Genomic DNA, 115,343 nt, shown 5'->3' on the forward strand with positions numbered 1-115,343 from the left:
GAGGCTGTAGCTTGCTTGTTGAAAAAATAACAAGCACACACTAAATAATTTGCTTTTATTTGACGGTTCTTTGTTATTATTCGTTTTTTATAGGCATTTTCAGTGCATGATGCTGCTGGCTTCGCATTTATGCCCTTTGTCATGAACTAAAGATAGACCGGCAACCTTGGCTTGCGCTAGAGTCTGCTCTCAGTTTGAAAAGGTAAAGAGTAATGCGACGCATCATTTTAGCTGTGGTGGCGCTTCTTACTGTTGTTACATGGATGTTTTACAGTGACGACGTGGCTGAAACAGAGCTTAGTCCAAGCAAACCGGTTACCGTAGAAGTGGTAACGGTAGAAAAGGGCAAACTACGCGAACAGGTTCATTTATTAGGTAATGTGTTTTCTGCCCACTCGGTAAATGTGAAAGCTGAGGTTGATGGCCGGATAGACACCATTGCAGTGCGCTCCAGCCAAGCCGTTCGCCAAGGCCAATTACTGGTGCAACTCGATGACCGCCATCAACGTGCAGTATTACAGCGTGAGCAGGCTCGCCTTGACGATATTCTTCGCCAACATCAAAACCTATTACAGTTACTGCCTAAAGGTGCGACTACTCAAGCAGAAGTAGATCGCTACGAATCACAAGTGGCTATGCAACAAGCTGAACTAGCTCTAGCAGAAGCGGCCCTGCAAGACCGCGCCATTCGCGCGCCATTTAGTGGCAAACTCGGCCTTGTAGATTTAAGCCCAGGCCAGTTAGTTGACTCTGATACTGTGCTCACCACTTTAGATGATGCCAATACTTTACGCCTTAACGTTCCCGTTGCCGCGCGCCATTTAGGCCGAATTAAGGTTGGGCAGCAGGCTAAGCTGCACCAAGCGGGTTTAAGCTCACGTATATTTAATGCCTCAGTGACTAGCATTGACAGCCGAGTGCGCGGCGAAAGCTTAAATGTGTACATTCAATTGTCTATCGACAACCAACAAGCTGGGCTAGCACCGGGCACTTTGGTAACCGGTGAGCTGGACTTAAATGCCAATCCACGAGTATTGATTCCGCTGCAAGCCATTGCCTATAACGGCGATCGCCGTTTTGCTTATCGGGTTAATCAACAAGTTGCAGAAAAAGTTGAGTTGGAGTTAGGCCAGCGCGGCGACAACTTAGTAGAAGTGCTTAGTGGCTTAAATGCTGGTGAACAGGTCGTGAATAAAGGCTTGGTGAAGCTGCATGATGGCATCGAGGTTGAAGTACTCAACTAATGAAAATATCTGATCTGTCGATGTATCGTCCGGTAGCGGCGATAGTATTAAGTTTGCTACTGATGCTGTTTGGGGTTGTAGGCTATAGCCAGCTGGCAGTGCGAGAAATGCCCGACATTGAAAGCCCTGTGGTATCTATCGGTACCCCTTATCGTGGCAGTGCTTCTTCTATTGTTGAGTCGCAAATCACCAAGCCGATTGAAGACGAGCTTAGCGGAATTGATGGCATTGATTATATTTGGTCATCGTCGTGGGATGGCTGGTCTGGCATTACCATTACCTTTAAGCAAGGCTCGGATATGTTGGCCGCGGTGAGCGATGTGCGCGATGCGGTAAGCCGAGCGCGTAATCGCTTGCCCGATGATGTTGATGAGCCCGTGGTGCGTAAAAACGACAGCGAAGAAGCGCCCTTTATGTGGCTTAACCTCACCGCTACCTTGCAAGATAGGGTAGAGCTTAGTGACTTTGCACAACGGATCTTAATCGAACGCCTTAGCTTATTGCCGGGGGTAAGTGCAGTTAATACCTCGGGCTTGGTTGAACGGGTGATGTATGTGGAGCTAGACCCCACCGCCATGGCTGGGCGCGGCTTAACCACTAACGATGTGATTGACGCGCTAAATCGCGAGAACCTGCAGCTCCCCGCCGGCTATGTTCGAAATGACAGCCTAAATATTGTGGTGCGCATGGAGCGTATGTATCAGCAGGCTGACGATTTTGCCAAGCTACAAATTGCCAACTTTGACGGTGACCACGTTACTTTGTCAGACATCGCGCATATTTACGTTGGCGCTAAAAAAGATACCACTACTTTTAAAAGTAACGGCGTGGACAGCATGGGCCTAGGCATTGTGGCGATGTCTCAGGCTAACCCACTAGAAGTAGCCGATATGGTTAAAGCTGAGCTAGCAGAGCTACAGCGCTTTTTGCCTGCTGGCGCGGAGCTTACTGTTGATTACGACAGCACCGTATTTATTCGCCAGGCGATTAGCGAGGTGTATTCTACCTTGCTGATTTGTGCGCTGTTGGTAGTGGCGGTGTTATACCTATTTTTAGGCCGCTTAAGTGCCACCATTATCCCGGCGGTAACCGTTCCTGTATCTTTGGTTGCGGCATTTTCGGTGGCTTATTTATTTGGCTATAGCATCAATTTAGTGACGCTAATGGCATTAATCTTGGCCATTGGTTTAGTGGTGGATGACGCGATTGTGGTGGTAGAGAATATTATTCGCCATCGCGCCGCTGGCGAGCCGCCATTAGTTGCCGCATTTCGAGGAGCGAAAGAGCTCAACTTTGCAGTAATTGCTACCACCGTTGTACTGGTGATGGTGTTTTTGCCTTTGGTATTTATGCAAGGAAAAATCGGTGACCTGTTTACCGAATTTGCTGTATTGCTGTCTGCAGCAGTGATTTTTTCTTCTTTAATTGCTCTTACCTTAGCGCCAGTGATGGCCGGTAAGTTGTTTGAAAAAAATCCTAATCAAGCCACCTGGATGAGCCGCTCGGTAGGGCGTGCTATGACAGCCCTGCAGCAAGCTTATGCCAAGCTACTAACTCGCATAATTAACTACAAGTTTTCTGCTATTGCCGTTGTGGCACTATGTATGGGGCTACTGGTTTGGGCTTATCAACAGCAGCAGCCAGCATTTGCGCCTAAAGAAGACCGCGGTGTGGTTAACGTCTATGTTGGCGGTGTAGAAGCAACGAGCTACCAGCGCATGGTTAAAAGCATGGCTGAGATTGAGCAACGGCTATTGCCGATGATGAGTGACGAAGGGCCAATCGAAACCCTTAACTATTCGGCGCCAGCTTTTGGCAGTTGGGCAGATCACCAAGGCTTTTTCATTGTTCGCTTAAAAGATTGGAGTGAGCGCCGCCAAGATGCTGCCGAAGTGGTAGAGATGATCCGCGATGCAGCTCACGATGTCGCCGATGTTAAAGTGTATCCTTACCAACCTAGTTTTGGCGGGCGAATGGGCGAGCCGGTGCAGTTTGTATTGCAAGGTGACGACTACACCCAGCTCTATCAATACGCCTTAGAGTTAGAGCAGCAAGCCAAAGACAGTGGCCTAATGCATGGTGTGCAGCTGGACTACAACCCTACAACGCCAGAGATATTACTGCATGTTAATCGACTAGCAGCCAGAGAGCTGGGCATTAGCGTTAATGACATTGCCAGTACTTTGGAGGTGCTGCTGGGAGGACGTGCTCAAACCCGTTTTGAAGAGTTTGGTGAAGAGTACGATGTTTACTTAAAAGCCGACGAGAGCCAATTCCAATCGCCCAGTGATCTAAGCAAAGTGTACTTACGCAGCGATACCGGCGCTTTGGTGTCTTTAGATACCTTGGTGGAGGCTAAAGATGTTGCTTCGGCTCGCGGCTTGTTCCATTACCAGCGTAAAAAGTCGATCAACCTAAAAGCCAACTTGAGCGATAACATCAGCTTGGGCGAAGCCCTAACATTTTTAAATCAAGCGTCTAGCGAGATTTTGCCAAGTGGTTACACCGTTGATTATGCCGGTGAATCAAAAGAGTTTTACGATAACCAGCGTGAGATATGGCTGTTATTCGCCTTGGCCTTGCTGGTGTGTTACTTGGTATTAGCTGCCCAGTTTGAAAGCTTTATTAGCCCCGCCATTGTAATGCTTACGGTGCCCTTAGGTTTACTAGGAGGCTTGTTGGGCTTACTGATTACTGGAGAGAGTTTTAACATCTACAGCCAGCTTGGCTTGTTGATGTTAATTGGCATGGCCACCAAAAACGGCATTTTAATTGTCGAGTTTGCCAACCAATTGCGTGACCAAGGTTTAGCGGTTAAAGAAGCCATTATTAAAGCTGCCACCAATCGCCTACGCCCGATAATTATGACTGCCATGACCACCTTGTTGGGTGCGGTGCCAATGTTACTGGCAACGGGAGCAGGTTCTGAAACACGCTTTGCTATTGGTATAGTGATATTTAGTGGCATGTTACTGGCCACTTTAGTCACACTATTTGTGGTACCGTGTTTGTATCATTTATTAGGGGCATTAAGCGGCTCGCCTGAAGCGCGTGCCGAGCAGCTAAAGCAGCAATTACAAGCCCCTAGCGTACTGAGTAATAGTGACAATTAATGCGAAAAATGGATAAGAAACGTGATAAGGATATCGTAGCGGCGCTGACCGAGGTGTGTGAAGCAGCCAAACTAGAGAGTGAGGGTTTTGCATGGATAAGTCATCGGGTTAACTTTCAGCGTTTTCCCGAGAGCCTGCAAATTAGTTGTGCTTATAGCAGCGCTTCACACCTTAATCTGGCTAAGCAAAATGGTGAGCAACAAGGGCTGGTTAAACAAATAGTAGATGGCTTGGCGAACAAAGGCATAGCGCTGGCTAAACCGCAGCGACAAATTGAATTTATTAGCGAGTAAGTCCTTTACTCGCTAATGGCTGTAACTATTCCGATTCTGGCCAAATGGCTTGATCGTCTGATTCGGCTTTCTCTTCAGCAAATTTTACGCGTATTTTATTACCGGCTTGCTTAGTGCTGTTTAGCGCGGCAATGGCTGCTTGCGCTTGGGTTTCATCAAGCATGCTTATAAAGCCAAATCCTTTGGATTTACCGGTTTCATTATCCAGTACCAAATCGCAGCTTTCGACAGCACCATGGCTTTCGAACAAGGCGAGTAAATCGGCTTCTGTAATGCTGCGAGCGAGGTTACGGACAAGTATTTTCATGGAACACCTTTAATTGCGGGTGAAGTTATTTGAGTGGGCAAGGCTCTTAGCGAAAGTTAAGCGTTTATGCTTTGGCTAGCTAGATGCTCAAGCTTTGTTTTATCTCACATATTGTTACGCAATTTTGTGCAAAAAGCTCGCGACATTTGCCTTGCTCTTACGACTAATTTGCTGCATTAGCGCAAAGCTTGGACTTATTACCGAATAGTGTTGCTCTAATTGCTTGAGTAAACAAAGCCAAAGTTTGGCGGTCATTTCTGAATCGGCTAAGGCTCTGTGAAATACACCATCATTGTCGATGTTGTTGTAAGACACTAAACTGCTCAATTTGTGGTTAGGCGCGTCTTGAAACAAGCGTCTAGATAACAACATTGAACAGGCAAAGTCGCCGTTAAGTCGTCGGCCTATTTGGGCAAACTCTGCTTCCAAAAAACGCTGATCAAAGGAGGCGTTATGCGCCACCATATTATGCTGGCCGACAAACTGATAAAAGCGCCCCATTACCTCATCGCAAGGCGCGGCCTCTTGCAGCATGGCATTGCTGATACCCGTGTAGTCTTCGATAAAAGAAGAGATGCGAAAGCCTGGGTTCATCAACTCTTGAAAGCGCGCTGTAGCTTGGCCGTTTTCTAGCAATACGGCACCAATTTCTATGGCTCTATCACCTTGAGTGGGTGATAGACCCGTGGTTTCAAAATCGAGAACAACAACGGTATTAGCAGGGGCTTGAGCGGTCAATGGTGCGAGCTTCTTGTCAGTAGTTTGAGTCAACAATGGTAACGCCGCGTCGCTAAAAGGCAATGGCTATGGTTGCGAATCCTTATTAATCTTTGCTGTCTTCGCTATTTTGGAATAATGGTAGCTCTAGGATAAATAAAGCGCCGCCTAGATGGCTATCGCTAACACTGGCTTTGCCGCAGTGGTTGGTGACAATTCGCTCTACAATTGACAAGCCTAAGCCGTGCCCACCGCTTTGGCGACTGCGGCTATCATCCACCCGTGCAAAGGGCAGAAAAATCGATTCACGGTATTTTTCTGGAACGCCGCTACCGTCGTCATGTACTTCAAAAATCACCGATTTATTCACCACATACGCACGGATGAGAATCAGTTTTTCAGCATACTTTTGCGCGTTAACAATCAAGTTATTTAAGGCGCGGCGCACTAACTTTTCATCGGCCATTAAGCTTAACCCTACTGGGCACTCAATTTGAATCTTGAGCTTGGGGCTTAGCTTAGAAAGCCGCTCACACATGTTATAAAGCAGGGGGTAGGGGTTAATTGACTGTGGGTTTATTTCTCGCGCTTTGGTTAGTTGAGAAAAGCTAATCAATTCGTGAGTGAGATCTTCCAAGCTATCTAAGTCTTCATCCATCTCTTGAATATGCTCGTGCATGGTTTTCATGTCGGTGATTGAGCGAGTCATATCTAAGGCAAAACGCAGGTTATTAATCGGGGTTTTTAGCTCGTGCGAGGCCGCCATGGTCATTGAGTCTTGTTCTTGAATCAGCGACTTAAGTTTAGCCGCCATGCTATTTAAACTGCGCGCCATGTGGTTAATCGGCGAGGGCGCTTTTTCGTTGGCGCTAACATCAAAGTCACCTTCACCTAAGGCCTTGGTGACTTTAGCTAAGCGGTAGGTATGGCGAGTAATAGAGAAGGAGAACCACATTACGGTAGCAGCTAAACAGCCGCCCATAAGCGCCACCATGTACCAAAATAGCCAATCACCGTAATCCACAAACTCTTCGTCTAAATCTAGTTCTAGAACCTGTTGGTCTGGCCATTGGTAATAAAGAACGATGTCATCATCATCTAAAAAATTACTTTTAACCGATACATATTCGCCGTTACGCATTAGTTTTAAACGCGCTTCAGCTTCTAGTTCTGTAATCGGAAAAATGCGGATAAAGAATGGAAATTCTTCTTGGTAGCGAGTGAGAACTTTGTCTACGTCTGGGTTTTCTGCTTGCAGCAGATCTCGGTCTAGCAGGTAATAAATAGGCAGCACAATTTTACGTATTTGTTCACGCTCAATGTGCTGCACTTTCTCTTCAATAATCACGCCGTAAATAAAGGTAGCGGCGATAATCGATAATACCGAAGACAGAAACAGCTTTAGGAATAAAGTAATCAAGCTAGCTTAGCTCGCTATGCCGCTTTTACAAATAAATAGCCTTTACCGCGCACCGACTTAATGTAGCGATAAGGTGGTGTATTGTCGTTTAGCTTTTTACGTATAGTGGATACTCGCATGTCTAGCGAGCGGTCGAGGCCATCGTAATCAATGCCACGCATTTCTCTAAATAGTACATCGCGCGGCAATACGTGGCCTGCGTTGTCCATCAGAAAATAGAGTAGGTCAAACTCGGCGTCGGTAAGCTCTAACAGTTGCTCATTTAACCAAATGCGGCGTTGAGTTTTGTCGGCAGTGAGCTCTTGGCAGATAATTCGATTAGGGTGGCGAACCGATTCGCTATTGCTCATTTTCAAGGCATCAATGGTGCTGGCGCGTTCACTGCGGCGCAGCGCAGAGCGAAGCCTGGCGAGCAATACATGTGGGCGTAGTGGTTTACTTAAAAAGTCATCTACCCCTAAATTGAGCGCAGACACTTCGGTGACATCATCGCCCTGGGCGGTAACCATTAAGATCGGGCCAGAATAAAAGTCACGAACAACTTGGCATACTTGAATACCGTCCATGCCCGGCAGCATTAAATCAAGCAGCACTGCATCTGGAGAATGTTTGGCAATTAGCTCTGGCGCTTGATCGCCACGCTCGGCAGAAATAACCTCAAAGCCTTCGCTGCGCAAGAACGTAGCCACCAACTGTTGTTGGCGTGAATCATCTTCAATTAATACGATTTTTTTTTGTTCTTGGCTCAACTTATTTCCCTGCATAGACAACTCCCTCAGCTGGCTCATTTTAGAGAGCCCTTAGGTCGATGCAATTACCACTTACAAAACTACGACAAATATCATTTAAATGTAAACTAATTCTCAATATCCAGTTTGGAATATCGGGAAACTGTGACTATCCCTGACATAAGACTGACTGAGTGAGAATTTGTCGCATTTTACAATGTGCTCAACAAGTGCTTAAACGGCGTGCATAAAGCAGCGTTGAACATGTTTAAAAGGATAGGGAACAGGATGATAAAATTTCACACTAAGCGTCTATTAACAAGCAGCGTACTTGCTACGTTTGCATCTATAGGGGCAGCCAATGCTACCGGGTATGTAGACGATGAGGCTGGGTTTGGTTTTGAGTTATTGTTGGGTGGCATGGTAGGCCAGCAACAATCTCAGTTTGATACTGATGACGATAACGCTGTGACTCAGGATCTTAATAACTCAGGCAACAAAAGTAGCGGTGTTAGCCCCGCCATTTTAGCTGAACTAAACTACACCTTCGCTAACAAGAAAACTCAGATTTTTCTTGGTCAACAAGAAGAAAACATTGTGCGTGGCCAAGACCAAGTTGAACTGGGTATTACCCAAATGGTGGGTGAGTATTCACAGTTAGAACTGGCGTATTTTCCTAAACTTCCGGGTTTTAGTGAGACCTGGCAAGACCCATATTTAACTGGCAGTGCGCGGCAAAAAACCGATGCTGACAGCAGTGGTTTTAGGGTAGCTTGGCGCTATTTATTTGATACGCCGCTAACCTTGCGTTACGGCTTTGCGGCGGCAGATATAGAAAACGAGCGTAGTGGTCAAGCCTTTGGCTTAGATGCTAACGAACAAAAGCTAATGCAACGTGACGGCAAATATCACCGAATCTCTGCCGAGATCTTGGCTTACGATGAAGATGGATTTACCGTAACCCCTCAGCTTACTTATACCAAGGCTGATACCGATGGTGATGCAATGGCGTTTGATGCTTATGCCTTTGGTTTAGAAACCACCTACAGTTTTGCCGAGCGCCACTTCACCAGCCTTTACATTAATTATGCTAAGCGTGATTACAAAGGCCGTAATCCAATATTCAATGAAACTCAGGGCGATGACGATTTTGGTATAAACGCCATTTATGGATATGCCCAACCTTTTGATTTTGAGAATACCTCGGTATACCTGATGGCATCTTACGATAAAGGCGATAGCAACATTGAGTTCTATCAAAGCAAATCTTTAGGTTTGTTAATGGGTGTCGCTTACGAGTTTTAACAACTAGCAGGCTAAGGAGTCATCGTAATGTGGATAGCGCAACTTTCTAGGCTTAGTTTGATATTTGTGTTGCTTGCTATGTTTGGTGCTAGCATCGCAAACGCCGCCCACGAGTCTAGAACCATTATTTATCAAATTGCTGTGGAAGGCGATGTGGTGGGCGTTTACCAACGGAACCGAATCATCGATAACCAATTTCCTAATAGCTTAGTTATTGAAGAAGAGGTGGAATTAGATTTTAGTTTTCTGTGGTTTAAGGAGGCCTACCAGCGCAGCGGAAAAGTGATGTTGGATAAGGGAGCCTTGAAGCAATTTGCTTTTAAGGTAGATGAAAATCAAGAAAGCTATTTAATTTTTGGCAATGATAAATTAGAGCAAGGTATCCATATTAATGCGCTAGAGAATCAAGCGAGCAGCAACTCTACATGGACTAATAAGCTGTTGCATCTCATTGAAAATGAGCATAGTACCAATGGCATGGCTTTATTGCTAAATCGTTTTGAGCAAGACCCTGATGCTATTTTACAACGCGGTGATTTTGATTCTGATTCCTTGAGTTTTCCTGATTACTTGATGGCATCCATTGATCATCAAAACACCCAGGTGTTCAAAGTGCTAGACCTTGATGAGTTTGACATTATTCAGTATCAAGTTAAGTACTTAGGAGAGAAACCATTAAGTGCTGCAAACCGGGTGTATGTTAGCCATGGATTTGCTTTGAATACCGAAGGAGAAAGCAGCGAACTGTGGTTAAGCAAAGATAAACTCGGGGCATTTATTGTGCAGCAAAGTGGCGTAGACGATGGAGACCATTACTCGGTGAATATGCAACAATATCTATTCTGAGTTTGCATCAGGTGAACAAATATAAATGAAGCACCCACTTTGTGTGCTTCATCTTTCTATATAGAGTGTGATTGAAAACGCTTTAGTCACACTATTTAATCTTAAATTTCCCCATCTTTGATTTTTAATAACAAAAAACTGTTTTATTTAGATACTATTGTCATTAAAGTCTTTTGACTTATTAATTTTCAATTAGTTAAACATCAGGATTTATTGGCATGGAAAGTCAGCACTTAAGTGAAAACCGTTTTAAATTTCATGGAAAAACCGACGAGTATTTTGGAATTTGGATCGTTAATGTATTGCTCAGCATTGTTACCTTGGGTATCTATTCAGCCTGGGCAAAAGTGCGAAATAAACAGTATTTTTACGGCAATAGCGAGTTAGCGGGTGAGCGCTTCGAGTATTTAGCAAAACCCTTACAAATCTTATTGGGGCGAATAATTGCTGTGGTAATGGTAGTTATTTGGGCGGTTTCTCCGATGGTAAGCGAAATACTGCAAGCCGTTTTGATGCTGATGTTTGTGGCGATAATGCCGGTTTTAGTAGTAAAGAATCTGCGTTTTGACTCGCGGGTAACACGCTACAGAAACGTTCGATTTGATTTTGTTGGTAGCTATGGCGGAGCCTACATGGCGTTAATGGTAATGCCTTTTTTAGCGATGGTTATTTTTGGTTTAGTGGCAACTTTACTGGTTGGCATTGGTAGCGTAATTTCGCCTGTTGTGTCAGGTATATTAGGTGTACTGGTTTTTGCTATTGGTGGTACTTACTTTTACGCTTTTATGGCCACTTACATGAGCCGCTATGTACTGAATAACTACCAATGGGGCAGTATGAAATTTACTGCAGATATAGAGTCTGCGGCCATGTTTAAAATTTTCCTGAAAGCCGCAGCGGTAGGTTTAGGCGGTGTAATCGCCTTAAGTTTGCTGGGAGCTTTGGTGGCATTTGCACTGTTTAGCGCAGACTTTAGCCAACTAGGCGCTATGTTTGCCTCACTAGAGCAAGGCGGTGCAGAAGACTTAGCCGCTGGTGGCGCGCTGGTTGGGATCTTTGCTTTAATTTATATCAGCTTCTTTTTGCTGGGCTGGTTTGTTACTGCTTACTTAAAAGCTTGTTTGCGAAACTACCAGTTTGGACAAACAGACATCGAAGGCCAGTTGTTCATGGTTTCATCGGTTAAGCCTTTGGCATTTATGGGCGTAATGCTTAGCAATATGTTGATTATCGTATTCTCATTTGGATTGGCTACCCCAGTTGCCAAAGTACGCATGGCGAAGTTTATGGCGCAGGCCACGGCAGTGCAGGGTGATATTGAAAGTATTGCGATTAATAACCAAGTAAGTGATAGCAAAACAGCGATTGCTGATGAAGTCGCTGATGCCTTTGGCGTAGAAATTGGTGTGATCTAAGCACCATGATCATCACGGGAAAGGTTTTTGTAGAAAATAGCTCTGTTTCTAGAGTCGCTAAGTTACATTGCTCTGATGAGGGCTGGCTTGAGCTAAGTGATGAATGTGGCGCTATTCGGGCGCCAGTTGCCGAGCTAGACATTGCGATGTCGATTGGCTCGCAAGCGCGCGCCATTGGTTTTAGCAATGGCAGTCGCTTTGTTGCCGATGAACCAAGCCGTTTGAATAGCTGGTTAGATAAACAAGGCCAAGGCTCTTGGTTAAAAACCTTAGAGCGCAACTTCTTGATGATTACCTTAGGCTTTGTGGTCAGCACAGCCGTGATTTACGCAGCTGCTAGCCAAGGACTTCCTTGGGTAAGCCATTACTTGGCTGGCAAAGTACCGATTTCTATTAGCCAAGAGTTAGGTGAAAGAACGCTGCAACAGTTTGAAACTTTAGGTTTTAGCGAAACTAAAATCAGCCCAGAGCTACAACAGACTATAGAGCAAAACTTTAATAGTTTGGTAGAGCAAATCGATGGCCTACCCATGCAGCCTAAGTTGTACTTCTACCGTATGGGCGACGAAGCAAATGCCTTTGCTTTAGCCGATGGCAGTATTGTAGTGACCGACCAATTAGTAAGGCTGCTCGATAACCCAAAACAACTTAACGGCATTTTATTACACGAGTTAGCCCATGTGGCTCATAACGATGTAATGGCAAGCCTAGTGCGTTCGGCCTTGATCAGTACCACTGTGGTGTTGGTGGTAGGTGATAGCAGCTTACTGGTAGATGGCCTCGTAAGCGCCGCGGTATTAGGGGTAAGCCTTGGCTACTCTAGAGAAGCTGAGCAACAAGCCGACTTGTTCGCTTGTCATTGGAGCAAGCAGCTAGATTTACCTCAAGATCAATTACTCGCCGGCTATCAGCAACTATTCGAAGACCACGAGTCACACATTCCCACCTGGATAAGCAGCCACCCAGGAGATGAAGAGCGTTTAAGGCGTCTAATGGAGTGCGTTAATAGCTAAATAATTCCAACCTTAGTGATTACCAAATTTACATGGATTGTAATAAGGCGTTGTACAAAGGCCTATTTGTAGAAAGGAGATTAGATGTGAGTTCTTATAATCCAAAGAAGAACGTATTAGGGATATCCCACATTAATGTGGTTGTTGATGACATTGAAAAAGCTACAGAGTTTTATGCTCGAACTTTAGGCTTCGAGCCAGCGTTTAACGATGATGGGGAAATGTATTATTGCGATGTAAATATGCCTTCGTTTGCTAATAACGCCGGCTTTGTGGGGCAAGAAGTCATTGTTGATGTGTGTTTTCTGCAGCACAAAGATTCTGGTTTGTATCTAGAGCTAATGCATTATCAAAGTCCGCAAGGAAACCAGGAAATAGAAGTAAAAGCTACAAATGATCTAGGTGGACCGAGGCACATCGCTTTAGAAGTCGCCAATATCGATGAAGCATACTGGTTTTTAAAAGCTCAAGCTGACGTTAGCTTGATTAACTCCTCCAAAGATTACGGACCACCTGAAGAGCTTACTCCTTTCCCAATTAAATTTTTCTATTGGATTGATCCATGGGGAGTGCAATGGGAAATGGAACAAGGCAGACCGATGGGAACTGCTGTAGGTATTTGTGGCTAACATTGAGCATGAGAAATGAGCGTTATTCCATAATTATAGATACTGATATCGGCTCTGATTGTGATGATACTTGGGCTATTAATTTGGCCTTAAAGTCGCCGGAGATTGACCTACTAGCCCTAACAACCGTCGGTTATAAGCCGATGGTAAGAGCCCGTATCGCTAAGAAGTTATCTTTGTTAGCAAAGCGCCCAGAGGTACCCGTTTTTGCCGGTTTGGCGAAGCCGATTGGCAAAAGCCCCAGGTTGTGGAGTCGGTTGTGTGGAGGTTTTCCTAGTTTTTTTGTTGAGAGGCTAAATTTACGTATTCAGCGCGCTAGCCTTCGAAAAGAGCTTGGACAAAAGAAGCTACCTACGAACCTATTGCATGTAGGGAATGATTGCGCGGTTGAGAAAATAATACAGCTAGCCAAGCAGCATCAGGCTATTGAGTTTGTAGCTATCGGGCCTTTGAGCAATTTGGCCACAGCCATTCAACGTGCTCCGGAAATAATAGAGAATATCAAGCGGGTCACGATAATGGGAGGGTACCTTGGCCAGCTTCCCACCTATCCGAATGTTGTTTGTGGAAGACGTGAGATGAGCGTAAAGCATGATTATAACATTCAAGCTGATCCCGAGGCTGCGGAAATCGTCTTTCTTTCTGGTTTGAATATTAGGCTGGTTACCGCCGATGTAACACTTAAGACGTGGCTGAACCCAAAAGATATTCAGATGTTGAGAGAGATAAAAAGCAATGCAATGAGTGCAGCATTAAAGCAATGTAAATGGTGGTCTTTTCTACAATCTTTGCTCCTTAAGACATGCTGTACTAACAACTTAGGTTTTATGCATGATCCCTTAACGGTTTCGGCTTTGATTAATGAGAAACTGTGTGAATTTAAGCGGATTAACGTAAGGCTTTATCAGGAACAGGGATTACTAAAATTTGGCTTAGTCCCTGAGAAAGGCACCTCAAGTAAAGAAGTTAGTTTTGAGTGTGCTACTTCTGTAGATTGTAAAACCTTTAAGCGGTTTTTTATTTCGCGAATCTCAATGTTGGGAGAGCGCTCAAACTAACGAGTAATCCGTTTAGCGGCGGCATTTAGGGCCTTATCTACGGCCTGTCTACCGGTGGTGATGTTGGTGAGGCTAGTGGCCATAGCGGCCCAAAATTTACCCATTGCTGCAGTATTTGGCATAGGTTCGCCTTGCGCTGCACTGGCATAAACGGCCTGTACTTTGGGGGCGTTAATTAGCTCTTGTTGTAACTGCAAGTTTGCCATGGCACCAATGTCTCCGCTGCTAAACAGTAAACGTTGGTTGTCTACATTCATCAAGTAGTAGTTTAGAAACTCGTCTACCAATGCGGGGTGGTTAGTTGCGCTATTCACCATGGCGCTCCAAATACCTACAAAGGCTTTGGCGGGCTTACCATTAATTTTAGGTAACGGCGCAACGCCAAAATCCATACCTACACTTTCCAGCTCATCCCAGTACCAAGGTCCATTAATTACCATGGCCACCTTGCCTTTAACAAACTGCATATCCATGATTGAATAGTCCGCGTTACGCGGCATTATTTGTTGGTCGAGCATGTCTTTTAGTAGTTTGCCGGCATACATAGCGCTGGGGTGGTTAACCCCGGTGTCTTTTACATCGTATTGCCCACCTTGCTTGCCGAATACATAAGCGCCATTTGCAGCAAATAGTGGCCATGTATAGTAGGTATTGTTGTAGTCCCACAAAATGGCTTTGGTTTGTTGCTGCTCTTGAAGCTGCTTATCTAGAGCGAAAATTTCCTCAAAACTAGTTGGAACTTCCTTAATTAGCGCTTTGTTATAAATAAGGCTTATCGCTTCTACGCCTATCGGGTAGCCAAATATTTTGCCTTCAACTTTCACTGCGTCCCAGGCGTAGTCTACCGCGGAATCTTGTAGCGCCTGGCTGGGTTTTAACTGTTTAATAAGGCCAGCATTTGCCCAATCACCCATTCTGTCGTGGGGCCAAAATACGATGTCTGGTCCCTCACCGTTACGAGCTTGAATCTCAAAGTTTCCAGTGATGTCGACGGGTTGTTTCACCTCAACAATAATGCCGGTATCTGCGCTAAATTGCTGCGCAATAAGCTGCATTTGTTGGTGACTTTTGCCTGTCCATATAGTGAGCTCTGGCTGCTGAGTGTCGGCCAGAGCTAGGCTTGAAAACGCCGCTAAAGCACAGCTTAGCGTTATGCTGGTAATCCCTATTTTCATTATATTTTTCCCGATAGCTTGCCGACTCAGCATTGAAAAAACATGAGTGATTTGCAAGAAAAAGCAAAGTGGCTATAGAGAAAGCTCACATTCAAGATTAACTTGTTGATAGATTTGCGATCTTAAGCTGCTTATTTATAACTGTTAACAATTGTGTCACTTTTCTTTACAAAAGCTGCGTTATGGGTTTTTGGTCAAAAATCAAACACATTGATTTGTTTAACAATGTCGCTCTAGGTACCAAATATGCATTAAGTTATTAATTGTCATTATCAGTAAGCTTATCGTTCATGTTTAGCAAATTAAAATGGTGCTTACTTGCCGTTTGGAACTGGGTATCCTCGCATCATGGAGTGCTGAGCTCGGCAGCAACGATTATTGCAGTTGTTTTGGCTTATGTGTCGCTTAAAAGCTCGGCAGATAACTTCGCCAAACAATTGGAAGAGCAAAAACGTGCGGCTCAAGTTGCCAACGTAGCGTACTTTGTGTCTGCGGTAAGTGATGCAATTGTAATGGCGAATACCGAGCAAGCGAGGTTGGAGCGGTTCATCGTTTCACGCTCGCAGTTGTTGTTTGAAAGTTTAAATTATCCACCTTTAATTGCCCAAGTGATCCAGTTTTTGGCCAGCAATGACTTGGCCTATTTATTCAATACCACTCGAAGTTTTGAAAATAAAAAATCACTTTCTTTGGCTGGAAAAGATTTAAGTAATGTTGAGCTCAAAAATATTACCTTTCAAACCACAACCTTATATTGCGTAAATCTTGAAAATAGTTATTTAGCTGACATCGCCTTTGATATGCCTGAATCAAGTTACGTGAATTTTCATAACGTTAACTTTAACAAGAGTAAGTTGCATGGTGCGCGGGTGTTCTGGGGCAATTTTGCTGGCGTATCGATTGAGCGCTCGGGTACGGAGCTTGATCGAGCAGCTACTTTTATTGGCTCTAGTTTTATCTTTAGCAATTTACGTGGTTTGCGAATAAACAAGTCTAGCTCACAAGAAGAGTCTTTGAGCTTAAGTCAGCAGCACGAGCAGCGTCAACGAGAGCTGGCGCAATTGGCAGGTATGTTATTGCAAACCCACTCCTTATATGGGTCGTTGATTGATGATGATTTAGCTGCTTTCATGCTGAATCAAAACCCTGCTAAGTACAAACAGTTAACAGATTTAGAGCACTTATTGGTCTTAGACTCGGTGGCAAAAAAGGATTTGGAGAGCCGCCGTAAAGACTACTTGGAGCAAGCTAAAACTGTAGCGAAAGAGCGAAACTGGAATAAGGCTTGGGCCACTAAATTAGAGCGATGGTGCGAAAAATGAATAGAATGGTCATTTATTTGGTCCCCTTGAGCTTCGCAGTGAATGCTGAATGTACCTTACAAGGTGACGTATACCCGGAAGGGGCCAAACTAGGTAATTTAGTTTGTAAAAATGGAGAATTCACATCGATAAGACAAACGGATCCAGTTGAAGAACCAGAGGAGCCTTTGATTAGTCGTAACGGCATACATGTTAGTGCTTCTCAAGAAACGGTTAAACAGCCCGAGAAATCAGGAGTAGAAGAATGAAACTCTTACTTAAAGTTATGATTATATTAAGCTTTGTGCTTAGCTTTTCCAGTCGCGCTGATTGCGTACACGGCGGTAATGTGTATCCAGAAGGGGCTACCATAGGTAGCTATAAATGTGTAAATGGCTCGTGGGTGGGCAATTAATTTTACCTGTGTTTACCTACGTTCACAGGAAGTACAGCCGCGACAAGCCGAGCGGGTATGTTTGTCTAAACGCTCACGCTGAGTTTTGCAGTAAGCATTCTTTAAGGCTCGGCGTGCCGAAAACCAGTCATCTGCTTTACTTAAGATGAGGTTGCCGCCAAAACGTTTAACTAACAAGTCTCGGCATTCATCAATAAAACCCTTATCAAAGTCGATTTCGAAGTAGCGCAATGCTTCTTCAATGCAAGTGAAGTTTTCAATTGTCTTGTTGATTTTGGTATTAGTCATTGATCAGTCCTAAGGCTTGGCGAATAGGCTAGCAAAATCATTGAGATCTTTTTTTGATGTGACTTAATTAAGCATCGATTCAGCGTCTTTCGAAAAAACAGGATGACTTTGAACTAAACTCAGACTAAGTTGTTAAGCAAATGTGGCATTGGGCCCAAGTGATGAAATCTGCAATTCCGGTAATAATCTGCGTACTTATTTCAGCCTGTTCTAGCCAAGCTACCACGAGCAGCGGCGACAATAGGGCAGAAGATAATCAAAACCATAATCAGAATTTGTTGGCATCTATCAAGCAATCTAATACCAACAAGCAAGGCGCTTTTCTTACCGAAGAGCAAATTGATATGTGGCAGAACTCAGGCTGCGGAGGCGGTCATAAATAGTGTTAACTAAAGAAACTCGTCTTATCCTCACCCCATTTATTTTTCCTATAGTAAATATTTCTTGCCAGTTGATCAGGCTTCAAGTCTTAGTTAACGATTATTGATAGCGGGCACTATAAGTACTTCTTTCATAAACTTTATTTATCAGCTTAGCTAAGGCCTTACTTAGCTAACTCGGTGAGCTTGGTTATTTTGGAGGTGTAGATGCCCTTAAAGCCCGCGATTGACCCAGAACAATGGATTTTGTCCAACCCAAATGACTTAATATCGCTTACCAAGTGGCAGCGTACTGTTAACTTGCTAGCTAAATTATTTGATGCGCCTGCTGGCTTTTTAGTACAACACACACCAAATGGTTACCAAATCACTATTGCTAGCGAGCAGAACACTAATCCCTACAGCGCGGGCATGGTGGTAGAGCCCCAGGCTAACATCTTCTGTCGCAAAATTGTTGAAACGCGTAAAAGCTTGTATGTGGCAAATGCAATGATCGATCCTTGCTGGGATAGCAATCCAGAGGTGCATGGCGATGGGTTTCGCTCATATTTAGGCGTACCGGTATTTTGGCCAAATGGAAAAGCCTTTGGCACTTTTTGTGTGATGGATTATCGAGAAACCAATTACGATGATACTTACTTTGAACTTATCGAGCAGTTAAAAGATATTTTAGAAGCCGACTTGTCTTTGCTTGAGTTATACACTCATATGCAAAAGTTGGCGGTTACCGATCCTTTAACCGAGTTAAACAACCGCCGCGGATTTTGCTCTTTAGCTCAGCAGCGGATCCGCTTAGCAAAACGCATGGGCTCTCGCTTGGGCGTATTCTACCTCGATGTAGACAAGTTTAAGCAAATTAACGATAACTACGGGCATGCCGTAGGGGATGAAGTATTAATTGATGTGGCCAAGGCGATGCGTAAGTGTGTGCGTAGTTCTGATGTGATTGGTCGCATGGGCGGGGACGAGTTTGTCGCTTTAGTATTAATTGAACATGACTCTGATTTTGATGCCATTGCCCAGCGCTTTACCGACCAGTTCGCTCAATACTCCGAGCAAGACTTACCCTTGTACACAGTGGCCATCGGTTATATTGATGTCGACTTAAGCATGGAGGTGGATGGGATATTGGCCTTAGCAGATCAAGATATGTATCAGCATAAAGTTGAGTAATAAATTGAGCAATAAGTTGATTGTATTTTGACCACTTGGCTTTGCTGGTGTATCATCGCGCAGCTTTAGAATTACTCACTATTTTTTGCCTGCACTAATGGTATGACTGTTCGCCTCGGATGGCGCGTTTTGGCTATCGGAGATTTACTTGGAACAGTTTATTCAATTTTTGTATCCCTTCAGTTGGATCATTTCTATTTTGTCCTTCAGCCCGCAAATCATTCGCTTAATGCGGATAAAAGGCCCCGCTAAAGATATCTCGTTTTTAAGTTGGATTATGTTCCAATGTAATGCGGTATTAGCCTGGTCTTATACGGTGTTTGTTGTAGGCGACCCACTGCTTTCGGTAACCACTACATTAGTATTAGCTGCCAACATAACAATGGTTATGGTATTGGTTTATAAGCGGATTAAGTACCGTGAAGTAGTAGTGGAGGAGGCTTTAAGTGCCTAACTTAAATAGCTTATTATTGATTGTTTAAAGCTAAGATTGAATGTGGTTTTTTAGCAATTAAAATGTAATCTGATATGTGCTGCTAATAACTGGTGCAAACTTAGAGTGCTGGGTATTACTGTACGTATGCATTAATGGGTAATTTACAGACGAAGCTCAGCCTTGCAAACAAAGTGAAGCGCTAGGCGCAATCATGGCATAATCCTCAAACTCACTCTCAAGTTTGGAATTCACAGTTTTATGCTACAACTGCGCGACTACCAACAAGCCTCGGTAGATGCTGTTCTTGGCCACTTTCGAAAAAGTGACGATTCCGCTGTGTTGGTATTGCCAACTGGTGCCGGGAAAAGCATTGTGATTGCCGAACTTGCGCGTTTAGCGCGTCACCCTATTCTAGTGCTGGCTCATGTAAAAGAGTTGGTCGAGCAAAACCAAAGTAAGTTTACCGCCTATGGCTTTGAGTCTGGGGTATTTGCCGCTGGCCTAGGCCTAAAACAAACACAGTACCCTGTTACCTTTGCCAGTGTGCAATCACTTAGTCGCAATTTAGAGGCATTTTCCGGCTACTACTCTTTATTGGTCATCGATGAATGCCATCGGGTGAGTGATGACACTGATAGCCAATATCAGCAAATCATTCAGCACCTAAAGCAGCAAAACCCGCAACTCAAAGTATTAGGTTTAACTGCTACGCCTTATCGACTTGATAAAGGTTGGATTTATCAGCAGCACTACCATGGTTATGTGCGTGGTAATGCCGAGGCATGGTTTAAAAAGTGTATTTATGAACTGCCAATGCGCCACCTTATTAGTAAGGGCTATTTAACTAAGCCGTTGGTGGTTGATGCTCCCGCAGCGCGTTATCAATTTGATGATTTACCGCAGCAATACAGTGAAGCACAGCTCGACCAGTTTTTAGCTGGCTGCCCCAGAGTGACTCAAGCCATTTGTAAGCAGTTAGTAAAACTTGCAGAACATCGCAAGGGCGTAATGGTATTTGCTGCTTCGGTAAATCATGCCAAAGAAGTTGCGCACTATTTGCCCGAAGGGCAAACCGCGGTGATAACTGCTGAAACGCCGCACACAGAGCGAGACAGCTTAATTGAACACTTTAAGCACCAGCAGCTTAAGTTTTTAGTGAATGTATCGGTGTTAACTACGGGTTTTGATGCACCTCATGTGGACTTAATTGCTATTTTGCGGCGCACCGCTTCGGTAAGCTTGTATCAACAAATCGCCGGCCGAGGTTTGCGTTTATTCAAAGACAAAACCGATTGCCTAATTGTTGATTATGCAGGTAATAACTACGATTTATATCAGCCAGAAATTGGCGAAGTGAAACCCAACCCTAACAGCACATTGGTGCAAGTAAGTTGCCCGCAATGCGAATTTGCCAATATGTTTTGGGGCATTATCGATAAAGATGGCGATGTTATTGAGCATTATGGTCGACGTTGCCAAGGGTTAGTGGCAGACCCAGACGAGCCAGCAAAACAAACCCAATGTAGTTACCGCTATAAATACAAACAATGCTCACAATGTAATGCCGAGAACGATATTGCAGCACGGCAATGTCAAAGCTGTGGCTTTCAATTAATTGACCCAGATAAGCAGCTTAAAGATGCGCTTCAGCTAAAAGACCGTAAAGTGCTAAGGTGCAGCGGCATCTCGGCCAGCAGCGATGGAAATAAACTTAAATTGGTTTATCACGATGAAGATGGCGCAGAGCTCAGCGAATCCTTTAACTTTGATTATGCCAAAGCTAAGCAACAATTTAACGCCGTGTTTAGTCGCAGAGTCTCTGAGCAAGCAGTTCTTATTAACGATGCAAAAGAAGCAGAAGCATTAGTAACAAAACTTGTAGCCCCCGACTTTGTTATCGCTAAAAAGCAAAAGCACTACTGGGTTATTGAGCACCGGATTTTTGATTACCAAGGCAACTGTCGAAGAGCTAATCAGCAGTATTAGATTTCAAAATGCAAAGGGGAGAATATCCGATTTTAGCTTAGCCCCAGTGCGCAGAAAAAAGTGGCCTAATAGCCGCTTTATTTTTGTCTGAATAACTTTACCCCAATAATTCTGGTTTAATCAGTGGGGCTACAAAGCCCTTGTGTTGCACTATTTCTTCTAAGCTCAAGCCGGTTAATTCATAAGGGAAGACCAGCCATTGATCGGTTTGGTACAGGCAAAAATCCGGTTTTAGCGATGTTTGATTAAACTTAGGTCGCTCCCATAAGGTGGCTATTTTTACTTGGCGCGGCATATTGAGTTTTAACTTGGATTTTAAACGCTTAATCACTGCTTCCACATTGTGGCCACTGCTAAATACGTCATCCACTATCAACAAGCTATCGTCAACGTTTAGGTTTTCCAGTAAGTACTGAATACCATGAACTCTTATTGACTCGGGATCTTGGAGTATTTGATGATAATTGGCTTGCCCTTGGTAGGAGGTGCGTACCGAAATATGGTCGGTTTTAACTCCTAAGGTTTGCAAACACTCTTGCACGTAAATGCCTACAGCACTGCCTCCGCGCCACAGGCCAACGATAAAAGTAGGGCGAAAACCACTCTCGAAAATATGCACAGCTAAACGAAAGGAATCTTGAATTAAGCTGTCTTCATCTAAGTAGTGCTTTTGTAATTGGGCTGTCGACTGGCTCATTGGCATGAAAAGTGTCCTTGAGTTTACGAGTTCTATAATGATAGTTTTATACTACACCTTTGACCAAAAGGTCAGTTTTAATCGTAGGTAATTATGAGCGACAAACTTTACATCACCGGGCAAGAGCTACTCGAAGACTCATTTCGCTTGGCCGAAAAAGTATTGGCAAGTGGTTTTAAACCTAGCTTTATTATTGCTGTGTGGCGCGGCGGTGCACCGATTGGTATCGCGGTTCAAGAATTTTTGGCTTATCACGGCATTGCTAGCGATAACATTGCCATTCGCACATCTTCGTACGCTGCAGCGATAGATAATCAAGCAAAGCAGGTTAAGGTATTTGGGCTTAACTATTTAGTGAAGCATGTGCAGCAGCACGACCGTTTATTGATTGTTGATGATGTATTCGATACCGGTCGCTCTATTGAAGCGATTATTAATGAGCTGAGCCGCTTAGCGAGGTTGAATACCCCCAGTGATATTCGAGTTGCAGTTCCCTACTTTAAGCCAGAGCGCAATAAAACCGACCGAGTGCCAGATTACTATTTGCATGAAACCAAGCAATGGTTAAAGTATCCGCACTCTCTTGAAGGCTTAAGCCCAACAGAGATCGCCGAGCATAGACCGGAGTTGTATCAAATAATAAAAGCGCATTTACCTAAGTAATGGCTAATTCATAAGTGCTAGACCTTGTGAGTAAAGCATTTGATTCTTAAGGCCTTATACCGCTTAAAGTTTGCTATAACTTTTGCCTAATACCAAAATCATAAATCCGCAATAATAAAACTGCTAAATTGCACCATACTTGCTTAATGAGAGACTAATAATTAAGCGGAGCAAACCATGGCGGTGAAATTTTCTGTAGCGACAGCGAATACTTTAAACCTCAATAGACCCAATTTACCTATGTATAGGGATCGACAAGGTTGGTTGCCAAACGAGTACGACAATAAGGTGCGTTGGTTAGTAAATCAGTTGCAAACTATTGGTGCGGATTTATGGGGTTTTCAAGAATTGTGGCATGCCGGTGCTTTATTGGATTTGTTCCAAAATGCTGGGTTAGATTCTCAATATCAGTTACTGGTGCCCGATGGACATCAAGGTAAAATTGCTTGTGCAGCAGCAGTGCGTAATGAATTGCTGGCAGGGCAAGCGGAGTGGATTAGTCAGTTTCCGGCAAGCTTTAAGTTAGCCAGCCAAGGGGATGATGCGCAAACCGGCGCCTTAGACTTAGATATCAATAGCTTCTCTCGCCCGGTACTGCATTTTCAAATAAAGCCTCATGCCGATGAGGAGAATGTACATGTATATGTTTGCCATTTTAAGTCGAAACGGCCTACACGAATAGATAATGAAGATTGGTATGACGATGCGCAGCATAAACCGCATCGTAATGCCTTGGGTTATGCCATCTCTACTTTGCGCCGCACCGCCGAGGCTGTAGCGTTAAGAATGATCTTAACTGAGCAAATGAAACACACCGATACGCCAGTGATTGTGTTAGGCGACTTGAATGATGGTCAAGCCAGCAACACCTTGAATATTCTTACCGAGCAACCGCGCTTTTTATTAGACGGCGATGCGCGAGGAGGGGCCGATAACGCCTTGTACTCAGCGGGTACTATGCAGCAATATCGTAGTCAGCGTGATGTTTACTACACCCATGTGCATAACAATCAGCTTGAATCCTTAGACCATATATTACTCAGTGAGCAGTTTTACGATAAAAGTCGCGATAGAATTTGGGCCTTTAAAGGTTTAGAGGTATTTAACGATCATTTAAACGATGAGCATTACGAGCAACTAGGTGCGACGGACCACGGTATTATTAAAGCAAACTTTGTTTATAAGCCTTTAGATTAAACCAATTTTAGGGGGCTTAAGTGCAACGCTAAGCCCCCTAAAGCTCTATTCGGGAGCGTCGTGTTGGTAGCCAAACTGTTCAATAAACTCGGCCACCTTGGGAATGTGCGGTTGCAAGAATTGTTGGTAGTTAAGCCACTTGTAGCGTGACTCTGTATAAATCGGTTTAACTACTTGGTTACTTGAGGCTGACATAACAATTTTTTGTTGGGCGTGTTTCTCAAACTCTAAATAGTTACTGTTTGCAGACATCCCGAGGAACTCAAACACTTTGCTGGCTTCTTTCTCTAAATCTTCAACTAAGTCTTCATAACGTACAAGATGAATATTTAAGGCTAACTCAGCTTGGTAGCGATTAAACAGCTTGAATACTTGCTGGTAGCGCTTAAAACAATCTCCTAGTTGGTTAAGCCAGGCTTGCTCTTGGTTATTGGCTGAGTTTTGCTGAAAGTTACTCAAGCATGTGTCGATTGGATGGCGCAAACAAAAGATAATCTTCGCCTTAGGGAAGAGCTGCAAGATGAATGGCAGATCTACGGTATAAAGCGGAAACTTGTCCACAATAAGACTATTGGCCTGCGGAGCCAAACCTAAGCTTTGGATGTAGCTAAAGTATTCCTCCCGCAATTGTTTTAACTCATCTTCTGTTAGTGTGGCTAGATCTAGCGGATAACGTTTATTAAATTGGCTAGTGATGCTTTGAGTTAAATTATAAATAGAACGTGTTTCACTTAAGGCAACGATGTTCGGCTGAGTATCTAATATGTTCTCCAGCAGGGTAGTGCCAGAGCGATTAAAGCCCATCATAAATACCGGTTGTGGTTCATTGGCCTCAGCTTGTTGTTTGATGAAAGACAAGTCTAGCTTTTGAAAATCTGCCACCTTGTCTGTGCGCGTTTGCCCTTGAACGCGTTGGTGATTCAAACTCGCCATGGCAGAAAAATCGCTAAAGGCTGCTGAGTAGTCTTTCTGTTTATCGAAAGCTTCTGCCCGCAGTTTAAAAGCCGCCTTTTGGCGCATATAGTCTAGGCGCTCAATTAGCTCGTCACTCAGCAATTCAATGACTTGCTCATTTTGGCTATTTCGCGCTTTTAACTCTGCTTGGTAAAAGCCAATCCAAGCTCTATTTACAAAATTAATTTGAGCTTGCTGCAACAATTGCTCAGCTTGTTGGTGCTCGCGAATAAACATTAAGGTGTCTATGGCAAATTCTAGCTGCCACTCTTCAACAAACTTGCTGTGGCTCAATAGCTCTTCAATTAGGCTCAAAGTGAGCGTTTTTTGATTTTGCCGCTTAGCACTGGAGATCAGTAATGCTTGAGCGGGTGCAAACTGTCCTGGCCAAGTTTTCATCTTTTCAGCCAAAGTGTTTAAGTCTTGGTAACGACCTTCTTCCAAATAGCATTCACCAAGAGCTGGTGCTATGTCTGCATTTTCCGCTTCGCCTGTTAAGCTAAAACACTGCTCAAAGTGCTCAATGGCCGATGAAAATAAACCTAGTAGCTTTTCAGCCCTAGCCATGTTTTTGTAGCTTGTGCTGCGCTGTTGTTGGTTTTCACATAGTGCCAGTAAGCCTTGGTAACAGCTTAAGGCGCGTTCCAGCTTCTGTTGTTGGAAAAGCGCAAAAGCTTCTAACTCTAGGCTTTTATAGTCTTGCTGAGACTTAAGTTTGTTGATTTTGCCAATGGTAGATAAGGCTTGGCTATATTTACCCGCTTGTAAGGCCTTTACGGCTTTTTCCATAATGGCGTGGCGCATCTCAGGCTTCATTAGTGCTTCCTATCATGTCGAGCGTTTACTTGTTTGGCATTACTTTAAAGCAAAATAACAACTTTTGATGCGTAGTCTATCGCAGCGCTAAAAGCTCATGCAGTTTCATGAAAAAGTGTTAGTGAGAGGTTAATTTAGCCATGGTATTGCCCAAGCTTGGGGAGTTTTGGGAATGGGTTATTGCACCAAGATATTAGTTGGCCCTTATTGGTGCAATTATCAACATTGCGGTGCAATTTCATTTAAATAAGTACTTTTAGTTTTTCCAATTTGTATTTGTAAAACAGGCTGTAGTTGCCGTGTTGTTAGGGTTTTGTGTGTTTTTTGTGGTGCTTGGCTTAACAATTGCAATTTCCCTGTTGTAGGTCAGGGACAGACCTAAGCGCAAGTTAGCAATAGTATTGTTTTGCTTGTAAAGGTGAAGCCACCACGGGCAACCATAGTGGGCCGAACCAGCCAAAAGTTTTAATCTACAACTTAAGCAATATAGGGAAATATTATGTCTTATTTAGCTCCTGCGGAGTTTGTAACCAAAATGGTTGACGCTGGTGAATCTAAAGTGTTCATGTCAACGCGAGATACACTCATTCGAGCCTTTATGGCTGGTGCCATCTTGGCATTGGCTGCAATCTTTGCCATTACCATTGCAGTGAATACAGGCAACTTCCTGATTGGGGCCATCTTGTTCCCCGTTGGTTTCTGTATGCTCTATTTGATGGGTTTTGACCTACTAACCGGTGTATTCGTATTGGTGCCTTTGGCCTTGTTGGATAAGCGGCCTGGGGTTGATGTTAAGGGTATGCTAAGAAACTGGGGCTTTGTATTTTTAGGTAACTTTGCAGGTGCACTTACTGTTGCCGTTATGATGGCCTTTATTTTCACTTACGGCTTTAACATTGAAGCGGGTGCGGTAGGTGCTAAAGCGGCTGCCATTGGCGAAGCGCGTACCGTAGGTTATGCCGAGCACGGCGTAGCGGGTTGGTTTACCATTTTTGTTCGTGGCATGTTATGTAACTGGATGGTATCAATGGGCGTAGTAGGCGCAATGATTTCTACTAACGTTAGCGGTAAAGTCATCGCCATGTGGATGCCTATCTTCTTGTTCTTCTACATGGGCTTTGAGCACTCTGTAGTTAACATGTTCCTATTCCCATTTGGTTTGATTATGGGCGGTGATTTCTCAATTATGGATTACTTCCTATGGAACGAAATCCCAACTGCATTGGGTAACCTAGTAGGTGGTTTAGCCTTCACTGGTTTAACACTTTACACCACCCACGTAAGAACCGCGCCTAAGCGCAAAGTAGCTAAAGCAGCGGTTGAAGCGCCAAGTAAAGCGGCTACTAGCAACGCTTAATTAAAGGACAGTAGATGACGAGCCAGCTGAGTATCTCCATCGGTCAGTGTTCTGATAAAGGTCGCAAAGACATTAATCAAGACAGTTATGGAAGCTATACTCCGCGTGGCTCTCTACTTAATCATAAAGGCTTTGCTGCTGTGATGGCCGACGGCATAAGCAGCAGCGAAGTGAGTCAAATAGCCAGTGAAACCGCAGTAAAAAGCTTTTTAGATGATTATTACTGCACCTCCGAGACTTGGTCAGTTCAGCATGCTGCTGAAAAGGTTTTAGACGCCACCAACTCTTGGTTATATAGCCAGTCGCAACAAAGCCCTTACCATTACGACAAAGACAAAGGTTATGTTTGTACGCTTAGTGCTTTAGTGATTAAAGGCAATAAGGCGCATATTTTTCATGTTGGTGATACCCGAGTGTATCGCCTCAATCAGCAGGGCTTAGAGTTACTCACTAAAGATCACAGACTATGGGTGAATGACAATAAAAGCTACCTAAGCCGTGCACTGGGTATTGAAGAATATTGTGAGTTTGATTACCACACTCTGCCCGTGAGCCCTGGCGATATTTTTTTGTTAGCTACCGATGGTGTGTACGAGTTTGTTGATGCAGAGCTTATCAACAATACTATTGCCCAATGTGCCAACGATTTAGAAGCAGCGGCAGCGCAAATTGTTGATAAAGCCTATCAGGCAGGCAGCGATGACAACTTAAGCTTACAAATTATAAAGGTAGAGCAACTAGCAGAACAAAGCTCTCAGCAGCTTAAAGAGCAAATAGAGACTTTACCTTTTCCCCCAGAGTTAAGTGCTCGAATGAGCATAGACAACTACACCATTGTTCGACAAATTCACGCCAGTAGCCGAAGCCACGTGTTTTTAGCATTGGATGAACAAAGCGGCGAGCAAGTGATACTAAAAACACCTTCGGTAGATTTGCGCGACGACCCCGATTATTTAGAGCGCTTTTATACTGAAGAATGGATAGCGCGGCGTATTAACAGTGCCTATGTCTTAAAAGCGAGCCGCAACCCGCGCCAACGTAACTACCTTTATACGGTATTTGAATACATAGAAGGGCAAACCTTAGCCCAATGGATTACCGATAATCCCAAGCCAGAACTCGCTAAGGTGAGGGAAATTGTAGAGCAAATTGCTAAAGGCCTACGTGCCTTTCATCGCATGGATATGCTTCATCAAGATCTTAAGCCAGACAACATTATGATTGATAGCTCTGGCACCATTAAAATTATCGACTTTGGCTCGGTATGGGCCGCAGGTCTTGCAGAGCAAACTCAAGACATTACCCAGCAACATTTGTTAGGCACTGCGTTATATTCGGCGCCGGAGTTATTTTTGGGTATTGGCGGAAGTACCCGCGCAGAGCAGTTTTCGTTGGCAGTAATTACTTACTACATGCTAAGCGGCCGCTATCCATATGGTACTAAAGTGGCGGGTGCAAAAAGCCATGCAGCGCAAAAGCGCTTACGCTATCAATCGGTAATTGACAGTGACAGCGAAATCCCAGCTTGGATTGATGATGCCCTAGAAAAAGCGCTGCACATAAACCCCTTAAAACGTTATGAACAAATCACCGAATTTCTCTGTGATTTACGCCAACCCAACAAGGCTTTTTTAAATAAGGCCCGCGCTCCATTGGTAGAGCGCAATCCAGTAGCGGTATGGCAAGGGATCTCTGCAATTTTAGCAGCTATGGTGGTGTACCTATTACTTAGGTGAACACCGAGTTGCTTCGTTTTTCAATCAAAGGAAGGAAGCAAAAAATGATATCAAGTAGAGAAGAAGTAACTCAACAAATTGTATCAACCAAGGTGAGAAAAGGCATTAAGTGGAGCGAGGTAGCCAGTGCCATTGGTTTATCTAAAGAGTGGACAACTGCAGCGTGTTTAGGGCAAATGACCTTTGATAAAAGCCAAGCTGAAACCGTGGGAGATATTTTTGAGCTAAGTGACGAAGCCATCGCGTGGTTACAAATTGTGCCTTATAAAGGCTCACTGCCTACCGCTGTACCAACCGATCCGCTTATCTACCGTTGGTATGAAGTCGTAAATGTATACGGCAGCACCATTAAAGAGCTCATTCACGAAGAGTTTGGCGATGGCATTATGAGCGCTATTGATTTCTCGATGGACATTAAGCGTGAAGCCGATCCTAAAGGTGATAGAGTAAACGTAGTGTTGTCGGGTAAGTTTTTACCTTACAAAACCTACTAAACACTAGCTTCATGAAGCATTAGAGCCAGCACCACGCTGGCTTTTTTATGAACGACATGGCGAGATACTCGACCCGTAATCTAAAAAGTTGTTGTTATGAGTACTGGTCAATTCCATACCTACAAAGCTAAACTGTCGCCTAATTTTATTTAGTATAAAAGGTAATGTGATGAACCCAATTCTTGCCATGTTGAGAGAGAACAATATTAGTGACCAGCAAACCAGTGAGCTTTTTGAAGTGCTTACTCAAAACCCCCTTGCTGCTATGGCAACTATTAGCCAATTAGGTTTGCCTCAAGAACAATTGCAATTGCTGATGGGACAGGTGATGCAGAACCCAGCTTTGATTAAAGAAGCAGTAGAAGAACTAGGTTTAGACTTTGCCAAAGTAGAGGCAGCTAAAGAACTGCTTAATAAATAAGAAAAAAGCGCTAAAACCGTCGATTTTAGCGCTTGAAGATTGGCTGTTTGCTTAAAGTTTTGTTTACTTAAAGTTACGTTTGCTTCTAGGCTCGTTAGAACTTATCGACTATAGCGTTGGTTTTTGCTGCGTAAACGGCGTAACCACTGGAAGCGAGCTAAACGTTGCATGTCTTCAATAGCATCAGTTTCGTCGGTAATCTCTTGGCCTAACAGGGTTTCAATAATGTCTTCCATGGTAAGTAAGCCTTGCACTTCACCGTATTCGTTCACTACCGCTGCAATAAGCTCTCGAGCCTGTAACAAGCTTTGATAAGCATGCCTAACACTTACGCTAGCTGGCAGCATTAGCAACTTACGCGAGTAATCACTTATTTGTGTGTCGCCTTTGCCGCTTGCAGCAGCGCCTAAAACATCTTGTTTATGCACGTAAGAGACAAAGTTGTCGCGCTCACCTTGGTATACCGGAAAACGAGAAAACGGCTGGCTTAAGTGCTCTTCAACAAAGCTTGCCACGGTGCTGTTTAGTTCAACACGCTGCACTACCGCGCGCGGGGTCATCACTTCAGTTATCTTTAACTTTTCTAGTTGAAGTAGATTACGTAATACTTGCGACTCGCCTTGCTCAATCACACCTTGCTGGTGGCCCAATTCAGCTAAAGCACTAATTTCGTCACGCAAGCTTGAAAAATCTTCTTGCTGTTTACCAATACGTGCAGTGATGCGATCACTTAACCACACAAAAGGGTAAAACGTTTTAATCATCAAAGGCAGCAACCAAGAGGCAAACGGCGCAAGCTGGCGCCAGTAAGTTACTCCTAAGGTTTTAGGCACAATTTCAGACAATACCAATACCAGTACCGTCATAATTGCCGATGAAATGGCTAAGTATTGTGAGCCATAAAGTTCGGCTACTTGTGCACCCACGCCAGCGGCACCGGCAGTGTGAGCAACAGTATTTAGAGTAAGAATCGCCGCCAGCGGCTTATCGATACTCGCCTTTAACTTGGCGAGCCGCTCTGCAACTTTAGGATATTGCTGCTGTTGCAGCTGAATATAGCTAGGAGAAACGCTAAGTAGCACCGCCTCTAGCACAGAACACAAAAATGAAACAATAATAGCAAGACACAAAAAACTTACTAAAAGAAACACTTAATCCACCATTTTATAAACCCAAATACACTGTTGGGCGTGCAGTAACGCTGCCACAAATAATTTTGCCGCTGTCGTTAGCCGCAGTTTATCAAGTTATATCAACAAAAGGGCAGAAGAATATTTAGATTTACATAACTTGGATGGTAAATATGAGGCACAAAAAAAGACACCCTTAGGTGTCTTCGTTTGTAGAATTGGTGGAGCTGGCGGGTTTCGAACCCGCGTCCAAAACCATTCTAACCAATGGCGCTACATGCTTAGTTTGTCTTTATTCTCGTTAGCAAGCTGCGAACAAACACGCCACTTACTAACATACCAGAATTCTATTTCGCGGTTCAGCTCTCTAGTCAAAGCATCCCTCGCTATCTTGTTTGGGTTTGAACTTCTATGATTCCCCGTCTTACAAGCGGAAGCTAGGGTAGAAGTGCTCTAGCAGGTTATTAAGCTGCTAGTGCGTAGTTTTCGTCGTTTGCGACTATTTTTTTGCGGCTTTTTACGTGGCAAACCGCCCCACGACATGCTCCACAAGCCTTCCTGATCCTGTCGAATCCAATTCAGCCCCGGAATTTCTCAAACATTGTAACACAAGCCAACGGCGTGCGGATATACAGTGCTGTTCAAACGCTGCTTATTTACCCAATAGGGTAAAACTATCTGAAGCTGTGCTTCATTACGCGGTCTTTAGTGCGTTGCCATTCGCGATCTTTTTCATCTTCTCGCTTGTCTTGGTCTTTCTTACCTTTGGCTAAGCCTACTTCTAGTTTGGCCCAAGAGCCTTTCCAGTATAAAGCCGTTGCAACAATGGTATAGCCTTGGCGCTCAACCGCACCAATAAGCTTATCTAGCTCTCGGCGATTAAGAAGCAGTTTGCGAATGCGTGTTGGGTCTGCCACAACATGGGTTGAGGCTGAAATTAGTGGTTGAATGTTTAAACCAGAAACAAAGGCTTCACCGTCGCGCACGTATACGTAGCTCTCGGCGATATTTACCTTTCCGGTTCGCATGGATTTTACTTCCCAGCCTTGTAGTTCCATACCCGCTTCAAATTTGTCTTCGATACGGTATTCATGACGCGCTTTTTTGTTTAGCGCAATGGTATTGGAACCAGCTTTTGATTTTGATTTTTTCTTACTCATGGCGGCTATTATACCGATGCGGCGGGGCTTTAAAACTGATAATGTGCGGATTAGCTCAGCTAATGATAAAATGTGTGCAGATTTGATGAAAGAGTGGGTTCATGCCGCAAGTAAACCGTAGTGCCTTAGTGATGTTTAGCGCTAAGCAAATGTACCAATTAGTTAATGATATAAACGCTTATCCCGAGTTTTTACCTGGGTGTGTGAATAGTGAAATATTAGAAGAAAGTACTTCTAGCATGGTAGCTGAAGTTGGGGTTGCCAAAGCAGGCATAAAAAATAAGTTTGTGACTAAAAACACCCTTACTGAAGATCAGTCCATTCAAATGAAATTGGTGGACGGTCCGTTTAAATCGTTAACTGGGGTATGGAACTTTGTGGCCTTGGACGAGCAAGCTTGTAAAGTGATGTTGGATTTAGATTTTGAGTTTAGCAACAAACTAATAGCGGCGGCGTTTGGCCGTGTATTTAATGAATTAGCCGGCAATATGGTGCAAGCCTTTGTTGAGCGGGCCAAGCAGGTATATTAACGGTGTCGGATCTAATAAATGTAGAAGTGGTTTATGGCTTGCCAGAGCATCAAGTATTGTTGGCGCTAAAGGTTGAGCAGGGTTGCAGTATTTTGGAGGCCATTCATCAATCTGGCATTGTGCAGCATTTTCCTGAAATAGAGCCTGAGAAGGCCTCGGTTGGCATTTTTAGCCGAGCAGCAAAACTCGCTCAGGAATTAAGAGATGGTGATAGAGTTGAAATATATCGCCCATTGATAGCAGACCCTAAAGAGTTGCGAAAAATTCGTGCCGAGCGGGCCAAAGCAGAGGGGCGAGCCAGTAAGGTAACTGGCGGCAGGCCAAAAGCCAAAACTAAAGATAGCTGACCCGTCCTAAGATAGGTTGACGATTTTTAGGCCAGCTCCAGTAGCTTGCCTTTTCTATTGTGCACCTGATTGGGCGTTTCCATATTTAAACTCAGATGCGGCCTCATAGCGTTGTATATCGCTATCGATTCTTTTACAAGTATCTTCATTTCTTTAAGCGTTTTACATCGGTACAGTAAAAACTCCTGCTTCAGTATTCCGTTTATCCTTTCCGCCAACGCATTTTGGTAGCAATCATTACCGTCTGTCATCGATGGTCGAATTTGGTTTATCAACAGTTCATCCTGATAAGCTGCCGAGCAGTATTGTGAGCCTCGGTCTGAGTGGTGTACCGCGTTAGCGATATAGCGCTTATCTTTAACCGCCATTTTCAGGGCCTTCACTACGCTGTCAGCTTTCATGTCATCACTCAAGTGATGACCGACTATTTTACGAGAAGCGGCATCGGTCACCAACGACAGATAGTGCACACCTTGGTCTGATTCAAGATAGGTCATGTCGCTAACCAGTACATGCTCTGCATCATGTAATCCTTCCTCTTTCAGCAGGTTAGGATGTTTCTTCATCCAGTGCTTGCTGAATGTCGTTTTGGTGAAGCTTCTCTTTGGTTTAACCAGCAAACCCTCACGTCTCAAATAGGTAAAGAGCCCATCTCGTCCAAGTTTAATGTCGTGCTCAAGGAGTTTAGGCTTTATCAACACGTAGAGCTTGCGTACACCCAATCGCGGCATATATTTACGCCAGTACTGTACCCAGTCTTTGATGACCGATAACGTCGCTCTACGGTTTTCCATTCGGGCGACCGCCTGATAAATAGATTGCCGTGAAATACCCGCCGCGCGACATGCAGCAGCTAGATTTATTTCGCTGTCGGTTTTCGCTTGCCAGATGTACCGGATAAGTACTTTTTTCTAAGGCCCGCTCCGTATTCATTGTCCATGATATCGACCATACCATTGAGGATTTGGTTACGTAGCTTCTCTTCGGCTAACTCACGCTCAAGGCGCTTGATTGTTTCGGCTGGCGTTTCTTTTGAATTAGGCATAAGGGGATGCTGAAATGGTTTTGACCAATCAAGCCTACCATGTTTTCTGAGCCAAACCAGTACTGTTGAACGACCCTGAATGCCAAATCGGGCTTGAGCTTGTTTGTAAGTCATTTCGCCTTTTTCGACGCGCTCTACGACACCTAATTTAAAGGCCAAGGTGTAATCTCGTTGTGTGCGCTTACGGCTTGAGTTAATGGGTGTTGTCATAAAGAAGTCCTCTTTATGTCAACCTATTTCCGGACGGGACAGCTAAAATAAAAAAGCCAGATGATTAATCTGGCTTTTTTATTGATGTTTTGTGTTTAACCGGCGTCGAGCGGTTGCATAAAGTCTTCGCTGACTTCGTAGTCACCTTCGATGAAGGCTAAGTGGTCATTCACAAATTGGATCACTAAGTCGCGCTTTTCAAAATCACCGTTGCCACTTTGATAGCTGTATAAGTAATACCAACGTTCTTTATCGAAGGCGTCAATTAACATTGGAGTACCTAGTACAAAACGCACTTGCTCCTTAGTCATGTTAATGCGGAGCTGCTCTACTTTGGCATCATCAATGTAGTTGCCTTGTGGAATATCAATTTTATATACCATCCAGTCGAAGGCAGAACAGCCACTTAGGCCAATGCTGGCTAGTAGAACAAAAATTTTGGCAGTAAAACGCATGTGAATCGAAGCTCCTTGTTAAGGCAAGCATCATAACTAAGCCTTGCCATAAAAAGAAGCTTGGAATGCTAAGAATTCAATCCTTAATCAATAATTCTTGCGCGTTTGCTAGCGCCGAAGCGGTAATTTCATCACCTGCAAGCAAGCGGGCTAGTTCTCCAATGCGCTGTTCTGTATCCAAGGCTTGCATGTTTGTTATCGTTTCGTTTTTCTTTTGCTGTTTGCTTACCAGCATTTGTTGATGACCGTGGCCTGCAACTTGCGGTAAGTGGGTGACACACAATACTTGGCATTGTTTACCTAGCTGGCGCAACATGCCGCCAACTACTGCAGCAGTTGGGCCGCTAATGCCTACATCCACTTCATCAAAAATTAGCGTTGGGGTTAAGATACTGGCAGAACAAATTACCTGAATCGCTAAGCCTATGCGTGAGAGCTCGCCGCCGGATGCGACCTTTTCGATGGCCTGCATAGGTTGGCCTGGGTTAGTGCGCACCAGCAGTTCAATTCGGTCAATACCGTTGGCGTTGGTAAATTGCTCATCACTTTGTAAAGAAAACTCACACTGGGCTTTTGCCATGCTTAATTTATGAATTTCTTTGGTGATTTGTTTGCTTAAGCTATTAGCAGCGCGCTCACGACTTTTAGACAGCTTGTTGGCTTTAGCTAAATATAGTTGCCATGCCTTATCAATATCTTCGGCAAGGTGTTCAAAGCGTTCTGTTTGTTGGCTTAGTTGTTCTAGTTGATGTTGTAACTGTTGATGCAGCTCTGGCAGTTGTTCTGGGTTTGTTTGGTGTTTCCTTGCAAGCTCTAAGGCTTGGCTTAAACGCTCTTCTAATTCTGCAAATAACTCTGGGTCGTAATCCAATTGCTCACTGTAACTACTTAACTGCTGAGTGGCTTCTTCTACTTGGATTTGAGCTTCGTGCAATAGGTTATTGATTGCATCTAGTTTAGGGTCTAATTCGAGCAGTTGGCTGGTTGTTTTGCAGGCTTGGCCTAGCATATCTAATACGTTTACTTGCTCATCGTGGCCAAGTAGCTGAGTAAGTTGATAGCTTGATTGTTGTAGCTCGGTGCTATGAGACAAACATTGATGCTGCTGCTCAATCGTTTGGTATTCACCGGGCTGTAGGGCGAACTCATCTAACTCTTTGACTTGGTATTCAAGTAACTGACGTTGTGCAGCCAATTCATTTTGCTGTTGTTCTGCTAGCTCTTTCTCGTTACATAAGCTTTTCCAAGCTTGGTAGGCTTGTTTAACGTCTTGAATAAGTTGAGGGTGAGCTGCATATTGGTCAACAATGCTTAACTGCTGACTTGGCTTTAATAATAGTTGATGGGCGTGCTGGCCATGAATACTGACAAGGTATTGGCCCAAGCTTTTTAACTGCGCAGCGGGTACCGCTGTTCCATTAATATAGGCTTTCGAGCGTCCCTCTTTGGTGATAACTCGGCGCAGAATACACTCATCATCACTTAGCAGTTCATTTTGTTGCAGCCAAAGCTGGGCACCTTGGTTATTGCTTAAATCAAATTGAGCACTAATTTCGGCTTTATCTGCGCCTTGCCTAACTACTGAGGCTTCGGCGCGATTGCCTAAACATAGGCCTAACGCATCAATGGCAATAGATTTACCAGCACCAGTTTCACCAGTGATGGTGGTCATACCTTGGTGTAGGTCGAGTTCAAGAAACCGAACAATCGCAAAATTTTGTACGCTTAATTGAGTGAGCATATCTTTACCTGACTATTTATACAGTAACTGTATAAATATATAGTTCTATTTTTAAACATGCAAGTACCAAAGCTTAAATGTTGTTCGGTATAACCTTGAAGAGATACAGCGTATCATTTTTCTTTGAACAGATTTGACCACTTACTCTTGCTGTTTAAAAACCTCTAAAGAGGGTAAGGCATTGCCTTCAAAATCAAACAGGGCTTGGTTTTCCCATGAGTTCCCTAGGCCCCATTGATCGCCGCTGTATTCCATGCCTGCGTTTGTCGACCAAGTGGCCCCTTGAATAGGTAGCCACGCGGGCTCCCAGTAGTAGATGCCTAAGCCCATATTATTTGGAAGCTCGTTAACTAACGACATTATGTCTACTAGAAATTGTGCTTGCCCACTTACGTTTATTTGATAGCCTTCTATTGGATCTGCACTTGAGTAACTGTTGGCTAGTGAGTCGCCATTTTCATGTGTGAAAGGGAAGGCTGTTTCAACAAGTAACACTGGCTTGTTATAACGAGCAATTAGATCTTCCATGTTGGTTCTTACGTGTTCTACCGGGCCATGCCACCACGGGTAGTAAGACATGCCTATAATGTCGAAGTCGACACCTTGCTCACTTATTTCATCAAACCACCAACGAAACGTTTGGTTGTTACCTGCTTCTGCGAGGTGCAGTATGATTTGAATATCTTTGCCACTGTTGTTGTCATGTACAGCTTGAATTCCTGCATTGAGTAGTTGCGATAAGCGCTCAAACTCATTGCCATCTTGTCCCCAGCTTTTTCCATCTGGCCAAAGCATTCCCCCATTTAATTCGTTACCAATTTGCACCATGTCTGGCACAACACCTGCGGCTTGGTGGGCTTGCATTATCTCGGCAGTATAGTCGTATACTTTCTGTTTTAGGTTATCAAAGGTAAGGGTTTCCCAGCCTTGGGGTTTACTTTGTTTTTTAGGATCTGCCCAAAAATCGCTGTAGTGGATATCTAGCAGGAATGACATATCGTTTTGATGAGCACGTATGCCAAGCTCAATGGAGCGCGCAAGGTCATTGTTGCCACCCCCAAATGGTTCACCGTTACTAGAGCTAGGGGCAACCCATAATCTTGCGCGAATAGAATTTACGCCATGGTTTTTTAGGATAGTCACTAGATCTTGCTCGATACTGTTTTGGTAGTACTTTCCTCCCAGCGCTTCAATCTCAGGCAGCATCGAGATATCCATTCCACGAATGAAGTTATGTCTAAGATCAGGAGCGGTGATGCTGGCATTGTTATCGCTGCTAGTAGGTTGGTTCGCAGACTGGCAGCCGGCAACAATAAACACCATAAACAATAGCGCTGTCTTTATTCTCGAGTTCATTGTTTGCCTCGTTTTATAGCCAATTGTTTGGCGATTACCGTGGGTATTTGTGCTCTGTTTTGTAGTTAAATAAGTAAAACACAGAGTTTTGTTTGTGAAAGGTGTATTGGAGCGGTTTAACATCAATATAGCTACTGTTTTTAAGTGAGATTGCGAGCTGGAAAAGGCTTTTCACAAAAACTGTTTGTTACCTCCAGGGCGCTATTTAATTTACCTTAATTTGCTATGGTTAATTTTTTCTTTCAAGTTCTTTGCTGTTTAAAAATTTAGCGACTACGCTTTTGCTTGTCACATTAGTGTCATTAAATTGGTGCATGTTTATCAAATACTTGTTGTAAATAAGCCGCTTTTGTCGGTAAACCATTTAACCGTAGAACTACATGGAAGAGATTATGTTGAATAAACGTTTATCATTAAGTGCGCTGGCACTTAGCGTGGGCGCAATGGTAAGTGCGCAGGCCAATGCTGAAACTTTACGTTTGCTTACTTGGGGCGGCTATGCACCACAAGAAGTTATCGAAATGTTTGAGAAAGAAACCGGCATTGAAGTAAAAGTAACTAAATCAAACAACGAAGACATGATCTCTAAACTTCGCGCTACTGGCGGCTCGGGTTTTGATTTAGCCCAACCTAGCCAAGATCGAATCACTGGTGTGCAACAGCAGTTTGGCATTTATCAGCCTATTGATTTAGCCCGTATTGAGCAGGCCCAAATAATTACCTCAATGTTAGATGCTACTAAAAAGAATACTGCTGTAGGTGAGCAAGTGTTTGGTGTTCCTCATGTGTGGGGAACCAGCGGCTTGGTAGTAAATGGTGAAATGGCAAAAGATGTGGCCGATTACACCGACCTATGTCAGCAGCGGTACCAGGGTAAAATTTCTTATCGCTTAAAGCGCCCAACCTTAATCGGTTTTGCTTTTGCATTGGGTGAAGATCCGTTTGCTGCTTACGCTGATCCCGTTAAGTACCAAGAAATATTGAACAAAGTTGAAAAGACTCTGGTTGAATGTAAGCCTTTGGTTAAGACTTACTGGTCTGGCGGCGACGAGTTAATGAACTTAATGCGCTCTAATGAAGTAGTTGCCGCTATGGCTTGGGATGCTGGCGGTTGGAAGCTAAATCGCGATCAACAGAATATCCAGTTTGTAGCACCTAAATCTGGAGCTTTGGGTTGGATTGATACTTTTGCCATTCCTAAAAAATCTAAAGCAGTAGATGCTGCGTACAAGTGGATTAACTTTGTTATGCGCCCTGAAGTAGCAGCTAAAATTACCGAAGCTGCAGGTAACTTCACCGCCTCTAAAGGTTCAGATGCTTACGTAAACGAACTGGCGAAGTCGCAGTTTAATGCCAGCTTTAGTAGCGACGACATCGACAACATTAAGTGGTACCCCGCTGTTCCTGCTGGTTTAGAAGCAATGGAAGGCAAAGTACTGGATCGCGTACAAGCGGCCAACTAGTTTTATTGGGGCGCTCGCGCCCCTCTGCTTTATTTGGAAGTACTATGGCGGCAAACGCTAAATATGATCTTGAATGTAAACACCTTTCCAAGCATTTCTCAGAATTTACAGCAGTAGATAAGCTTAATTTCTCGGTTGAGGCTGGCTCATTTTTCTCTATTTTAGGCCCTTCTGGCTGCGGTAAAACCACCTTATTAAGAATGTTGGCTGGCTTTGAATCACCCAGTGAAGGTGAGATTCAGATCCATCAAAAGCGGGTTAACGAGCTAGCGCCAAATAAGCGTCCAGTGAATATGGTTTTTCAGCACTTGGCTCTTTTTCCGAACATGAATGTGTCGGAGAACATTGCTTACGGATTAAAGCGCCGTGGTGTTAAAGCCAACGAGCGACAGCATAAGATTAAAGATGTGTTAGAGCGAGTGGGCTTAGATGGCAGTCAAAACAAGCAAATTACTCAGTTATCGGGCGGGCAAAAACAACGCATTGCGATTGCCCGCAGCTTAGTACTGGAGCCTCGATTACTGCTGCTTGATGAGCCCTTAGGCGCACTAGATTTAAAATTGCGTGAAAAGATGAAAGTTGAGCTAAAGCACTTGCAGCGCGAATTTGGCACAACCTTTATCTACATTACTCACGATCAATCTGAAGCCTTGGTGATGTCAGATAAGGTGGCGGTAATGAACAATGGCCGCTTTGAACAGGTAGCCAGTCCGCAGCAGCTGTATTATCAACCGAATACGGCGTTTGTGGCCAAATTCGTTGGCCAAACCAATGCGCATTCAGCAGTGGTGTGTGAACAACGACAAGGTGTTGCTTTACTTAAAACCGCTCGGGGTCGCCACCTGATCGTAGCGACTACTATTGATCAAGCAGAAAAGTCGGTGGTGGATGTATTTGTGCGGCCAGAAGCCATTGGAATTTGTGAAGCGGGAAGGGAAGTTCAAGCCGATAACCAGTTTGATGTAGAAGTTGAAGAATGCTTGTTTGATGGCGCAAGTTCCACCTTGGTAGTTAAAGATACTCACCATCAAGACAGTTATCGAGTGGCTCCAGGTGCTAGTTTTTCTTTGCAGCACATAGTTCCGGGCAGTAAGTTACGAATATTTTGGGATGCTAAGCAAGCAATCTGTATTAGCCAAGAGGTGAAGGGTGAAAGCTAAAGGGCTTGGGTTTTACTTATTACTGCTTCCTTTTGTGCTGTGGTTTGTTCTGCTTATTGTATTGCCACATTTGCAGATGCTAGAGCTGTCTTTCATCAAACGGGATTATGTGGCAGGGGACAGCGTAGGTTGGTACCAATACCAACAGTTTTTGGGCGAGCCGCTTTATTGGCGAACCTTATTACGTACAGTGTGGATGTCGTTGTTAGCCACTTTTATAACCTTGTTAGTGAGCTTTCCAGTGGCATTTTTCATTGCAAAAGTGGCTCAAGGTAAAATTAAACGTTTGCTGTTGTTAAGTTGCTTACTGCCTTTCTGGGTAAGTGAGTTAGTGCGCACTTACGGTTGGATGATATTGCTACGTGAGTCTGGTGTGATTAGCCAAGGTTTAATGGCTCTGGGTTTAACCGAGCAACCGATTGAATTTTTGTACAACGATGTGAGCATGTTAGTTGGGTTGGTGTATACATCAATGTTGTTCATGGTGGTGCCATTGGTAAGTACTTTAGAAGGCTTAGATCAAAGCTTAATAGAAGCCGGTTACGATTTGGGCGGCAATGGTTGGAACGTTACTACCTCAATAATTGTCCCTTATGCTATGCCCGGCATTGTATCGGGTTGCATCATGGTGTTTATGCTTTGCCTAGGAAACTATTTAACTCCGCGTTTATTAGGTGGAAAAGATAGCCTTTGGTTTACCGAACAGATTTTTACTCAGTTTATTACGCGTTTTAATTGGGAATTAGGCGCTGCCTTTGGGGTGATTTTATTGCTGGTTTCGTCTTTAGTTGTGGCGCTGGGTTTAAAGCTAAGTGGCCAATCATTCAGTCGTACTTTGGGACGCTAGGGGAGCCTTATGTTGCATCAATTACGTGGCCCTGCTAAATCCCTTTATCAGTTCTATATGGTGGGGTTCTTAGTCTTTTTGGCACTGCCATTAAGCATTGTGGCGGTGTTTTCATTTAATGATAGTTTGTTTGCAGCACTACCTTGGCAAGGCTTCACCTTGGATTGGTTTATTGGTCAAACCGAACCTAAACTAGGCATTCTTTACGATGATGGTTTGTTGTCTAGCATTGCGGTGAGTGCTTCGATAGCGTGTTTTGTTACCTTGTTTTCTTTACTGCTTGCCACGGCTAATGCTTGGCTGTTCATTCGTTTTGATTTCCCAGGCAAGAACTGGTTATACATTGGTTTATTGTTGCCTTTAGTGATACCTGGAGTGATTTTAGGGGTGGCAATTTTAGTCGCCAGTAGCAACTTGGCGAACAGCATTGAGAACAGTTTTGCTTGGGAGTTAGAGTGGTTAAGGCCAGGATTTGTTTTGGTGGTGATTGGCCAAGTAGCGTTTATTACTACTATTGCTACCTTGGTGGTGTTAGCGCGCTTACGTAAGTTCGATTTTAGCTTGGAAGAGGCGGCGCTAAATCTAGGGGCTAATTCTTGGGTCGCTTTTGTTACCGTGGTATTGCCGTTTCTTAGCCCTGCATTAATTGGAGCTGCGATGGTTAGCTTTTTAATGTCTTTTGAAAATTTTAATACTACCTTAATGCTGGTGGGCTCCGACGCGCCGCTGACTATTGCTATGTATGACCGTTTACGCGAAGGGTCAACACCAGTGCTCAATGCTGTGTCATTATTATTGATGCTTGGCTCTGCTTTTATTGCTTTGGTATCGATGTTATTTGATGGCAAAAATAAACAGGATTAAGTTCTTAGTGTTTAAAAAATAACAACGTTTTGTTGTGGCTTTTGCACTTAAGTTGACGATAAAAGTTAAAAATTAGCTGCGCTGTTATTGTTTATCGCTATTGCGATTTGAGCGTGATATAACCAACAGCTCACTGTTGTATTAGGGAGTAGTTGGTGAAACACAGCAGTACCCACTCTAAAGCCTTTATTATCTTACTTGCAGGCATGATGTCGTTGGTGGCCTTGTCGGTGGATGCGATGCTACCGGCGCTGGTAGCTATTGCCGAAGATTTCGAACTGGCTAATCCCGCGCATTCCCAATGGACCATCACATCACTGTTTATAGGCCTTTCGATTGGCCAACTTGTTTATGGGCCATGGTCAGATGCGGTTGGCCGAAAACCTCCTATCTATGTTGGTTACCTACTATTTATTGTAGGTAGCATTATCTGTGTATTGTCTAGCTCGTTTGCTTGGCTTATCGCCGGGCGAGTACTGCAAGGTATGGGCGCAGCTGCGCCAAGAATTATTACCATGGCCTTAGTGCGTGACAAGTTAAAAGGCGCTGAAATGGCGCGCATTATGTCTGTGGTGTTTTCGGTATTTATTGTCGTGCCGATTTTGGCCCCCGCGGTGGGCCAAGTTATTTTAGGCTTGGCCCACTGGCGTTGGATCTTCGGCATGTTATTGCTAATGGCTATTGCTACTGGTCTTGGGTTTTGGCGGGGACAAGAAGAAACTTTAACCTTGGATAAACGCCGCCCTCTAACATTACAAAGCTTTGTAGAAGGGCTTAAGTATTTACTGCAAAAGCGCAGTGCGCTGGTTTACACCATTGTATCTGGTTTTATTTTTGGCGCTTTTATGGGTTACTTAAATAGCGCGCCATTATTGTTTATTCAACTCTACAATCAAGCCGACAACTTTGCGCTGCTGTTTGCTTTAGCGGCGATTGCAGTAGGTGTTGCATCGTTAGTGAATGGTCGCTTTGTACTTAAGTTAGGCATGCGCTTAATGATTAAGGCTGCGTTGTGGGGCTTACTTGCCCTTACGAGCGTATTTTGTTTATTACTAATAGCTAGCAGCGGAGTGCCTCCTCTTTGGTGGTTAATGGCTTACTTGATCCCAGCATTTTTCTGCATTGGTATTTTGTTTGGTAATTTAAATTCTTTAGCCATGGAGCCTTTAGGAGCAATTGCTGGAATGGGCTCGGCGTTTGTCGCGAGTATTTCTACACTGGTGGCGATTCCCATTGGTAGCCTTATCGGCCTTAGCTTTAAGCAAACCTGTTATCCAGTGGTTATTGGATTTGGGTTAGTGGCAGCGAGTAGCTTGCTGCTAATCAAGTGCTTCGATAATCCAGATGTTGAAGACAAGCAATTATCGACTTCTTAAAGCATAAAATATCGTTTTTAATCTACATTAAATCAGTGGCTTAAGGAAAAATTGGAGAGTTTTTCTTTAATTCGCTGATTAGTTGTTACGGTTTAGTATTTTAACCAAGCGTTTGAATAACGAATTGGTTTTAAATGTTGAAGTTATGGTTATTTGTGATTCTTAATGCTGCTTGGTGTGGCGCTGGCAGCTGTTTATTATTAGTCTTGATGTTATCACTTTGTTAACCAGAGATTGAACCATGAACACTCACGCAGATTGTTTACTACAGCTAAACCATTTAAGCGGTGCCGCAGTGCACGATTTATCCTCTTCATTTGATAATCTTCCTCATACTAAGCATGCCGATGGGCAATACCGTTTACGTCGCTATTCTGTTGTTCGTATTAATGAAGGAAAAGTGCAAGCTCTGCCAGGACGGAGCTTTGTGCAAAGTGAACAGGTGAATCACTTTCAAGGCGATGTTATTCGTCAGTTTGAGGATATTGAGCAGAGCATTATTGCTTCCAAAGGCATGTATGAAATGTGTGCCCTTTTCTTGGAAGCAAATAGCTTAAGTGAACAGCAAGAGATTGAAATTCATCAAATTAGAATTGCCGCACAGGCTTCCGATACACCAGTTGCCCCTGAAGGAGTGCATCAAGATGGATTTAGTCATATCGCCGTAGTGGGCATTCGCCGTCATAATATTGATGGTGGAGATTTCATGGTGTTTAAAGATAAACATCAAGCACCGATTATGACCTTGGCACTAGACAGTGGCGAGGTGGCCTTACTTGATGACAGTAAACTTTGGCACTATGCAAGGCCCATTCGTGCTCATCGCCCAAGTGAACCGGGCTTTATGGATGTATTTGTATTAACAGCAAAGGATGAAGCATGAGTTTTTCTGTAGAGGCTGCACGCAAGCTGTTTCCTGCCTTAAATGCAAGGGGGGATGAAGAGCCCTTAATTTATCTAGATGGGCCAGGGGGGGCGCAACTGCCCGCTTCGGTGCTGCAAGCCATGAACGATTATTTTATAAAAGGTAATTCTAATCTAGGCGGCGCTTTTGCTAGTAGTAAGCATACCGAACAGGTTGTAGAAAAAGGGAGGCAGCAGGCTAAAACCTTATTGAATGCCGCTAGCGCTAATAACATTGTGTTTGATGCCAATATGACATCCTTAACCTTTAAGTTAAGTAGGGCAATAAGCCGAGACTGGCAAGCTAATGATGAAATACTGGTGACCGCACTTGATCATTATTCCAATGTGTCGAGCTGGCAACACGCAGCTGCCGACAAAGGGGCCTTGGTTCATCAAGTGAGAATTGATCCGACTAACTGTAATTTGGATTATGCGCACCTAGAGTCATTGATAAATACAAATACCCGCCTTATTGCGCTTACTTATGCCTCTAATACCAGCGGTAGCATTGTTGATTTGCAAAGAGTTATCCATAAAGCGAGAAGCGTAGGTGCAATGGTTTATGTGGATGCGGTGCATTATGTGCCGCACCGTTTAGTGGATGTGCAACAACTGGGCTGCGACTTCTTGCTCTGTTCGGCTTACAAGTTTTTTGGCCCTCACCTTGGTATTGCCTATGTGGCCGATCCTTGGTTGGAGCTGCTCAAACCTTATAAAGTTGAGCCAGCAACCAATATCGGTCCAGGTCGTTTTGAAACTGGCACCCAAAGCTTTGCGGCGATTGCAGGCATGAGTGCAGCAGTTGATTACTTGGCTGATTGGAACCCACAGCAAAATAAGCGAGCAGCGTTAACCGCCAGTTTTGAGCAGTTTGCCGCGCATGAACAAGCTTTAAGCGAGCATTTTTTGGAGCGCTTGGCTGCCCATCCGCAAGCCACGCTTTATGGTGAGAGTAGCTTGCAGAGTACCCATATGCGCACTGCAACGTTCTCGTTGCGCTGGCCAAATATTCAGCCGCAGCAAATTGCCGCTATGTTGGGCGAGCATAATATTGCTACGTGGCATGGACATTTTTATGCGCAAGGCATGATGGAGCAATTGGGAATAATGGATAAAGGCGGGGTGCTACGCGTAGGTTGTATGCATTACAACACTCACCAAGAAGTCGACCGCTTGTGGGACCTTTTAGATAGTTACTGTGCCTAGTAACCTTTTTATACGTCTAAGGCTAGGTGAGCAAATAGCTCATCTAGGTCGGTAGCACCTTCAAACTTGATACCCACTGCAATATGGTTATGACCATCTCGGCTTTGGCTTTTAATATTGCCTTCGATTACTGTGTCGTTCTCTGGTTTGCCAGGAATTCGAATGTACACAAACACGCTATCAAGTAACAGTTTGCCATTGCTTTCTGGCCACGCCATCTTGAAGCGGCAACCACCTGCTGATAAATCGAGAATAATGCCGTCAAAGCTTAAATCGTTTTCGATTTGCTGGTCACTTACAGAGGAGCGGTGGGTAACGGTTGCTGGAATGCGCGTACTCGCGCGTTGCTGTTTGCGTAAGCTGAAACGCTCTACTTCAGAAGGGTATTTAACAAACAATAAGTGCTTAGGGGATTTGATGATGTCGGTAATGATGCTGCGAAACGCAATACATTGACCGGCTTCTCCTTCAATGATTGAACGGATCACGCAAGCCATGCCTTCCACTAATACATCACCATGGCCTTGTTGAGCATATTTAGGCACAGCAAAGATAAGAAAGTTAGCGTCATCTAAGCCAATAAGCTTACACTTAACCCGTACATTACCTACTTTTACAAACTGCACGTCTAAAACGTCGCCAAAGCGCAGTTGTCGCATTATATCTACCACTTCTTGGCGCTGGTTAACGCGAGGGCTTGGAGCAGGTGCCAAAATAAACGTCCTTTTTACCGTGTTGGCTTAAAACAAGCGGCTTCCCCAGCCGAGCTTAGTTCTTAAGATCTTAAAGTAATCATAGCTTTTAGGGTGAACCAGACGCAACGGGTGATTCTGTTTGCGAATAATCACTTCATCGCCCGGCATAACGGGCAGCGATACATGGCTATCACAGCTTATGTTCATATGCTCACTATTATCGTGAGATAATTTAAGCTTAATTTCGCTATCGCTGTCTACTACTATGGGGCGTGAGCTTAGGGTATGCGGGAACATTGGCACCAAAGCGATTGCATCTAAATTAGGGGTGAGAATGGGCCCGCCAGCAGATAAAGAATAGGCAGTAGAGCCAGTAGGCGTGGTAACAATTAGGCCGTCGGCGCGCTGGCTAAGCATGAAATGGTCATCAATATACACTTCAAACTCTAGCATTGTGGCCACTTTGTCGAGGTGAAGTACCACTTCGTTCACAGCACTATTGCGGCTTTTTACTGCGTTATGGCGCAGCACTTTGGCTTCTAATAAGCAGCGTTTCTCGGTCATAAACTCACCTTGCAACACTTCCTTTAAAGGATGTTCAAAGTTGAAAGGGTCTAGATCGGTCAAAAAACCAAGGTTGCCGCGATTAACACCTAGCACTGCTATGTCGTAGCGCGACAATACTCGTGCTGCTCCCAACATATTGCCGTCACCACCAACCACAATCGCTAAATCAGCTTGTTCGCCTACTTGGTTAATGCTAACCAGATTAAGCCCATCAATGCTGAGTTGTTGGCCAGTCTGCTCTTCTACCAATACGCTATATGATTGTTCAATCAACCAATGGTAGAGCGCTGTTAAGGTATTATTGGCTCCCTCGTGGTGGGGTTTGCCAATTAAACCAATAGTGTTGAAGGTTTGAGTCATAACTTGTTGATTTAACATTGTGTTGCTAGTGATTATAACGTGTGGTTTTACTACTCATCCAGTTTTATCGTGACTATCACTTGAAAGCGGCGGTTTGATCCCCATAATATGCAACAGATTTAAGTTATTTGTGAAGAATTACGGAGACCCTGCATGAGCAGTGAGCAAAACAAACCACAAGCTGAAGAAGTGGTAGCGGAAAACGAAGTAGAGCAACAGGTTGAAGCGATAGACGCTGAGCTTGAAAGTGAAGTGGAAGAAGAAGCTGCAGAGTCTGCTGGTGAAGAAATTAGCGTAGCCGAGTTACTTGAGCGTTTAGCAAGTGCTGAACAAACGGTGGCTGACCAAAAAGACGGTGTTATTCGCGCGAAAGCAGAAGTAGACAACATTCGCCGCCGCTCTGCTCAAGAAGTAGAGAAAGCACGTAAGTTTGCTTTAGAAAAGTTTGCGAATGAACTGCTACCGGTTATCGACAACATGGAAATGGCTTTGCAACACGCTAACCGCGAAGACGAAGCCTTAACGTCGATGATTGAAGGTGTTGAGTTAACCCTTAAAACCTTGATTGATGCCGTGAAGAAATTTGGTATCGAAGTTGTTTCACCGCAGGATGAAACCTTTGACCCTGAGAAGCACCAAGCGATGGGTATGCAAGAAGTTGAAGGTGTAGCGCCAAACACTGTAGTTGCAGTACTGCAGAAAGGCTACGAATTAAATGGCCGCTTATTGCGTCCAGCAATGGTTATGATTTCTAAAGCTGCCTCGGTAGACACTAGCGCATAGTCATTATTGCTTAGAGAAAAAGGGCCTTATGGCCCTTTTTTTGTGGCTGAATTTTAGCGTGTTTTTGGATCGCGATTTGGCGAATTCTTTGACCTAAGTTGCTTGGCTATGCCATTGTAGAGGTATGAATAAAAATTATTCGTATTGCTCAAAAGGTAAGCATTGCAGCAAATGGAACAGTTAGAGATTTTCGACATCCCCAATCCTTGTCGTGGCATTTGTCAAACAAATAGCCGCGGTTTGTGTATGGGCTGTTTCCGAAATCGCGATGAACGTTTTGCTTGGCAAACCTTAGAGCCTGCTCAGCAGCAGAACATATTACGGCTAACCAAGCAGCGCAGGATGCGTTTTATTCGTATGCAGCGTAAGAAGTTAGCCGAACAACAGCAGCAAAACTCGGTGCAAGATGAACTGCCATTTGGTGAGTAAATGCTGCGCTAAATAGTGGTAGTTATCTATCACATCGGGCAATATATGCCTCTAGTAGTAGGGAAGTGTTGTTAACTAGAGGTCGTATGAGTGATTTAAATCAGCTGATAAGTAATAATCGTAGCTGGGCTAAAAATATAAAAGAACAGAATCCAACCTTCTTCTGTGATTTGTCTGAACAGCAAAACCCTGAATTCTTGTGGATTGGTTGCAGTGACAGCCGAGTACCCGCCAACCAGATTGCTGGATTACCCCCTGGTGAAGTATTTGTTCACCGCAATATTGCTAATGTGGTGGTGCATACCGATCTAAATTGTTTGTCGGTTATTCAATATGCAGTAGATGTACTTAAAGTTAAGCACATTATTGTTACCGGTCACTATGGTTGTGGCGGGGTATTGGCGTCGATGGAAAACGAACAGTTTGGTTTGATTGATAACTGGCTACGCCATCTTAAAGATGTTTACCGTTATCATGAAGCCGAGCTAGATGCTATTGAAGACAAGAAGCAGCGTGCCGACCGTTTATGTGAGTTAAATGTGGTGGAGCAGGTTAAAAACGTATCGCAAACTTCTATCGTGCAAAATGCTTGGAGTAAAGGCCAAGAACTGTCGGTACACGGCTGTATTTATTCTATCCAAAACGGCATCCTAAATAATCTAGATATCTCAATTTCTGGCAACAGTTAAAAACGGCATTTCTAGATACAAAAAAACGCGGCTAAAGCCGCGTTTTTTATTGCCCATATATACCTAGGCTTTTTCGGCCGAGGCCAAGCTAGTATCTGATTCACCGTGAGGAAGATGTACTTCTTCTTCAGATAAACCTGCTTGAGGATTATTGTAAGTCTCTACGTTTAAATCGCCTTCCGATTTAGCTACAGCAACCGTCACCATGCTGTCACCAGTAATGTTTACTGCTGTGCGCACCATATCTAACAAGCGGTCTACGCCAATAATTAGCGCAATGCCTTCTACCGGCAAACCAACTTGTTGCAATACCATTGCTAAGGTAATTAAACCAACACCAGGAACACCTGCGGTACCCACTGACGCAAGCGTTGCAGTAACAATAACCATTAAGAAATTGCCTGCGGTTAGGTCAATGCCATATACCGTTGCAATAAAGATAGTGGCTACACCCTGCATAATTGAGGTGCCGTCCATGTTGATGGTAGCGCCTAAAGGTACGGTGAACGAAGCTGTTGAGTTACGTACGCCTAGCTTATGAGTAGCTGTTTCCATAGTGACTGGAATAGTCGCATTTGAAGAGGCAGTACTAAACGCAAATACGATAGCTTCACGCATTTTCTTAATGAAAATAAGCGGGTTTAAGCCAGTAAGTACTTTTAATAGTGAAGGGTAAATCAACAAGGCATGTAGCAGTAATACAACCAATACCACCATGAAGTAGCTGAGTAGGCTAGCAATCGCGTCAAACCCAATTTCAAAGAACAATTTCGCCAGTAGCGCAAATACGCCGTAAGGGGCTAGGTTCATTAAAATAGTCACTAACTTCATGATCACTACATTGAAGTCTTCAAAGTGCTTACCAATGCGTTTACCGGACTCACCTGAAATCGCGATGGCAATACCAAACAACAATGCAAACACAATGATTTGCAGCATGTTGCCTTGAGCCATAGAAGCAATTGGGTTATCTGGGAACATATCAATGATAACTTGGCTAATGCTTGGCGCTTCTTTAGCAACAAAGGCGGCTTCGGTAGTTAGCTCTATGCCAGTGCCCGGGCGTATTAGTAAGGCAACGGCCATAGCTAAAGAGATAGCAATCGCAGTAGTGGCTAAATAAAGCAGTACTGTTTTACCGCCAAGGCGGCCTAAGCGCGCAGTGTCTTTCATTGAAGAAACACCACACACTAAAGAAACAAATACCAATGGAACCACTAACATCTTCAAGCTTGATACGAAAATCGAGCCAGTGATATTGAGGATGCCGTCAACGATGTAATCTTTGACTAAGATAGACTCAGCAAAAAAGGTTTGTAAGAAAACCCCTAAGCCAATACCGGTAACCATACCGATAAGTATTTTGTGAGTAAGACTCAGTTTTGAATCGTTTTTCATTTCCCTTCTCTCTGTATTTTATGCAGAACTTAACACTGCATATAACCTAAAGTTGCGCGCATAGTATCATAGGTTATAAAAATAGCCATTCATGACACTATAACCTGTGTTTTTGTTGGTTTTATAATCTAAATCGGTGATCGCTTGCTCAATACCTAAGCAATCGTCAAGATTTTGCGAGAATGGGTTTTTAGTGAGTTTTTTTTATTTTTTCCCTTGAAAAGCAATTTGCTGCCCCCACTTAGTTCTCAACAACGAAATATTAGTTACAACTAGAATTTGGAGAACACCATCATGGGTAGAATTATTGGTATCGATTTAGGAACCACTAACTCTTGTGTTGCAGTACTAGACGGCGACACCCCTAAAGTAATTGAAAATGCAGAAGGCGATCGTACTACTCCTTCAATTATTGCATTTACCGAAGACGGCGAGACATTAGTAGGTCAACCTGCTAAACGCCAAGCGGTAACTAACCCTAAGAACACAGTATTCGCTATTAAGCGTTTAATCGGCCGTCGTTTTACCGACGACGAAGTACAACGCGATATCGAAATCATGCCTTTCAACATTGTTAATGCTGACAACGGTGATGCTTGGGTTGAAGCCAAAGGCGAGAAAAAAGCGCCGCCACAAATCTCTGCAGAAGTTTTGAAAAAAATGAAGAAAACTGCAGAAGATTACCTAGGTGAAGCTGTAACAGAAGCGGTAATTACCGTTCCTGCTTACTTTAACGATTCGCAACGTCAAGCAACTAAAGATGCTGGTCGTATTGCTGGCCTAGACGTTAAACGTATCATTAACGAGCCAACTGCTGCAGCATTTGCTTACGGCGTAAACAACGCTAAAGGCGACAACGTAGTAGCCGTTTACGACTTAGGTGGTGGTACTTTCGATATTTCAATCATTGAAATTGACGAAGTAGACGGCGAGAAAACCTTCGAAGTACTAGCAACCAATGGTGATACTCACCTAGGTGGTGAAGACTTTGATAGCCGCTTAATCAACTACTTAGTAGAAGAGTTCAAGAAAGACCAAGGTTTCGACCTTAAGCAAGATCCACTGGCTATGCAGCGCTTGAAAGAAGCAGCAGAAAAAGCCAAGTGTGAGCTATCTTCAGCACAACAAACTGATGTAAATCTACCTTACATTACTGCTGATGCTTCAGGTCCTAAGCACTTAAACATCAAAGTAACTCGCGCTAAGCTTGAGTCTTTGGTTGAGGAGTTAGTTCAACGTTCACTAGAGCCATTACGTATTGCACTGCAAGACGCTGACCTTTCAGTTAGCGACATCAACGATGTAATTCTTGTTGGTGGTCAAACTCGTATGCCGCTAGTACAAAGCGCTGTAACCGAGTTCTTTGGTAAAGAGCCACGTAAAGACGTTAACCCTGATGAAGCAGTTGCTATGGGTGCTGCTATTCAAGGTGCGGTATTGTCTGGCGACAAAACTGACGTACTACTACTAGACGTTACTCCACTATCTCTAGGTATTGAGACAATGGGCGGCGTAATGACTCGCGTTGTAGAAAAGAACACCACCATCCCAACTAAGGGTTCACAGGTATTCTCAACTGCCGACGATAACCAAAGTGCGGTAACCGTTCACGTAATTCAAGGTGAGCGTAAGCGTGCTGCAGATAACAAATCTCTAGGTCAATTCAACCTAGAAGGTATTCGTCCTGCACAGCGTGGCGTACCACAAATTGAAGTAACCTTCGATTTGGATGCTGACGGTATTTTACACGTGTCTGCTAAAGACAAAGATACCGGTAAAGAGCAGAAAATTACCATTCAAGCATCATCTGGTTTGTCAGATGACGAAATCAACAAGATGGTAAACGAAGCTGAAGCAAACGCTGAAGAAGACAAAAAGTTTGAAGAATTAGTTCAGGCTAAAAACCAAGCTGATGCACTTGTACACGGTACCCGTAAGCAAGTTGAAGAAGCTGGTGAAGCACTTCCTGCTGAAGATAAAGAGAAAATCGAAGCTGCAGTTAGCGAGTTAGAAACCGCTAGCAAAGGCGAAGATAAAGCAGAGATTGAAGCGAAAACTCAAGCGCTAATCGAAGCTTCTCAAAAACTAATGGAAGTGGCTCAACAACAAGCCCAAGCAAATGCTGGCGAAGCTGATGCAGAGCAAGCTGCTCCTGCACAAGACGACGTTGTTGACGCTGAGTTTGAAGAAGTGAAAGACGACAAAAAATAATTTGTCTTAAACACTTTTAGTAAGTAAATAACGGGCGTTGTGTGAACAACGCCCGTGTGTCTATCAAAAGCCATTACTTTCAACTGGTTTAGTTGCGAGAAAGTAGAACACCCATTATGTCAAAACGCGATTATTACGAAGTTCTTGGTCTAGGCAAAGATGCCGGTGAGCGAGAAATTAAAAAAGCCTACAAACGTTTGGCGATGAAATTTCACCCAGACCGTACCAAGGGCGATAAAGCTTCTGAAGAGAAATTTAAAGAAGTGAAAGAAGCCTACGAAGTGCTCAACAATCCTCAGAAGAAAGAGGCTTACGATCATTATGGCCATGCTGGGGTTGATCCAAACCGTGGCGCTGGTGGTTTTGGTGGCGGACACGGCGACTTTGGCGATGCGTTTGGCGATATCTTTGGTGATATTTTTGGTGGTGGACGCGGTGGCGGCGGTGGTCGTCGTCAGCCTCAACGTGGCTCCGATCTTCGCTACAACTTAGAGTTGAGCTTAGAGCAAGCTGTTAAAGGCGTTAAAAAAGAAATTCGGGTACCTACTTTAGTACATTGTGAGCAGTGTAATGGTAGCGGCGCCAAGAAAGGCTCTACGCCTAAAACCTGTGGCACCTGTCATGGCCAAGGCCAAGTACAAATGCGCCAAGGCTTTTTTGCTGTGCAACAAGCCTGTCCTACCTGTAAAGGGAAGGGAACAATTATTTCAGACCCTTGCCATAAGTGTCATGGCGAAGGTCGCTACGAGCGCTCTAAAACTTTATCAGTTAGTATTCCTGCTGGCGTTGATACTGGTGACCGCGTTCGTTTATCGGGTGAAGGTGAAGCTGGCGAGAGCGGCGCTCCAGCCGGTGACTTATATGTACAAGTACATGTTAAAGAACACCCAATCTTCCAACGTGAAGAAAATAATCTTTACTGCGAAGTGCCAATTAGCTTCACTTTAGCTGCTTTAGGTGGCGAGATTGAAGTACCTACTTTAGATGGCAGAGTTAATCTCAAGGTGCCAAACGAAACGCAAACCGGCCGTATGTTCAGAATGCGTGGCAAAGGGGTTAAGTCGGTACGTGGTGGCCCAATTGGCGATTTGATTTGCAAAGTTATCGTTGAAACTCCGGTTAAACTTAATGAAACGCAAAAGCAGCTGCTTAAAGACTTTGAAGAAAGTTGTGGTGGCTCTGCTAGCAGTACACATAAGCCTAAAGCCGAAGGTTTCTTCGACGGGGTTAAAAAGTTTTTTGATGACTTAACCAGTTAAGCAAAAACACTTGAGAAAAGGCGGCTATTAAGCCGCTTTTTTTATATCCGTTTAGCGCTACTTATGACATCAGTAAGGGCGTTCCAAGGGAGGCCTCGACTATGATATTATTTGTTAAAAATCATTAGGTAGCATGATGATAAGTCTTGTTTTAGGTGGAATTAGAAGCGGTAAAAGTCGCTGGGCTGAGCAGCAGTTTCAAAACAAGGCTAGCTTAAAGCCTATGTATATCGCAACCGCCATGGCTAGCGATGAGGAGATGGAGCAACGGATCGCTCATCATCAAACCTTGCGGAACGATTCTTTTGATACTCACGAATTTGATTTTTCTAAAGAGCAGCTCAGCGAAGTTTTGCTGTCGTACACTGCCCAAAAGCGGCCGATATTGCTGGAGTGTATGTCTACTTGGCTGGGATGGTGGTTATGTACCAATAAACCCTTCGATCAGCAGCTACTCGATATTCAACAGCAGTCTAGCGCTCTATTGGCGAGCCTAAATGCGCTTAATGGTGACTTAGTTATCGTTAGTAACGAGGTTGGTTTAGGTTTGGTCTCTGACAACGCCATGGGCCGCAGGTTTGCCGACGAACTTGGGCGATTAAACCAAGCCTTAGCGGCAAAAGCCGACAAAGTTGTATTTATTAGTGCTGGCTTACCGCTAGTATTAAAGGAGTCGTAGTCTTTAAGGCTGCAAAGATATGGAAGTGCATTAATGAATAAAGTATTGAAAACCGCAGTTATAGCCAGCTCAATCATTGCATTGCTTAGTTGCTCTGCTTCTCCTACTGGGCGCAAGCGGGTATTGCTTTATGATGATTCAAAAATGAGTGCCTTAGGCGCTCAGTCTTTTGAAGAAATCAAAAAACAAGAAAAGATATATACCGACAAAGCCACTAATGATTATGTTGCTTGTGTTTCAAACGCGGTTACTGCAGAAATCCCTGGTCACTACGGTGATGAAGAGTGGGAAGTGGTGGTATTTGATTCAGAACAAGTGAATGCCTTTGCCTTGCCTGGCGCCCATGTTGGCGTATATACCGGTTTAATTAAAGTGGCCGAGACCCCTGATCAATTAGCCACGGTAATTGGTCATGAGATAGCCCACGTATTAGCCGAACACAGTAATGAACGTTTATCGCAAAACCAAATAGCGGGAATTGGCACCGCTGTAGCGGCTGTTGCCATTGGCGTAAGTGATGATGTTAAGCATAAAGGTGCTGCCATGGCTGCCCTTGGTTTAGGCGTGCAATATGGCGTGTTATTGCCCTATGGTCGAGCCCAAGAAAGTGAAGCAGATTTGATGGGCTTAGATTTAATGGCTAGCGCGGGCTTTGACCCTCGTGCCAGTGTTTTCCTTTGGCAAAACATGGCAAAAGCAGGTGGTGGTTCAGTACCTGAGTTTTTATCAACTCACCCATCTAGCCAAACCCGTATTGCTGATTTAGAAGATCGGATGTCTCGTGCTATTCAGTTAGAAAAACAGGCGATTGCTCAAGGTAAAATGCCTAAATGCGTTCGCCCAGCAAGTTTTGATGCTAAAGAGACCTCTAAAGAGTCCGATGTCGATAAAACTAGCTAGCCTTAGCGATGCCAAAGACATCTGCCGGGTTCAGCGTCGAAGCTGGCAGCATGTCTATCCCCCGCAACTCATTTCCAATATGTTCCAAGCCTTGCCATTTGAATTGCATCAGCAACTGTGGACGCAGCGTCTTAGTTGTGAAGAAAACCAAATCTGGGTATTAAAGCATAATGGCATACAGGGTTTTTTAATGCTGGAAAAGCAAGCGTCTGAGGTTGAATTAGCCGCCCTATATTTACTACCGGAGGCGATTGGCAAAGGTTGGGGCAGAGCCTTGTTGAAACAAGCTTGCCAGAGCGTTGCGCTGAAGGACGTATATTGTTGGGTGATGCAAGATAACCAGCACGCAGAGGGCTTTTATCGCCACATGGGATTTAAATTTACCGCTGAGCAACGCCAGGTGGAATTTTCCGGTAGTTACTTTGTTCAAAAAAAGGCGTATTTAGCCGCAGACCAACGGTTTTTCTAGTGACTTTGTGATAACATTTTGGCTCTTTTTAACGATCAGAATTAAGAGTTCAAATGAGCGATAAATATCAAGGCGCAGCAGCGCAAGCAAGTTACGGCTACGGCCTTCAAATTGGTGAGCAAATTGAGCGTGCAGCATTCGACGGCTTAGAAGTGAATGCAATGCTTGACGGTATTCGTGACGTAATGCAAGGTGCGCAACCACAGCTTGACGAAGCAGTTATTGGTGCGGCTTTCCAAGAAATTACTAAAGACATTGAAGCTAAAAAAGCTGAGCAACACAAAGAAGCAATGGCTGAAGGCGAAAACTTCTTAGCTGATAACGGCCAGCGCCCAGAAATCAATAAAACTGAATCTGGTCTTCAATACGAAGTATTGGTTGAAGGTGAAGGCGAATCGCCAAGTGCTAGCAGCAAAGTACAAGTTCACTATGAAGGTACTTTAATTTCTGGTGAAGTATTCGATAGCTCTGTACAACGTGGTCAACCTGCAGAATTCCCAGTAAATGGTGTAATTAAAGGTTGGACTGAAGCGCTACAGCGCATGAAAGTAGGTGACAAGTGGAAGCTATACATTCCTCAAGAGCTTGCTTATGGTTCTCAAGGTGCGGGTGCGGCAATCCCTCCTTTTGCAGCCCTAGTATTTGAAGTTGAATTGCTAGCTATCCTTGGCTAATCGCAATCTCAATTATATAAAGCCGGCTTTATGCCGGTTTTTTTATGCGCCAAAGTTGTGCGCGCCTGTTCTAAGTTAGTGAATTTTATGAAAAAATGTGAATACTCCTTTAGAGGTAATAGTGTTTGTAAGTTAATGATTTCTAGTGTTAAAAAAATGTGATCTAGATCTTGGCACATCCTTAGCTACTCCCTAAGTGTTATCACAAATTAGTTACTTCCAAATGGGTATTAGGAGCAGGGAATGCAGAAATCAGCACCATTAAGCTTACAAAAAATCATTAAGACGACCATCGCCGCTGCAGTGGTTTCAGCCAGTTTTGTTGGCTTCAGTCACGCAGAAGTGGGAGAGCCAGAAAAGGAAGACCTTAAGTTTGGTTTTATTAAACTTACCGACATGGCACCACTTGCAGTGGCGTATGAAAAAGGCTATTTCGAAGACGAAGGGTTGTATGTTCAGTTAGAAGCACAAGCTAACTGGAAAGTATTACTAGACCGCGTAATTACCGGTGAGCTAGATGGCGCCCACATGTTGGCTGGCCAACCTTTAGGTGCCACTATTGGCTTTGGTACTAAAGCTGACATTATCACCGCCTTTAGCATGGACTTAAACGGTAACGCGATTACCGTATCTAACGACATTTGGGCGCAAATGAAGCCGCATGTTCCGCATAAAGATGGCAAGCCAGTTCACCCAATTAAAGCCGATGCGCTTAAACCTGTAGTTGATAGTTACATCGACCAAGGTAAGCCATTTAACATGGGCATGGTATTCCCAGTATCTACTCACAACTATGAGTTACGTTACTGGTTAGCCGCTGGCGGTATTCACCCTGGTTACTACGCGCCGCACAAAGGTGATACCTCAGGAAAAATTGATGCCGATGCATTGTTATCGGTAACCCCACCACCGCAAATGCCATCAACCATGGAAGCGGGCACTATCTACGGTTACTGTGTGGGTGAACCATGGAACCAACAGGCTGTATTTAAAGGCATTGGTGTACCGGTTGTTACCGATTACGAGATTTGGAAAAATAACCCAGAGAAAGTATTTGGGGTGAGCCAAGGTTGGGCTGACGAATACCCTAATACTCACATTCGCGTAGTGAAAGCGATGATTCGCGCTGCTAAATGGCTAGATGAAGAGAACAACAAAAACCGCCCAGAAGCAGTGAAAATCTTGTCTAAAAGCCAATATGTGGGTGCCGATTACGACGTTATTGCTAACAGCATGACCGGTACTTTTGAGTACGAAAAAGGTGACAAGCGCGAAGTGCCAGACTTTAACGTATTCTTCCGTTATAACGCGACTTACCCTTACTACAGCGATGCAATTTGGTACCTAACGCAGATGCGACGTTGGGGACAGATTTCAGATAACAAACCAGATTCTTGGTACATGGATATTGCCAAAAAGGTTTATCGCCCAGACATCTACGCAACAGCAGCAAAAGAGCTGATTGCTGATGGTGTAATTGATGCCTCTGAGTTTCCTAACTTTGAAACAGAGAGTGGCTTTAAACCGCCGCAAACTCACTTTATCGACAACATTGTATATGACGGCTCTAAACCAAATGCTTACTTAGACAAGTTCGACATTGGTTTGAAAAAAGACGACAAGATCTAAGCCAAGTAAATATTGAGAGCGGCCGGGCCTAGTGCCCGGCATCGAGATTCGCAAAAGGAGTTGTAGTGATGAAAGATAAATTAATTCACTCTCTAGAAACAGTGGGTTTGGGCCCTGTAGTACCTATGGTTCGTTTAGCCAGCGGTGAAAACCCAAAGCAGCAATTAAGTGAAATTTTTGAGCGTATTGGCTTGCCTATACTGGCGATTGCCTTGTTCTTGCTGCTTTGGAGTGTATCGGCGGCAAAAGTGCAAACTAGCCTAGGAACCTTGCCTGGCCCAGCACAAGTTTGGCAGCAGTACCAAGGCTTAGTGGTGGAGCATAAAGAGGAGCGTGCAAAAGAAGTCGCCTTTTATGAACGTCAAGAAGTACGTAATGCGAAAAAACTAGCCAAGAACCCTGATGCTAAAATAAAAGTTCGTCCCTATACCGGCAAAGAGACCTTTTTTGACCAAATTCTTACCAGCTTATACACGGTATTTACTGGCTTTATACTCGCCAGCTTAATTGCAATCCCTATTGGTGTTGCTTGTGGCTTAAATAAGAAGCTGTATGGCGCGGTCAGCCCAATAATTCAGATTCTCAAACCGGTCTCACCATTAGCATGGTTACCTATTGTTACCATGGTGGTGAGTGCGGTTTATGTAAGCAGCGACCCAATGTTTTCTAAGTCATTCGTGACTTCGGCCATTACAGTAACCTTATGTTCGCTATGGCCAACACTAATTAACACCGCGACTGGCGTTGCATCTATTGATAAAGACTGGTTAAACGTTGGGCGAGTGATTCAGTTACATTGGTCTAAGCAAGTGACCAAAATCGCCATTCCAGCTTCTCTGCCGATGATATTCACTGGCTTGCGTATTTCACTCGGCATCGGCTGGATGGTACTTATTGCTGCAGAAATGCTGGCGCAAAACCCTGGTCTAGGTAAATTTGTGTGGGATGAATTCCAAAACGGTAGCTCTAACTCACTAGGCCGTATTATGGTGGCCGTTGTGGTAATTGGTTTAATTGGTTATGTACTTGATTGGTTAATGGTAAGTCTGCAAAAAATCATCTCTCACTCAAGCCCAGAAAACGCCCGATAGGATAAGGAAAACATTATGTCTCAGTATTTAGAAATTGATCACGTTAGCATTGATTTTCCCACTAAAAATGGTCCTTTTCGAGCGTTAAACGGGGTGGATTTAAAAATTGCTAAGGGTGAGTTTGTATCATTAATTGGTCACTCAGGCTGCGGTAAATCCACAGTGCTAAACATCGTGGCTGGTTTGTACAACGCTACAGAGGGTGGTGTGGTATTAGAAGGAAAAGAGGTATTTCAGCCTGGTCCAGACCGCGCAGTTGTGTTTCAAAACCACTCTTTATTGCCATGGCTTACTGCTTATCAAAATGTTGAATTGGCGGTAAAAGAAGTATTTAAAGGGCAAAAATCTAAAGCTGAAATGAAAGAGTGGATAGAGCACAACTTAGAGCTTGTGCATATGACTCATGCGAAAGACAAAAGGCCTGATGAGATCTCTGGTGGTATGAAGCAGCGTGTCGGCATTGCCCGTGCATTAGCGATGCAACCAAAAGTACTGCTAATGGACGAACCTTTTGGTGCCTTAGATGCGCTAACTCGTGCTCACTTGCAGGACTCGTTAATGGAAATCCAGCAAGAGTTAAACAATACGGTAATTATGATTACTCACGATGTTGATGAAGCAGTATTGTTGTCCGATAAGATTGTGATGATGACTAACGGTCCAGCGGCAACTATTGGTGAAGTGCTCGATGTTAAACTGGAGCGACCAAGAGACCGAGTTGCTCTAGCCGATGACCAAGAGTACAACCATTATCGCTCGCAAGTGCTTAAGTTTCTTTATGAGCGTCAGCGCAACCCGGCGCAAGCAACAGAGAAAGCAAAGCCTAAGTTGGTTAAATCAGGTGAAGCAGCTTAATTCAAACCATTTAAGCTGCTGTTAGCCGGCATCCTCTTAACAACAGAGGCCATTACTAAACGGTAATGGCCTTTTTTAATGAGCTCGTTTTCCCAATGGAATAATTAGGTTTTTAAGCACTCTAGGCTGATATTTAGGCTAAACCTCGTTTTATATAGTTTGCTTTGTTATAGTCGAGCCACGAATTAAGACGGGTGTGGCCAGTTTCAAAGGAGAATAAACATGTCGCAAGTTAGAGTGGCAATTGTTGGTTGTAACGGAAGAATGGGAAAGAATTTACTCGAAGCAGTAAATCAAAGTTCGGCCACAACCTTAGGCGCGGCAACAGAGCGCCCTGGTTCAAGTTTAATCGGTGTAGATGCTGGTGAGCTTGCCGGTTTAGGCAAATTAGATATCGCCATTGTTGATAACATTGAACAAGCCAAAGACGATATTGATGTAATCATTGATTTTACTGCGCCTGTTGTCACCTTGGCTCATGTTGAGTGGGCACGAGCCAATAATAAGAAGATGGTGATTGGTACAACCGGATTCAGCGATGAGCAAAAGCAGCAATTAAAAGATGCAGCAGAAGACATTGCAATTATGTTTGCTCCTAATATGAGTGTTGGCGTTAATTTAGTCTTTAAGCTACTAGAAGTTGCTGCCAAAGTAATGGGCGATTACACCGACATCGAGATTATTGAAGGCCACCATCGCCATAAAGTCGATGCACCTTCTGGCACTGCACTTGGCATGGGCGAAGCCATTGCCGATACGCTGGGTCGCGATCTTAAAAAGGTGGCAGTATATGGCCGCGAAGGTATTACTGGTGAGCGTGATAGAGACACCATTGGCTTTGCTACCATTCGAGCGGGTGACTTAGTTGGTGAACATACAGCGATGTTTGCTGATATTGGCGAACGAGTAGAGATTACACATAAAGCCTCTAGTCGCATGACCTTTGCTAATGGCGCGGTACGTGCGGCATCTTGGTTACAAGACAAGCCAAAAGGCTTATTCAATATGAGAGATGTACTCGATTTGAATGATTAATAAATAAGCTATATTTCTCGTTGGTAATGAACGTCGCTATGCGGCGTTTTTTTATTCCCTAAATTTAATGACAGTACTTTATACTGAAAAAGATCTTGAAAACGTTATCAAGCTTTTTCTTGAAATCGTTTTCAAGAATTATGTTCTTTGAGCGGTCTCACAAAGCCTATAAAAAACACACTAATGTAATATTGTGTTACTCAAAGTTACGTTGTCGTCACAGTCCTTTTTGTCGCGAAATCCTACCTTATGTGCATCTCGTCCAACGGAAGGCGAGAGTAATTAAAACCCAAACATAAAAACATTGATTTGCTGAATATCGGTTCAGTAGAAGGAAAGGAAAGGCTGACATGGATATAAAATTTAATAAGCTAGCCAAGCTTACCATGCCTATTGTAGCGACAGCTTTGCTGGCTGCTTGTGGTAGCGACGATGATGGTAACGGTGGCGGCGGTGGTGGCGTCATTGATGGATTGCACACTGCGGGCGAAAATGAAGTTGTAATTTATTATAAGCGAGATGAAGCGCACGAGCGTGTCGATGAGTCTGCTTATGAAGGCTGGGGTTTACACCTTTGGAACGGTGAGGGTTGTACTAGTACTGACCTAGAAGCTATGGGCATTGCTGATGGCGGTACTGACTGGGGTTCTCCTCATCCTGCAACTGGTATCAGTGAAACCTACGGCGCTTATTATGTTTTAACCGTTGACCCTGATGCATCTGATCCACATAGGTGTATGAACTTTATTCTACACAATGGCGATGACAAAGCCTTTGGCAGTGCAAATTCAAAACTTGAACTGGCCAATTTGGACGACGCTGATTATCCAGGTTTGTTTGGTTTTCACGGTAGTAGCGAGCTATTTTACGAACCTATTGCAGAACGTCCTGTAGCCATTGATGGTGCAAAAGCGCATTGGGTTGATGCCAACACCATTGCTTGGGAAGCTGCAGGAAATGCTACTCAGCTAGAACTTCGTTACGATCCTGCAAACGGTATTGCCATGGACCCAGAAACTAAAGAAGTTACTGGTGGTACCGCTGTTGCTCTTGCCGCTGGCACATTAACCGACGAAGCTAAAGCGCGTTTCCCTCATTTATCTGGTTTAAGCGCAGCAGAAATTGATGTTGATGATGCGACTTTAAAAGCAATTCTTAAGAGCCAAATTGTTGTAGTTGCCATGGATGCTGAAGGTGTTGCAACAGCAGCTACTCAAGTTCAAAAGCCTGGCGTAATAGATAAAGTATTCGTAGAAGGTGATGCTGGCGCGCTAGCAGAAGAGCTAGGCGCAATAGTTAGCGGTGATGATGTTAGCTTTAAGGTATGGGCTCCTACGGCGCAAAGCGTTAAGTTGTATCTATACAATGAAGATATGACCTCAGCTGGTGAAGCTGTAACAATGACTGAAGCTGCTAACGGTGTTTGGTCTGCTGACCAAGCTGGCGCAGTAGGTAAATACTACCGCTACGAAGTAACGGTTTATCATCCAACTACTAAAACTGTTGAAACCCGTATGGTGACAGACCCATACTCTTTAGCACTTTCAACAAATTCTCTTTACTCTTTAGTTGTTGACTTAGCTGCTACAGAACTTAAGCCTACCGATTGGGATAGCTATGCTCGTCCTGAAATGGCTGAAGATGTAGACCACGTGTTGTACGAATCTCACTTACGTGATTTCAGTGTTAGTGATACTAAAGGTACTGCTGCAAACAGTGGTAAATACCTTGCTTTAACTGAATCTGAGCGTGAGTCGGTTACTCATCTGCAAGAGTTAAAAGATGCTGGTTTAACCACATTACACATTCTTCCTGCTTTTGATATAGCAACAGTAGATGAAGAAGGTGCTATTGATATTGACGCACCGTTATCTGACCTTTGTGAAAAAATTCAGAAAACTGATGATTACTGTGCAGATGCTTCAGGCACTATTGAAGCTAAATTGGCAAGCTTCGACCCAACCACTGGTGATGCCCAGTCACTCATGAATGATCTTCGTGGTTTGGATAGCTTCAACTGGGGTTACGACCCATACCACTATACAGTGCCAGAAGGTAGTTATGCATCTGATGCTGAAGGTACTACTCGTATTCTAGAATTCCGTGAAATGGTTAAAGCAACACATGACATGGGACTTAAAATTGTTATGGATGTTGTATACAACCATACCAATGCTTCAGGAGTTAACGATAAGTCTGTTTTAGATAAAATTGTCCCAGGATACTACCACCGCCGTGACGCAAACACGGGTGGAGTAGAAACCTCGACTTGTTGTGATAACACGGCAACAGAAAACCTTATGATGGGTAAGCTAATGACTGATTCATTGGTGACCTGGGCGAAGGAATACAATGTTGACGGTTTCCGTTTCGACTTAATGGGTCACCAACCAAAAGATCTAATGGTTGATTCATTAGCAGCTGTTCGTGCAATTGACGAAGATACCTTGTTCTACGGTGAAGGTTGGGATTTTGGTGAAGTAGCCAATAACGCTCGCTTTGAACAAGCCACTCAGTGGAATATGGCTGGCACAGAAATCGGTACTTTCTCTGACCGTTTACGTGACGCTGTTCGTGGTGGTAGCCCATTTGATAGCGGAGAAGGCATTCGTAAAACTCAAGGTTTTGGTAATGCTGATACGCTAAATGAGCTAAACACTGATGCAGAAAACTACCGCACTGAAGCCCTTCATAACCAAGATTTAATTCGTGTTGGTATGGCAGGTAACTTACAGAAGTTTGTATTACTTGATTCTCAAGGCAATACCAAGCGAGGCCAAGATGTTAACTATAATGGAGCGAAAGCTGGTTATACATTAAACCCATCAGAGAATATCTCTTATGTGTCTAAGCACGATAACCAAACTTTATGGGATAACAACGCTTATAAAGCAGCAACAGGTACAAGTGCTGCAGACCGTTCGCGTATGCAAGTAGTGAGTTTATCTACTGTTATGTTAGGTCAAGGTATCCCGTTCATTCACATGGGTTCTGAGCTACTTCGTTCTAAATCTATGCAACGTGATAGCTATGACTCTGGTGATTGGTTTAACCGTGTAAGATTTGACGGTTCAGACAATAACTGGAACGTAGGCCTACCTCGTGAAGATAAAGATGGTGATAACTGGGATTTAATTAAAACTATTATTGCTGATGAGACTGCTGAGCCCGCTGTAGCTGATATTGAGCTTGCAAAAGATCAGTTCTTAGAGTTGCTAACTATGCGCTCAAGCAGCGACTTGTTCCGTTTGACAACTGCTGAAGAAGTACAAGCGCGTGTTGACTTCCGCAACGTTGGTGCAGACCAAGTTCAAGGTTTAATTGTAATGTCTATCGATAACGGTACTGGTGCCGGCGACGATTTAGACGAAAACAATGATGCCATTGTAGTTGTGTTAAATGCTACTGATGAAGAGCAAGATTTCACAATTGCCGGAACAACTGGTTTTGAGTTACATGAAGTACAACAAGCTTCAGCTGACTCAGTCGTAATGGGCGCAAGCTTTGCTGATGCAACCTTCACTGTTCCTGCTCGCACTACGGCTGTATTTGTTCAGCCAAGAGATGGTGCTCGTGGCACGGGTCTACCAGTAGATACCTCTAACAAAGACTTAAGTGCTATCCCTCCTCTAGGTGATACCCAAGTGTTTGTGCGTGGTCTAGGCGGCGAATGGGGTGCTGTTTATGAGTTGGAATTCACTAAAGATGGCATGTATGAGTATATCACTACGCTAGAAGCAGGTAGTTACGGCTTTAAGGTTGCGGATGCTGACTGGGGTGATGTTAACTACGGTGCTACTGAAGGTGAACTTGTATTAGGTACGGCGAAAGCACTTGAGTACAATGCTGGTGATTTAAGCTTCGCGATTGACACCAAATCAGTTGTGAAATTTGTTACTGACTTCTCTACTGTGGATGCACCTACTGTTGTAGTTACTGCTGAAGAAGTAGCAGGCTGTGGTCTGCTAGAAGACAGTGCAGATGCAGGGCCTTTGTCTACTCAATTAGCTGTTCGCGGCAGTCACTCCGCTTGGGGTTGGGATGAAATGTATGCATTATCATACAAAGGTGAAAATACCTATCAGGTATCACTTGCCGCTGGTGCATACGAGTTCAAGCTGGCTTCTGATGCAGATAACTGGGATCCTCAAATGATTGCCTATTCAGATGGCGCTCGCGTAGAGAACCTTGTTATGAATGTTGACTACCAAGCGTGGGCACGTGTTGGCGATAGCGCCATTGGCGACCCAGGTAACAACAAGATTACCTTAGCTAGTGATAGCATTCTTACTCTTACTGTAAACGGTGAATTAACTGACAACGCAGACAACGGTACTATTAGTATCTGTGAAGTTGAATAATTAACGGCTAAACCTTAATCTGAAAGCCAAGGCGTATTGCCTTGGCTTTTTTATTTGGTCAAACTGTTTGATAGTGACTAGAGTTAATACTTAAAAATGCTAGCTTATGTGACTTAAGCAAAACATTCTATTTTGAGCCTTTCACTTCTTAAAACCTCTATAAAGCTTGTTTTTATAAGTTTGTATAAAAATTGATAGACCTTTCGCAATATCTCTTCTATAATCCGCGGAATTTGCCAAATTTTTATCGTATTGGGCTAAAGTTTACCCTTTAGTTCAACTTTGTCGTGTCGACAGTTCTTTGTTAGGAGGTTGCCTTGAGCAAATCAGCGCTGCTGGTATTAGAAGACGGTACCGTGTTCCGTGGAACCGCAATCGGAGCCAATGGTTCTGCCGTTGGAGAAGTTGTTTTTAATACTTCGATGACTGGATACCAAGAAATTTTAACTGACCCCTCATATGCTCGCCAAATTGTCACCCTCACTTACCCCCATATCGGAAACTACGGAACCACCCCTGAAGATGAAGAATCGAATGCTATCCACGCTTGTGGTCTAGTTATTCGTGATTTGCCTTTAGTGGCGAGTAACTTCCGTAGCCAACAAAGCTTAAGTGAATATTTGGAAGCAAGAAACGTAGTAGGTATTGCGGATATAGACACTCGTAAGCTAACTCGTATTCTTCGTGAAAAAGGTGCACAAGCGGGTTGTATTGTAGCGGGTGAAGATTTAGATGAAGCACAAGCTTTAGCTGAAGCGAAAGCCTTCCCTGGATTAAAAGGGATGGATCTCGCCAAAGAAGTTACCACGGTTGATACTTACGCTTGGGCACAGGGCTCTTGGGATCTTAAAGCTGGGCTTCCCGCCGATAGCGAAGACAGTAAGTTTCACGTAGTTGCTTATGATTTTGGTGTAAAACGCAATATTTTGCGTATGTTAGTGGACCGTGGCTGTAAATTAACCGTGGTTCCTGCCAAAACATCTGCTGAAGACGTGCTTGCCTTAAACCCCGATGGCATCTTCTTGTCTAATGGCCCTGGCGACCCAGAGCCATGTGATTATGCAATCGCAGCTACCAAGACCTTCCTTGAAACAGATATCCCAGTATTTGGTATTTGTTTAGGTCACCAAATTCTCGCTTTAGCCAGTGGTGCTAAAACAGTGAAGATGAAATTTGGCCATCACGGCGGTAACCATCCGGTTAAAGATATCAAACATGACCGAGTAATGATTACCGCGCAAAACCATGGTTTTGCGGTAGATGAAAAAACCTTACCAGACAATCTAACAATGACGCACTTCTCGTTGTTCGATCAAAGTTTACAAGGTATTCATCGCACCGATAAACCGGCGTTTAGCTTCCAAGGTCACCCTGAAGCAAGCCCTGGTCCGCATGATGCGGCGCCATTGTTTGACCATTTCATTGAATTAATTGAGCAGCGCCTTAACGGCCAAGCGTAGGTAGAGAGCAGCAGAACTTATGCCAAAACGTAGTGATATAAAAAGTATTCTAATATTGGGCGCAGGCCCAATTGTTATCGGCCAAGCTTGTGAGTTTGACTATTCTGGCGCTCAGGCTTGTAAAGCCTTACGTGAAGAAGGTTACCGAGTGATCTTGGTGAACTCTAACCCTGCCACCATTATGACTGACCCTGAAATGGCTGATGCGACTTACATCGAGCCCATTCACTGGGAAGTGGTTGAGCGCATTATTGAAAAAGAGCGCCCAGACGCAGTATTGCCAACCATGGGCGGTCAAACAGCATTGAACTGTGCACTAGAGCTAGAAAGCAAAGGTGTACTAGCGAAATACAATGTTGAAATGATTGGCGCTACCGCAGACGCCATCGACAAAGCTGAAGACCGTAACCGTTTCGACCAAGCGATGAAAAGCATCGGCCTAGCTTGTCCTAATGCCGGTATTGCTCACACTATGGAAGAAGCGTACGGCGTATTAGAAGAAGTTGGTTTCCCATGTATTATTCGACCTTCTTTCACTATGGGCGGCACAGGTGGTGGTATTGCCTATAACAAAGAAGAGTTTGATGAGATTTGTGCCCGCGGCCTAGATCTTTCGCCAACCAGCGAGCTTTTAATTGACGAAAGCTTAATCGGTTGGAAAGAGTACGAGATGGAAGTGGTACGAGATAAAAACGATAACTGTATTATCGTGTGTGCCATCGAAAACTTTGACCCTATGGGTGTTCACACTGGTGATTCAATTACTGTAGCGCCTGCGCAAACCTTGTCTGATAAAGAATACCAATTGATGCGTAACGCATCGCTAGCGGTATTGCGTGAAATTGGTGTTGAAACGGGGGGCTCTAACGTACAGTTTGGCATTTGTCCAAATACTGGCCGTATGGTTATTATCGAGATGAACCCTCGAGTATCTCGTTCATCAGCCCTAGCGTCTAAAGCAACCGGTTTCCCAATTGCTAAAATCGCCGCTAAATTAGCAGTAGGTTTTACCCTTGATGAGCTACAAAACGACATCACTGGCGGTCGCACACCTGCTTCGTTTGAGCCTTCAATCGATTACGTAGTGACTAAGATTCCTCGCTTTAACTTTGAAAAGTTTGCCGGTGCTAACGACCGTCTAACCACTCAAATGAAGTCAGTTGGTGAGGTTATGGCGATTGGCCGTAACCAACAAGAATCATTACAAAAAGCCTTACGCGGTCTAGAGGTTGGCGTTGATGGCTTTGACCCAATTGTTGACCTTAATGCACCAGACGCAATGGAAACCATTCGTCACGAACTACAAAACGTAGGGTGTGACCGCATTTGGTATATTGCCGATGCTTTCCGTGCAGGCATGAGCGTAGAAGACGTATTTTCTCTTACTAACATCGACCGTTGGTTCTTGGTACAAATCGAAGACATCGTATTGCTTGAACTGCAAGTCGCTAAAGACGGAGTAGCGAGCTTAGATGAAGCCACAATGCGTAAGCTTAAGCGTAAAGGTTTTGCTGATGCGCGTTTAGCCAAGTTAACCGGAGTGTCTGAGAAAGAACTTCGCAAGCTACGTCATCGCTTAGAAGTGCTACCGGTTTACAAGCGTGTAGATACTTGTGCTGCGGAATTTGCTACCGATACTGCCTACATGTATTCAACTTACGATGAAGAGTGTGAAGCTAAACCGTCGGACAAGAAGAAAATCATGGTACTAGGCGGCGGCCCAAACCGTATCGGCCAAGGTATTGAGTTTGATTACTGTTGTGTGCACGCAGCTTTAGCCATGCGCGAAGACGGTTACGAAACCATTATGGTGAACTGTAACCCTGAGACTGTTTCTACCGACTACGATACTTCTGACCGTTTATACTTTGAGCCGGTAACGCTAGAAGACGTATTAGAAATTGTACGTGTAGAGCAGCCTACTGGTGTAATTGTTCAATACGGTGGCCAAACGCCACTTAAGTTGGCGCGTGAACTAGAAGCCGCTGGTGTACCCATTATTGGCACTTCACCAGATGCAATTGACCGTGCAGAAGACCGCGAACGTTTCCAAGTCGCAGTAGACCGATTGAAGCTTAAACAGCCAGAAAATGACACTGTTTCTACCACTGAAGAAGCGGTTATTTCAGCTGAGCGTATCGGTTACCCATTGGTGGTTCGTCCATCTTATGTATTGGGTGGCCGCGCAATGGAAATTGTTTATGACGAGCAAGATTTACGCCGCTACTTCAAAGAAGCAGTAAGTGTATCTAACGACTCTCCAGTTCTGTTGGATAGCTTCTTAAACGATGCTGTTGAAATCGACATTGATGCTATCTGTGATGGCAAAGACGTAGTGATTGGCGGCATTATGGAGCACATTGAGCAAGCGGGTGTTCACTCTGGTGACTCAGCTTGTTCATTGCCTGCCTATACCTTGAGCCCACAAATTCAAGACCGCATGCGCGAACAAGTGCGCGCTTTAGCTCTTGAACTTGGCGTAATTGGTTTAATGAACACCCAGTTTGCGGTTAAAGACGATGAGATTTACTTAATCGAAGTTAACCCTCGTGCCGCACGTACCGTACCGTTTGTGTCAAAAGCAACTGGTGTGCCTATTGCTAAGGTCGCAGCTCGTGTAATGGCGGGTATTTCTCTAGCCGAGCAGGGCATCACTAAAGAAGTGATTCCTCCATTCTACTCAGTGAAAGAAGTGGTATTGCCATTTAACAAATTCCACGGCGTTGACCCAATCTTAGGCCCAGAAATGCGCTCTACCGGTGAAGTTATGGGTGTAGGTGCAACCTTTGCCGAAGCATATGCTAAAGCAGAGTTGGGCATTGGTAACGATGGCCCTAAAGGTGGTCGAGTACTATTGTCGGTGCGTAATTCAGACAAGAAACGTGTTGCAGAGCTTGCCGCTAAGTTACTTGAACTAGGTTACGAGCTAGACGCTACCCACGGTACGGCAGTAGCATTGGGTGAAGCTGGTATTAACCCGCGCTTAGTGAACAAGGTTCACGAAGGCCGCCCACATATTCTTGACCGTTTGAAAAATGGTGAGTACAGCTACGTAATTAACACCACTGAAGGTCGTCAATCTATCGAAGATTCTCGTCAGTTACGTAGAGCAGCCTTGGCGCAAAAAGTTAACTACACCACCACGCTCAATGGTGCGTTTGCGACTTGTCAGGCGCACAACGCAGACGATCGTGGCACTGTGACCTCTGTTCAAGAATTACATAAACGTATTAGTTAATCGGTGACTACCGTTATAAGCAAAGCGGTGAAGATCTTCACCGCAGCGTAAAATAGCGTTACACTGTTAACATTATTACAAGTAAATTTGGCTGTCATCGACAGCCAAATTTTTTTCTGTTTTTCTAGTTTTGTTGAGTTAAAAAGTATGAAACCAGTTCCTATGACGGTGCGTGGAGAAACGCAATTACGTGAAGAGTTAGAGCATCTAAAAACAGTGGTTCGTCCAAAAATTATCGACGATATTGCGGTAGCTCGTGAGCATGGCGATCTTAAAGAAAACGCTGAATATCACGCTGCACGTGAACAACAAGGTTTTTGTGAAGGGCGTATTCAAGATATCGAAGGCAAGTTAAGTAACGTTCAGGTTATCGACGTAACTAAAATGACCAATAACGGCAAGGTGATTTTTGGTTCTACGGTTACTTTACTAAACCTTGATACAGACAAAGAAGTAACTTACGGCATTGTTGGTGACGATGAAGCCGACATTAAGCAAAATCGCATTTCCGTTAACTCGCCAATTGCGCGCGGGCTTATTGGTAAGAACGTAGAAGACGAAGTCACCGTAGTAACGCCTGGCGGTGAAGTTGAATACGAAATTGTAGCGGTTGAATATATTTAGTTTCAATCACTTTTAAAAACGCAGCTATAGGCTGCGTTTTTTATTGGAGAAGCGTTTTGTTATCTATAGATTACTCAAAGTATGATGCCTTTATTTTTGATATGGATGGCACCTTAGTTGACTCGATGCCAGCACATTTAGCTGCTTGGGGAGAAGCCTTAAACAAGCAGGGCTTACCGGTTTATATCAATTTTGTGGCGGAGCGTGGCGGTATGCCTACGCTGAAAATTGCTGAGCAATACCAGCAACATTATCAAGTGAACATTGATGCAATGCAGTTACTTAATGACAAGCGAACTGGGTTTGATGCCTTATGGCATAAAGTTGAGCGGATCCCGGCTAGCTGCAAGTTACTCGCAGAATATTCGGCCACTAAAAAGCTAGGTTTGGGCACGGGTGCTGAGCGAGTCAATATGGACCGTATCACCAATAACCTTCAACTTACCGAGTATTTTCAAGCGATGGTGTGTGCCGAAGATGTAGTCGCACATAAACCTGAGCCAGATACATTTCTTCAAGTAGCGAAACGCCTAGCTGTTGAACCAAAGCGTTGTTTGGTGTTTGAAGATACGCCATTTGGTATTCAGGCTGCGCATAATGCTGGAATGGATTGTGTGGTCGTGAGAGATTTCCAACTGGCAGAGTTTTTACCTCTGTCTTAGTTAATAGCGTATAAAACTGCCTTGTTTGCATTGCTCTTAGTTATTCTGTTGGCTTATTTTAGATATCCAGATGATTAATTGTAGGTGGGGTTTATGTTTGTTATAGTATAAAAGTTCACCATGGATTGGTTGTTTATTAACTGATTTAGAGGTGGCTTAATGTCTATGCAAGTAAACTCCAACTCGATGTATGCTTATTCTCCTAGAGCTACATCCGCTTCAACTGCTATTTCTAGTACCTCAAATACGCCAAGTTATGGCGATATTGTTGATGAAATTTCAAATGAATATGACCAACTGACGCCAGAAGAGCAACGCAACGCTCGCTTATATGTTGGCGGAGAAATTGAAAACTATCAGCAAAAGCAGCAAGCTGAGGTAGATTCTAAGCGCAACACCGTGGTTGGTGTGTCTGCTGTCAATCATCAGCAAAACCTATTAGATATTTACTATACCAGCTCGACAGGAAACGAAAGTAAAGGCAGTGAGAGTAACCCTGTTAGTTACAAAGCCCTTGAAAGTATTAATAGTAATCTTGAACAACAAAAACAAGTTAACCAGCAGTTGGCGATTGCAGAATTCTATGCCAAGTATGGAGGCGGTTCAGATGCGCAACCAGAACCCTATCAGCCAGTTTCTCTTGCGGTATAGACATAAAAAAAGCGGCTAATGCCGCTTTTTTTATTTTCGTGGTAACTCGATTTTCTTATCTTCGCTAGGACGATAGATAATTAATATATGGCCAATTACTTGAACCTTTACCGCTGAAACCTTATCAACAATGGTATCGGCAATCAGCTGCTTCATTTCACGATCATCGGTAGCAATTTTCACCTTAATCAGTTCATGGTGAGCAATCGCCACTTCTATCTCTGCCAAAATTCCTTCGGTCAATCCATTTGAGCCAAGCATTACCACTGGCTTTAGGTTATGAGCCAAGGATTTCAGGTGCTGTTTTTGTTTGTTGGTTAGTTGCATGAAACTTTCTGCTTACTCGGGGTTGAAAAAAGCACATTCTAGCGCCATCTAATCACTAATACTATTTTATAATCATGATACCGTGCGGTTTTGTAACTATAGTGGAAACTATTTGTGACCAATAAAAAACATACTGCCAGCTCTAAACGCTGGTTAACTGAACATTTTGATGACCACTATGTGCAAAAAGCCCAAAAGCTTGGCTTGCGTTCAAGAGCGGTATTTAAAATTGAAGAAATTCAAAATAAAGATAAGTTACTCAAACCAGGCATGACTGTCGTAGACCTTGGTGCTGCTCCTGGTGGATGGTCGCAATACTGCGTCGAGCAAGTTGGTTTAGATGGGCACGTCATCGCTTGTGACATTCTACCAATGGACCCTATTGCCGGAGTTGACTTTCTTTGTGGTGATTTTCGCGAAGAAGAAGTGCTAAATGCTTTACTTGAGCGAGTGGGTGAAAAGAAAGTTGATGTTGTACTGTCTGATATGGCACCAAACATGAGTGGTAACAATAATGTTGACCAATCACGTGCAATGTATTTAGTTGAACTAGCATTAGATATGTGTCGTGAAGTATTAGCACCAAAAGGCAGTTTTGCGGTTAAGGTATTTCAAGGCGAAGGCTTTGATCAATATCTGCAGCAAGTACGTTCTATGTTTACCAGTGTGAAAACTCGTAAGCCAGATTCTTCTAGGGCTCGCTCTCGAGAAGTCTATATAGTGGCTAGTGGCTTTAAACTATAGTACGCTAGATAATAATTCTTATTTAAAAATAACCGGTGAGGTTTTCGTCTTGAGTGACATGGCAAAAAATCTGATTCTGTGGCTGGTAATAGCTGTGGTTTTGATGTCTGTATTCCAAAGCTTTAGCCCTGATTCAAGCAGTGGTCGGCAAATGGACTATTCCACCTTTGTAAAGGAAGTGAATCAAGAACAGATCCGCGAAGTGCGTATTAGTGGGCAAGATGTTAAAGGCATCAAGCGTACTGGTGAGCAATTTAGCACTATTATTCCCTTGCACGATAAAGACCTACTTAATGATCTTATCAACCACAATGTAAAGGTATTGGGTGAGCAACCAGAAGAGCAGGGGCTATTAACCTCTATCTTCATTTCTTGGTTCCCGATGCTATTGCTAATCGGTGTATGGATATTCTTCATGCGTCAAATGCAAGGCGGTGGTGGTAAAGGCGCGATGTCTTTTGGTAAGAGTAAAGCACGCTTAATGAGCGAAGACCAAATTAAAACCACTTTTGCTGACGTAGCAGGTTGTGATGAAGCTAAAGAAGAAGTAGGTGAATTAGTAGATTACTTACGTGACCCTACCCGATTCCAAAAGCTTGGCGGCAAAATTCCAACTGGCGTATTAATGGTTGGTCCTCCAGGTACTGGTAAAACGCTGTTGGCTAAAGCCATTGCTGGAGAAGCAAAAGTACCATTCTTTACTATTTCTGGTTCAGACTTCGTAGAAATGTTCGTGGGTGTTGGTGCATCGCGTGTACGTGACATGTTCGAACAAGCTAAGAAATCAGCACCATGTATTATCTTTATTGATGAAATTGATGCCGTAGGTCGCCAACGTGGCGCGGGTTTAGGTGGTGGACACGATGAGCGTGAACAAACCTTAAATCAAATGCTGGTTGAAATGGACGGGTTTGAAGGTAACGAAGGTATTATTGTTATTGCTGCCACTAACCGCCCTGATGTATTAGACCCTGCATTGCTGCGTCCTGGACGTTTTGACCGCCAAGTTACGGTTGGCCTTCCAGACATTCGTGGCCGAGAGCAAATCCTTAAAGTACACATGCGTAAAGTTCCTTTAGGTGATGGTGTAGATGCGGGCGTAATCGCACGTGGTACGCCAGGCTTCTCTGGAGCTGACTTAGCTAACTTGGTGAACGAAGCTGCCTTGTTTGCTGCTCGCGGTAGCAAGCGCACCGTTTCGATGGAAGAATTTGAAAAAGCTAAAGACAAGATCATGATGGGCGCTGAGCGTAAATCGATGGTTATGACCGAAGCTGAAAAAGAGATGACTGCTTACCACGAAGCAGGTCATGCAATTGTAGGTCGTTTAGTACCAGAGCATGATCCTGTATATAAAGTGAGTATTATTCCGCGTGGTCGCGCTTTAGGTGTAACAATGTACTTGCCTGAGCAAGACAGAGTGAGCCATAGCAAACAGCATTTAGAAAGCATGATCTCTAGCTTGTACGGTGGGCGCTTAGCTGAGCGTATTATCTACGGTGATGAGAAAGTATCGACCGGTGCTAGCAATGATATTGAGCGAGCAACTGAAATTGCCCGTAAGATGGTTACACAATGGGGTCTTTCAGAGTCTATGGGGCCGCTGCTTTATGCTGATGAAGAAGGTGAAGTATTCTTAGGACGAAGTGCTGCTAAAACCAAGCATATGTCTGATGATACCGCTAAGGCCATTGACTTAGAGATTCGCTCAGTCATCGATCGCAACTATCAGCGCGCTGAATCGTTGTTGACCGAAAACATGGATATTCTTCATACCATGAAAGATGCGTTAATGAAGTACGAAACCATTGATGCTCGACAGATAGATGATTTAATGGAGCGTAAAACTCCTCGTCCACCGGCTGATTGGGATGATTCAGACAAGCCAACACCACCTGAATCTAATGACAAAGGTGATGAAGCTAAAGCTGACGCCGCAAAAACTGATGCACCTGAGCCACCTAAAACCATAGGTGAAGATCCTGCTCAGTAAGGCTTAAATTAAGTTGTTAGCCCTGTAAGTCGCTTACAGGGCTTTTTTGTAAGTAAAGAAAAATGACTATTGCACTCAATATTGGTCCTCATCAATTCAAACGCCCGGTGATTATGGGCATTCTTAACGTTACTCCAGACTCCTTCTCAGACGGGGGGGCTTATGTTTCTCATGAGCAAGCGCTAACGCGAGTAGAACAAATGTTAAAAGAAGGCGCAGACATTATTGACGTGGGTGGGGAGTCAACTCGTCCAGGTGCTGCTGATGTAGCGTTAGCAGAGGAGTTGCAGCGAACAATTGGTATTATTAAAGCCATCAAACAGCGCTTTGGTTGTTTGGTTTCAATCGATACCAATAAAGCCGAAGTTATGCAGCAGGCGGTTGAAGCCGGTGCAGACATCATAAATGATGTCTGTGCCTTAACTAATCCTGGAACCATAGAGGTAGTAGCCAAATCTGGGCTTCCAGTATGTATAATGCACATGCAGGGCAAACCAAGAAGTATGCAGGCTAACCCTCAATACCAAGATGTAGTGAGAGAAGTAATTACTTACTTAAAGCAACGAGTTGAGAGCTGTGTGGCGGCAGGTATTGCTGAATCGAATATAATAGTTGACCCTGGTTTCGGTTTTGGTAAAACTCTTGACCACAATTTTCAGTTGTTAGCTCAGTTAAGTGAGTTTAAGCAACTTGGCTTGCCTATTTTGGCAGGTGTTTCCCGTAAGAGTATGTTTGGTAAGTTACTAGGCAAGTCGACAGATTACCTAGTGGCAGCAAGTATTACTGGGGCGGTGTTAGCCGCACAGCAGGGAGCGCACATATTTCGCGTGCATGACGTTCAAGAAACGGCAGACGCGCTAAAGGTTTATTCAAAAGTACAGATGAGTAAGTAATGACAAGACGATATTTTGGCACAGATGGTGTTCGCGGTAAGGTGGGTGAGTACCCAATTACCCCTGAATTCGCTTTAAAACTAGGATGGGCAGCCGGTAAGGTCTTGTCGAGCAAGGGAACACGTAAAGTACTAATTGGTAAAGATACCCGAATCTCTGGCTATATGCTGGAATCTGCTCTAGAAGCTGGCCTTTCTGCCGCGGGTGTTCAAGCAAGCTTTGTAGGTCCTATGCCTACACCAGCAGTTGCTTACTTAACTCGTACTTTTAGGGCTGAAGCGGGCATTGTGATTAGTGCTTCTCATAACCCTTACTACGACAATGGTATTAAGTTTTTCTCTGCTAATGGCACTAAGTTACCCGATGAAGTGGAGTTAGCGATTGAAGCTGAGTTGGATAACCCAATGACCTGTGTCGATTCGGCTGCGTTAGGTAAAGCTCGCCGTATCGAAGATGCAGCGGGCCGCTATATTGAGTTCTGTAAAAGTACTTTTCCGAATAAATACAACTTATCAGGCCTTAAGATTGTAGTGGATTGCGCACACGGTGCTACTTACCACATTGCACCAAAGGTGTTTAGCGAGTTGGGCGCCGAAGTTATTGCTATTGGTAATAAGCCAGACGGTCTAAATATTAACGAGAAGTGCGGTGCTACCGATACTGGCTTATTGGCCGAACAGGTATTAGAGTATCAGGCTGATCTTGGTATCGCCCTTGATGGCGACGGCGACCGGGTGATGATGATTGACCAGCACGGCGTGCAAGTTGATGGCGACGAAATTCTTTACATCCTAGCTAAAGACGCCAAGTTAAGTCACCACTTAAGTGGCGGGGTAGTGGGTACTCTCATGAGCAACTTGGCTCTAGAGCAAGCCTTTGCCGAAATGGATATTCCATTTAGTCGCGCTAATGTGGGTGACCGTTACGTTATGGAGCAATTATCTGAGCGTGGCTGGACTTATGGCGGCGAGAACTCCGGTCATATTATTTGCTTGGGTCATACCACGACAGGTGATGGTATCGTTGCAGCACTGCAGGTTCTAGCTGCTATGTTGGCACAAAAACAGAGTTTGCGAGGTCTACTAAGTGATTTAACGCTTTATCCTCAATTACTGGTCAATGTGCGCTTTAAAGGTGATAGCGATCCATTAAGCAGTGACTTAGTGAAAAAAGCTCAAGCTAAAGCCGAGAATCAACTAGGTGACTCTGGCCGAGTATTGCTACGCAAATCAGGTACAGAGCCTTTGTTACGGGTAATGGTTGAAGGGGCAGATTCTGCTCTAGTAGAACAATGCGCTAACGATATCGCTGATGCTGTAAGAGCTGCTTGCAACTAAAGCGAACAATAATTAAACGGTTGAACACAGAGTAGAAGTTTTTTGAGCTTGGCGCTTGTATTAGTAGCGGAGGTTCGCTAATATTCGCCCGCTTTGGTGACTTGTGTTTCACTAAATGACGGTCGGAATGAAGACCGACCCACACTTAGGTGAAAGAGAATGTACGAAATTTTATTAGTAGTTTATTTAGTTATTGCACTGGCTTTGATTGGTCTAGTGTTAATTCAGCAAGGCAAGGGTGCTGATATGGGCGCATCTTTTGGCTCTGGCGCATCTAACACAGTATTTGGTTCTTCTGGTTCAAGTAACTTCTTAACTAGAGCAACCGCTATTTGTGCAACGTTGTTTATTGTAATCAGCTTGGTGTTAGGCAACCTTTCAGCCAAACAAACCCAACAAGTTGATGAATGGAGCGATTTGTCACAGCCTGCTGCTGAACAAGTGCTTCAAGATGCTGATGTTCCAGCATCACCAGCAAACCCTGGTAGCGACGTACCAAACTAATTTTAGCCGAGGTGGTGGAATTGGTAGACACGCTATCTTGAGGGGGTAGTGTCCTATGGACGTGCGGGTTCAAGTCCCGCTCTCGGCACCAATAGTTATTTTTGCATCCTGTCAGAGTGATTGATATAATCCTCGGCAATCGGACGCGGGATGGAGCAGTCTGGTAGCTCGTCGGGCTCATAACCCGAAGGTCGTCGGTTCAAATCCGGCTCCCGCAACCAACTATCAAATACTTAGGTAGACGATAGTGTTAAAGGCTCAGAAATTTTAAAGCCCCGCTTCATCGGGGCTTTTTGTTATTTTCTCGCCGCACCTTAGGTGCTAGAACTGGGCTTTACGCCCTTTTTTTGTTTCTGGAGGGGAACCTTGGCAACTGTAGAACAACGACTAACTGATATGCTTACACCAGCGGTTGAAGCGCTGGGCTTTGAGCTCTTAGGTATCGAATATGTTAGTGCTGGCAAGCACTCTATCGTGCGTCTGTTTATTGACCACGAAAACGGCATTAATGTCGACAATTGCGCCGACGTAAGTCGACAAGCTAGCGCTATTTTGGATGTTGAAGATCCAATTAGTACTGAGTACAACCTTGAGGTGTCATCTCCTGGTTTAGAACGCCCTCTTTTTAAAGCGGAACATTATCAACGTTTTATTGGTGAGATTGCTTTTTTACAGGTACGTATGCCTGTAAACAATCGCCGTAAATGGCAGGGTGAAATTATTGCTGTTGAAGACGACACTGTCGTATTAGCAGTAGACAATGAACAACATCGGATCGCGCTAGGTAACGTTCAGAAAGCGCATCTGGTTCCCCAGTTTGACTAAAGAGGGTCAGGAATGAACAAAGAAGTCTTGTTGGTTGTTGATGCGGTATCGAATGAGAAAGCTCTACCGCGTGAAAAAATCTTTGAAGCTATGGAAATTGCTTTAGCAACGGCAACCAAGAAAAAATATGAAGGTGATATTGAAGTTCGCGTTGATATCGACCGTAAAGACGGTAGTTTCGACACCTTCCGTCGCTGGATGGTAGTGGAAAATCAAGAAGCAATTGAAAACCCATACCGCGAAATTACTCTAGAAGCAGCCCAATACGAAGAGCCAGAAACTGAGCTTGGTGATTACGTTGAAGAGCAAATTGAGTCAGTAGTGTTTGACCGCATTACTACGCAAACCGCTAAGCAAGTTATTGTACAAAAAGTACGTGAAGCAGAGCGTGCACAAGTTGTTGAACAATACTTCGACCAAGTGAATGAATTGGTAACCGGCGTTGTTAAAAAGGTAAGTCGTGAGAATATTATTGTTGATCTAGGTAACAATGCAGAAGCGGTTATTCACCGAGAAGAATCTCTTCCGCGTGAAGCCTTCCGCCCTGGCGATCGTGTTCGTGGTTTGTTATATGAAGTAAAACCTGAAGCGCGTGGCGCTCAGTTATTCATGAGCCGCACACGCCCTGAAATGCTGATCGAACTGTTCCGCATCGAAGTGCCAGAAATTGCTGAAGAGATGATTGATCTTAAAGCAGCTGCTCGCGACCCAGGTTCTCGCGCTAAAATTGCCGTTAAAAGCAACGACCGCCGAATCGACCCTGTAGGTGCTTGTGTTGGCATGCGAGGTGCGCGTGTTCAAGCCGTTTCAGGTGAGCTTGATAACGAACGTGTAGACATTGTGTTGTGGGACGATAACCCAGCGCAGTTTGCGATTAACGCAATGGCGCCAGCTGAAGTGGCTTCAATCATCGTTGATGAAGATAGCCACTCTATGGATATTGCTGTAGAAGCCGACAACCTTGCTCAAGCAATTGGTCGTAACGGTCAAAACGTACGTCTTGCTTCTCAACTTACCGGTTGGGAACTAAACGTAATGACCGTTGAAGATGCTAACAACAAGCATCAGGCTGAAGCTCAAAAAGCTATCGATACCTTTGTTAAGTACTTAGATATCGATGAAGAGTTTTCAACCGTTCTTGCTGAAGAAGGTTTCACTTCATTAGAGGAAATCGCCTACGTACCAGTAAGCGAACTACTAAGCATTGATGGCCTAGACGAAGACACCGTTAATGAGCTGCGTGAGCGTGCTAAAGCGGCACTAGTAACAGAAGCGCTAGCTAAAGAGGAGTCTTTAGATAATGCTGAGCCTAGTGAAGAGCTACTTGCCCTAGAAGGTATGGAGCGCCACTTAGCGTTTGTACTGGCAAGCAAAGGCGTGATTAGCTTAGAGGATCTTGCTGAGCAAGGCATCGACGAGCTAGAAGATATTGAAGAATTGTCGGAAGAAAAAGCCGGCGAACTGATTATGGCCGCCAGACAGATTTGCTGGTTTGGCGACGAAGAATAAGGTCGACGGAGGACAATAGCCCGATGACAGAAGTTTCAATTAAACAACTCGCGACCGACGTGGGAACAAACGAAGATAAACTGATTCAGCAATTTGCAGATGCTGGTATTAAAAAGTCTTTAACTGACAGTGTGACTCAAGAAGAGAAAACGAAACTTCTTGAGCATTTAAAATTACAGCATGGTGAAGAGAGCTCACCAAGTCGTATGACTTTACAACGCACCACCAAAAGCACCTTAAGTGTTTCTGGTACTGGCGGTAAGTCTCGCGCCGTTCAAGTAGAAGTGCGCAAGAAGAAAACTTACGTTAAGCGCAGCGCTGTAGAAGAACAAGCGAAACAAGAAGCCGAAGAAAAAGCACGTTTGGAAGCAGAAGAATCCGCACGTGTTGAAGCAGAAGCGAATTCGAAAAAAGCTGCCGAAGAAAAAGCTAAGCGCGATGCAGAAGAAAAAGCTAAGCGTGAAGAAAAAGCGGCAGCAGCGGCAGCAGCCGCGGCTAAAGCTAAAGAAGCTGAGAAGCAATCGGATGCTGAAAAATCTCCAGAGCAATTAGCTGCAGAAAAAGAAGCTGCAGACATCTTGCGTAAGCAAGAAGAAGCTGCCATTGCTAAAGCAGAAGCTGAAGCAGAGAAAAAAGCAGAAGAAGCGAAAAAGCTAGCTGAAGAAAACGCTGCGCGCTGGGCTGAAGAAGAGAAAGCGCGTAAAAAGCGTGAAGAATCTGCTGATTACCATACAACAACGTCTACTTATGCCCGTGCTGCTGAAGATGAGCAAGAGCAAAAAGCAGAAGCGCCTCGCCGTAAGAAGCGTAAAGCTAAGCAAAATGACGATAACAACAATCGTCGCGGTGGCCGTAAAGGTAACAAGCGTCAAGTTGCTACTCCGTCGGCTATGCAGCATGGTTTCAACAAACCAGCGCAACCGGTTGAGCGTGAAGTTCGCATTGGTGAGACCATTTCAGTTGGCGAATTAGCTAATAAAATGGCTATCAAAGCCACAGAAGTCATTAAAGCAATGATGAAAATGGGCGCTATGGCGACCATTAACCAAGTGATTGACCAAGAAACGGCAACCTTAGTTGCTGAAGAACTTGGCCACAAAGTTGTATTGGTTAAAGAAAACGCACTTGAAGAGCAAGTAATGCAAGAAGCTGAGTCAACCGGTGAGAAAACTAACCGTGCGCCAGTGGTTACTATTATGGGTCACGTTGACCATGGTAAAACCTCATTGCTTGATTACATTCGTCGTGCCAAAGTTGCCGATGGTGAAGCTGGCGGTATTACCCAGCATATCGGTGCTTACCATGTTGAAACCAACGGTAACATGATTACCTTCTTGGATACTCCTGGACACGCAGCGTTTACCTCAATGCGTGCTCGTGGTGCCAAAGCTACTGATATCGTTGTATTAGTAGTAGCTGCCGATGATGGTGTAATGCCACAAACCGTTGAAGCCATTCAGCATGCTCGTGCAGCGGGCGTTCCATTGGTTGTTGCTGTTAACAAAATGGATAAAGAAGGCGCTGATCCAGATCGCGTTAAGAATGAGTTATCACAACACGAAGTTATCCCAGAAGATTGGGGCGGCGACATTCAGTTTGTACACGTGTCGGCGAAAAGCGGTGACGGTATTGATGACCTGCTAGAAGCTATTGTGCTGCAATCAGATGTACTAGAGCTTACTGCTAGCCACGTTGGTGCCGCATCGGGTGTTGTGATTGAGTCTCGCCTTGATAAAGGTCGTGGTCCAATTGCATCTATCTTGGTACAACACGGTCAGTTGCAAAAAGGCGACATCATTCTTTGTGGTCTTGAATACGGTCGTATTCGTGCCATGAAAGATGAAAACGGTAAAGACATCGACACCGCTGGTCCTTCAATCCCGGTAGAGATTTTAGGTCTTTCTGGTGTGCCACAAGCTGGTGACGAAGCAACCGTTGTTCGCGATGAGAAGAAAGCTCGTGAAGTAGCGCTATACCGTCAGGGTAAATTCCGTGATGTTAAATTAGCGCGTCAGCAGAAATCTAAACTTGAAAACATGTTCGCCAACATGGAAGAAGGTGAAGTTCAAGAGCTAAACATTGTACTTAAGTCTGACGTACAAGGTTCACTTGAAGCGATTGCTGATTCACTATCTAAGCTTTCTACTGATGAAGTAAAGGTGAACATTATTGGTCGCGGTGTTGGTGGTATTACCGAAACAGACGCTACCTTAGCTGCTGCTTCTAACGCCATTGTGCTTGGCTTTAACGTACGTGCTGACGCAACTGCGCGCCGTATTATCGAAACTGAAAGCGTAGATCTACACTACTACAGCGTAATCTACGACTTAATCGATGAAGTTAAGAGTGCAATGACTGGCTTGCTTGCTCCAGAATTTAAACAACAAATTATGGGCTTAGCTGAGGTTCGTGACGTATTTAAGTCACCTAAACTTGGCGCTATTGCTGGTTGTATGGTTCTAGAAGGTCAGGTTAAGCGCTCTAATCCAATCCGTGTATTACGTGAAAACGTGGTTATCTATGAAGGTGAGCTTGAGTCACTTCGCCGCTTCAAAGATGACGTAAATGAAGTACGTAACGGCATGGAATGTGGTATCGGCGTTAAGAACTATAATGATGTTCGTGCTGGTGACCAAATCGAAGTATTTGAGATTGTTGAAGTTAAGCGTAGCTTGTAAGCGCGTAACTTAATTAATCTCTAAAGATGGGGGCTTGCGCCCCCATTTGTGTTTTCAATACTCCCTTGGGAGTGGTATCAGGAGAAATGTGATGCCTAGAGAATTTAGCCGCCCAGACCGGGTAGCCCAACAAATTCAAAAAGAAGTTGCGATGATATTGCAACGCGAAGTACGTGACTCGCGTTTGAGTCTTGTCACTGTATCAGCAGTAGAAGTAACCCGAGATCTTGCTTACGCCAAAGTGTTTGTCACCTTTTTAGATGATAGCGAAGAAGCGGTTAAAGCAAGCTTAGAAGCGCTAGAAGAGCACGTGGGTTATGTTCGCCATTTGTTAGCTAAAGCAATGCGCCTGCGCGCCGTGCCCGAGTTGCGCTTTCAATATGATGGCTCATTGCGTGAAGGTTTACGCATGACCGAATTAGCGACTAAAGCCGTTAAAGACGATCAGCAAAAAGCTGAGGCTTCAGGCCGTAGTTTGAACGACGGTGAAGAGCAAGAGGGCGAGTAATGGGACAAGGACGCAGAAAAAAGGGGCGCCCGATAGACGGCATTCTTCTGCTGAATAAGCCTACCGGCGTTTCTTCTAATGGTATTTTGCAACGTATTAAACGCATTTACTTTGCTCAAAAAGCAGGGCATACCGGCGCTTTAGACCCTTTAGCTACGGGTATGTTGCCCATTTGCTTAGGTGAAGCAACCAAGTTTTCGCAATTCCTATTAGATTCTGACAAGCGTTATCAAGTGACTGCCCAGTTAGGAGTAAGAACTAATACTTCTGATTCTGACGGGGAAGTGGTTGAAGAACGTGAAGTAACTGTCAATCAAGCTGATATAGAAGCGGCGTTGGACTCATTTCGAGGGCCGATTAATCAAGTGCCTTCAATGTTTTCTGCACTGAAGCATAATGGTAAGCCTTTGTACTCCTATGCGCGTGAAGGCATTACCATTGAACGTGAAGCTCGCCCCATTACAGTGTATGAGAATAACTTCATATCGCTTGATGGTGACATGCTGACCTTAGATGTGCATTGCAGCAAAGGCACTTATATTCGCACCATTATTGATGACTTAGGAGAAATGCTGGGTTGTGGCGCACATGTAGTTAAGCTGCATCGCTCGCAAGTAGCAACTTACCCTAGTGAAAGAATGGTTACGCCTGAGCAGTTAGAAGCGCTACTAGAGCAAGCTAATGAACAAGAGATTGCCCCTAAGGAATTGCTTGATCCTCTACTGTTACCGATGGACTCAGCAGTAGCGCACTTGGCTGAGGTAAATATTCCTGAAGCCTTAGGTGGGTATTTAATGCAAGGCCAAGCTTTGCAAGTAGCAGGTGCTCCGCTAAATGATGTATTTAGGCTAACCATTGGTGAGCAACGTCGTTTTGTGGGTATTGGTCAATTAAATGATGATGGCTTAGTTGCGCCAAAGCGTTTGATACAAAGTAGCGATAGTTAAGCGAGCAGCTTGCAACTCATTAGGGCGCACTATATAATGCGCGTCCTTCTTCGCTGAGTTAGTGATTGGCGGAGAGTAAATTTACATTTTTAGGAGTTAGTATGTCACTAAGTAGCACTGAAAAAGCAGCAATCGTAGCTGAGTACGCACGTGAAGCAGGAGACACTGGTTCTTCTGAAGTTCAAGTTGCTTTGTTAACTGCACAAATCAACCACTTGCAAGGTCACTTCAAGAAGCACATCCATGATCACCACAGCCGTCGTGGTCTACTACGCATGGTTAGCCAGCGTCGTAAATTGCTTGATTACTTGAAGCGTAAAAACCAAGCGAGCTACGCTGAATTGATCGCTAAATTGGGCCTACGTCGTTAATTTTAACGTCGCCAAGAAAGAATACCGAAAGGGAGCCTTATGGCTCCCTTTTTTGTTGCTTAAATAAAAGTCACAAAGTGGTGTGATAACAGTGGTTTTAGTAAGGATAAAGTTATCTTTTGATTAGCCATTGCTTTATACTTTAGCGCGAATTGAAAAGAGAACATAAATTAAAGGAAATTCACGTGAATCCTATCGTAAAAACGTTTAAATACGGTGAGAATACAGTCACCATTGAAACTGGCGCTATCGCTCGTCAAGCAACAGCTGCCGTAATGGTTACTATGGACGATACAACGGTATTTGTATCAGTAGTGGGTAAAAAAACTGCTACACCTGGCCAAGATTTCTTCCCGTTGACTGTGAACTACCAAGAACGTACTTACGCAGCAGGTAAAATTCCTGGTGGTTTCTTCAAACGCGAAGGTCGCCCTTCGGAAGAAGAAACGTTAATCGCACGTTTGATTGACCGTCCTATTCGTCCGCTATTCCCAGATGGCTTCGTGAACGAAGTTCAAGTTGTGGCAACAGTGGTTTCTGTTAATCCACAAGTTCAGCCAGACATCGTTGCGTTAATTGGTACTTCTGCGGCATTAAGCCTTTCAGGTATTCCTTTTAACGGTCCAATTGGTGCAGCACGTGTTGGTTACATTGATGGTAACTACATTCTTAACCCAACCACCGAAGAGCTTCCTGAAAGCAAGCTAGACCTAGTAGTAGCCGGTACTGAAAGTGCGGTACTTATGGTTGAGTCTGAAGCTGAATTGCTTTCTGAAGAAGTAATGTTAGGCGCGGTTGTTTATGGTCACGAGCAATCAAATGCTGTAATCACTGCTATTAACGAGTTGTGTGAAGAAGCCGCTAAACCAGCTTGGGAATGGGAAGCACCTGCAGTTAACGTTGCACTTAAAGATAAAGTAGCAGCACTAGCTGAAGCTAAGTTAACTGAAGCTTACCAAATTACTGATAAAGCTGAGCGTTATGCTGAAGTTGGCGAAATCAAAAAAGCGGTTGTTGAAGCAATAAGCGCAGAAGACGAAACTCTAGACCGCCAAGATATTGGTGACGAACTAGGTAAGTTAGAGAAAAACGTAGTGCGTTCACGCATTATCTCTGGTGAGCCACGTATCGATGGTCGTGAACCAGATATGATTCGTGCTCTAGACGTAATGACTGGCGTATTGCCACGTACTCACGGTAGCTCTGTATTCACTCGTGGTGAAACTCAAGCCTTAGTAACCTGTACTCTTGGTACAGAACGTGATGCTCAGATGATTGACTCGCTAGCTGGCTTACAAACATCTCGCTTCATGCTTCACTACAACTTCCCTCCATACTGTGTTGGCGAAACTGGCTTCATTGGTTCACCTAAACGTCGTGAAATTGGCCATGGTCGTTTGGCTAAGCGTGGTGTTGCAGCGGTAATGCCGAGCTCAGAAGAGTTCCCATACACTGTACGTGTAGTTTCTGAAATCACCGAGTCTAACGGTTCAAGCTCAATGGCTTCTGTTTGTGGTAGCTCATTGGCTCTTATGGATGCTGGTGTTCCAATTAAAGCCTCTGTTGCGGGTATCGCAATGGGTCTAGTGAAAGAGGGCGACAAATTTGTTGTTCTTTCAGACATCTTAGGTGATGAAGATCACTTAGGTGACATGGACTTTAAAGTAGCCGGTTCTTCTGAAGGTATCTCTGCATTGCAGATGGATATTAAGATTGAAGGTATCACTAAAGAAATCATGGAAATTGCCCTACGCCAAGCGCAAGGTGCACGTTTACATATTCTAGGTGTTATGGATCAAGCAATCGGTACTTCTCGTGAAGAGATTTCTGAGTTTGCTCCACGTATTCATACGCTTAAAATCAACCCTGAGAAGATTAAAGACGTAATTGGTAAAGGTGGTGCAACTATTCGTGCACTTACTGATGAAACTGGCACTACTATCGAAATCGAAGATGACGGTACAGTGAAAGTAGCAGCAACTGATAACGCTCAAGCTCAAGAAGCTATTAAGCGTATTGAGCAGCTAACTGCAGAAGTTGAAGCGGGTCAATTCTACGAAGGAAAAGTTGTTCGTCTTGCAGACTTTGGTGCATTTGTTGAAATCTTGCCAGGTAAAGATGGCCTAGTACACATTTCACAAATCTCTCAAGAGCGTGTTGCTAATGTTTCTGACCACCTAACTGTTGGTGACATTGTTAAAGTTAAAGTACTTGAAGTAGACCGCCAAGGCCGTGTACGTCTAAGTATTAAAGAAGCGGCTTCGCCTAGCGAAGTTCCAGCAGAAAAACCTGCTGAATAAACGTTTCTTAAAATAGCTAAGCCGGCCTCGTGCCGGCTTTTTTGTTTTTGCTAGTCACTCAGTGCTAATTCTGTTGGGGCTTTAGTCAGCTGTCTTTCAGGTTTACAATGTGCCGCAAAACAACAGGCAGGGGTAAGTTTTTGGATAATACTGATATTGACTGGATGAAGCACGCTCTGCGCTTAGCAGACAAAGCTGAGGCGCAAGGTGAAGTGCCAGTGGGGGCTGTGGTGGTTTATCAAGGTGAAGTGGTGGGCGAGGGCTGGAATCAAACCATTAGTCTTAATGATGCGACAGCACATGCCGAGATCTTAGCACTGCGCGAAGCAGGCAAGAAAATCGGTAATTACCGCCTGTTAGACACTACTCTTTACGTTACCTTAGAGCCCTGCTCAATGTGCGCTGGAGCGATGGTTCACGCGCGTGTGAAGCGTTTGGTATTTGGTGCAAGCGATCTAAAAACTGGCGCTGCAGGCAGTGTATTTAATATTGTAGATTGTGAGCAGCTTAATCACCGAGCTGAGGTGGAAGCAGGGGTGTTAGCAGATGAGTGCAGTGAGAACATTAGTCGTTTTTTTCGCAAGCGTCGTGAACAACACAAGCTGCGAAAAAAACAACAGAGCAGTGATTTACTCAGCGACGCTGACTAAACCCATTTCAGTTAAAACATAAGAACGTTGTCTTAATAAAACCTTACGGTGCTGACGAGCCAATTGAATTCGGCGGCGTGGCGAGTGAAGGGTAACGCGTTTCTTTCTAATCATTCTATCCTCTCCATTGCGTAGGCAGGACGCTTTACTGTATTTAATCTCCATAATAGATTAAGCATAAAACATGACAGTATTGTGACAAATCGTCAAGATTATTCTTTAGTTAATGGAATCAACTTCTGTTTTATTTGGTTCGCTTACCTCGGTGCTGGGATTATTCACTGGATAAGGGGCGCGATTCTTCATTAACTCCTGACGACGCTTCGACTCTTTCTTCTGCGCGTCTAGCCACAACAGGCTTTGATAATACTGACGGATATTGTTTACATAGTTATAAGCTTCTTGACCGCGAGCGTAGCCATAACGGGTTTGTTGGTACCATTTTTTACGCATTAGTAGCGGTAAGTTTTCCTTCACATCTACCCAAGCATCGGGATCGCCACCACGCATTCTAGTAATTCGTCTGGCATCTAACATGTGGCCGAAACCAATGTTGTAGGACACCAAAGCAAACCAGATCTTGTCATCTTCGCGCACGCTGTCGGGTACGCGATTAATCAGCTTTTGTAAGTACTCGGCACCACCACGAATGCTTTGCTCAGGATCAAGTCGGTTAGTCACTCCCACAGACTTAGCCGTAGGTAGGGTTAACATCATCATGCCACGTACACCAGTAAAGGATTTAGCGTGTGGGCGCCAATGTGACTCTTGATAGGACACGGCAGCAATGAGGCGCCAGTCTAGTTTACCCGCATATTGTTTAAACCAATCTTCGTATTTAGGCAGTCGGGTGCTGGTAGAGCGCAAAAAGGCCCGAGTATCGACATAATCAAAGCGTTGTATGTGGCCAAAGTAGCGCTCGTACAAGCTGGTTATGTCACCACTACTGTGTTTGTCACCAATAAATTCGATCAGCGCGCTGTATAAGCTGTCATCACGTAAGCGGTTCACCATCCACACTACGGACGTGGCTTGGTCTAAGGTAAAGGCTTCGGCTAAATCGGGATAAAAGCGTTGATGCAGGGCTAGGGTGGTGTCATCCACTAAGGCGAAGCGAATGTCTTCATCAACGATGCTTTTTAATAATTCACTGCTGTCTAAGCGGTCTGTGGCTTCGATAGTTAATTCTGGGTTTTCTTTACGGTAACTCTTAAGCAAAGGCTGATGATAGCTACCTGTAGTAATCCATAGCGGTGAATCTACTTGGCTAATATCGCGTGGGCGGCGGGTATTTTTTTTGTAAACCACCTTGGCATCTACTCTATAAATTTCTGGCGAAAAGCGGAAGTTTTCGCGTAGCGCTTTAGTTGGAGATAGCGCTGCTGCTAGAAGATCGACCTGATTATTATGTAAACCTCGATAAAGCTCTGTTTGGTTGTACAAAGGCACCATTTGCAACTCAACACCTAAGTAGTTAGCAAAATCCTCCAATAACTCATATTCCATACCCGTTGGCTGTTCATGTTGGTCATAGTAGAAAACTTGCTGGCTATACAAGGTGCCCACACGCAGTTTTCCGCGTTGGCGAATCTGGTCTAGCTCAGAGACAAAGGGATTGGGTTCGCAGCCTTGTAACAAAAACAAAGCAAGCAACGCTAGAAGCAGGGTGAAGCGTTGCTGTTTAATCATCAAATCTGGTTTCCACGCTATTATTTTTATTCGATTTTAGGGATATACGCTTGGCTGTCTAGCTTTAAGCGCTGTTTTCCTCGTCAAGCTAACGTTTTGTTTACCATTGTCTCAGTTTTTATCTATAATACGCGCAATTTTCCCCCTCCCACCTCCATCTGGAAAAGCGAGCACATAAATATGTTGGTACTACGTGGTGCACCTGCACTGTCTGAGTTTCGAATTGCGCAATTGTTAAAACGCTGCGCAGAGCAAGACCTTCCTGTTACAGCTATCTATGCTGAGTTTATGCATTTTGCTGATATCTCAAGTGATTTGAGTGATGCTGAACAACAAGTATTAGATAAGTTGTTGACCTACGGCCCTACTATTGCCGAGCATCAGCCTTCTGGCCAGTTGCTATTAGTCGCTCCCCGTCCAGGTACAATTTCTCCTTGGTCTTCTAAGGCAAGTGATATTGCACATAACTGTGGTTTAACTAATGTACAACGCTTAGAGCGTGGTATTGCTTATTATGTAGATACCAGCAGTGAATTAAATGAGCAGCAAAGCAAGCAGCTTAAAGGTTTAATTCATGACCGCATGATGGAAGTGGTTTTTGCTGATACCGAACAAGCTAGTGCATTGTTTGAACACGCAAGCCCAGCACCTTTTGAGTCGGTAGATATTTTATCTGGCGGCAAGCAAGCCCTAGAGCAAGCCAACCAAGAGTTAGGTTTAGCCTTGGCTGATGACGAAATTGACTACTTAGTAGAAAATTTCGAGAAGATGAAACGCAATCCTAACGATGTTGAGCTAATGATGTTTGCTCAAGCAAACTCAGAGCACTGTCGTCATAAAATCTTTAATGCAGATTGGACAATTGATGGGGTTAAGCAGCCTAAGTCATTGTTTAAAATGATTAAGAATACCTATGAGCTAAATAGCGATTACGTATTGTCGGCATATAAAGATAACGCAGCGGTAATGACTGGCTCGGTAGCTGGCCGCTTCTTCCCAAATGCTGAAACCAAGCAATACAACTACCATCAAGAAGACATCCATATCTTGATGAAGGTGGAAACCCATAACCACCCAACGGCCATTTCGCCTTACCCTGGCGCTGCTACTGGCTCTGGTGGTGAAATTCGTGATGAAGGTGCTACTGGTCGTGGTTCTAAACCCAAATCTGGCATGGTTGGCTTTACTGTAAGTAACCTGCGCATTCCTGGTTTCGAACAAACTTGGGAAAGCGACTTTGGTAAGCCTAGTCGAATCGTTAATGCACTAGAGATTATGCTTGAAGCGCCATTAGGCGGCGCAGCCTTTAACAACGAATTTGGCCGTCCTAATATTTTAGGTTACTTCCGTACCTATGAAGAACAAGTAGAAAGCTTTAACGGCAGTGAAGTGCGTGGTTACCACAAACCGATTATGTTGGCCGGTGGTTTAGGCAACATTCGTGAAGATCATGTTGAGAAAGGTGAGATTCCGGTTGGCGCTAAAATTATTGTACTTGGCGGCCCTGCCATGAACATTGGCTTAGGCGGCGGTGCTGCATCTTCTATGGCTTCTGGTCAATCTAGCGAAGACTTAGATTTTGCTTCTGTTCAGCGTGAAAACCCAGAAATGGAACGTCGTTGTCAGGAAGTTATCGACCGTTGTTGGCAGCTAGGCGATGCTAACCCGATTGCCTTTATTCACGATATTGGCGCCGGTGGTTTATCTAACGCTTGTCCAGAGTTGGTTAACGATGGCGGCCGTGGCGGAATATTTGACCTACGCGCAGTACCAAATGATGAGCCGGGTATGTCTCCGCTAGAAATTTGGTGTAACGAGTCTCAAGAACGCTACATGCTAGCGGTTGCTCCTGAGCACTTAGATGTATTTGATGCAATTTGTGAGCGCGAGAGAGCCTTGTACGCCGTAATTGGTGTTGCTACCGAAGAAATGGATTTAATCCTGCACGATTCGCACTTTGATAACGATCCTATCCGCATGCCATTGGAAGTATTGTTAGGTAAAGCGCCTAAAATGCATCGCGATGTTAAAACTGCCAGCTTTAATGGCCCAGCGTTTAATTCTAATCAAGTTGATTTTGCTGAAGCAGCCGAGCGCTTATTGCGCTTACCTGCTATTGCAGAAAAGACCTTCTTAATCACCATTGGTGATCGCAGCGTAACCGGTTTGGTAGCGCGTGACCAAATGGTAGGCCCTTGGCAGGTTCCTGTAGCTAACTGTGCGGTAACGGCAGCAAGTTACGATACTTACCATGGTGAAGCCATGTCGGTAGGTGAACGTACGCCTGCGGCCTTGATTGACCATGCCGCTTCTGCACGTTTAGCAGTAGCCGAAGCCTTAACTAACATTGCCGCCACTAACATTGGTTCGTTAAACAACATTAAGTTGTCGGCTAACTGGATGTCAGCAGCTGGTCACCCAGGCGAAGACGCAGGTTTATACGCTGCAGTTAAAGCGGTAGGTGAAGAGCTTTGTCCTGCATTGGGTCTTACTATTCCGGTAGGTAAAGATTCAATGTCGATGAAGACTGCTTGGCAAGATGAAGGCCAAGACAAAGCGGTTACCTCGCCACTTTCTTTAATCATTAGTGCCTTTGCAAAAGTGGAAGATATTCGATTAACGGTTACTCCGCAATTACGTAATGATGCTGGTGATACCGACCTAATTCTTATCGATTTAGGTCAAGGTAAAAACCGCATGGGCGCTTCTTGTTTAGCGCAGGTTTATAAGCAGCTCGGTAATAAAGTGCCAGATGTAGACTCACCAGAGCTACTAAAAGGCTTCTTCAATGCCATTCAAGTGCTTACTGCTGAGCAAAAACTACTTGCTTACCATGACCGTAGTGATGGCGGTTTGTTTACTACCGTTGCTGAGATGGCCTTCGCCGGACATTGCGGTGTAGACGTAGCCTTAGACCTATTAGCCGGCGATAGCTTAGATGTGTTGTTTAGTGAAGAGCTTGGTGCGGTGATTCAGGTTAAAACTGAAGAAAAAGAAGCCGTACTAAACGTTCTAGCTGGACACGGTTTAGCCTCTTGCAGCCATGTTATTGGCTCGCTAAACAACGATGATGCAATTCGCTTTACTCGCAATGGTGAAGTGGTATTGGCCAATACTCGTACTCACTACCGCGGTATTTGGGCAGAAACAACTTACCAAATGCAGGCGCTTCGCGATAACCCTGAATGTGCTAAGCAAGAGTTTGAGGCTAAGTTCGACGCCGCTGATCCTGGCTTGAACATTGGCTTAAGCTTTGACATTAACGAAGATGTAGCAGCCCCATTCATCGTTAAAGGCTTAAAACCTGAAATGGCGATTTTACGTGAGCAGGGCGTTAACTCGCATCACGAAATGGCAGCTGCTTTTGACCGTGCAGGCTTTGCCGCAGTAGACGTTCACATGAGCGACATTCTTGCTGGCCGAGTAAGCTTAGACAAGTTTGCTGGTTTAGTGGCTTGTGGTGGCTTCTCATACGGTGACGTATTAGGCGCTGGTGAAGGTTGGGCAAAATCTATTTTGTTCAACAGCCGAGCTCGTGAACAGTTCAGTGCATTCTTCGAACGTAACGATTCTTTTGCTCTTGGTGTATGTAACGGCTGTCAGATGCTATCTAACCTGAGTGAGCTAATCCCGGGGGCCGATTTGTGGCCACGTTTTGTGCGCAACGAATCTGAGCGTTTTGAAGCTCGCTTTAGCTTGGTAGAAGTGCAGCAATCACCATCTATCTTCCTAAACGGTATGGCTGGTTCGCAAATGCCAATTGCGGTGTCGCATGGTGAAGGGCGTGTTGAAGTGCGCGATCAAGCTCATCTTGATGCCTTAGCTAGCAGTGGCACTGTGGCGCTGCGTTATGTAGATAACTACGGCGAAGCAACTACCCACTATCCAGCTAACCCTAACGGCTCGCCGCTAGGTATTACTGGCCTTTCTTCAAAAGATGGCCGAGTAACCATTATGATGCCTCACCCAGAGCGTGTATTCCGTACGGTAGCGCACTCTTGGCACCCTGATGACTGGCGTGAAGATAGCCCTTGGATGCGTATGTTCCGTAATGCACGGGTTAATGTTGGTTAAACAACACTAAATAAAAAAGCCACCTTAGGGTGGCTTTTTTGTTATTAGAAAGGTTGTTTGAACTTACAATGTAAAACGTTTTACCAGCTCTTCTAGTTGCTCGGCACGTTCGTTAAGGTTCAGGCTGCCTGCGCGGTTTTCTTGAGCGAGACTGGCTGATTGACTCGATTGATCGGCAATTTGCACAATACGCTGAGATATTTCTTGGCCAACGTGGCTTTGCTCTTCGGTAGCGGTGGCAATAAGCGCATTCATATCCATGATGTGTTGAATCGACTCTTTAATCAGCTGCAGCGCATCACTGGCGGCATTTGCGCCACTAACGGCTTCGCTACTGCGTTCTTGGCTCGTATCCATTGCCGTTACCGCTGCGTCAGAGCCACTTTTTAATCTTTCAATCATTTCATGTATTTCACCGGTGCTTTGTTGGGTGCGGCTGGCTAATTGGCGTACCTCGTCGGCAACAACCGCAAACCCTCGGCCCTGCTCACCAGCGCGTGCTGCTTCAATGGCTGCGTTTAGGGCTAAGAGGTTGGTCTGTTCGGCTATGCCTTGAATTACCCCTAAAGCCGAGGAAATATTCTGTACATCGCCTTCTAACTTGCTAATCACTTCACTGGCTTGACCAATCTCATCGGCTAGATGTTGCACAGTGGTAACTGCACTGCCTACCGTAGTCATAGCTTGACCTGCATTGTTATCAACTTCTTGTGCCGAGTTGGCTGCTTGATTAGCGTTGTCGGATACGTCATGAGCCGAAGCGGTCATTTCAGTCATCGCCGTAGCCACTTGTTCAGTTTCTTCTCGTTGCTCCACAAGCAGTTGGTCAACGCTGTTGGCGCGATCAGACATCGATGAGGTTTCTTTGGCTACATCAGAAGACACTTTACCTACCATGCTAATAATGTCGTGAAGAAGCGAGATGAAGGCATTAAAGTTGTTGACTAATTGGCCAAACTCATGAACATAGTCGGTTCGCAGACGAGCGCTTAAGTCTGCATCGCCACTGGCTAGCTTTTCGAAGGACTGATTTAAGTCTTGTAGCGGGGCCATAATGCTGCGGTTAATAAAGTAACTGATCACCACGGCTAAGCCGAGCAGGACAATGCCGGTAATAAAGATAAATAGCATTGACGACTCAAGGCTAGCTTGGGCTTCGGCTTCCAGTTTTGCAATTACAGCGTCAACATCATCGGTATAAAAACCAGTACCAATGAATAAGTCCCATTTATCGAGGTAGATGGCGTAACCTAGTTTTGGTAATGCTTCACTACCACCTGGTTTAGGGAAGTAGTAAGTATAGAATTCACCGTTTTTTGATGCTTTTAGTAAATCACGGATGATGTATTGGTTGTGTTTGTCTTGCAGTGACCAAAAGTTATCGCCAATGCCTTTATCACTAGCGCCAAGTAGCTTTCGCACCCCGGTCTTGTCATAGCCAAATATGTAACCACTCTCGCCATACTTTAACCGTTTAAGCGTTGGCATCGCTTGCTCTAGGCTACCCCCACCTTCATAGATATCGGCTATCGATGAATAGGCCATATCTAAATAGGCCTTTAGCTCTGCTTTTTTCATCTCCATCATGTTTTCTTGAGTTTCTGATGATTGAGCCTGACTCAGGGCTTTAGTTTCGGAGTAGCTTAAAAAAAGCATACTAGCTGCCAAAATAAGAACCGGCCCTAAGGCCAAAATAAGTAAACGTTGGCGTATAGTTAGAGACATAGTTCGCTCCCTGCGGTTGATATATTTTAGAGGTATTGTTGAGTTATTATCGGCAGACTAGCACAAGGAATTAAGCTTTTTTGTGAATTGATTCTGCTACTTAGAATTAGGTATAAAAAAGCCCCTTTAATTTAAGGGGCTTTGCTAAAAACTCTTTATAAAGTAAAGCGTTTCACTAACTCTTCTAGCTGTTCTGCGCGTTCATTAAGGTTAACACTGCCACTACGATTTTCTTGCGCTAAACCGGCAGATTGACTGGATTGGTCAGCAATATGCACAATGCGCTGGGAGATCTCTTGGCCCACATGGCTTTGTTCCTCAGTTGCCGTTGCGATGAGGGCATTCATGTCCATGATGTGTTGAATGGATTCTTTAATAAGTTGCAGCGCATCACTGGCCGCGTTAGCACCACTTACGGCTTCACCACTGCGCTCTTGGCTACTATTCATGGCTGACACAGCTGCATCGGAGCCGCTCTTGAGGCGCTCAATCATTCCATGAATTTCACCGGTGCTTTGTTGGGTGCGACTGGCTAATTGACGAACTTCATCGGCTACCACCGCGAAGCCTCGGCCTTGTTCACCAGCTCGGGCCGCTTCAATGGCGGCGTTTAAGGCCAGTAAGTTTGTTTGTTCGGCAATGCCTTGAATCACTCCTAAAGCAGAAGAAATATTTTGCACATCCCCTTCAAGCTTACCTATCACCTCACTGGCTTGGCCTATTTCATCGGCGAGTTGCTGCACCGTTGTTACTGCGGTACCCACGGTACTCATCGCTTGACCAGCGTTAGTATCAACTTGTTGGGCAGAGTTTGCCGCTTGATTAGCATTGTCAGAAACATCGTGAGCAGATGCCGTCATTTCTGTCATTGCAGTGGCCACTTGCTCGGTTTCTTGACGTTGTTCTACCAGCAATTGGTCAACACTATTGGCGCGGTCTGACATTGAAGAGGTTTCTTTGGCAACGTCGTGGGCAACATTACCTACCATGCTGATGATTTCGTGGAGTAATTCGATGAAGGAATTAAAGTTAGTCGCTAGTTGACCAAACTCGTGCACGTAGTTGGTATCGAGTCGGGCACTTAGATCTGCATCGCCACTGGCGAGCTTTTCAAAGGAATGATTGAGGTCCTGTAGGGGAGCCATAATGCTTCGATTAATGAAGTAGCCAATGACTAGCGCAAAGCCTAATAGAACGGCAGCGGTAAGGCCTAAAAACATTAGAGATGATTGCAGGCTATCTTTTGCATGTTCTTCTAAGCTTGTAATTACCGCTTCTACATCATCGGTATAAAAACCGGTGCCCATCATTAAATCCCAGCGGTCTAAGTAAATGGCGTAGCTGAGTTTTGGCAAGGCTTCGCTGCCGCCAGGTTTAGGGAAATAGTAGGTGTAAAATTCGCCTTTTTTCGAGGCTTTAATCAGATCTTGAATTAAGTACTGGCCTTGTTTGTCTTGCAGTGACCAAAAATTATCGCCAATACCTTTATCCAATGTGCCCATAAATACCCGAACGCCTTTATTGGTGTAACCGAACATATATCCGGTTTCGCCATATTCTAGGCGTTGTAATATGGGTAAGGCTTGCTCTAAGGTTCCACCATTTTCATAGATCTCGGCCACCGCAGAGTAGGCTAAACCCATATAGGCTTTTAGCTCATCCTTTTTCATATTAACCATGTTTTCTCGGGTTTCTTTAGATTGCCCTTGGGTGAGTTTTTGGGTCTCGGAGATGGTCAGGAGCAAAATACTTACGGCCAAAATAAGCACGGGCGCTAGTGATAAAAAAAGTAAGCGTTGGCGAATAGTTAGTGACATAGTCTACGTTCCGAATAGTTTATTCTTTTTGGTTTTTTTAAGTGTAGACGGCTATGCGCTTTACAGGCTGTGAAGCGGTTTTAGTAGCTTGAAAACGTGATCAAGCCATTGTTTTAAATATGTTTGTTGTCAGCTTGCGGAGCCGGGTGCTGTTGGTGCCATATTTTAGCAGGCACGATGTTAATGGCAGTTTGATAACCTGTGTCGAATAAACGTAACTTTGCTTCATCATTGAGGTGAAAATCGACCGGAGAGGTATTGCCAGTGTTTACTACGATGGTTCTATGCCAAAACTTCTCGTTAACATACTCTCTTGAAATGGTGGTCATGAAAGTTCTAATTAATAATGAGATGTATGCGGCAAGGGGGAAAATCCCATTAGTTTGCAATGGCTTTATGTCATTGTCGCCTCGTAGCCTAAAGCAGATGACAGGGGTGCCATCTTCGGCCCAATCTTGATGAAGAGCATCTTCCGACAATATGCTGCCATCTACCATTAAGTGGTCTTGGTAGGGCTTAAAAGAAAAAATTAGTGGAATAGACATAGAAAAACGCACCGCTCGCGATACTTTTTCGTGAGGGGTACGAATAGCATCAAAAACCACCGGTGAGCCAGAGCGTACATCGGTGGCTACTACATGTAACTGCATTGGCAGCTGGCTAAAGGTAACGCCATTAAGTAAGTCATCGATCCACTCTTCAAACTTGTCGCCAGAACAAAGCCCGCCATTTCGTAGCAAGCTGATCAGCGAAAAACCTTTGAACTGCTCGAAGTCGGTATCTAAGGCAATGGCTTTTATTTGCTCTACATCCATACCGCTAGCAAATAAGGAGCTAATAATACTGCCCCCAGAAACGCCAACAATATGTGAAAAATGAACATTTAGCTCTTTTAAGCCCGCTAGAATCCCAATGTGGGCCGGCAGGCGAGTGCCACCGCCAGCAAATATGGGAACTAGTGTCTTTGGCTCTTGAGATTGCATTTGTTTATCCATTATTTGATGATAGCTCAAGTATGTCGCAAATTTGCCAAGCCGCTAGGCTTTGCCAAAATATCTTTCTGTTTACGGGCTGTTTTGTCTGTTTTGTTTTTTGTATCTAAGTTTTGCATGAGGGCTTAATGTGCGAGTGATGCGTTGGTTTTTCCAAGCTATGTTAATAAGCACTTTGTTTGTTTTATTAAGCTCTGCTGCTTATGCGCAGCTGCCCGTTTGTGAGAATCAAACGCTAGATTACCACCCTGCGAATATACAGAATATTCAATCCCTGCCAGATACTGCAGACTTTTCTGTTTTAGTTTGGAATAGCTATAAAGGCCAAAATCAAGGCTGGACAGAACAGCTAGAACAGTTCTCGCAACAAGCCGATTTTATGCTGCTTCAAGAAGCCAGCAGAGAGCGCATGTTGGCTTGGTCTGATGGACCTCAATGGCACCAATATCAAGCTATCGCCTTTGAGTGGCTTGGTGACGGCCTTGGAGTAATGAACTTGGCCAAGTTTGCTAGTGAGGAAAACTGTTTGGCCTTAAGTACCGAGCCGTGGATAAGAGTACCGAAATCAGCGTTATTGCAGTTATACCAATGGCAACAGCAGCAATTATTGCTGATTAACATGCATAGTATTAATTTCACTCTCAGTGAAGAAGATTATTTACGGCAACTCCAGCAGCTTGGTCCGTGGCTAGCGGGGTACCATGGCGCTGTGATATTAGCTGGTGATTTTAATACTTGGAGCAGTGCGCGTTTAGCAGTGCTAGAGCAGTTTATTACTGCGCACCAATTAAAAACGGTGAGGTTTAAGCCAGATAGGCGAACTCGCTTTTTTGGAAAAGCTTTAGATCACGTGTTTTATCGGGGATTACGGGTGAATCAGAGCGAGAGCATTGTGACCGAGAGTTCCGATCACAATGCTTTGTTGGTGCACTTTCGTTTTGCTAAGCGCTAACTTCAGCCACGTTGATATACAGCTTTAACTTCTGACCTGGCTGTAAATAGTGATTTTTGTTTAGGTCATTCCACTTCAATAAATCGGTCACTGACACTTTAAACTTTTGGGCAATGCGAGACAGTGAATCTCCGTTGCGTACTTTATAAGTAACGGTTTGAATGTGGTTTTTATTGGCTTGAGATTTTTGCCAAATCACCAGTTTTTTACCCGGTTTTAAAGTGTCGGTTGGCGCCATGCTATTCCATTTTGCAATGTTGCGGTGCGACACCTTATATTTCTGCGCAATGCTCCAGAAGCTATCCCCTGACTTCACCGTGTAATTTAGCTTAATGTCGCCACGAGGTTTGTTTTGTTGGCTAGCTAAACGTTGGCTTTGGCTAAGGGTGTAAGCATTCTGATTACGTGAAGACACTGGTACCAACAAATGTTGGCCAATGCGAATAGTATTGCTGCTTAGCTGGTTAAGCTCTCTGATCTGTTTGCTGGTTGTGTTATAGCGTTTGGCGATTACGCTAAGGCTGTCACCAGATTTCACTTTATAACGCGCCCATTGCATGCGCTCTTGTTTAGATAGAGAGGCGAGTGCGATTTCAAAATTAGGCACATTTTTCTTTGGCACTAATAGGTAATGTGGGCCATTTGGCGCAGTCGCCCAGCGGTTAAAACCGGGGTTGAGCTTATGCAATTCATCTAGCTTGATGTTGGCTAATTCTGCCGCCAGCGCTAAATCAATTTGGCTATAAGTTGCTACTTTTTCGAAGTGGGCTTGGTTGGCGATTTCTGGGATGTTCAGTTGGTACTCATCGCGGTGTTGCAACATTTGGCTTAATGCCAATAGTTTTGGCACATAAGCGCGGGTTTCTCTTGGCAGGTTTAGCGACCAAAAATCAGTGGGCTTACCGGCTTTGGCGTTAGCGCGAATAGCGCGTCGAACTCGACCTTCGCCAGAGTTATAGGCAGCAAGAGCATGTAGCCAATCACCATCAAAGTACTTATGTAGGTACTCTAGGTAATCTAGTGCAGCATTGGTAGAGGCATAAATATCACGACGTCCGTCGTACCACCAGTTTTGCTCTAGGCCGAATCGCTCTCCGGTGCTTGGAATTATTTGCCAGATACCTGCAGCACGGCCATGGGAGTAGGCAAAGGGTTGGAAGGCGCTTTCTACAATGGGCAGAAGAGCTAATTCAAGCGGCATTTTGCGCCTTTCAATCTCTTCTACAATAAAAAATAAATACGGGTCAGCCCTAAGCGATACGCGGCGCATGTAGTCAGGGTGTTTTAAAAACCAGTTAAGCTGGGCTTGTAGGCGTTTATTGTTTTCTGGTAATGGAATTGCCAGTTGATCTTCAATACGTACCCACAGGTCGTTATATACAGGAGCTAGAGGTTCTGGCTCCGCTTCGGGCTGGGCTTGAACCTTGGCTTTCTCAACTACCTTTGCTCGTTCTGCTTTAGCTGGCTGCTCGCTAGCGTCTTCAGCATTAGCATCAACTAATTGTTCAGTAACTTGAGGATTAGTGAGTTGGCAAGCGCCCAATAATAAAGAAAAAAGGCCAACAATGAGCGCTTTCATGATTCATCCATTTACGTAAAATTCAGTGCCCAATGGTATTGAGCTAAACCTTGTTTGGCAAGTCAGAAGCGGTCTTTCCATGATCTTAGGCCAGCGAATACTGCTATCTCATTGTTTAATGGCTGTAATTCTTCCAATTCAACGGCGGCCTTAATATTGGCATTATCGCAGCGTAAAAAAGGATTTATCGCCAGCTGTTGATTTAAGCTAGTAGGAAGGCTGGGTAAGCCCATTTGTCGCAGCTTACTCACTTGCTGCTGGTAACTATGTAAGTCTGCATTGTCTGGCTCTGCTGCGAGCGCAAATTGCAGGTTAGCCTGAGTATATTCGTGTGCCGCGTAAACTAGAGTCTCGGGGGAGAGGCTTTTAATTTTTGATAGCGATCGATACATCTGTTCTGCACTGCCTTCGAACAACCTTCCGCAGCCTGCCGAGAATAGGGTATCGCCAATAAACAGATGTTCTTCGCTTAAGTAGGCTATGTGGTCGAGCGTATGGCCGGGAACCTCAATCACCGAGAAAGGGTGGTTTAAGCCTTCTGGGGTGAAAGTACTTGTTTCAACAACAACTTGATGCTTAAAGCGGTATTTGGCGTTTTGTGGGGCGTAAACTCGCGCTTGCGGATAGCTAGCTAATAGGCGTTCTACGCCGCCAATATGATCAGCATGATGATGGGTGATAAGTATTGCGCTTAACTGGCCGCCAATATCTTTAAGTCGCTGTTCTACTGGCGCAGCGTCACCAGGGTCAACCACAACACAATCGTTTGAATTTGCCTCTTTTATTAACCAGATATAGTTATCATTAAAGGCGGGTATATGGATGATTTGCATTATGATATCTCTGTCGTTAAAGTCGATGACACATTATTGCCTTAACTGCAGTAGATTGGTACGGGGAATTGATGAAGCCGGCGAAAATTCGTGAAGTAATTGCAAGCCCTGACTTCTGGCAAGATTTGCCATTAGGCGATTGGTTAATGGAGCAACAACAAAGTTTGCTTGACCAGCACCTGCCTGTGGCCTTTGGCTATCACATGCTAAAACTGGGCAATTTGAGCGCTCAACTAAACTGTCATGCCTCGATGATTCGTCATCAATTAAATGTGGGTAAACAAGGACACTTAATTGGTTTGCGAGCTCACCCCGAGCAATTACCTTTTCAAGAAAGCAGCATCGATTTATGCTTGCTAGCCCACAGTTTAGATTTTTCTAAAGATCCCCATCAAATGTTGCGAGAGGTAGAGCGAGTACTCACTGCCGATGGTTACGTGATTATTAGCGGTTTTAATCCATTTAGCTTGTTGGGCATGCGTCGTTATTTTCCCTTCAGAAAACGTGGAATGCCTTGGTCGTGTCGCATGTTTACCCCTGCACGGGTGAAGGATTGGTTAAACTTATTAGGTTTTGAAGTGCTTAATGATGAGCGTTTTGCTTACTCTTCGTTCGTAAATAGCAGGCCAGCACCACAATGGTTTGAGCGCTGGGGCAAGCGTTACTTTCGTGCCACGGCTTCAGCGTATTTTATAGTGGCACGCAAGCGCCGCGCACCACTAACCCCGGTTAAAAAAGCCTGGAGAGTGAAACAACGCATTCCGGTGCCTTCGTCAATTAGTGGCTAAGTAAGTTGCTCGTAGGCTTCATCAATTAAGTTTGCTTTGTTGCTGGCGGCTTCTCGGGCCAAGTCATCTACGCGTTCATTCTCAGGATGGCCAGCGTGGCCTTTTACCCAATGCCATTCTACTTGATGGTGCTGGCAGGCTGCATCTAAGCGCTTCCATAGGTCGGCATTTTTCACCTCGGCCTTTGCTGCGGTTTTCCAGCCTCGCTTTTTCCAGTTGTGGATCCACTGGGTAATGCCTTGGCGAACATATTGGCTGTCGGTGGTTAGTATCACTTTACAGTTTTGAGTTAGGCTTTCTAGGCCAATGATGGCGGCGAGCATCTCCATGCGGTTATTAGTAGTAAGTCGGTATCCTTGGCTAAGCTCTTTGCGATGCTCTTGGTATACCAATAAAGCGCCATAACCTCCTGGTCCCGGATTACCTAAACATGAGCCGTCGGTAAACAAGTGGACTTCTTTTGCCATATTTTTGTTAAACTTGCAGGATTATCTGCTTAGTGTCGCATAGGAGCTGTTGTGAACCAATCCAAGAACCATCGCTTAATTGTATTTGATACTGAAACCACCGGTATGAATGACAGCGGTGGACCTATTTATCAAGGCCATAGAGTCATTGAAATTGGTTGTGTGGAAGTGATAGACCGCAAACTAACAGGCAATACTTTTCACGTTTATATCAACCCTGAGCAGTTGATTGATGAAGAGGCAATTCAAGTTCACGGCATTACCGATGACTTTGTGGCAGACAAGCCTTTGTTTAGAGACGTTGCTCATGACTTTGTCGAGTTCATCCGTGGCGGTGAGCTGGTGGCACATAACGCAAACTTCGATATTAGCTTCCTTGATCACGAGTTTGAGATGATGTCGCGCACCTTAGCTAAAGCGATGCCCAAATGTGCCGATATCTGTACTATCACCGATTCATTATTGGTGGCTCGACGTGGTGAGTATAATAAGCGTGAAGTTCAAATGGCTGGCAATAAGCCGCTGCCTTCACGTAAAAACTTAGACTCCTTAAGTGACTACTATGGCGTAGACCGTACATCAAGGACTTACCACGGCGCATTATTGGATGCCGAATTGCTAGCCGACGTTTTCTTAAAAATGACCGGTGGCCAAAATAAACTGAACTTAAAGCAAAAAGGCAGTGGTGATGGCGTGGGAGTGCGCTTAGTGGATAGTAATAGAGCACCGTTGAAAGTGGTATTTGCCACCGAACAAGAACTAAGTGCTCACCAAGAACGCTTAGACCTTGTTGAAAAGAAGGGAGGCCAGTGTCGCTGGCGCAATTAAACTTGATGATAAAAAAAATATTGTGGTTATTGTTGTGTGTAGTGATACCTGTTCAAGCGTCAACCATTTTCGAAAATCGAGATATTCCTTTAATCGATAATCGTTTTCGCCTCGATCAAACTATTGATAAGGCGACCTTCCTTTTATATCGCTCTCCTGGTTCACCCGCCGCGATTTTGGTACGCCCCGATGGTAGCAAAATTTATGCTTGGGACGTGCCCAAAAATGTCAGTTGGTTAGAAACTGACGAACTTGACATTGTGACCATTGAAAAACCGATGCGTGGCCCATGGCAGGCGGTGGCCGAAAACAAAGGCCGAAACCGAGTTCGTATCCTTAGTGACATTGAGTTAACGGTAGACCCGATCCCTCACCAACTCTATCAAGGAGAGCGCCTGCGAGTGACCGCACGCCTCAGTAGCAAAGGGGAGCGGATTGACTTAGAGGTTATGCTACAAGAAGCCCTAATGAACGTTGCTTTGATGCGTCAACAGCTACTTGAAGATCAAACTGTAGAAGTACGCCGTGATGAACTGGGCAAGTTTTTTGATGATGGCAAAAACTATGATGAATATGCCGATGACAGCGTGTTTACCACCTATATCAAGCTAGAAGCTCGCCCTGGCAAGTACGAAATGATCATTAGCACCTTAAACCAGATTTTTACTCGTGCTCAAATCTCTCCGGTGCTGGTATACCCCAATCCAGTAGAAATAAAGGTTATGTCGCCAAAAGACGAAGAGCGTCAAGCAAGAATGGCCTTGGTAATAGATACTGATGAAATTCGGCCTGAGACGGTAGTGATCAGCGGTAAGGTTTATAACAATGTGGGTTGGGAGCAAGATTTTCAAACCTATGCTGAAAGCGATGAGTTTACCGTAGACCTCCCCACACCCACCGAACAAGGGCGCTATCGTGTTATGGGTACTTTGTTGGCGACCACTATTCAAAATAGAGAGATTGTGATCGATTTGCCCGAGGAGGATTTTGTGATCCTTCCTCCGCCACCGCCGCCGGAGCCTGTTGAAATTAAAGAGGTAGTGGTTCCTGAACCTGAGATGTCTTTGTGGTTAGTGATTCTGCTTTATGTATTTGGTTTCTTATTGGTAGCAGGCTTAGCTTTTGGCTTTATTTGGTGGCGAAAACGTAAGGCTTTTGAGGCGGCATTAAAAGGGGCTAGAGAAGCCCCTGCAGCAGAGCCAAGCGAGGAACCTAAAATGGACGAAGCCAACAGCTTAAAAATGCCGTCAGAGTGATTTATAGGCGGCTTTGGCTAAAAGCTCGACGCTTTGGCTAAAACATCAGCGCTTGAACGGATTTTTAAAGAAATAAGACAATTCTTTGTTGACTCGTAATAGGCATAACCGTATTATCTGCGCCGCACCAGACGAGATGGTTCTGCGGAGTGGTAGTTCAGTTGGTTAGAATACCGGCCTGTCACGCCGGGGGTCGCGGGTTCGAGTCCCGTCCACTCCGCCAAGTCTGTTTAGTCTGTGTGTAATGTTTCGATGTAGCGGAGTGGTAGTTCAGTTGGTTAGAATACCGGCCTGTCACGCCGGGGGTCGCGGGTTCGAGTCCCGTCCACTCCGCCAACGACGAAACAATTTAATGCGTAGGAGTGGTAGTTCAGTTGGTTAGAATACCGGCCTGTCACGCCGGGGGTCGCGGGTTCGAGTCCCGTCCACTCCGCCAGCATTAAAGTAGTAATACAATCGTGACGTTAGTATATGCGGAGTGGTAGTTCAGTTGGTTAGAATACCGGCCTGTCACGCCGGGGGTCGCGGGTTCGAGTCCCGTCCACTCCGCCACTACTAAACATTAGGCCTCGTTAAGCGAGGTTTTTTTGTATCTGCGATTTGAGTTTTCGGCTTTAAGTCTCGCTCAAAGCCTTGAGCAACTAACTAGTCTTGGTACTTATCTCTGATTTGCGCGAATTGTGCGAAGTTGTTAAGCAGGGCATCTACCAGCTGTGGATCAAACTGTTTACCACGTTGCTCTTCTAAGTACTTAATAATCTGTTGGTCATCCCAAGCATTTTTGTAACAACGAATACTGCCTAGGGCGTCAAATACGTCAGCTATAGCGGTTAAACGGCCGCTAATCGGAATATCTTCGCCTTTTAAGCCTCTTGGGTAACCATTGCCATCCCATTTCTCGTGGTGAGAGCCAGCAATTTCTGAAGCCAGTTGCATGACTTCAATATTTGAGTCTTTAAGCATGTTTTCGCCAATTGCTGCATGGGTTTGCATTACTTCCCACTCTTCGGCAGTTAACTTACCCGGTTTATGTAATATTGCATCAGGAATGGCCACCTTGCCTACATCGTGTAACGGTGAAGCTAACTTTAGCTGTTCTACCTTCATTGCAGGTAAGCCAAGTAACTCGGCGAGTAAGGCAGTAAACAGAGCTACTCGACGTACGTGCATGCCAGATTCTTTAGAGCGGGTTTCTACAATTTCACCCAAGCGATACAGCACTTCTTTTTGGTTGGTGCTAATCACTTCGTTAAGGCGAATGTTTTCCAAGGCAACCACTATGTTTTCGCTAAGCAGGTTGATGAAGTGTTGATCCGCTTGGTTAAAAGGGGTATTTCTGGTGATATAAAACAATAAGTTGTAAGCGCTGTTTTCACAGTAAATCGCTAAAGCGTTGTCTTTAAATACATTGGTTTTTTGATCTATTGCTTGGCTGAATATCTGTTGCTGCGCGTTAGGGAATTCTGATAACTGCTGGTGTGCTTTACTGGGGCGCTGTTGTCCTTGGTAAGCCAATAGTTGTAGTTGGGTTGAATTAACCTGGTAGGCGTATTGTTCAACTTGATAAATACAGCTATCTTCCAAATTTAGAATGACAGCCAGCTGTTCTAGGGCGCCTTCCACAAAGGTGAAAAGGGCGTTTTTTTCAAAAATACCTCTAGAGGCTTTAACTACCTTTTCTAAGCCAAGTTTGTGCTTTTCTAGCGAACAAATATCGCGGTAAGAGCGTAAGCTTGCTCTAATAAGGGTGCGTAGCTTTTGCGAGGTAAGCTCGGTTTTGTCCTTATAGTCGTTAATGTCGTAGTTTTCTACCACTTCATCTTCGGGGGCCTGTCCTGGCTGACCTGTTCGCAGCACAATGCGAACGCTTTGATTGTTAAGTTCTTGGCGAATATGACGAACTAGGCATAAGCCTGCATCGTCGGTCTCCATGACAACATCCAGCAGCACTAAGGCAATGTCGGAATGTTCTGCCAATATCCGTTTGGCTTCTTGAGCAGAGTTGGCATGCAAAAACAGTATCGATTTATTATCAAAAACAAACTGAGACAGGGTCATACTGGTGATGTGGTGAACTTCCGGCTCATCGTCAACCACTAACAACTTCCATTGTTCGCCCTGCTCTTGAGTCTCGTTGGCTGAGTCATCTAGTAAAAAGATGTCGTCGCTCATGCGCTATCCATTGCTTATGCTTTTCTTAAGTTAAGTGTATTTTAGACTCAAATTCAATGCCTTGCTTGGGATACTGATAAAAAAAGCGAGCTAAATCAGCTCGCTTTTGTGGTTTTACTGAACTTAAGCCTTAGGCTACTGAATCTAGATCTGCAGCACCTGTCTTTGGTAAGCTCGGGCGATTCTCTAACTGCTGATGATCAAAGTCGTCAACGTTAATTGCCGCTAACCTGCCTTGCTCTGTTCTGTGCATTAAGGCTGCTTCGTCGGCGTTTATAGCACCAAGCTTTATCCCTTCATCGGCTAATTTATCAAGCTGGGTAAAGGGGCGTTTTTCGCCCAGAGCTTTACACACTTTGTCGTAAAGTGCTTCGCAAGCTAATACATCTTCTAAGGTTTGCTCTAGTTCACCATACACATTACCTTCTACGCGGCTATCAAATCGCCCTTGTCCTACGCGATTACGGGTTTCGCTTGGCTCTTGTAGGATTCGAGCAAGTTTGTGGTCAAGTACATCACTTGGCGCATGGAAAGGCTTACCTAGTGGGAACATTACTAAACGCATTGCTTTACCTACCCATTTATTAGGGAAGTTAAGCAGCAATTCATCTAAGGCGTTTTGTAATTGAAACAATGAGTCTTGCATGCTCCAGTGAAGTAGCGGTAAATCTTCTTGCTTGCGGCCGTCATCGTCAAAGCGTTTTAATGTGGCCGAGCTTAAGTAAAGCTGGCTGAGCATATCGCCTAAACGAGCCGATACACGTTCTTTACGTTTTAAGTTGCCGCCTAGGGTACCCATAGCAACGTCAGATAGCAGTGCCAAGTTACTACTAAAGCGGGTTAGTTGTTTGTAGTAGGGGGCTGTTTGGTCGGAGTAAGGCGTGCTAATTAAGCTATTGCTGGTTAGGCCAAACCAAAAGCTGCGTACAAAATTGCTGGTGGCAAAACCAAGATGACTAAACAGTGCTTTATCAAATTGTTTCAAGCCTTGGCTAAAGTCTGGATGTTGAGCCGCTTCCATCTCACTAAGCACATAAGGGTGGCAGCGAATAGCCCCTTGTCCGTAAATAATCATGCTACGGGTTAAAATGTTTGCCCCTTCCACCGTAATCGCGATAGGCGCACCTTGATAAGAACGCGCGAGGAAGTTCTTAGGCCCCAAGCAAATGCCTTTACCGCCAACTACATCCATTGCGTCTATGCTGGCGCGCTGGCCACGGTGAGTGAGGTGGTATTTTACTATCGCCGAGATAACCGATGGTTTTTCGCCTAAGTCGATGGCGGTTACGGTTAAATCAGAAGCCGCCCCCATCATGTAAGCATTACCGGCCAAACGGGCTAATGGTTCTTCCACTCCCTCCATTTTACCAATGGGCAGTTTGAACTGACGACGAATGCGCGCGTAAGCACCGGTTGCTAATGCCGCGTTTTTAATTCCGCCAGTGGCGCTAGATGGCAAAGTAATACCACGGCCAACTGATAAACATTCCACCAACATGCGCCAGCCTTGGCCTGCCATAGCTTTACCACCAATGATGAATTCGATAGGAACAAACAACTCATTGGCACGGGTTGGACCGTTCATAAAAGGAACATTGAGTGGGAAGTGACGACGACCTACTTCAACACCTTCGATATCGGTTGGAATAAGTGCACAAGTAATACCCAACTCTTCTTGCTCACCAATCAATTTATCGGGATCTGACAGTTTGAAAGCAAGACCTAAAATAGTGGCTACGGGCGCTAGGGTAATGTAGCGCTTGTTCCAGGTGATTTTCATCCCCAGCACTTGTTCGCCTTGCCATTCGCCCATGCACACTACGCCAGCATCGGGAATTGATCCAGCGTCTGAGCCCGCTTCTGGACTGGTTAAGGCAAAACAAGGGATTTCTTTACCTTCTGCTAAACGAGGTAGGTAATGGTCTTGTTGCTCTTTTGTGCCGTAGTGTTGCAGTAGTTCACCAGGCCCCAGTGAGTTGGGTACGCCAACGGTACTAGAAAGCACCGCTGAGATACTGGCTAGTTTTTGGAGTACACAGGATTGAGCGTAAGCTGAAAATTCTAAGCCACCATATTTCTTCTTAATGATCATGGCGAAGAACTTGTGTTCTTTCAAAAAGTCCCAAATCTCTTCTGGTAAGTCTGCTAATTCATGGGTGATTTCCCAGTCTTTAGTCATTGCACATACTTGCTCAACCGGACCATCTAGAAAAGCTTGTTCTTCCGCACTAAGGCGTGGAGCAGGGTAGCTATGTAGTTTTTTCCAATCGGGAGCGCCGCGAAATAGCTCGCCTTCCCACCAAGTGGTACCGGCATCGATGGCTTCTTTCTCGGTACGTGACATCTCCGGCATTATTTTTTTGAAGATTTTGAACAGTGGTTTAGAGATTAGCTGTTGACGCAAAGGCTTAAAGTTCAAGCCTCCTACAATTAACAAATAGGCTAGCCAAAATAGCTCGCTAAATGGTGATACAAAACTGTAAGCAACCAGTGAGGCGGTTAGCACTAAGCTAAATGCTAGTAATGAAGCTCTAAAATAAGCGAGGCCGCCCATCAGTAATAGGCCACCAATGGCAGCAAAAAGGGGTAAGTAACTTTGCATCAATCTCTCCTTTGACTTGTAAGAGGTCTGACCTCTTTGGTGTATTTGTAACGCAGTGGTTAACAAACTTCAAGTCTTTTACAAAATATCAACATAAGTTTAGCTGTATTTTTTAGTTATCAAATTGAGATATGAGCCAAATAGAACGCTGATCCAGACTAAAAAAAACGTTATAGTGTCCAGCTAATAAGCCTTGCCCAGATAAGGGAACCTAGATGAAAAATTTGATAGTTGAAGAGTTACAGGAAGCGGTAACTGTTCTAAATGCTTTTATTGCCGATGAGAAAAACATTGACGCGATTGAACAAGCGGCTCGTTTGTTAGCCGACAGTTTTAAGCAACAAGGCAAAGTATTATCTTGTGGTAACGGGGGCTCTCATTGTGATGCCATGCATTTTGCCGAGGAATTAACCGGCCGCTATCGTGAAAACCGTCCTGCCTATCCGGCTATTGCTATTTCAGACCCTAGCCACTTGTCTTGTGTAAGTAATGATTATGGCTATGAGTATGTGTTCTCTCGTTATATTGAAGGTTTAGGTCAAGCTGGTGATGTTCTCTTTGGTATTAGTACCAGTGGTAACTCGGGTAATATCATTAAGGCGATAGAAGCGGCTAAAGCCAAAGGCATGAAAGTGATTATTTTGTCTGGCAAAGATGGTGGCAAAATGGCTGGTCAAGCCGACGTAGAGATCCGCGTGCCACACTTTGGTTTTGCTGACCGTATTCAAGAAATTCATATTAAAGTGATTCATATCTTGATTCAGTTAATCGAAAAATACATGGCTGAATAAGCCTGTTCATCAGTATTGTAAGTAGCGAGTAGTTGTATGTGTGAGTTATTAGGAATGAGTGCCAATGTTCCTACTGATATTTGCTTTTCTTTTACCGGTTTGGTGCAGCGCGGCGGAGTGACTGGCCCGCATGTGGATGGCTGGGGCATTACCTTTTATGAGGGTAAGGGCTGTCGTAGTTTTAAAGATCCTGCGCCTAGCTGTAAATCAAAAATTGCCGAATTAGTGCAGGCATTTCCGATTAAAAGCCAAGCTGTGGTGGGGCATATTCGCCAAGCCAACCGTGGGTGTGTGTCCTTAGAGAATACTCACCCTTTTACTCGCGAGCTGTGGGGACAAAACTGGACCTATGCTCACAATGGGCAATTAAAAGGATACAAGCAGCTTGATACTGGCTTCTTTAGGCCAATTGGCGCAACCGATAGCGAGCGTGCTTTTTGTTGGATCCTCGAACAGCTACGTATTAAGTACCCACGTAAACCTGCTAACATGAAAGCCATGTTTAAATTTGTGGCGAGCCTAGCCGATCAGCTACGTGCAAAAGGGGTATTTAATATGCTGCTGAGCAATGGCGAGTTTGTGATGGCTTATTGTTCAACTAACCTGCATTGGATTACTCGCCGTGCTCCTTTCGGAGAGGCTCAGCTGGCCGATGCCGATGTTACTATCGACTTTTATAAAGAAACTACGCCAAATGATGTAGTGACAATGATTGCAACTCAGCCTTTAACCAATAACGAACAATGGCAAAAAATTGCTAGCGGCGCTTATGTATTGTTTAAAGACGGTGAAGTGCAATAAAGCTTTATAAGCTAATTAAGCTTTAAGCTAAAACAAATAGAAAAAAGCGCCTTTAGGCGCTTTTTTTATGAGTTAGCGTAACCGCTACTTGGGAGTATCTTGTCATCGAGTAGGGCGCTGTCATTTTCCATGTTCAAGCGTCCTTCAATAAACCAGTTTACTACCAAGGGGTAAATGGCGTGCTCTTGTACTTGCACTCTGGCGGCCAAAGCGTCGGCATCATCTTCACTAAACACTGGAACTTTGGCCTGTAAAATAACCGGGCCTCCATCAAGCTCTGGTGTTACAAAGTGAATACTGCAACCGTGTTCTTGGTCTTTTGCTTCAATGGCGCGTTGGTGAGTATTTAAACCCTGATACTTAGGCAGCAATGAGGGATGAATGTTTAGCATCTTGCCGCTAAAACGTTCCACAAATGCTTGGCTAAGAATACGCATGAAGCCAGCCATAACAATTAAGTCAGCATTATGCTGTTCAATTACCTCGGCTAAAGCCAGATCATAGCTTTCGCGATCGCTATATTCTTTAGGGTTTACAACTACCGTGTTAATAGCTGCCTGCTTAGCGCGCTCAAGGCCATAAGCATCGGCCTTGTTACTCACTACTGCAGAAATAGAGGCGTTAATACGCCCCTCTTCGCAGGCATCAATAATGGCTTGCAGGTTAGTCCCTGAACCTGAAATCAGTACAACAATGTTGCGTGCCATTACTTACCCTATTTAAATTCTACTTGGCCTTCGCCTTCAGCTACATCTTCAATGTGGCCAATTTTCCAAGCTGTTTCGCCGTGTTCTGCTAATAAAGCAAGAGCGGCTTCTACTTCAGCTTCTGGTAGCGCGATAACCATGCCAACACCACAGTTGAAAGTGCGGTACATTTCTTCGCGAGCAACGTTACCGTTTTCTTGTAACCAGTTGAATACTTCTGGCCACTGCCAGCTGTTTTCATCAACCACTGCTTTAGCGCCAGCAGGTAATACGCGAGGGATGTTTTCCCAGAAACCACCACCAGTGATATGTGATAAAGCATGTACTTCACATTGCTTAAGCAGCGCTAATACAGATTTAACGTAAATCTTGGTAGGCGTTAATAGGGTTTCACCTAAAGTACTTTCACCTAGTACTTGTTTAGGATCGGCGTTAGATACTTCTAGAATCTTGCGAATTAGCGAGTAACCGTTTGAGTGAGGACCGCTAGAAGCTAGTGCGATTAGTGCGTCACCGCTAGCCACTTTAGTGCCATCAATAATTTCTGACTTTTCAACAACACCCACACAGAAGCCTGCGATGTCATAGTCGTCGCCATGGTACATGCCTGGCATTTCTGCAGTTTCACCACCAATTAAGGCACAGCCAGATTGCTCACAACCTTGACCAATACCCTTTACAACGTCTGCTGCGGTATCAACTTCAAGTTTGCCGGTTGCGTAGTAGTCTAAGAAAAATAGAGGCTCAGCACCTTGAACAATAAGGTCATTTACACACATTGCGACTAAGTCGATACCAACGGTGTCGTGCTTTTCCAAATCTAGCGCTAAACGTAATTTAGTACCCACACCGTCGGTGCCAGCAACTAATACAGGCTCTTTATAACCAGTTGGCAATTGACACAATGCACCAAAGCCTCCTAGTCCACCCATTACTTCTGGGCGCTGGGTACGTTTACTAACACTTTTAATACGTTCTACTAATGCATTACCAGCTTCGATATCAACGCCAGCATCTTTATAACTCAGAGGGGTGTTTTGTTTGGTCACGGGATTACCTTGCAACGAACATGGAAAAAAAATTCGCGACATTTTAGCAGTGTTAGCGGTTCGGTAACAGTAATAAACGATAACTAAGACATTTTGTTGATATTTGCTAACATATCTCCATTGAGCCTGATTTAAACTAGCGGCTCACAATTCGGTAAATCAAAGGAATAGAGATGAAAGTTGTTGAAGTAAAGCATCCTTTAGTTCGTCATAAAATTGGCCTAATGCGCGAAGCAGACATTAGCACAAAGCGTTTTCGTGAATTAGCACGCGAAGTATCCGCATTACTTACCTACGAAGCGACAGCCAACTTAGAAATTGAAGAAGTGACTATTGCCGGTTGGAATGGCCCAGTGAAGGTTGAACAAATTAAAGGTAAAAAGGCTACGGTTGTGCCTATTTTGCGCGCGGGCCTTGGCATGATGGACGGTGTGTTAGAACATATGCCTTCAGCAAAAACCAGTGTAGTGGGCATTTACCGGGATGAAGAGACTTTAGAGCCGGTTCCGTATTTCCATAAATTGGTTGGTCAAATTGATGAGCGTTTAGCCCTTGTGGTTGACCCAATGCTGGCCACTGGCGGTTCTATGATTGCCACTATCGACTTACTTAAAGAGCAAGGCTGTAAAGACATCGTGGTACTCGTATTGGTCGCTGCGCCAGAAGGTTTAAAAGCCTTGGAAGCTGCACACCCTGATTTGGTCTTGTATACTGCGTCAATTGATGAAAAGCTAAATGAGCAAGGTTATATCCTTCCTGGTTTAGGTGATGCCGGCGATAAGATTTTTGGTACTAAGTAGTACATCAAAAATATTGAATTGAATCTCTAGGAGAGCGTAGTGATTAAAAAGTGGTTGTTGGTACTTAGTTTGGCAGTTGTGATTTGGCCGGTTCAAGCATCCTCGCAAGAGGAACTTTACCGAATTGAAGCACAAGCCACAGGCGATACCCAACAAGATCAACAACAGGCTTTTGAGTTATTAGTGCTGCGCTTAACCGGTGAGCAAGCCAGCAATACTAATCCCCTGGTAGCTAAAGCAAGAGCCAATATAAACCCTTATATTCAGCAATTTGCTTATCGCGATGATGCTATCTCAGTATTGTTTAACGAAGCTAAAGTTAATCAGCTACTGATGCAGGCCCAGCTACGTTTATGGGGCAAGCAGCGTCCAGACATCATATTGTGGTACGCCAACGAGCAGAATTTTAACCGTGAATTGTTGGCCGATAGTGCTCAGCAGGACTGGTTAGTTAAAGGGCGTGAGCAAGCTCAGCTTTTGGGTTTGCCAGTGCGTCTGCCAGTTATGGATTTAGAAGATAGCATGGCTGTAAGTGTTAATGATGTGTGGGGCGGCTTTGATGGGCCTTTGTACGCCGCTAGCGAGCGTTATTCGGTGCCACTGGTGCTTAGCTTTCGTCAGTATCCACAAGGGCAAAATTGGCAGATCCAATGGCGATTGCTAGACAGCGCTAGCCAAACTCAACTAGATAGCGGCCAAGTTCAAGCTTCCTTAGAGGAAATTAGTGCAGAGGCGATGAGCGCCGTAAGCGCTAGCTTGGCTGAGCGCTATGGTGTTGTGCTTGGCGAAAATGCCGACGAGGCAATGTTAGTGAGTTTTGCCAATATTACCAGCATGAACAAATATGTTGAGTTAGAACGCTTTCTAAACCAGCAACCTAGCGTGGCAAGAGTGACTTTACATAATGTAAAACAAGATACGTTCACCTTTGAGGTGCAATTGCTTAGCCCGTGGGAAGACCTTAAATCTTCACTTGATATCGCTCCGCGGTTGCAAGCGGATGAAACACGTACAAAGTACTACTATTACCAGTAGCAAATATTTTTCATCTTAATAGCGAGCTGGTACAATGCCCCTAGTTTTGTATCAGCTTTGATTTGTCACTTTGAGTTTTTCCCCGCAATTATCACTTCCTGTACTGCTACCTGACGATGAAACCTTGGTAAGTTTTTACCCGGGCGATAATCAACAGTTATTAAGTGCACTGCGTAATCTTGCTTTAGATAAAGGCGAGAGGATGCTTTATTTGTGGGGCAGTGAGGGATCGGGTAGAACCCATTTGTTGCATGCCAGCTGTACCGAAATGGCCGATGTTGGCGCGGCTAGCGCTTACTTACCCTTAGAGATGCACGCCGCAATGTCTCCTAAAATGCTCGAAGGCCTCGAGAGCATGGCCTTAGTTTGCCTAGACAACATTGATGCGATAGTGGGAATTTCGGCTTGGGAAGAAGCTATTTTTGATTTTTATAATCGTCGAAAAGAGTTAGCCTCTACCACCCGATTAATAGTGACAGCTAATGCGCCAGCACCTCAATTATCTTTTGCCTTGGCTGACTTACAGTCTCGTTTAAATTGGGGTGTTACCTACAAGCTGCATGAGCTAGATGATGAGCAAAAGCTTAGCGCCTTGCAATTGCGGGCAGAATTACGCGGCTTGAAAATGCCATTAGAGGTTGCCCGATTTTTATTGAAGCGTTTATCTCGTGATATGCCTACCTTGTTGAACAAGCTTGATCTACTCGA

General features: G+C 44.4%; 101 protein-coding genes, 6 tRNA genes and 1 other RNA gene (1 of these 108 only partly in view). 78 read left to right on the plus strand and 30 right to left on the minus strand.

The features are described from left to right. The first annotated feature begins 212 nt into the window (after positions 1–212). Genes K5609_RS05795 through K5609_RS05805 form a run of 3 tightly spaced genes read left to right on the plus strand, consistent with a single transcriptional unit; the run spans position 213 to position 4,650 of the window. Positions 213–1,244 (plus strand): efflux RND transporter periplasmic adaptor subunit, encoded by a 1,032-nt coding sequence (locus tag K5609_RS05795; protein WP_221076360.1) that lies wholly within the window; start codon positions 213–215, stop codon positions 1,242–1,244. After that, complete coding sequence (locus tag K5609_RS05800; protein ID WP_221076361.1) at positions 1,244–4,357, plus strand: efflux RND transporter permease subunit; 3,114 nt, start codon at positions 1,244–1,246, stop codon at positions 4,355–4,357. Before K5609_RS05795 ends, K5609_RS05800 begins: the two co-directional genes overlap by 1 nt. Positions 4,358–4,365: 8 nt before the next feature. Further along, the gene (locus K5609_RS05805; RefSeq protein WP_221076362.1) at positions 4,366–4,650 is read left to right on the plus strand and encodes a hypothetical protein; all 285 of its coding nucleotides are present in this window, start codon (positions 4,366–4,368) and stop codon (positions 4,648–4,650) included. A gap of 25 nt (positions 4,651–4,675) precedes the next feature. Here the strand turns inward: K5609_RS05805 and K5609_RS05810 are convergent, their stop codons facing one another. The 4 genes from K5609_RS05810 to K5609_RS05825 all read right to left on the minus strand — a co-directional run bounded on the left by K5609_RS05810 (position 4,676) and on the right by K5609_RS05825 (position 7,858). Continuing rightward, positions 4,676–4,957: an RNA recognition motif domain-containing protein gene (locus tag K5609_RS05810; RefSeq protein WP_221076363.1), complete on the minus strand. Its 282-nt coding sequence runs from the start codon at positions 4,955–4,957 to the stop codon at positions 4,676–4,678. A 114-nt stretch (positions 4,958–5,071) separates the two neighbouring features. Then, positions 5,072–5,695 carry a 3'-5' exonuclease gene (locus K5609_RS05815; protein ID WP_221076364.1) on the minus strand — a complete coding sequence of 208 codons (624 nt, stop codon included), beginning with the start codon at positions 5,693–5,695 and terminating at the stop codon, positions 5,072–5,074. A gap of 85 nt (positions 5,696–5,780) precedes the next feature. Then, positions 5,781–7,094, minus strand: coding sequence for an ATP-binding protein (locus tag K5609_RS05820; RefSeq protein ID WP_221076365.1), 1,314 nt, complete (start codon positions 7,092–7,094; stop codon positions 5,781–5,783). A gap of 14 nt (positions 7,095–7,108) precedes the next feature. Then, positions 7,109–7,858: a response regulator gene (locus tag K5609_RS05825; protein WP_221076366.1), complete on the minus strand. Its 750-nt coding sequence runs from the start codon at positions 7,856–7,858 to the stop codon at positions 7,109–7,111. Positions 7,859–8,110: 252 nt separating this feature from the next. Between K5609_RS05825 and K5609_RS05830 the strand changes: the two genes are divergently transcribed. The 6 genes from K5609_RS05830 to K5609_RS05855 all read left to right on the plus strand — a co-directional run bounded on the left by K5609_RS05830 (position 8,111) and on the right by K5609_RS05855 (position 14,088). After that, positions 8,111–9,127 (plus strand): DUF2860 family protein, encoded by a 1,017-nt coding sequence (locus K5609_RS05830; protein WP_221076367.1) that lies wholly within the window; start codon positions 8,111–8,113, stop codon positions 9,125–9,127. A 27-nt stretch (positions 9,128–9,154) separates the two neighbouring features. Next, positions 9,155–9,973, plus strand: a complete 819-nt coding sequence (locus K5609_RS05835) for a hypothetical protein (protein WP_221076368.1) — start codon at positions 9,155–9,157, stop codon at positions 9,971–9,973. Between the two features lie 218 nt (positions 9,974–10,191). Beyond that, complete coding sequence (locus tag K5609_RS05840) at positions 10,192–11,388, plus strand: YjgN family protein (RefSeq protein ID WP_221076369.1); 1,197 nt, start codon at positions 10,192–10,194, stop codon at positions 11,386–11,388. A 5-nt stretch (positions 11,389–11,393) separates the two neighbouring features. After that, the gene (locus K5609_RS05845) at positions 11,394–12,401 is read left to right on the plus strand and encodes a M48 family metallopeptidase (RefSeq protein ID WP_221076370.1); all 1,008 of its coding nucleotides are present in this window, start codon (positions 11,394–11,396) and stop codon (positions 12,399–12,401) included. Positions 12,402–12,487: 86 nt separating this feature from the next. After that, positions 12,488–13,030, plus strand: a complete 543-nt coding sequence (locus K5609_RS05850) for a VOC family protein (protein WP_221076371.1) — start codon at positions 12,488–12,490, stop codon at positions 13,028–13,030. Positions 13,031–13,038: 8 nt separating this feature from the next. Next, positions 13,039–14,088, plus strand: a complete 1,050-nt coding sequence (locus tag K5609_RS05855) for a nucleoside hydrolase (RefSeq protein ID WP_221076372.1) — start codon at positions 13,039–13,041, stop codon at positions 14,086–14,088. Here the strand turns inward: K5609_RS05855 and malE are convergent. Further along, positions 14,085–15,263: a maltose/maltodextrin ABC transporter substrate-binding protein MalE gene (gene malE, locus K5609_RS05860; RefSeq protein WP_221076373.1), complete on the minus strand. Its 1,179-nt coding sequence runs from the start codon at positions 15,261–15,263 to the stop codon at positions 14,085–14,087. The two genes, K5609_RS05855 and malE, sit on opposite strands and share 4 nt — an antisense overlap. A gap of 290 nt (positions 15,264–15,553) precedes the next feature. On the opposite strand from malE, the gene K5609_RS05865 reads away from it, so the two are divergent. Together K5609_RS05865 and K5609_RS05870 are read left to right on the plus strand one after the other, a co-directional pair. After that, on the plus strand, positions 15,554–16,585 hold the full coding sequence (locus K5609_RS05865; RefSeq protein WP_221076374.1) for a pentapeptide repeat-containing protein: 1,032 nt from the start codon (positions 15,554–15,556) through the stop codon (positions 16,583–16,585). Then, positions 16,582–16,833 carry a hypothetical protein gene (locus K5609_RS05870; RefSeq protein WP_221076375.1) on the plus strand — a complete coding sequence of 84 codons (252 nt, stop codon included), beginning with the start codon at positions 16,582–16,584 and terminating at the stop codon, positions 16,831–16,833. The genes K5609_RS05865 and K5609_RS05870 overlap by 4 nt, the downstream gene beginning before the upstream one ends. 158 nt (positions 16,834–16,991) lie before the next feature. Here K5609_RS05870 and nifW read toward each other — a convergent pair whose 3' ends face one another. Then, entirely contained in the window at positions 16,992–17,267 is a 276-nt protein-coding gene (gene nifW, locus K5609_RS05875; RefSeq protein ID WP_152779847.1) for a nitrogenase-stabilizing/protective NifW family protein, read from the minus strand. A gap of 161 nt (positions 17,268–17,428) precedes the next feature. Here nifW and K5609_RS05880 point away from each other — a divergent pair, with 161 nt between their 5' ends. From K5609_RS05880 to radD, 4 genes are all read left to right on the plus strand, one after another. Then, positions 17,429–17,650 (plus strand): hypothetical protein, encoded by a 222-nt coding sequence (locus K5609_RS05880; RefSeq protein WP_221076376.1) that lies wholly within the window; start codon positions 17,429–17,431, stop codon positions 17,648–17,650. A gap of 204 nt (positions 17,651–17,854) precedes the next feature. Then, positions 17,855–18,820 (plus strand): sensor domain-containing diguanylate cyclase, encoded by a 966-nt coding sequence (locus K5609_RS05885; RefSeq protein WP_221076377.1) that lies wholly within the window; start codon positions 17,855–17,857, stop codon positions 18,818–18,820. Between the two features lie 148 nt (positions 18,821–18,968). Then, positions 18,969–19,274, plus strand: a complete 306-nt coding sequence (locus K5609_RS05890; protein ID WP_221076378.1) for a hypothetical protein — start codon at positions 18,969–18,971, stop codon at positions 19,272–19,274. A gap of 240 nt (positions 19,275–19,514) precedes the next feature. Further along, complete coding sequence (gene radD / locus K5609_RS05895) at positions 19,515–21,242, plus strand: DNA repair helicase RadD (protein WP_221076379.1); 1,728 nt, start codon at positions 19,515–19,517, stop codon at positions 21,240–21,242. Between the two features lie 97 nt (positions 21,243–21,339). On the opposite strand, the gene K5609_RS05900 is transcribed toward radD, so the two are convergent. Continuing rightward, positions 21,340–21,939, minus strand: a complete 600-nt coding sequence (locus K5609_RS05900) for a phosphoribosyltransferase (protein ID WP_425514834.1) — start codon at positions 21,937–21,939, stop codon at positions 21,340–21,342. Positions 21,940–22,032: 93 nt separating this feature from the next. Here K5609_RS05900 and K5609_RS05905 point away from each other — a divergent pair, with 93 nt between their 5' ends. After that, positions 22,033–22,602 carry a phosphoribosyltransferase gene (locus K5609_RS05905; RefSeq protein WP_221076381.1) on the plus strand — a complete coding sequence of 190 codons (570 nt, stop codon included), beginning with the start codon at positions 22,033–22,035 and terminating at the stop codon, positions 22,600–22,602. Positions 22,603–22,779: 177 nt separating this feature from the next. Then, positions 22,780–23,799 carry an endonuclease/exonuclease/phosphatase family protein gene (locus tag K5609_RS05910; protein WP_246611947.1) on the plus strand — a complete coding sequence of 340 codons (1,020 nt, stop codon included), beginning with the start codon at positions 22,780–22,782 and terminating at the stop codon, positions 23,797–23,799. A gap of 45 nt (positions 23,800–23,844) precedes the next feature. On the opposite strand, the gene K5609_RS05915 is transcribed toward K5609_RS05910, so the two are convergent. Further along, entirely contained in the window at positions 23,845–25,569 is a 1,725-nt protein-coding gene (locus K5609_RS05915; protein ID WP_221076382.1) for a tetratricopeptide repeat-containing sulfotransferase family protein, read from the minus strand. Positions 25,570–26,068: 499 nt separating this feature from the next. Between K5609_RS05915 and K5609_RS05920 the strand changes: the two genes are divergently transcribed. From K5609_RS05920 to K5609_RS05935, 4 genes are all read left to right on the plus strand, one after another. After that, entirely contained in the window at positions 26,069–26,926 is an 858-nt protein-coding gene (locus K5609_RS05920; RefSeq protein ID WP_221076383.1) for a formate/nitrite transporter family protein, read from the plus strand. A gap of 14 nt (positions 26,927–26,940) precedes the next feature. Next, positions 26,941–28,662: a bifunctional protein-serine/threonine kinase/phosphatase gene (locus K5609_RS05925; protein ID WP_221076384.1), complete on the plus strand. Its 1,722-nt coding sequence runs from the start codon at positions 26,941–26,943 to the stop codon at positions 28,660–28,662. 44 nt (positions 28,663–28,706) lie between these two features. Beyond that, positions 28,707–29,156: a cyanase gene (gene cynS, locus K5609_RS05930; protein WP_152779823.1), complete on the plus strand. Its 450-nt coding sequence runs from the start codon at positions 28,707–28,709 to the stop codon at positions 29,154–29,156. 169 nt (positions 29,157–29,325) lie between these two features. Then, complete coding sequence (locus tag K5609_RS05935; protein WP_221076385.1) at positions 29,326–29,577, plus strand: DUF2999 family protein; 252 nt, start codon at positions 29,326–29,328, stop codon at positions 29,575–29,577. Between the two features lie 101 nt (positions 29,578–29,678). Here K5609_RS05935 and K5609_RS05940 read toward each other — a convergent pair whose 3' ends face one another. From K5609_RS05940 to smpB, 3 genes are all read right to left on the minus strand, one after another. Next, the gene (locus K5609_RS05940; RefSeq protein ID WP_221076386.1) at positions 29,679–30,728 is read right to left on the minus strand and encodes a CNNM domain-containing protein; all 1,050 of its coding nucleotides are present in this window, start codon (positions 30,726–30,728) and stop codon (positions 29,679–29,681) included. Positions 30,729–30,926: 198 nt separating this feature from the next. Next, positions 30,927–31,293: a transfer-messenger RNA gene (gene ssrA, locus K5609_RS05945) on the minus strand. An 88-nt stretch (positions 31,294–31,381) separates the two neighbouring features. Beyond that, positions 31,382–31,867 carry an SsrA-binding protein SmpB gene (gene smpB, locus K5609_RS05950; RefSeq protein WP_016401009.1) on the minus strand — a complete coding sequence of 162 codons (486 nt, stop codon included), beginning with the start codon at positions 31,865–31,867 and terminating at the stop codon, positions 31,382–31,384. Between the two features lie 101 nt (positions 31,868–31,968). Here smpB and K5609_RS05955 point away from each other — a divergent pair, with 101 nt between their 5' ends. Continuing rightward, the gene (locus K5609_RS05955) at positions 31,969–32,397 is read left to right on the plus strand and encodes an SRPBCC family protein (protein WP_016401010.1); all 429 of its coding nucleotides are present in this window, start codon (positions 31,969–31,971) and stop codon (positions 32,395–32,397) included. 2 nt (positions 32,398–32,399) lie between these two features. Beyond that, positions 32,400–32,744, plus strand: coding sequence for an RnfH family protein (locus K5609_RS05960; protein WP_221076387.1), 345 nt, complete (start codon positions 32,400–32,402; stop codon positions 32,742–32,744). Between the two features lie 26 nt (positions 32,745–32,770). On the opposite strand, the gene K5609_RS05965 is transcribed toward K5609_RS05960, so the two are convergent. The 4 genes from K5609_RS05965 to K5609_RS05980 form a co-directional block, all read right to left on the minus strand. Then, a protein-coding gene (locus tag K5609_RS05965) for an IS3 family transposase (RefSeq protein ID WP_221076388.1) occupies positions 32,771–33,999 on the minus strand; the annotation gives its coding sequence in 2 pieces (ribosomal slippage) (positions 32,771–33,648 and positions 33,648–33,999; 1,230 coding nt in all). 95 nt (positions 34,000–34,094) lie between these two features. After that, positions 34,095–34,454 carry an outer membrane protein assembly factor BamE gene (locus K5609_RS05970; protein WP_152779817.1) on the minus strand — a complete coding sequence of 120 codons (360 nt, stop codon included), beginning with the start codon at positions 34,452–34,454 and terminating at the stop codon, positions 34,095–34,097. Positions 34,455–34,530: 76 nt separating this feature from the next. After that, complete coding sequence (gene recN, locus K5609_RS05975) at positions 34,531–36,195, minus strand: DNA repair protein RecN (protein ID WP_221076389.1); 1,665 nt, start codon at positions 36,193–36,195, stop codon at positions 34,531–34,533. 141 nt (positions 36,196–36,336) lie between these two features. Then, entirely contained in the window at positions 36,337–37,551 is a 1,215-nt protein-coding gene (locus tag K5609_RS05980; RefSeq protein ID WP_221076390.1) for a glycoside hydrolase family 53 protein, read from the minus strand. 392 nt (positions 37,552–37,943) lie between these two features. Here K5609_RS05980 and K5609_RS05985 point away from each other — a divergent pair, with 392 nt between their 5' ends. The 7 genes from K5609_RS05985 to K5609_RS06015 all read left to right on the plus strand — a co-directional run bounded on the left by K5609_RS05985 (position 37,944) and on the right by K5609_RS06015 (position 45,373). Beyond that, entirely contained in the window at positions 37,944–39,014 is a 1,071-nt protein-coding gene (locus K5609_RS05985) for an extracellular solute-binding protein (RefSeq protein WP_221076391.1), read from the plus strand. Between the two features lie 44 nt (positions 39,015–39,058). Next, a complete protein-coding gene (locus tag K5609_RS05990) occupies positions 39,059–40,174 on the plus strand; it encodes an ABC transporter ATP-binding protein (protein WP_221076392.1) in 1,116 nt (371 codons plus the stop codon). Beyond that, complete coding sequence (locus tag K5609_RS05995) at positions 40,164–41,021, plus strand: ABC transporter permease (protein WP_221076393.1); 858 nt, start codon at positions 40,164–40,166, stop codon at positions 41,019–41,021. The genes K5609_RS05990 and K5609_RS05995 overlap by 11 nt, the downstream gene beginning before the upstream one ends. A 9-nt stretch (positions 41,022–41,030) precedes the next feature. Beyond that, positions 41,031–41,885, plus strand: a complete 855-nt coding sequence (locus K5609_RS06000) for an ABC transporter permease (protein WP_221076394.1) — start codon at positions 41,031–41,033, stop codon at positions 41,883–41,885. A gap of 155 nt (positions 41,886–42,040) precedes the next feature. Next, entirely contained in the window at positions 42,041–43,261 is a 1,221-nt protein-coding gene (locus K5609_RS06005; RefSeq protein WP_221076395.1) for a multidrug effflux MFS transporter, read from the plus strand. Positions 43,262–43,502: 241 nt separating this feature from the next. Continuing rightward, entirely contained in the window at positions 43,503–44,144 is a 642-nt protein-coding gene (locus K5609_RS06010) for a 2OG-Fe dioxygenase family protein (protein ID WP_016402407.1), read from the plus strand. Beyond that, positions 44,141–45,373 carry a cysteine desulfurase-like protein gene (locus K5609_RS06015; RefSeq protein WP_221076396.1) on the plus strand — a complete coding sequence of 411 codons (1,233 nt, stop codon included), beginning with the start codon at positions 44,141–44,143 and terminating at the stop codon, positions 45,371–45,373. Before K5609_RS06010 ends, K5609_RS06015 begins: the two co-directional genes overlap by 4 nt. 8 nt (positions 45,374–45,381) lie before the next feature. Here K5609_RS06015 and K5609_RS06020 read toward each other — a convergent pair whose 3' ends face one another. Further along, positions 45,382–46,086, minus strand: a complete 705-nt coding sequence (locus tag K5609_RS06020; RefSeq protein ID WP_221076397.1) for a flagellar brake domain-containing protein — start codon at positions 46,084–46,086, stop codon at positions 45,382–45,384. A 27-nt stretch (positions 46,087–46,113) separates the two neighbouring features. Further along, positions 46,114–46,995, minus strand: coding sequence for an NAD(+) kinase (gene nadK, locus K5609_RS06025; RefSeq protein ID WP_221077210.1), 882 nt, complete (start codon positions 46,993–46,995; stop codon positions 46,114–46,116). A 153-nt stretch (positions 46,996–47,148) separates the two neighbouring features. On the opposite strand from nadK, the gene grpE reads away from it, so the two are divergent. From grpE to can, 3 genes are all read left to right on the plus strand, one after another. After that, positions 47,149–47,778 carry a nucleotide exchange factor GrpE gene (gene grpE, locus K5609_RS06030; protein ID WP_221076398.1) on the plus strand — a complete coding sequence of 210 codons (630 nt, stop codon included), beginning with the start codon at positions 47,149–47,151 and terminating at the stop codon, positions 47,776–47,778. Positions 47,779–47,949: 171 nt separating this feature from the next. Then, entirely contained in the window at positions 47,950–48,207 is a 258-nt protein-coding gene (locus K5609_RS06035) for a DUF1289 domain-containing protein (protein ID WP_016402402.1), read from the plus strand. An 86-nt stretch (positions 48,208–48,293) separates the two neighbouring features. Then, positions 48,294–48,896: a carbonate dehydratase gene (gene can, locus K5609_RS06040; protein ID WP_221076399.1), complete on the plus strand. Its 603-nt coding sequence runs from the start codon at positions 48,294–48,296 to the stop codon at positions 48,894–48,896. A gap of 63 nt (positions 48,897–48,959) precedes the next feature. On the opposite strand, the gene K5609_RS06045 is transcribed toward can, so the two are convergent. Further along, positions 48,960–50,294 carry a dicarboxylate/amino acid:cation symporter gene (locus K5609_RS06045; protein ID WP_221076400.1) on the minus strand — a complete coding sequence of 445 codons (1,335 nt, stop codon included), beginning with the start codon at positions 50,292–50,294 and terminating at the stop codon, positions 48,960–48,962. 294 nt (positions 50,295–50,588) lie between these two features. Here K5609_RS06045 and dnaK point away from each other — a divergent pair, with 294 nt between their 5' ends. The 16 genes from dnaK to K5609_RS06125 all read left to right on the plus strand — a co-directional run bounded on the left by dnaK (position 50,589) and on the right by K5609_RS06125 (position 72,092). Beyond that, the gene (gene dnaK / locus K5609_RS06050) at positions 50,589–52,505 is read left to right on the plus strand and encodes a molecular chaperone DnaK (protein WP_221076401.1); all 1,917 of its coding nucleotides are present in this window, start codon (positions 50,589–50,591) and stop codon (positions 52,503–52,505) included. Positions 52,506–52,621: 116 nt separating this feature from the next. Further along, the gene (gene dnaJ, locus K5609_RS06055) at positions 52,622–53,764 is read left to right on the plus strand and encodes a molecular chaperone DnaJ (protein ID WP_221076402.1); all 1,143 of its coding nucleotides are present in this window, start codon (positions 52,622–52,624) and stop codon (positions 53,762–53,764) included. 133 nt (positions 53,765–53,897) lie between these two features. Beyond that, entirely contained in the window at positions 53,898–54,443 is a 546-nt protein-coding gene (gene cobU / locus K5609_RS06060; RefSeq protein WP_221076403.1) for a bifunctional adenosylcobinamide kinase/adenosylcobinamide-phosphate guanylyltransferase, read from the plus strand. Positions 54,444–54,476: 33 nt separating this feature from the next. Then, positions 54,477–55,343: a M48 family metallopeptidase gene (locus K5609_RS06065; protein WP_221076404.1), complete on the plus strand. Its 867-nt coding sequence runs from the start codon at positions 54,477–54,479 to the stop codon at positions 55,341–55,343. Next, positions 55,324–55,812, plus strand: coding sequence for a GNAT family N-acetyltransferase (locus K5609_RS06070; RefSeq protein WP_221076405.1), 489 nt, complete (start codon positions 55,324–55,326; stop codon positions 55,810–55,812). Before K5609_RS06065 ends, K5609_RS06070 begins: the two co-directional genes overlap by 20 nt. A gap of 53 nt (positions 55,813–55,865) precedes the next feature. Next, a complete protein-coding gene (gene bamJ, locus K5609_RS06075) occupies positions 55,866–56,486 on the plus strand; it encodes a BamJ family beta-barrel-assembly machinery protein (RefSeq protein ID WP_163132288.1) in 621 nt (206 codons plus the stop codon). A 243-nt stretch (positions 56,487–56,729) separates the two neighbouring features. Then, complete coding sequence (locus tag K5609_RS06080; RefSeq protein WP_221076406.1) at positions 56,730–58,115, plus strand: CmpA/NrtA family ABC transporter substrate-binding protein; 1,386 nt, start codon at positions 56,730–56,732, stop codon at positions 58,113–58,115. A 68-nt stretch (positions 58,116–58,183) separates the two neighbouring features. After that, complete coding sequence (locus K5609_RS06085; protein WP_221076407.1) at positions 58,184–59,206, plus strand: ABC transporter permease subunit; 1,023 nt, start codon at positions 58,184–58,186, stop codon at positions 59,204–59,206. A gap of 15 nt (positions 59,207–59,221) precedes the next feature. Continuing rightward, positions 59,222–60,061 (plus strand): ABC transporter ATP-binding protein, encoded by an 840-nt coding sequence (locus K5609_RS06090; protein ID WP_221076408.1) that lies wholly within the window; start codon positions 59,222–59,224, stop codon positions 60,059–60,061. Between the two features lie 222 nt (positions 60,062–60,283). Beyond that, positions 60,284–61,096, plus strand: a complete 813-nt coding sequence (dapB, locus tag K5609_RS06095; RefSeq protein ID WP_221076409.1) for a 4-hydroxy-tetrahydrodipicolinate reductase — start codon at positions 60,284–60,286, stop codon at positions 61,094–61,096. Between the two features lie 350 nt (positions 61,097–61,446). Beyond that, the gene (gene pulA / locus K5609_RS06100; protein WP_246611948.1) at positions 61,447–65,457 is read left to right on the plus strand and encodes a pullulanase-type alpha-1,6-glucosidase; all 4,011 of its coding nucleotides are present in this window, start codon (positions 61,447–61,449) and stop codon (positions 65,455–65,457) included. A gap of 317 nt (positions 65,458–65,774) precedes the next feature. Next, positions 65,775–66,917, plus strand: a complete 1,143-nt coding sequence (gene carA / locus K5609_RS06105) for a glutamine-hydrolyzing carbamoyl-phosphate synthase small subunit (RefSeq protein WP_221076410.1) — start codon at positions 65,775–65,777, stop codon at positions 66,915–66,917. A 19-nt stretch (positions 66,918–66,936) separates the two neighbouring features. Further along, positions 66,937–70,155 (plus strand): carbamoyl-phosphate synthase large subunit, encoded by a 3,219-nt coding sequence (gene carB / locus K5609_RS06110; RefSeq protein ID WP_221076411.1) that lies wholly within the window; start codon positions 66,937–66,939, stop codon positions 70,153–70,155. 147 nt (positions 70,156–70,302) lie between these two features. Next, positions 70,303–70,779, plus strand: coding sequence for a transcription elongation factor GreA (greA, locus tag K5609_RS06115; RefSeq protein ID WP_221076412.1), 477 nt, complete (start codon positions 70,303–70,305; stop codon positions 70,777–70,779). Positions 70,780–70,835: 56 nt separating this feature from the next. After that, a complete protein-coding gene (locus K5609_RS06120; RefSeq protein WP_221076413.1) occupies positions 70,836–71,441 on the plus strand; it encodes an HAD family hydrolase in 606 nt (201 codons plus the stop codon). Positions 71,442–71,600: 159 nt separating this feature from the next. Continuing rightward, positions 71,601–72,092, plus strand: a complete 492-nt coding sequence (locus K5609_RS06125) for a hypothetical protein (RefSeq protein WP_221076414.1) — start codon at positions 71,601–71,603, stop codon at positions 72,090–72,092. Between the two features lie 30 nt (positions 72,093–72,122). Here K5609_RS06125 and yhbY read toward each other — a convergent pair whose 3' ends face one another. Then, the gene (gene yhbY / locus K5609_RS06130) at positions 72,123–72,419 is read right to left on the minus strand and encodes a ribosome assembly RNA-binding protein YhbY (protein ID WP_016402383.1); all 297 of its coding nucleotides are present in this window, start codon (positions 72,417–72,419) and stop codon (positions 72,123–72,125) included. A gap of 114 nt (positions 72,420–72,533) precedes the next feature. Between yhbY and rlmE the strand changes: the two genes are divergently transcribed. The 15 genes from rlmE (at position 72,534) to tadA (ending at position 87,678) form a co-directional block, all read left to right on the plus strand. Then, a complete protein-coding gene (gene rlmE, locus K5609_RS06135; RefSeq protein ID WP_016402382.1) occupies positions 72,534–73,163 on the plus strand; it encodes a 23S rRNA (uridine(2552)-2'-O)-methyltransferase RlmE in 630 nt (209 codons plus the stop codon). Positions 73,164–73,212: 49 nt separating this feature from the next. Beyond that, positions 73,213–75,156: an ATP-dependent zinc metalloprotease FtsH gene (gene ftsH / locus K5609_RS06140; protein WP_221076415.1), complete on the plus strand. Its 1,944-nt coding sequence runs from the start codon at positions 73,213–73,215 to the stop codon at positions 75,154–75,156. Between the two features lie 62 nt (positions 75,157–75,218). Beyond that, complete coding sequence (gene folP, locus K5609_RS06145; protein ID WP_221076416.1) at positions 75,219–76,049, plus strand: dihydropteroate synthase; 831 nt, start codon at positions 75,219–75,221, stop codon at positions 76,047–76,049. After that, positions 76,049–77,386, plus strand: coding sequence for a phosphoglucosamine mutase (gene glmM, locus K5609_RS06150; protein WP_221076417.1), 1,338 nt, complete (start codon positions 76,049–76,051; stop codon positions 77,384–77,386). Before folP ends, glmM begins: the two co-directional genes overlap by 1 nt. Positions 77,387–77,545: 159 nt before the next feature. Next, a complete protein-coding gene (gene secG / locus K5609_RS06155) occupies positions 77,546–77,890 on the plus strand; it encodes a preprotein translocase subunit SecG (protein WP_221076418.1) in 345 nt (114 codons plus the stop codon). Positions 77,891–77,895: 5 nt separating this feature from the next. Continuing rightward, a tRNA-Leu gene (locus tag K5609_RS06160) sits at positions 77,896–77,981 on the plus strand. A 53-nt stretch (positions 77,982–78,034) separates the two neighbouring features. Further along, a tRNA-Met gene (locus K5609_RS06165) sits at positions 78,035–78,111 on the plus strand. A 145-nt stretch (positions 78,112–78,256) separates the two neighbouring features. Then, entirely contained in the window at positions 78,257–78,715 is a 459-nt protein-coding gene (rimP, locus tag K5609_RS06170; RefSeq protein ID WP_221076419.1) for a ribosome maturation factor RimP, read from the plus strand. Positions 78,716–78,727: 12 nt separating this feature from the next. Further along, positions 78,728–80,224 carry a transcription termination factor NusA gene (gene nusA, locus K5609_RS06175; protein ID WP_221076420.1) on the plus strand — a complete coding sequence of 499 codons (1,497 nt, stop codon included), beginning with the start codon at positions 78,728–78,730 and terminating at the stop codon, positions 80,222–80,224. Positions 80,225–80,247: 23 nt separating this feature from the next. Continuing rightward, positions 80,248–82,902 carry a translation initiation factor IF-2 gene (infB, locus tag K5609_RS06180; protein ID WP_221076421.1) on the plus strand — a complete coding sequence of 885 codons (2,655 nt, stop codon included), beginning with the start codon at positions 80,248–80,250 and terminating at the stop codon, positions 82,900–82,902. Positions 82,903–82,993: 91 nt separating this feature from the next. Continuing rightward, the gene (gene rbfA, locus K5609_RS06185; protein ID WP_221076422.1) at positions 82,994–83,410 is read left to right on the plus strand and encodes a 30S ribosome-binding factor RbfA; all 417 of its coding nucleotides are present in this window, start codon (positions 82,994–82,996) and stop codon (positions 83,408–83,410) included. Continuing rightward, positions 83,410–84,357: a tRNA pseudouridine(55) synthase TruB gene (truB, locus tag K5609_RS06190; protein WP_221076423.1), complete on the plus strand. Its 948-nt coding sequence runs from the start codon at positions 83,410–83,412 to the stop codon at positions 84,355–84,357. The genes rbfA and truB overlap by 1 nt, the downstream gene beginning before the upstream one ends. Positions 84,358–84,458: 101 nt before the next feature. Further along, a complete protein-coding gene (gene rpsO, locus K5609_RS06195) occupies positions 84,459–84,728 on the plus strand; it encodes a 30S ribosomal protein S15 (RefSeq protein WP_016402372.1) in 270 nt (89 codons plus the stop codon). A 185-nt stretch (positions 84,729–84,913) separates the two neighbouring features. After that, the gene (gene pnp / locus K5609_RS06200; RefSeq protein ID WP_221076424.1) at positions 84,914–87,028 is read left to right on the plus strand and encodes a polyribonucleotide nucleotidyltransferase; all 2,115 of its coding nucleotides are present in this window, start codon (positions 84,914–84,916) and stop codon (positions 87,026–87,028) included. 140 nt (positions 87,029–87,168) lie between these two features. After that, positions 87,169–87,678, plus strand: a complete 510-nt coding sequence (gene tadA / locus K5609_RS06205) for a tRNA adenosine(34) deaminase TadA (RefSeq protein ID WP_221076425.1) — start codon at positions 87,169–87,171, stop codon at positions 87,676–87,678. 219 nt (positions 87,679–87,897) lie between these two features. Here tadA and mltF read toward each other — a convergent pair whose 3' ends face one another. After that, a complete protein-coding gene (gene mltF / locus K5609_RS06210) occupies positions 87,898–89,367 on the minus strand; it encodes a membrane-bound lytic murein transglycosylase MltF (protein WP_221076426.1) in 1,470 nt (489 codons plus the stop codon). 180 nt (positions 89,368–89,547) lie between these two features. Here mltF and purL point away from each other — a divergent pair, with 180 nt between their 5' ends. Beyond that, positions 89,548–93,441, plus strand: a complete 3,894-nt coding sequence (gene purL / locus K5609_RS06215) for a phosphoribosylformylglycinamidine synthase (RefSeq protein WP_221076427.1) — start codon at positions 89,548–89,550, stop codon at positions 93,439–93,441. A gap of 63 nt (positions 93,442–93,504) precedes the next feature. On the opposite strand, the gene K5609_RS06220 is transcribed toward purL, so the two are convergent. The 3 genes from K5609_RS06220 to K5609_RS06230 form a co-directional block, all read right to left on the minus strand. Further along, positions 93,505–95,166: a methyl-accepting chemotaxis protein gene (locus K5609_RS06220; protein WP_221076428.1), complete on the minus strand. Its 1,662-nt coding sequence runs from the start codon at positions 95,164–95,166 to the stop codon at positions 93,505–93,507. Positions 95,167–95,321: 155 nt separating this feature from the next. Beyond that, positions 95,322–96,983 carry a methyl-accepting chemotaxis protein gene (locus K5609_RS06225; protein ID WP_221076429.1) on the minus strand — a complete coding sequence of 554 codons (1,662 nt, stop codon included), beginning with the start codon at positions 96,981–96,983 and terminating at the stop codon, positions 95,322–95,324. Between the two features lie 113 nt (positions 96,984–97,096). Continuing rightward, a complete protein-coding gene (locus tag K5609_RS06230; protein ID WP_246611949.1) occupies positions 97,097–97,966 on the minus strand; it encodes a patatin-like phospholipase family protein in 870 nt (289 codons plus the stop codon). A gap of 148 nt (positions 97,967–98,114) precedes the next feature. Between K5609_RS06230 and K5609_RS06235 the strand changes: the two genes are divergently transcribed. Continuing rightward, positions 98,115–98,927, plus strand: coding sequence for an endonuclease/exonuclease/phosphatase family protein (locus tag K5609_RS06235; protein ID WP_221076431.1), 813 nt, complete (start codon positions 98,115–98,117; stop codon positions 98,925–98,927). Here K5609_RS06235 and K5609_RS06240 read toward each other — a convergent pair. Further along, positions 98,917–100,506: a lytic transglycosylase gene (locus tag K5609_RS06240; RefSeq protein WP_221076432.1), complete on the minus strand. Its 1,590-nt coding sequence runs from the start codon at positions 100,504–100,506 to the stop codon at positions 98,917–98,919. The genes K5609_RS06235 and K5609_RS06240 overlap by 11 nt on opposite strands. A 62-nt stretch (positions 100,507–100,568) precedes the next feature. Next, positions 100,569–101,339, minus strand: coding sequence for a hydroxyacylglutathione hydrolase (gene gloB / locus K5609_RS06245; protein WP_221076433.1), 771 nt, complete (start codon positions 101,337–101,339; stop codon positions 100,569–100,571). A 71-nt stretch (positions 101,340–101,410) separates the two neighbouring features. Here gloB and K5609_RS06250 point away from each other — a divergent pair, with 71 nt between their 5' ends. Continuing rightward, positions 101,411–102,127 carry a class I SAM-dependent methyltransferase gene (locus K5609_RS06250; protein WP_221076434.1) on the plus strand — a complete coding sequence of 239 codons (717 nt, stop codon included), beginning with the start codon at positions 101,411–101,413 and terminating at the stop codon, positions 102,125–102,127. Here the strand turns inward: K5609_RS06250 and rnhA are convergent. Next, on the minus strand, positions 102,124–102,594 hold the full coding sequence (gene rnhA, locus K5609_RS06255; RefSeq protein WP_221076435.1) for a ribonuclease HI: 471 nt from the start codon (positions 102,592–102,594) through the stop codon (positions 102,124–102,126). The genes K5609_RS06250 and rnhA overlap by 4 nt on opposite strands. 51 nt (positions 102,595–102,645) lie before the next feature. Here rnhA and dnaQ point away from each other — a divergent pair, with 51 nt between their 5' ends. The 6 genes from dnaQ to K5609_RS06285 all read left to right on the plus strand — a co-directional run bounded on the left by dnaQ (position 102,646) and on the right by K5609_RS06285 (position 105,230). Beyond that, the gene (dnaQ, locus tag K5609_RS06260) at positions 102,646–103,422 is read left to right on the plus strand and encodes a DNA polymerase III subunit epsilon (protein ID WP_163132325.1); all 777 of its coding nucleotides are present in this window, start codon (positions 102,646–102,648) and stop codon (positions 103,420–103,422) included. Further along, positions 103,404–104,678, plus strand: a complete 1,275-nt coding sequence (locus tag K5609_RS06265) for a TIGR03503 family protein (RefSeq protein WP_221076436.1) — start codon at positions 103,404–103,406, stop codon at positions 104,676–104,678. The genes dnaQ and K5609_RS06265 overlap by 19 nt, the downstream gene beginning before the upstream one ends. A gap of 146 nt (positions 104,679–104,824) precedes the next feature. Next, positions 104,825–104,901, plus strand: a tRNA-Asp gene (locus K5609_RS06270). Positions 104,902–104,937: 36 nt separating this feature from the next. Further along, positions 104,938–105,014 (plus strand) — tRNA-Asp (locus K5609_RS06275). 23 nt (positions 105,015–105,037) lie between these two features. Next, positions 105,038–105,114, plus strand: a tRNA-Asp gene (locus K5609_RS06280). 39 nt (positions 105,115–105,153) lie between these two features. Next, positions 105,154–105,230 (plus strand) — tRNA-Asp (locus K5609_RS06285). Between the two features lie 93 nt (positions 105,231–105,323). Here the strand turns inward: K5609_RS06285 and K5609_RS06290 are convergent. Both K5609_RS06290 and fadE read right to left on the minus strand, forming a co-directional pair. Further along, positions 105,324–106,850, minus strand: a complete 1,527-nt coding sequence (locus tag K5609_RS06290) for an HD domain-containing phosphohydrolase (protein WP_221076437.1) — start codon at positions 106,848–106,850, stop codon at positions 105,324–105,326. A 130-nt stretch (positions 106,851–106,980) separates the two neighbouring features. Next, positions 106,981–109,452 carry an acyl-CoA dehydrogenase FadE gene (gene fadE / locus K5609_RS06295; protein ID WP_221076438.1) on the minus strand — a complete coding sequence of 824 codons (2,472 nt, stop codon included), beginning with the start codon at positions 109,450–109,452 and terminating at the stop codon, positions 106,981–106,983. A gap of 215 nt (positions 109,453–109,667) precedes the next feature. On the opposite strand from fadE, the gene lpcA reads away from it, so the two are divergent. Continuing rightward, on the plus strand, positions 109,668–110,243 hold the full coding sequence (gene lpcA, locus K5609_RS06300) for a D-sedoheptulose 7-phosphate isomerase (RefSeq protein ID WP_152779719.1): 576 nt from the start codon (positions 109,668–109,670) through the stop codon (positions 110,241–110,243). A gap of 36 nt (positions 110,244–110,279) precedes the next feature. After that, complete coding sequence (locus K5609_RS06305) at positions 110,280–111,044, plus strand: class II glutamine amidotransferase (RefSeq protein WP_152779717.1); 765 nt, start codon at positions 110,280–110,282, stop codon at positions 111,042–111,044. A gap of 65 nt (positions 111,045–111,109) precedes the next feature. On the opposite strand, the gene purN is transcribed toward K5609_RS06305, so the two are convergent. Both purN and purM read right to left on the minus strand, forming a co-directional pair. Further along, a complete protein-coding gene (gene purN, locus K5609_RS06310; RefSeq protein WP_221076439.1) occupies positions 111,110–111,751 on the minus strand; it encodes a phosphoribosylglycinamide formyltransferase in 642 nt (213 codons plus the stop codon). Positions 111,752–111,759: 8 nt separating this feature from the next. Next, positions 111,760–112,800, minus strand: a complete 1,041-nt coding sequence (purM, locus tag K5609_RS06315; RefSeq protein ID WP_163132331.1) for a phosphoribosylformylglycinamidine cyclo-ligase — start codon at positions 112,798–112,800, stop codon at positions 111,760–111,762. A 173-nt stretch (positions 112,801–112,973) separates the two neighbouring features. Between purM and upp the strand changes: the two genes are divergently transcribed. The 3 genes from upp to hda form a co-directional block, all read left to right on the plus strand. Continuing rightward, the gene (upp, locus tag K5609_RS06320; RefSeq protein ID WP_221076440.1) at positions 112,974–113,600 is read left to right on the plus strand and encodes a uracil phosphoribosyltransferase; all 627 of its coding nucleotides are present in this window, start codon (positions 112,974–112,976) and stop codon (positions 113,598–113,600) included. A 39-nt stretch (positions 113,601–113,639) separates the two neighbouring features. Continuing rightward, positions 113,640–114,635: a DUF2066 domain-containing protein gene (locus K5609_RS06325; protein ID WP_221076441.1), complete on the plus strand. Its 996-nt coding sequence runs from the start codon at positions 113,640–113,642 to the stop codon at positions 114,633–114,635. Between the two features lie 70 nt (positions 114,636–114,705). Further along, positions 114,706–115,343 carry the 5' portion of a DnaA inactivator Hda gene (gene hda, locus K5609_RS06330; RefSeq protein ID WP_016403654.1) on the plus strand. The gene runs 67 nt beyond the window's last position, so 638 of the gene's 705 nt are visible here — the first part of the coding sequence; the start codon lies at positions 114,706–114,708; its stop codon lies off the right edge, out of view.

Source organism: Agarivorans aestuarii (genome assembly GCF_019670125.1).
In the GTDB taxonomy this organism is placed as follows: domain Bacteria; phylum Pseudomonadota; class Gammaproteobacteria; order Enterobacterales; family Celerinatantimonadaceae; genus Agarivorans; species Agarivorans aestuarii.

Coding starts and splice junctions, on each gene's coding strand:
- dnaK (WP_221076401.1), top strand. CDS start 50,589: ATGGGTAGAATTATTGGTATCGATTTAGGAACCACTAACTCTTGTGTT.
- K5609_RS05845 (WP_221076370.1), top strand. CDS start 11,394: ATGATCATCACGGGAAAGGTTTTTGTAGAAAATAGCTCTGTTTCTAGA.
- K5609_RS05800 (WP_221076361.1), top strand. CDS start 1,244: ATGAAAATATCTGATCTGTCGATGTATCGTCCGGTAGCGGCGATAGTA.
- K5609_RS06035 (WP_016402402.1), top strand. CDS start 47,950: ATGGAACAGTTAGAGATTTTCGACATCCCCAATCCTTGTCGTGGCATT.
- purN (WP_221076439.1), bottom strand. CDS start 111,751: ATGGCACGCAACATTGTTGTACTGATTTCAGGTTCAGGGACTAACCTG.
- K5609_RS06090 (WP_221076408.1), top strand. CDS start 59,222: ATGTCTCAGTATTTAGAAATTGATCACGTTAGCATTGATTTTCCCACT.
- upp (WP_221076440.1), top strand. CDS start 112,974: ATGAAAGTTGTTGAAGTAAAGCATCCTTTAGTTCGTCATAAAATTGGC.
- folP (WP_221076416.1), top strand. CDS start 75,219: ATGACTATTGCACTCAATATTGGTCCTCATCAATTCAAACGCCCGGTG.
- mltF (WP_221076426.1), bottom strand. CDS start 89,367: ATGATTAAACAGCAACGCTTCACCCTGCTTCTAGCGTTGCTTGCTTTG.
- K5609_RS05805 (WP_221076362.1), top strand. CDS start 4,366: ATGGATAAGAAACGTGATAAGGATATCGTAGCGGCGCTGACCGAGGTG.
- greA (WP_221076412.1), top strand. CDS start 70,303: ATGAAACCAGTTCCTATGACGGTGCGTGGAGAAACGCAATTACGTGAA.
- K5609_RS06225 (WP_221076429.1), bottom strand. CDS start 96,983: ATGTCACTAACTATTCGCCAACGCTTACTTTTTTTATCACTAGCGCCC.
- purL (WP_221076427.1), top strand. CDS start 89,548: ATGTTGGTACTACGTGGTGCACCTGCACTGTCTGAGTTTCGAATTGCG.
- K5609_RS06010 (WP_016402407.1), top strand. CDS start 43,503: ATGAACACTCACGCAGATTGTTTACTACAGCTAAACCATTTAAGCGGT.
- yhbY (WP_016402383.1), bottom strand. CDS start 72,419: ATGCAACTAACCAACAAACAAAAACAGCACCTGAAATCCTTGGCTCAT.
- K5609_RS06290 (WP_221076437.1), bottom strand. CDS start 106,850: ATGAGCGACGACATCTTTTTACTAGATGACTCAGCCAACGAGACTCAA.
- K5609_RS05920 (WP_221076383.1), top strand. CDS start 26,069: ATGTCTTATTTAGCTCCTGCGGAGTTTGTAACCAAAATGGTTGACGCT.
- K5609_RS05935 (WP_221076385.1), top strand. CDS start 29,326: ATGAACCCAATTCTTGCCATGTTGAGAGAGAACAATATTAGTGACCAG.
- smpB (WP_016401009.1), bottom strand. CDS start 31,867: ATGAGTAAGAAAAAATCAAAATCAAAAGCTGGTTCCAATACCATTGCG.
- K5609_RS06240 (WP_221076432.1), bottom strand. CDS start 100,506: ATGAAAGCGCTCATTGTTGGCCTTTTTTCTTTATTATTGGGCGCTTGC.
- nadK (WP_221077210.1), bottom strand. CDS start 46,995: ATGACTCAAACCTTCAACACTATTGGTTTAATTGGCAAACCCCACCAC.
- K5609_RS06125 (WP_221076414.1), top strand. CDS start 71,601: ATGTCTATGCAAGTAAACTCCAACTCGATGTATGCTTATTCTCCTAGA.
- K5609_RS05870 (WP_221076375.1), top strand. CDS start 16,582: ATGAATAGAATGGTCATTTATTTGGTCCCCTTGAGCTTCGCAGTGAAT.
- secG (WP_221076418.1), top strand. CDS start 77,546: ATGTACGAAATTTTATTAGTAGTTTATTTAGTTATTGCACTGGCTTTG.
- K5609_RS06045 (WP_221076400.1), bottom strand. CDS start 50,294: ATGAAAAACGATTCAAAACTGAGTCTTACTCACAAAATACTTATCGGT.
- K5609_RS05915 (WP_221076382.1), bottom strand. CDS start 25,569: ATGAAGCCTGAGATGCGCCACGCCATTATGGAAAAAGCCGTAAAGGCC.
- K5609_RS05855 (WP_221076372.1), top strand. CDS start 13,039: ATGAGAAATGAGCGTTATTCCATAATTATAGATACTGATATCGGCTCT.
- truB (WP_221076423.1), top strand. CDS start 83,410: ATGGGACAAGGACGCAGAAAAAAGGGGCGCCCGATAGACGGCATTCTT.
- K5609_RS05865 (WP_221076374.1), top strand. CDS start 15,554: ATGTTTAGCAAATTAAAATGGTGCTTACTTGCCGTTTGGAACTGGGTA.
- gloB (WP_221076433.1), bottom strand. CDS start 101,339: ATGCAAATCATCCATATACCCGCCTTTAATGATAACTATATCTGGTTA.
- nifW (WP_152779847.1), bottom strand. CDS start 17,267: ATGACTAATACCAAAATCAACAAGACAATTGAAAACTTCACTTGCATT.
- K5609_RS05990 (WP_221076392.1), top strand. CDS start 39,059: ATGGCGGCAAACGCTAAATATGATCTTGAATGTAAACACCTTTCCAAG.
- K5609_RS05880 (WP_221076376.1), top strand. CDS start 17,429: ATGAAATCTGCAATTCCGGTAATAATCTGCGTACTTATTTCAGCCTGT.
- glmM (WP_221076417.1), top strand. CDS start 76,049: ATGACAAGACGATATTTTGGCACAGATGGTGTTCGCGGTAAGGTGGGT.
- carB (WP_221076411.1), top strand. CDS start 66,937: ATGCCAAAACGTAGTGATATAAAAAGTATTCTAATATTGGGCGCAGGC.
- K5609_RS05905 (WP_221076381.1), top strand. CDS start 22,033: ATGAGCGACAAACTTTACATCACCGGGCAAGAGCTACTCGAAGACTCA.
- K5609_RS06230 (WP_246611949.1), bottom strand. CDS start 97,966: ATGCAATCTCAAGAGCCAAAGACACTAGTTCCCATATTTGCTGGCGGT.
- K5609_RS05835 (WP_221076368.1), top strand. CDS start 9,155: ATGTGGATAGCGCAACTTTCTAGGCTTAGTTTGATATTTGTGTTGCTT.
- nusA (WP_221076420.1), top strand. CDS start 78,728: ATGAACAAAGAAGTCTTGTTGGTTGTTGATGCGGTATCGAATGAGAAA.
- K5609_RS06250 (WP_221076434.1), top strand. CDS start 101,411: ATGAAGCCGGCGAAAATTCGTGAAGTAATTGCAAGCCCTGACTTCTGG.
- K5609_RS05900 (WP_425514834.1), bottom strand. CDS start 21,939: ATGAGCCAGTCGACAGCCCAATTACAAAAGCACTACTTAGATGAAGAC.
- K5609_RS05885 (WP_221076377.1), top strand. CDS start 17,855: ATGCCCTTAAAGCCCGCGATTGACCCAGAACAATGGATTTTGTCCAAC.
- K5609_RS06080 (WP_221076406.1), top strand. CDS start 56,730: ATGCAGAAATCAGCACCATTAAGCTTACAAAAAATCATTAAGACGACC.
- K5609_RS05910 (WP_246611947.1), top strand. CDS start 22,780: ATGGCGGTGAAATTTTCTGTAGCGACAGCGAATACTTTAAACCTCAAT.
- lpcA (WP_152779719.1), top strand. CDS start 109,668: ATGAAAAATTTGATAGTTGAAGAGTTACAGGAAGCGGTAACTGTTCTA.
- cobU (WP_221076403.1), top strand. CDS start 53,898: ATGATGATAAGTCTTGTTTTAGGTGGAATTAGAAGCGGTAAAAGTCGC.
- fadE (WP_221076438.1), bottom strand. CDS start 109,452: ATGCAAAGTTACTTACCCCTTTTTGCTGCCATTGGTGGCCTATTACTG.
- K5609_RS06015 (WP_221076396.1), top strand. CDS start 44,141: ATGAGTTTTTCTGTAGAGGCTGCACGCAAGCTGTTTCCTGCCTTAAAT.
- K5609_RS06235 (WP_221076431.1), top strand. CDS start 98,115: ATGCGTTGGTTTTTCCAAGCTATGTTAATAAGCACTTTGTTTGTTTTA.
- dnaJ (WP_221076402.1), top strand. CDS start 52,622: ATGTCAAAACGCGATTATTACGAAGTTCTTGGTCTAGGCAAAGATGCC.
- K5609_RS05980 (WP_221076390.1), bottom strand. CDS start 37,551: ATGAACTCGAGAATAAAGACAGCGCTATTGTTTATGGTGTTTATTGTT.
- dapB (WP_221076409.1), top strand. CDS start 60,284: ATGTCGCAAGTTAGAGTGGCAATTGTTGGTTGTAACGGAAGAATGGGA.
- K5609_RS06305 (WP_152779717.1), top strand. CDS start 110,280: ATGTGTGAGTTATTAGGAATGAGTGCCAATGTTCCTACTGATATTTGC.
- can (WP_221076399.1), top strand. CDS start 48,294: ATGAGTGATTTAAATCAGCTGATAAGTAATAATCGTAGCTGGGCTAAA.
- recN (WP_221076389.1), bottom strand. CDS start 36,195: ATGCTCACTCAATTAAGCGTACAAAATTTTGCGATTGTTCGGTTTCTT.
- radD (WP_221076379.1), top strand. CDS start 19,515: ATGCTACAACTGCGCGACTACCAACAAGCCTCGGTAGATGCTGTTCTT.
- K5609_RS05985 (WP_221076391.1), top strand. CDS start 37,944: ATGTTGAATAAACGTTTATCATTAAGTGCGCTGGCACTTAGCGTGGGC.
- K5609_RS05955 (WP_016401010.1), top strand. CDS start 31,969: ATGCCGCAAGTAAACCGTAGTGCCTTAGTGATGTTTAGCGCTAAGCAA.
- K5609_RS05810 (WP_221076363.1), bottom strand. CDS start 4,957: ATGAAAATACTTGTCCGTAACCTCGCTCGCAGCATTACAGAAGCCGAT.
- K5609_RS05830 (WP_221076367.1), top strand. CDS start 8,111: ATGATAAAATTTCACACTAAGCGTCTATTAACAAGCAGCGTACTTGCT.
- rpsO (WP_016402372.1), top strand. CDS start 84,459: ATGTCACTAAGTAGCACTGAAAAAGCAGCAATCGTAGCTGAGTACGCA.
- K5609_RS05925 (WP_221076384.1), top strand. CDS start 26,941: ATGACGAGCCAGCTGAGTATCTCCATCGGTCAGTGTTCTGATAAAGGT.
- malE (WP_221076373.1), bottom strand. CDS start 15,263: ATGAAAATAGGGATTACCAGCATAACGCTAAGCTGTGCTTTAGCGGCG.
- pulA (WP_246611948.1), top strand. CDS start 61,447: ATGGATATAAAATTTAATAAGCTAGCCAAGCTTACCATGCCTATTGTA.
- K5609_RS05840 (WP_221076369.1), top strand. CDS start 10,192: ATGGAAAGTCAGCACTTAAGTGAAAACCGTTTTAAATTTCATGGAAAA.
- bamJ (WP_163132288.1), top strand. CDS start 55,866: ATGAGCGATAAATATCAAGGCGCAGCAGCGCAAGCAAGTTACGGCTAC.
- K5609_RS06085 (WP_221076407.1), top strand. CDS start 58,184: ATGAAAGATAAATTAATTCACTCTCTAGAAACAGTGGGTTTGGGCCCT.
- rbfA (WP_221076422.1), top strand. CDS start 82,994: ATGCCTAGAGAATTTAGCCGCCCAGACCGGGTAGCCCAACAAATTCAA.
- K5609_RS05970 (WP_152779817.1), bottom strand. CDS start 34,454: ATGCGTTTTACTGCCAAAATTTTTGTTCTACTAGCCAGCATTGGCCTA.
- infB (WP_221076421.1), top strand. CDS start 80,248: ATGACAGAAGTTTCAATTAAACAACTCGCGACCGACGTGGGAACAAAC.
- cynS (WP_152779823.1), top strand. CDS start 28,707: ATGATATCAAGTAGAGAAGAAGTAACTCAACAAATTGTATCAACCAAG.
- K5609_RS05825 (WP_221076366.1), bottom strand. CDS start 7,858: ATGCAGGGAAATAAGTTGAGCCAAGAACAAAAAAAAATCGTATTAATT.
- K5609_RS06220 (WP_221076428.1), bottom strand. CDS start 95,166: ATGTCTCTAACTATACGCCAACGTTTACTTATTTTGGCCTTAGGGCCG.
- K5609_RS06070 (WP_221076405.1), top strand. CDS start 55,324: ATGTCGATAAAACTAGCTAGCCTTAGCGATGCCAAAGACATCTGCCGG.
- K5609_RS05795 (WP_221076360.1), top strand. CDS start 213: ATGCGACGCATCATTTTAGCTGTGGTGGCGCTTCTTACTGTTGTTACA.
- K5609_RS06000 (WP_221076394.1), top strand. CDS start 41,031: ATGTTGCATCAATTACGTGGCCCTGCTAAATCCCTTTATCAGTTCTAT.
- grpE (WP_221076398.1), top strand. CDS start 47,149: ATGAGCAGTGAGCAAAACAAACCACAAGCTGAAGAAGTGGTAGCGGAA.
- rnhA (WP_221076435.1), bottom strand. CDS start 102,594: ATGGCAAAAGAAGTCCACTTGTTTACCGACGGCTCATGTTTAGGTAAT.
- K5609_RS06065 (WP_221076404.1), top strand. CDS start 54,477: ATGAATAAAGTATTGAAAACCGCAGTTATAGCCAGCTCAATCATTGCA.